The organism is Pseudoduganella flava (assembly GCF_007830495.1).
In the GTDB taxonomy this organism is placed as follows: Bacteria; Pseudomonadota; Gammaproteobacteria; order Burkholderiales; family Burkholderiaceae_D; genus Rugamonas; species Rugamonas flava.
This window is the reverse complement of the sequence record NZ_VLKW01000009.1, coordinates 115,145-225,806: the sequence shown is the minus strand read 5'-3', so window position 1 is coordinate 225,806 and position 110,662 is coordinate 115,145. Positions and strand designations below refer to the sequence as shown.

The 110,662-nt window shown below is 66.3% G+C and carries 112 protein-coding genes, 1 tRNA gene, 1 other RNA gene and 1 riboswitch (2 of these 115 cut by a window edge); of the genes, 55 read left to right on the top strand and 59 right to left on the bottom strand.

The window, feature by feature from the left end:
- Window positions 1–505 carry the 5' portion of a glycine zipper domain-containing protein gene (locus IP92_RS21985; protein WP_145879145.1) on the bottom strand. Its footprint begins 47 nt before the window's first position, so only the first 505 of its 552 coding nucleotides appear in the window; its start codon is at window positions 503–505; its stop codon lies beyond the left edge, outside the window.
- A gap of 140 nt (window positions 506–645) precedes the next feature.
- On the opposite strand from IP92_RS21985, the gene IP92_RS21980 reads away from it, so the two are divergent.
- Both IP92_RS21980 and IP92_RS30275 read left to right on the top strand, forming a co-directional pair.
- On the top strand, window positions 646–1,893 hold the full coding sequence (locus IP92_RS21980) for an HD domain-containing phosphohydrolase (RefSeq protein ID WP_145879143.1): 1,248 nt from the start codon (window positions 646–648) through the stop codon (window positions 1,891–1,893).
- Complete coding sequence (locus IP92_RS30275; RefSeq protein WP_199271828.1) at window positions 1,890–2,033, top strand: hypothetical protein; 144 nt, start codon at window positions 1,890–1,892, stop codon at window positions 2,031–2,033. The genes IP92_RS21980 and IP92_RS30275 overlap by 4 nt, the downstream gene beginning before the upstream one ends.
- Window positions 2,034–2,052: 19 nt before the next feature.
- Here IP92_RS30275 and IP92_RS21970 read toward each other — a convergent pair whose 3' ends face one another.
- From IP92_RS21970 to IP92_RS21960, 3 genes are all read right to left on the bottom strand, one after another.
- The gene (locus tag IP92_RS21970) at window positions 2,053–3,360 is read right to left on the bottom strand and encodes a PAS domain-containing protein (RefSeq protein ID WP_145879141.1); all 1,308 of its coding nucleotides are present in this window, start codon (window positions 3,358–3,360) and stop codon (window positions 2,053–2,055) included.
- Window positions 3,360–4,268 (bottom strand): M90 family metallopeptidase, encoded by a 909-nt coding sequence (locus IP92_RS21965; RefSeq protein ID WP_145879139.1) that lies wholly within the window; start codon window positions 4,266–4,268, stop codon window positions 3,360–3,362. The genes IP92_RS21970 and IP92_RS21965 overlap by 1 nt, the downstream gene beginning before the upstream one ends.
- A 152-nt stretch (window positions 4,269–4,420) precedes the next feature.
- Window positions 4,421–4,993: a winged helix-turn-helix domain-containing protein gene (locus tag IP92_RS21960; protein ID WP_199272011.1), complete on the bottom strand. Its 573-nt coding sequence runs from the start codon at window positions 4,991–4,993 to the stop codon at window positions 4,421–4,423.
- 326 nt (window positions 4,994–5,319) lie between these two features.
- On the opposite strand from IP92_RS21960, the gene IP92_RS21955 reads away from it, so the two are divergent.
- The 3 genes from IP92_RS21955 (at window position 5,320) to IP92_RS21945 (ending at window position 7,999) form a co-directional block, all read left to right on the top strand.
- Window positions 5,320–5,583 (top strand): hypothetical protein, encoded by a 264-nt coding sequence (locus IP92_RS21955; protein WP_145879137.1) that lies wholly within the window; start codon window positions 5,320–5,322, stop codon window positions 5,581–5,583.
- Between the two features lie 366 nt (window positions 5,584–5,949).
- The gene (locus IP92_RS21950; RefSeq protein ID WP_145879135.1) at window positions 5,950–6,987 is read left to right on the top strand and encodes an OmpA family protein; all 1,038 of its coding nucleotides are present in this window, start codon (window positions 5,950–5,952) and stop codon (window positions 6,985–6,987) included.
- A gap of 169 nt (window positions 6,988–7,156) precedes the next feature.
- Window positions 7,157–7,999: a YihY/virulence factor BrkB family protein gene (locus tag IP92_RS21945; RefSeq protein ID WP_145879320.1), complete on the top strand. Its 843-nt coding sequence runs from the start codon at window positions 7,157–7,159 to the stop codon at window positions 7,997–7,999.
- Window positions 8,000–8,133: 134 nt separating this feature from the next.
- Here the strand turns inward: IP92_RS21945 and IP92_RS21940 are convergent, their stop codons facing one another.
- From IP92_RS21940 to IP92_RS21930, 3 genes are read right to left on the bottom strand one after another with little or no spacing between them, the layout of a single operon-like run.
- Window positions 8,134–9,318, bottom strand: a complete 1,185-nt coding sequence (locus tag IP92_RS21940) for an AI-2E family transporter (RefSeq protein ID WP_145879133.1) — start codon at window positions 9,316–9,318, stop codon at window positions 8,134–8,136.
- A gap of 48 nt (window positions 9,319–9,366) precedes the next feature.
- A complete protein-coding gene (locus IP92_RS21935; RefSeq protein WP_145879131.1) occupies window positions 9,367–9,681 on the bottom strand; it encodes a BON domain-containing protein in 315 nt (104 codons plus the stop codon).
- Window positions 9,682–9,702: 21 nt separating this feature from the next.
- The gene (locus IP92_RS21930) at window positions 9,703–10,278 is read right to left on the bottom strand and encodes a hypothetical protein (RefSeq protein WP_199271827.1); all 576 of its coding nucleotides are present in this window, start codon (window positions 10,276–10,278) and stop codon (window positions 9,703–9,705) included.
- Window positions 10,279–10,466: 188 nt separating this feature from the next.
- Between IP92_RS21930 and IP92_RS21925 the strand changes: the two genes are divergently transcribed.
- From IP92_RS21925 to IP92_RS21915, 3 genes are read left to right on the top strand one after another with little or no spacing between them, the layout of a single operon-like run.
- Window positions 10,467–10,910 carry an outer membrane lipoprotein gene (locus IP92_RS21925; RefSeq protein ID WP_145879128.1) on the top strand — a complete coding sequence of 148 codons (444 nt, stop codon included), beginning with the start codon at window positions 10,467–10,469 and terminating at the stop codon, window positions 10,908–10,910.
- 52 nt (window positions 10,911–10,962) lie between these two features.
- Window positions 10,963–11,115 (top strand): DUF3309 domain-containing protein, encoded by a 153-nt coding sequence (locus IP92_RS21920; RefSeq protein ID WP_130185456.1) that lies wholly within the window; start codon window positions 10,963–10,965, stop codon window positions 11,113–11,115.
- Between the two features lie 47 nt (window positions 11,116–11,162).
- Complete coding sequence (locus IP92_RS21915) at window positions 11,163–11,519, top strand: hypothetical protein (protein WP_145879126.1); 357 nt, start codon at window positions 11,163–11,165, stop codon at window positions 11,517–11,519.
- Between the two features lie 83 nt (window positions 11,520–11,602).
- On the opposite strand, the gene IP92_RS21910 is transcribed toward IP92_RS21915, so the two are convergent.
- From IP92_RS21910 to IP92_RS21880, 7 genes are all read right to left on the bottom strand, one after another.
- Window positions 11,603–12,799 (bottom strand): patatin-like phospholipase family protein, encoded by a 1,197-nt coding sequence (locus tag IP92_RS21910; RefSeq protein WP_229418911.1) that lies wholly within the window; start codon window positions 12,797–12,799, stop codon window positions 11,603–11,605.
- Window positions 12,800–12,934: 135 nt separating this feature from the next.
- Window positions 12,935–13,318, bottom strand: a complete 384-nt coding sequence (locus tag IP92_RS21905; protein ID WP_145879124.1) for a hypothetical protein — start codon at window positions 13,316–13,318, stop codon at window positions 12,935–12,937.
- Window positions 13,319–13,328: 10 nt separating this feature from the next.
- Window positions 13,329–13,736 carry a phage holin family protein gene (locus IP92_RS21900; RefSeq protein ID WP_145879122.1) on the bottom strand — a complete coding sequence of 136 codons (408 nt, stop codon included), beginning with the start codon at window positions 13,734–13,736 and terminating at the stop codon, window positions 13,329–13,331.
- Between the two features lie 24 nt (window positions 13,737–13,760).
- Complete coding sequence (locus tag IP92_RS21895; RefSeq protein ID WP_145879120.1) at window positions 13,761–14,063, bottom strand: ElaB/YgaM/YqjD family protein; 303 nt, start codon at window positions 14,061–14,063, stop codon at window positions 13,761–13,763.
- 95 nt (window positions 14,064–14,158) lie between these two features.
- The gene (locus IP92_RS21890) at window positions 14,159–14,695 is read right to left on the bottom strand and encodes a ferritin-like domain-containing protein (protein ID WP_145879117.1); all 537 of its coding nucleotides are present in this window, start codon (window positions 14,693–14,695) and stop codon (window positions 14,159–14,161) included.
- Window positions 14,696–14,718: 23 nt separating this feature from the next.
- On the bottom strand, window positions 14,719–15,609 hold the full coding sequence (locus IP92_RS21885; RefSeq protein WP_145879114.1) for an OmpA family protein: 891 nt from the start codon (window positions 15,607–15,609) through the stop codon (window positions 14,719–14,721).
- 18 nt (window positions 15,610–15,627) lie between these two features.
- Complete coding sequence (locus IP92_RS21880; RefSeq protein ID WP_145879112.1) at window positions 15,628–16,005, bottom strand: DUF4398 domain-containing protein; 378 nt, start codon at window positions 16,003–16,005, stop codon at window positions 15,628–15,630.
- Window positions 16,006–16,205: 200 nt separating this feature from the next.
- On the opposite strand from IP92_RS21880, the gene IP92_RS21875 reads away from it, so the two are divergent.
- The 3 genes from IP92_RS21875 to IP92_RS21865 all read left to right on the top strand — a co-directional run bounded on the left by IP92_RS21875 (window position 16,206) and on the right by IP92_RS21865 (window position 18,986).
- Window positions 16,206–18,293, top strand: coding sequence for an AsmA family protein (locus IP92_RS21875; protein WP_145879110.1), 2,088 nt, complete (start codon window positions 16,206–16,208; stop codon window positions 18,291–18,293).
- A 133-nt stretch (window positions 18,294–18,426) separates the two neighbouring features.
- The gene (locus tag IP92_RS21870) at window positions 18,427–18,747 is read left to right on the top strand and encodes a BON domain-containing protein (protein WP_158206826.1); all 321 of its coding nucleotides are present in this window, start codon (window positions 18,427–18,429) and stop codon (window positions 18,745–18,747) included.
- A 17-nt stretch (window positions 18,748–18,764) separates the two neighbouring features.
- Window positions 18,765–18,986, top strand: coding sequence for a YMGG-like glycine zipper-containing protein (locus tag IP92_RS21865; RefSeq protein ID WP_371860957.1), 222 nt, complete (start codon window positions 18,765–18,767; stop codon window positions 18,984–18,986).
- A 204-nt stretch (window positions 18,987–19,190) separates the two neighbouring features.
- Here IP92_RS21865 and IP92_RS21860 read toward each other — a convergent pair whose 3' ends face one another.
- On the bottom strand, window positions 19,191–19,937 hold the full coding sequence (locus IP92_RS21860; RefSeq protein WP_145879104.1) for a Crp/Fnr family transcriptional regulator: 747 nt from the start codon (window positions 19,935–19,937) through the stop codon (window positions 19,191–19,193).
- Window positions 19,938–20,092: 155 nt separating this feature from the next.
- Here IP92_RS21860 and IP92_RS21855 point away from each other — a divergent pair, with 155 nt between their 5' ends.
- The 5 genes from IP92_RS21855 (at window position 20,093) to IP92_RS21835 (ending at window position 22,833) form a co-directional block, all read left to right on the top strand.
- On the top strand, window positions 20,093–20,869 hold the full coding sequence (locus tag IP92_RS21855; protein WP_229418910.1) for an outer membrane lipoprotein: 777 nt from the start codon (window positions 20,093–20,095) through the stop codon (window positions 20,867–20,869).
- A gap of 149 nt (window positions 20,870–21,018) precedes the next feature.
- Window positions 21,019–21,222 carry a hypothetical protein gene (locus tag IP92_RS21850; RefSeq protein ID WP_145879101.1) on the top strand — a complete coding sequence of 68 codons (204 nt, stop codon included), beginning with the start codon at window positions 21,019–21,021 and terminating at the stop codon, window positions 21,220–21,222.
- A 114-nt stretch (window positions 21,223–21,336) separates the two neighbouring features.
- Complete coding sequence (locus tag IP92_RS21845; RefSeq protein ID WP_145879099.1) at window positions 21,337–21,483, top strand: lmo0937 family membrane protein; 147 nt, start codon at window positions 21,337–21,339, stop codon at window positions 21,481–21,483.
- A gap of 97 nt (window positions 21,484–21,580) precedes the next feature.
- Window positions 21,581–22,273 carry a YiaD family glycine zipper/OmpA-like lipoprotein gene (locus tag IP92_RS21840; protein ID WP_145879312.1) on the top strand — a complete coding sequence of 231 codons (693 nt, stop codon included), beginning with the start codon at window positions 21,581–21,583 and terminating at the stop codon, window positions 22,271–22,273.
- Between the two features lie 14 nt (window positions 22,274–22,287).
- Window positions 22,288–22,833: a DUF3617 domain-containing protein gene (locus tag IP92_RS21835; protein WP_229418909.1), complete on the top strand. Its 546-nt coding sequence runs from the start codon at window positions 22,288–22,290 to the stop codon at window positions 22,831–22,833.
- 71 nt (window positions 22,834–22,904) lie between these two features.
- Here the strand turns inward: IP92_RS21835 and IP92_RS21830 are convergent, their stop codons facing one another.
- Window positions 22,905–23,987 (bottom strand): porin, encoded by a 1,083-nt coding sequence (locus IP92_RS21830; RefSeq protein ID WP_145879097.1) that lies wholly within the window; start codon window positions 23,985–23,987, stop codon window positions 22,905–22,907.
- A 321-nt stretch (window positions 23,988–24,308) separates the two neighbouring features.
- Here IP92_RS21830 and IP92_RS21825 point away from each other — a divergent pair, with 321 nt between their 5' ends.
- Together IP92_RS21825 and cls are read left to right on the top strand one after the other, a co-directional pair.
- Complete coding sequence (locus IP92_RS21825) at window positions 24,309–26,345, top strand: site-specific recombinase (protein WP_145879095.1); 2,037 nt, start codon at window positions 24,309–24,311, stop codon at window positions 26,343–26,345.
- Complete coding sequence (cls, locus tag IP92_RS21820) at window positions 26,342–27,730, top strand: cardiolipin synthase (protein WP_145879092.1); 1,389 nt, start codon at window positions 26,342–26,344, stop codon at window positions 27,728–27,730. The genes IP92_RS21825 and cls overlap by 4 nt, the downstream gene beginning before the upstream one ends.
- Before the next feature lie 123 nt (window positions 27,731–27,853).
- On the opposite strand, the gene IP92_RS21815 is transcribed toward cls, so the two are convergent.
- From IP92_RS21815 to IP92_RS21805, 3 genes are read right to left on the bottom strand one after another with little or no spacing between them, the layout of a single operon-like run.
- A complete protein-coding gene (locus tag IP92_RS21815; RefSeq protein WP_145879090.1) occupies window positions 27,854–28,732 on the bottom strand; it encodes a metallophosphoesterase family protein in 879 nt (292 codons plus the stop codon).
- Between the two features lie 26 nt (window positions 28,733–28,758).
- Window positions 28,759–29,661: a diacylglycerol/lipid kinase family protein gene (locus IP92_RS21810; RefSeq protein ID WP_229418908.1), complete on the bottom strand. Its 903-nt coding sequence runs from the start codon at window positions 29,659–29,661 to the stop codon at window positions 28,759–28,761.
- Window positions 29,658–30,374, bottom strand: coding sequence for a phosphatase PAP2 family protein (locus tag IP92_RS21805; protein ID WP_145879088.1), 717 nt, complete (start codon window positions 30,372–30,374; stop codon window positions 29,658–29,660). The genes IP92_RS21810 and IP92_RS21805 overlap by 4 nt, the downstream gene beginning before the upstream one ends.
- Window positions 30,375–30,686: 312 nt before the next feature.
- Here IP92_RS21805 and IP92_RS21800 point away from each other — a divergent pair, with 312 nt between their 5' ends.
- A complete protein-coding gene (locus IP92_RS21800; RefSeq protein WP_145879086.1) occupies window positions 30,687–30,923 on the top strand; it encodes a hypothetical protein in 237 nt (78 codons plus the stop codon).
- 234 nt (window positions 30,924–31,157) lie between these two features.
- On the opposite strand, the gene IP92_RS21795 is transcribed toward IP92_RS21800, so the two are convergent.
- Together IP92_RS21795 and IP92_RS21790 are read right to left on the bottom strand one after the other, a co-directional pair.
- Entirely contained in the window at window positions 31,158–32,096 is a 939-nt protein-coding gene (locus tag IP92_RS21795) for a hypothetical protein (RefSeq protein WP_145879084.1), read from the bottom strand.
- A 239-nt stretch (window positions 32,097–32,335) separates the two neighbouring features.
- Window positions 32,336–32,950 carry a hypothetical protein gene (locus IP92_RS21790; protein ID WP_145879082.1) on the bottom strand — a complete coding sequence of 205 codons (615 nt, stop codon included), beginning with the start codon at window positions 32,948–32,950 and terminating at the stop codon, window positions 32,336–32,338.
- A 116-nt stretch (window positions 32,951–33,066) separates the two neighbouring features.
- On the opposite strand from IP92_RS21790, the gene IP92_RS21785 reads away from it, so the two are divergent.
- The 5 genes from IP92_RS21785 (at window position 33,067) to IP92_RS21765 (ending at window position 37,534) form a co-directional block, all read left to right on the top strand.
- On the top strand, window positions 33,067–34,425 hold the full coding sequence (locus tag IP92_RS21785; protein ID WP_145879080.1) for an MgtC/SapB family protein: 1,359 nt from the start codon (window positions 33,067–33,069) through the stop codon (window positions 34,423–34,425).
- Between the two features lie 176 nt (window positions 34,426–34,601).
- Window positions 34,602–35,138, top strand: coding sequence for a PEP-CTERM sorting domain-containing protein (locus tag IP92_RS21780; protein ID WP_145879077.1), 537 nt, complete (start codon window positions 34,602–34,604; stop codon window positions 35,136–35,138).
- 53 nt (window positions 35,139–35,191) lie between these two features.
- Complete coding sequence (locus tag IP92_RS21775) at window positions 35,192–36,499, top strand: bifunctional transcriptional activator/DNA repair enzyme AdaA (RefSeq protein ID WP_145879075.1); 1,308 nt, start codon at window positions 35,192–35,194, stop codon at window positions 36,497–36,499.
- Window positions 36,496–37,278 carry an isocitrate lyase/PEP mutase family protein gene (locus tag IP92_RS21770; protein WP_145879073.1) on the top strand — a complete coding sequence of 261 codons (783 nt, stop codon included), beginning with the start codon at window positions 36,496–36,498 and terminating at the stop codon, window positions 37,276–37,278. The genes IP92_RS21775 and IP92_RS21770 overlap by 4 nt, the downstream gene beginning before the upstream one ends.
- 61 nt (window positions 37,279–37,339) lie before the next feature.
- Window positions 37,340–37,534, top strand: coding sequence for a hypothetical protein (locus tag IP92_RS21765; RefSeq protein ID WP_145879071.1), 195 nt, complete (start codon window positions 37,340–37,342; stop codon window positions 37,532–37,534).
- A gap of 18 nt (window positions 37,535–37,552) precedes the next feature.
- Here IP92_RS21765 and IP92_RS21760 read toward each other — a convergent pair whose 3' ends face one another.
- Window positions 37,553–39,406: a methanol/ethanol family PQQ-dependent dehydrogenase gene (locus tag IP92_RS21760; protein WP_145879069.1), complete on the bottom strand. Its 1,854-nt coding sequence runs from the start codon at window positions 39,404–39,406 to the stop codon at window positions 37,553–37,555.
- A gap of 299 nt (window positions 39,407–39,705) precedes the next feature.
- Between IP92_RS21760 and IP92_RS21755 the strand changes: the two genes are divergently transcribed.
- Complete coding sequence (locus tag IP92_RS21755; RefSeq protein WP_145879067.1) at window positions 39,706–41,688, top strand: sigma-54-dependent Fis family transcriptional regulator; 1,983 nt, start codon at window positions 39,706–39,708, stop codon at window positions 41,686–41,688.
- A gap of 11 nt (window positions 41,689–41,699) precedes the next feature.
- Window positions 41,700–42,650: a beta-propeller fold lactonase family protein gene (locus IP92_RS21750; RefSeq protein ID WP_145879065.1), complete on the top strand. Its 951-nt coding sequence runs from the start codon at window positions 41,700–41,702 to the stop codon at window positions 42,648–42,650.
- A 10-nt stretch (window positions 42,651–42,660) separates the two neighbouring features.
- Here IP92_RS21750 and IP92_RS21745 read toward each other — a convergent pair whose 3' ends face one another.
- The 7 genes from IP92_RS21745 to IP92_RS21715 all read right to left on the bottom strand — a co-directional run bounded on the left by IP92_RS21745 (window position 42,661) and on the right by IP92_RS21715 (window position 49,503).
- Complete coding sequence (locus tag IP92_RS21745; protein ID WP_145879063.1) at window positions 42,661–43,635, bottom strand: ATP-grasp domain-containing protein; 975 nt, start codon at window positions 43,633–43,635, stop codon at window positions 42,661–42,663.
- A 48-nt stretch (window positions 43,636–43,683) separates the two neighbouring features.
- Window positions 43,684–44,562, bottom strand: a complete 879-nt coding sequence (locus IP92_RS21740) for a quinoprotein dehydrogenase-associated putative ABC transporter substrate-binding protein (RefSeq protein WP_145879061.1) — start codon at window positions 44,560–44,562, stop codon at window positions 43,684–43,686.
- On the bottom strand, window positions 44,559–44,951 hold the full coding sequence (locus IP92_RS21735; RefSeq protein WP_145879058.1) for a c-type cytochrome: 393 nt from the start codon (window positions 44,949–44,951) through the stop codon (window positions 44,559–44,561). The genes IP92_RS21740 and IP92_RS21735 overlap by 4 nt, the downstream gene beginning before the upstream one ends.
- Window positions 44,948–45,325 (bottom strand): hypothetical protein, encoded by a 378-nt coding sequence (locus tag IP92_RS21730; RefSeq protein WP_229418907.1) that lies wholly within the window; start codon window positions 45,323–45,325, stop codon window positions 44,948–44,950. Before IP92_RS21730 ends, IP92_RS21735 begins: the two co-directional genes overlap by 4 nt.
- A gap of 10 nt (window positions 45,326–45,335) precedes the next feature.
- Window positions 45,336–45,914, bottom strand: coding sequence for an S-(hydroxymethyl)glutathione synthase (gene gfa, locus IP92_RS21725; RefSeq protein WP_145879056.1), 579 nt, complete (start codon window positions 45,912–45,914; stop codon window positions 45,336–45,338).
- Window positions 45,915–45,940: 26 nt separating this feature from the next.
- Window positions 45,941–47,047, bottom strand: coding sequence for an S-(hydroxymethyl)glutathione dehydrogenase/class III alcohol dehydrogenase (locus IP92_RS21720; RefSeq protein WP_145879054.1), 1,107 nt, complete (start codon window positions 47,045–47,047; stop codon window positions 45,941–45,943).
- Window positions 47,048–47,196: 149 nt separating this feature from the next.
- The gene (locus IP92_RS21715) at window positions 47,197–49,503 is read right to left on the bottom strand and encodes a TonB-dependent receptor (RefSeq protein ID WP_158206825.1); all 2,307 of its coding nucleotides are present in this window, start codon (window positions 49,501–49,503) and stop codon (window positions 47,197–47,199) included.
- Window positions 49,504–49,816: 313 nt separating this feature from the next.
- Between IP92_RS21715 and IP92_RS21710 the strand changes: the two genes are divergently transcribed.
- Window positions 49,817–50,779: an SDR family oxidoreductase gene (locus IP92_RS21710; RefSeq protein ID WP_145879051.1), complete on the top strand. Its 963-nt coding sequence runs from the start codon at window positions 49,817–49,819 to the stop codon at window positions 50,777–50,779.
- Window positions 50,780–50,929: 150 nt separating this feature from the next.
- Here the strand turns inward: IP92_RS21710 and IP92_RS21705 are convergent, their stop codons facing one another.
- A complete protein-coding gene (locus tag IP92_RS21705; protein ID WP_145879049.1) occupies window positions 50,930–51,151 on the bottom strand; it encodes a hypothetical protein in 222 nt (73 codons plus the stop codon).
- Between IP92_RS21705 and IP92_RS21700 the strand changes: the two genes are divergently transcribed.
- The 4 genes from IP92_RS21700 to IP92_RS29995 all read left to right on the top strand — a co-directional run bounded on the left by IP92_RS21700 (window position 51,150) and on the right by IP92_RS29995 (window position 53,257).
- Entirely contained in the window at window positions 51,150–51,641 is a 492-nt protein-coding gene (locus IP92_RS21700) for an Hcp family type VI secretion system effector (protein WP_145879047.1), read from the top strand. The genes IP92_RS21705 and IP92_RS21700 overlap by 2 nt on opposite strands.
- A 36-nt stretch (window positions 51,642–51,677) precedes the next feature.
- Window positions 51,678–52,151 (top strand): penicillin-insensitive murein endopeptidase, encoded by a 474-nt coding sequence (locus IP92_RS21695; protein WP_158206824.1) that lies wholly within the window; start codon window positions 51,678–51,680, stop codon window positions 52,149–52,151.
- Window positions 52,148–52,522, top strand: a complete 375-nt coding sequence (locus tag IP92_RS21690; RefSeq protein ID WP_145879043.1) for a hypothetical protein — start codon at window positions 52,148–52,150, stop codon at window positions 52,520–52,522. The genes IP92_RS21695 and IP92_RS21690 overlap by 4 nt, the downstream gene beginning before the upstream one ends.
- Before the next feature lie 174 nt (window positions 52,523–52,696).
- A complete protein-coding gene (locus tag IP92_RS29995) occupies window positions 52,697–53,257 on the top strand; it encodes a DUF2726 domain-containing protein (protein WP_145879041.1) in 561 nt (186 codons plus the stop codon).
- Between the two features lie 85 nt (window positions 53,258–53,342).
- Here IP92_RS29995 and IP92_RS21680 read toward each other — a convergent pair whose 3' ends face one another.
- Window positions 53,343–54,242 carry a LysR family transcriptional regulator gene (locus tag IP92_RS21680; RefSeq protein ID WP_145879040.1) on the bottom strand — a complete coding sequence of 300 codons (900 nt, stop codon included), beginning with the start codon at window positions 54,240–54,242 and terminating at the stop codon, window positions 53,343–53,345.
- A gap of 102 nt (window positions 54,243–54,344) precedes the next feature.
- Here IP92_RS21680 and IP92_RS21675 point away from each other — a divergent pair, with 102 nt between their 5' ends.
- Window positions 54,345–54,785, top strand: coding sequence for a DoxX family protein (locus IP92_RS21675; RefSeq protein WP_229418906.1), 441 nt, complete (start codon window positions 54,345–54,347; stop codon window positions 54,783–54,785).
- Window positions 54,786–54,825: 40 nt separating this feature from the next.
- Here IP92_RS21675 and IP92_RS21670 read toward each other — a convergent pair whose 3' ends face one another.
- Window positions 54,826–55,374, bottom strand: a complete 549-nt coding sequence (locus IP92_RS21670) for a DUF2726 domain-containing protein (RefSeq protein ID WP_145879036.1) — start codon at window positions 55,372–55,374, stop codon at window positions 54,826–54,828.
- Window positions 55,375–55,513: 139 nt separating this feature from the next.
- Window positions 55,514–55,903, bottom strand: coding sequence for a hypothetical protein (locus IP92_RS21665; RefSeq protein WP_145879034.1), 390 nt, complete (start codon window positions 55,901–55,903; stop codon window positions 55,514–55,516).
- Between the two features lie 298 nt (window positions 55,904–56,201).
- Here IP92_RS21665 and IP92_RS21660 point away from each other — a divergent pair, with 298 nt between their 5' ends.
- The 3 genes from IP92_RS21660 (at window position 56,202) to IP92_RS21650 (ending at window position 59,555) form a co-directional block, all read left to right on the top strand.
- Window positions 56,202–57,533 carry a sensor histidine kinase gene (locus IP92_RS21660; RefSeq protein ID WP_158206822.1) on the top strand — a complete coding sequence of 444 codons (1,332 nt, stop codon included), beginning with the start codon at window positions 56,202–56,204 and terminating at the stop codon, window positions 57,531–57,533.
- Window positions 57,533–58,285 (top strand): LytR/AlgR family response regulator transcription factor, encoded by a 753-nt coding sequence (locus IP92_RS21655; protein WP_199272010.1) that lies wholly within the window; start codon window positions 57,533–57,535, stop codon window positions 58,283–58,285. The genes IP92_RS21660 and IP92_RS21655 overlap by 1 nt, the downstream gene beginning before the upstream one ends.
- Window positions 58,286–58,379: 94 nt before the next feature.
- On the top strand, window positions 58,380–59,555 hold the full coding sequence (locus tag IP92_RS21650) for a S41 family peptidase (RefSeq protein WP_145879028.1): 1,176 nt from the start codon (window positions 58,380–58,382) through the stop codon (window positions 59,553–59,555).
- 364 nt (window positions 59,556–59,919) lie between these two features.
- On the opposite strand, the gene IP92_RS21645 is transcribed toward IP92_RS21650, so the two are convergent.
- The 5 genes from IP92_RS21645 to IP92_RS21625 all read right to left on the bottom strand — a co-directional run bounded on the left by IP92_RS21645 (window position 59,920) and on the right by IP92_RS21625 (window position 65,561).
- Window positions 59,920–60,009 (bottom strand) — tRNA-Ser (locus IP92_RS21645).
- 135 nt (window positions 60,010–60,144) lie between these two features.
- The gene (locus tag IP92_RS21640; protein WP_145879026.1) at window positions 60,145–62,205 is read right to left on the bottom strand and encodes a putative bifunctional diguanylate cyclase/phosphodiesterase; all 2,061 of its coding nucleotides are present in this window, start codon (window positions 62,203–62,205) and stop codon (window positions 60,145–60,147) included.
- On the bottom strand, window positions 62,202–63,368 hold the full coding sequence (locus IP92_RS21635; RefSeq protein WP_145879024.1) for an HDOD domain-containing protein: 1,167 nt from the start codon (window positions 63,366–63,368) through the stop codon (window positions 62,202–62,204). Before IP92_RS21635 ends, IP92_RS21640 begins: the two co-directional genes overlap by 4 nt.
- A 217-nt stretch (window positions 63,369–63,585) precedes the next feature.
- A complete protein-coding gene (locus tag IP92_RS21630) occupies window positions 63,586–64,200 on the bottom strand; it encodes a response regulator (protein WP_145879022.1) in 615 nt (204 codons plus the stop codon).
- Window positions 64,197–65,561, bottom strand: a complete 1,365-nt coding sequence (locus tag IP92_RS21625; RefSeq protein ID WP_145879020.1) for a cache domain-containing protein — start codon at window positions 65,559–65,561, stop codon at window positions 64,197–64,199. The genes IP92_RS21630 and IP92_RS21625 overlap by 4 nt, the downstream gene beginning before the upstream one ends.
- Window positions 65,562–65,721: 160 nt before the next feature.
- On the opposite strand from IP92_RS21625, the gene IP92_RS21620 reads away from it, so the two are divergent.
- The 7 genes from IP92_RS21620 (at window position 65,722) to IP92_RS21590 (ending at window position 75,768) form a co-directional block, all read left to right on the top strand.
- A complete protein-coding gene (locus IP92_RS21620; protein WP_145879018.1) occupies window positions 65,722–67,779 on the top strand; it encodes a carbon starvation CstA family protein in 2,058 nt (685 codons plus the stop codon).
- A 29-nt stretch (window positions 67,780–67,808) separates the two neighbouring features.
- A complete protein-coding gene (locus IP92_RS21615) occupies window positions 67,809–68,009 on the top strand; it encodes a YbdD/YjiX family protein (protein ID WP_112937846.1) in 201 nt (66 codons plus the stop codon).
- Between the two features lie 143 nt (window positions 68,010–68,152).
- Window positions 68,153–69,697 (top strand): CocE/NonD family hydrolase, encoded by a 1,545-nt coding sequence (locus IP92_RS21610; RefSeq protein WP_145879016.1) that lies wholly within the window; start codon window positions 68,153–68,155, stop codon window positions 69,695–69,697.
- Window positions 69,698–70,012: 315 nt separating this feature from the next.
- The gene (locus IP92_RS21605) at window positions 70,013–72,943 is read left to right on the top strand and encodes a response regulator (RefSeq protein WP_145879014.1); all 2,931 of its coding nucleotides are present in this window, start codon (window positions 70,013–70,015) and stop codon (window positions 72,941–72,943) included.
- 1 nt (window position 72,944) lies between these two features.
- On the top strand, window positions 72,945–75,092 hold the full coding sequence (locus IP92_RS21600) for a putative bifunctional diguanylate cyclase/phosphodiesterase (RefSeq protein ID WP_145879011.1): 2,148 nt from the start codon (window positions 72,945–72,947) through the stop codon (window positions 75,090–75,092).
- Entirely contained in the window at window positions 75,089–75,409 is a 321-nt protein-coding gene (locus IP92_RS21595) for a hypothetical protein (RefSeq protein ID WP_145879009.1), read from the top strand. The genes IP92_RS21600 and IP92_RS21595 overlap by 4 nt, the downstream gene beginning before the upstream one ends.
- Before the next feature lie 38 nt (window positions 75,410–75,447).
- The gene (locus IP92_RS21590; protein WP_145879006.1) at window positions 75,448–75,768 is read left to right on the top strand and encodes a hypothetical protein; all 321 of its coding nucleotides are present in this window, start codon (window positions 75,448–75,450) and stop codon (window positions 75,766–75,768) included.
- Window positions 75,769–75,836: 68 nt separating this feature from the next.
- Here the strand turns inward: IP92_RS21590 and recR are convergent, their stop codons facing one another.
- The 4 genes from recR to IP92_RS21570 all read right to left on the bottom strand — a co-directional run bounded on the left by recR (window position 75,837) and on the right by IP92_RS21570 (window position 79,425).
- Window positions 75,837–76,427: a recombination mediator RecR gene (recR, locus tag IP92_RS21585; RefSeq protein WP_145879003.1), complete on the bottom strand. Its 591-nt coding sequence runs from the start codon at window positions 76,425–76,427 to the stop codon at window positions 75,837–75,839.
- A complete protein-coding gene (locus IP92_RS21580; RefSeq protein ID WP_145879001.1) occupies window positions 76,427–76,726 on the bottom strand; it encodes a YciI family protein in 300 nt (99 codons plus the stop codon). Before IP92_RS21580 ends, recR begins: the two co-directional genes overlap by 1 nt.
- A gap of 22 nt (window positions 76,727–76,748) precedes the next feature.
- Window positions 76,749–77,075 carry a YbaB/EbfC family nucleoid-associated protein gene (locus IP92_RS21575; protein WP_112937853.1) on the bottom strand — a complete coding sequence of 109 codons (327 nt, stop codon included), beginning with the start codon at window positions 77,073–77,075 and terminating at the stop codon, window positions 76,749–76,751.
- A gap of 76 nt (window positions 77,076–77,151) precedes the next feature.
- Entirely contained in the window at window positions 77,152–79,425 is a 2,274-nt protein-coding gene (locus IP92_RS21570) for a DNA polymerase III subunit gamma/tau (protein ID WP_145878998.1), read from the bottom strand.
- A 98-nt stretch (window positions 79,426–79,523) separates the two neighbouring features.
- On the opposite strand from IP92_RS21570, the gene IP92_RS21565 reads away from it, so the two are divergent.
- Entirely contained in the window at window positions 79,524–80,201 is a 678-nt protein-coding gene (locus tag IP92_RS21565) for a hypothetical protein (protein ID WP_145878996.1), read from the top strand.
- Window positions 80,202–80,348: 147 nt separating this feature from the next.
- Here IP92_RS21565 and ffs read toward each other — a convergent pair.
- Window positions 80,349–80,447: signal recognition particle sRNA small type (ffs, locus tag IP92_RS21560), an RNA gene on the bottom strand.
- Between the two features lie 36 nt (window positions 80,448–80,483).
- Window positions 80,484–81,968: a 4-hydroxy-3-polyprenylbenzoate decarboxylase gene (gene ubiD / locus IP92_RS21555; protein ID WP_145878994.1), complete on the bottom strand. Its 1,485-nt coding sequence runs from the start codon at window positions 81,966–81,968 to the stop codon at window positions 80,484–80,486.
- A gap of 473 nt (window positions 81,969–82,441) precedes the next feature.
- On the opposite strand from ubiD, the gene IP92_RS21550 reads away from it, so the two are divergent.
- Window positions 82,442–83,353 (top strand): lytic transglycosylase domain-containing protein, encoded by a 912-nt coding sequence (locus tag IP92_RS21550; protein ID WP_145878993.1) that lies wholly within the window; start codon window positions 82,442–82,444, stop codon window positions 83,351–83,353.
- Between the two features lie 336 nt (window positions 83,354–83,689).
- Here the strand turns inward: IP92_RS21550 and nusB are convergent, their stop codons facing one another.
- The 3 genes from nusB to ribBA are packed head-to-tail and all read right to left on the bottom strand — an operon-like array spanning window position 83,690 to window position 85,806.
- Complete coding sequence (nusB, locus tag IP92_RS21545) at window positions 83,690–84,160, bottom strand: transcription antitermination factor NusB (protein WP_145878990.1); 471 nt, start codon at window positions 84,158–84,160, stop codon at window positions 83,690–83,692.
- A 17-nt stretch (window positions 84,161–84,177) separates the two neighbouring features.
- Complete coding sequence (gene ribH / locus IP92_RS21540) at window positions 84,178–84,666, bottom strand: 6,7-dimethyl-8-ribityllumazine synthase (RefSeq protein WP_145878976.1); 489 nt, start codon at window positions 84,664–84,666, stop codon at window positions 84,178–84,180.
- 30 nt (window positions 84,667–84,696) lie between these two features.
- Window positions 84,697–85,806, bottom strand: coding sequence for a bifunctional 3,4-dihydroxy-2-butanone-4-phosphate synthase/GTP cyclohydrolase II (gene ribBA / locus IP92_RS21535; RefSeq protein WP_145878974.1), 1,110 nt, complete (start codon window positions 85,804–85,806; stop codon window positions 84,697–84,699).
- 249 nt (window positions 85,807–86,055) lie between these two features.
- Here ribBA and IP92_RS30270 point away from each other — a divergent pair, with 249 nt between their 5' ends.
- Both IP92_RS30270 and IP92_RS21525 read left to right on the top strand, forming a co-directional pair.
- On the top strand, window positions 86,056–89,541 hold the full coding sequence (locus tag IP92_RS30270; RefSeq protein WP_145878972.1) for an EAL domain-containing protein: 3,486 nt from the start codon (window positions 86,056–86,058) through the stop codon (window positions 89,539–89,541).
- 115 nt (window positions 89,542–89,656) lie between these two features.
- A complete protein-coding gene (locus IP92_RS21525; protein ID WP_145878969.1) occupies window positions 89,657–90,529 on the top strand; it encodes an SMP-30/gluconolactonase/LRE family protein in 873 nt (290 codons plus the stop codon).
- 9 nt (window positions 90,530–90,538) lie between these two features.
- Here IP92_RS21525 and IP92_RS21520 read toward each other — a convergent pair whose 3' ends face one another.
- Window positions 90,539–92,275 carry a cation:proton antiporter domain-containing protein gene (locus IP92_RS21520; RefSeq protein ID WP_145878967.1) on the bottom strand — a complete coding sequence of 579 codons (1,737 nt, stop codon included), beginning with the start codon at window positions 92,273–92,275 and terminating at the stop codon, window positions 90,539–90,541.
- Between the two features lie 128 nt (window positions 92,276–92,403).
- Here IP92_RS21520 and IP92_RS21515 point away from each other — a divergent pair, with 128 nt between their 5' ends.
- Window positions 92,404–94,170: a DUF885 domain-containing protein gene (locus IP92_RS21515; protein WP_145878965.1), complete on the top strand. Its 1,767-nt coding sequence runs from the start codon at window positions 92,404–92,406 to the stop codon at window positions 94,168–94,170.
- A gap of 107 nt (window positions 94,171–94,277) precedes the next feature.
- Here IP92_RS21515 and IP92_RS21510 read toward each other — a convergent pair whose 3' ends face one another.
- The 11 genes from IP92_RS21510 to glyA all read right to left on the bottom strand — a co-directional run bounded on the left by IP92_RS21510 (window position 94,278) and on the right by glyA (window position 104,533).
- Entirely contained in the window at window positions 94,278–95,216 is a 939-nt protein-coding gene (locus IP92_RS21510) for a hypothetical protein (RefSeq protein ID WP_145878963.1), read from the bottom strand.
- Between the two features lie 8 nt (window positions 95,217–95,224).
- Window positions 95,225–95,857 carry a riboflavin synthase gene (locus IP92_RS21505; RefSeq protein WP_145878961.1) on the bottom strand — a complete coding sequence of 211 codons (633 nt, stop codon included), beginning with the start codon at window positions 95,855–95,857 and terminating at the stop codon, window positions 95,225–95,227.
- 25 nt (window positions 95,858–95,882) lie between these two features.
- Window positions 95,883–96,977 (bottom strand): bifunctional diaminohydroxyphosphoribosylaminopyrimidine deaminase/5-amino-6-(5-phosphoribosylamino)uracil reductase RibD, encoded by a 1,095-nt coding sequence (gene ribD / locus IP92_RS21500; protein WP_145878959.1) that lies wholly within the window; start codon window positions 96,975–96,977, stop codon window positions 95,883–95,885.
- Window positions 96,978–96,980: 3 nt separating this feature from the next.
- Window positions 96,981–97,586 (bottom strand): GspH/FimT family pseudopilin, encoded by a 606-nt coding sequence (locus tag IP92_RS21495; RefSeq protein ID WP_145878957.1) that lies wholly within the window; start codon window positions 97,584–97,586, stop codon window positions 96,981–96,983.
- Window positions 97,514–97,981, bottom strand: a complete 468-nt coding sequence (locus IP92_RS21490) for a type IV pilin protein (RefSeq protein WP_145878955.1) — start codon at window positions 97,979–97,981, stop codon at window positions 97,514–97,516. The genes IP92_RS21495 and IP92_RS21490 overlap by 73 nt, the downstream gene beginning before the upstream one ends.
- Entirely contained in the window at window positions 97,978–100,113 is a 2,136-nt protein-coding gene (locus IP92_RS21485) for a pilus assembly protein (protein WP_145878952.1), read from the bottom strand. The genes IP92_RS21490 and IP92_RS21485 overlap by 4 nt, the downstream gene beginning before the upstream one ends.
- 241 nt (window positions 100,114–100,354) lie before the next feature.
- Window positions 100,355–100,897: a pilus assembly PilX family protein gene (locus IP92_RS21480; protein ID WP_229418905.1), complete on the bottom strand. Its 543-nt coding sequence runs from the start codon at window positions 100,895–100,897 to the stop codon at window positions 100,355–100,357.
- Window positions 100,898–100,958: 61 nt separating this feature from the next.
- Window positions 100,959–101,882, bottom strand: coding sequence for a PilW family protein (locus IP92_RS21475; protein ID WP_229418904.1), 924 nt, complete (start codon window positions 101,880–101,882; stop codon window positions 100,959–100,961).
- Window positions 101,879–102,418, bottom strand: coding sequence for a type IV pilus modification protein PilV (gene pilV, locus IP92_RS21470; RefSeq protein WP_199271826.1), 540 nt, complete (start codon window positions 102,416–102,418; stop codon window positions 101,879–101,881). Before pilV ends, IP92_RS21475 begins: the two co-directional genes overlap by 4 nt.
- Before the next feature lie 329 nt (window positions 102,419–102,747).
- Window positions 102,748–103,215 (bottom strand): transcriptional regulator NrdR, encoded by a 468-nt coding sequence (gene nrdR, locus IP92_RS21465; protein WP_145878950.1) that lies wholly within the window; start codon window positions 103,213–103,215, stop codon window positions 102,748–102,750.
- Window positions 103,216–103,288: 73 nt separating this feature from the next.
- A complete protein-coding gene (gene glyA, locus IP92_RS21460) occupies window positions 103,289–104,533 on the bottom strand; it encodes a serine hydroxymethyltransferase (RefSeq protein WP_145878948.1) in 1,245 nt (414 codons plus the stop codon).
- Window positions 104,534–104,639: 106 nt separating this feature from the next.
- Window positions 104,640–104,749: riboswitch (ZMP/ZTP riboswitch) on the bottom strand.
- Between the two features lie 158 nt (window positions 104,750–104,907).
- Here glyA and IP92_RS21455 point away from each other — a divergent pair.
- The 8 genes from IP92_RS21455 to ybgF all read left to right on the top strand — a co-directional run.
- Window positions 104,908–105,654, top strand: a complete 747-nt coding sequence (locus IP92_RS21455) for an SDR family oxidoreductase (protein WP_145878946.1) — start codon at window positions 104,908–104,910, stop codon at window positions 105,652–105,654.
- Between the two features lie 166 nt (window positions 105,655–105,820).
- Window positions 105,821–106,231, top strand: a complete 411-nt coding sequence (gene ybgC / locus IP92_RS21450) for a tol-pal system-associated acyl-CoA thioesterase (protein WP_145878944.1) — start codon at window positions 105,821–105,823, stop codon at window positions 106,229–106,231.
- A gap of 32 nt (window positions 106,232–106,263) precedes the next feature.
- On the top strand, window positions 106,264–106,956 hold the full coding sequence (gene tolQ / locus IP92_RS21445; RefSeq protein WP_145878941.1) for a protein TolQ: 693 nt from the start codon (window positions 106,264–106,266) through the stop codon (window positions 106,954–106,956).
- Window positions 106,957–106,965: 9 nt separating this feature from the next.
- Window positions 106,966–107,403 carry an ExbD/TolR family protein gene (locus tag IP92_RS21440; protein WP_145878939.1) on the top strand — a complete coding sequence of 146 codons (438 nt, stop codon included), beginning with the start codon at window positions 106,966–106,968 and terminating at the stop codon, window positions 107,401–107,403.
- 3 nt (window positions 107,404–107,406) lie between these two features.
- On the top strand, window positions 107,407–108,357 hold the full coding sequence (gene tolA / locus IP92_RS21435; protein WP_229418903.1) for a cell envelope integrity protein TolA: 951 nt from the start codon (window positions 107,407–107,409) through the stop codon (window positions 108,355–108,357).
- Window positions 108,358–108,365: 8 nt separating this feature from the next.
- Window positions 108,366–109,628 (top strand): Tol-Pal system beta propeller repeat protein TolB, encoded by a 1,263-nt coding sequence (gene tolB, locus IP92_RS21430; RefSeq protein WP_145878936.1) that lies wholly within the window; start codon window positions 108,366–108,368, stop codon window positions 109,626–109,628.
- Window positions 109,629–109,670: 42 nt separating this feature from the next.
- Window positions 109,671–110,198, top strand: a complete 528-nt coding sequence (gene pal / locus IP92_RS21425) for a peptidoglycan-associated lipoprotein Pal (RefSeq protein ID WP_145878934.1) — start codon at window positions 109,671–109,673, stop codon at window positions 110,196–110,198.
- Window positions 110,199–110,282: 84 nt separating this feature from the next.
- Window positions 110,283–110,662, top strand: the 5' portion of a protein-coding gene (gene ybgF / locus IP92_RS21420) for a tol-pal system protein YbgF (RefSeq protein ID WP_145878932.1). The gene runs 367 nt beyond the window's last position; only the first 380 of its 747 coding nucleotides appear in the window; its start codon is at window positions 110,283–110,285; its stop codon lies beyond the right edge, outside the window.

The following is a 110,662-nucleotide window of genomic DNA, read 5'->3' as shown; positions in this document are numbered from 1 at the left end:
CGCCGTCGGCGATCGTGCCTTCGGCGCGCTCGACGTGGTGGGCGCCGAGGCCGCGCAGCAGCTGCACGGCGCGCTGCTCGTCGCCGTCCGGCAGCGCCACGGCGATCATCATGCCGCTCTTGCGCGGTTCGACGGTGTTCTCGCCGCCCTTCTCCGGCTCGCCCTTCTCCTTCATGTGCGAGAAGCTGTACAGCGAGCCGACGTGGGCGCCGACAAGGCCGCCGACGACCGGCCCTGCCGGCCCCGTCAGCGGCACGGTGGCGGCGCCCAGCGCGGCACCGATCGCGCCACCCGTCGCGGCCCCTTTGGCAAGGCCTTCGGGCGAATCCTTCGCGCCCGGCGACAGCGTGCGGTCGCCGCCCAGCTCATGCATGCCATGCTGGCCCGGCTGGTTGACGTAGAACGAACTGATACGGTCTTCTGGAAAGCCTGCATCCTGCAGCGCCCGGCGGGCGGCGTCGATCTGCTCTTGCAACTGGAAGTGGCCGGCAATGATGGTCGTCATGATTTTTCTCCTGCATTCGGGACGCAGTCAGCTTGCCCCGCCCGACCGCCCCTTTCCGTTCGCTGACGCACATAGCCGGGCCGGGCTTGCACGCGAAAATGCGCCATAATGAAGCCGACCTGGCCACCCGAGAGCAGAGCATGACGCCTGTAGCCGAAACCCCGATGCCGACCCTGCTGTGCGTCGACGACGAACAAAATATCCTCTCCGCGCTGCGCCGGCTGTTCCGCGGCAAGGGCTACCGCGTGCTGACCGCCGACAGCGGCGCCGCCGGGCTGCAGGTGCTGGAACAGGAAAGCGTCGACCTCGTGATTTCCGACATGCGCATGCCCGAGATGGACGGGGCGCGTTTCCTGCAGCAGGTGCGGGAGCGCTGGCCGGACACGCTGCGGCTGCTGTTGACGGGCTACTCGGACATCCATTCGATCATGGAAGCGATCAACCGGGGCGAGATCTACCGCTACATCACCAAGCCGTGGGACGACAACGACATCCAGCTCGTCGTGCGCCAGGCGCTCGAGCAGCGCGCGCTGGAGCAGGAGCGCCAGCGCCTGGAACTGCTGGCCCAGCGCCAGCAGGCCGCCAACGACGCGCAGGCGGCCGCCAACCGCCGGCTGAAGCAGAACTTCATCACGACGATCAAGATCCTGTCGTCGATCGCCGAGCTGCGCGGCACGAACCTGACCGGGCAGTCGCGCCAGATGGCCGACCTGGCGCGCAAGATCGCGACCCAGATGCAGATGGACAGCAAGGAGGCGCAGGACGTGTTCGTGGCCGCGCTGCTGCACGACATCGGCAAGATCGGCTTTTCCGACGATCTGCTGAAGACGCCGCTGACCTTGATGAACGGCACCGCGCTGGGCCAGTACCGCAAGCACCCGATCACCGCCGAACAGCTGCTGATGCCGCTGGAAGACCTGCGCGGTAGCGCCGCGATCCTGCGTGCCCAACTGGAGCGCTTCGACGGCAAGGGCTTCCCGGACGGCCTGTCCGGCTTCGCCATTCCGCTGGGCGCGCGCATCCTGGCGCTCGTCGCCGATTATTACAACCTGCAACAGGGCGGCATGGTGCAGCGCCACCTGCGCGAGCCGGAAGCCCGTTCGCTGATCCTCGACGGCAGCGGCACGCGCTACGACCCGGCCGTCGTCACGGCGTTCCGCCAGGTGTTCGACGCCGACGGCGGCGACGCGCTGGCCGGCGTCGAAGTGCTGTCCGGCGAGCTGGTGCCGGGCATGGTGCTGGCGCGCGACCTGGTCAGCCGCGAAGGCCTGATGCTGCTGGCGGCCGACCACGTGCTCGATGCCCGCATGATCCGACAGGTGCAGGACTTCGAAACCAAGAGCGGCATGCGGCTGCCGATCTTCGTGCAGCGCAAGGGCGTGCCATGAGACGGGTGCTGCTGCTGGCCGAACAGGGTGCCGTGCCGGCGCCGCTCACCGCCCAGGAACTGGAAGCGCTGCGGCTGGAGGCCGAGGAACCGGGGCTGACGCGGGTGAACTGGGGCCCGGACGGCTCCATCATTCTTTGACCGATCATCCCTTGACCGGTCATCCTTTGACGTCGGGCGCTCCCTGTTCCTTGCGCGGCTGGCGCTGCGGCAGCCAGACGGTGAACGCGGTGCCCTTGCCCAGCTGCGAACGCACGTCGATGCGCCCGCCGTGCCGCGTGACGATGCCGTAGGACAGCGACAGGCCCAGTCCCGTGCCGCTGCCGACCGGCTTCGTCGTGAAGAACGGCTCGAAGATCCGGGTAAGGTGCTCGGGTGCGATGCCGCCGCCGGAATCGGCGATCTCGACCCACACCCACTCGTCCTTCACGCCGGTGCGGATGCGGATCACGCCACGTTCCTTGATCGCCTGCCCCGCGTTGACGAGCAGGTTCATGAACACCTGGTTCAGCTGCGACGCGAGGCATTCGATGCGCGGCAGCTCGCCGTATTCCTTGATCACGTTGACTTTGTATTTGAGCTCGTTGGCGACGATGTTCAGCGTACTGTCCAGGCCATGGTGCAGGTCGGCCAGCTGCCACTCCGTTTCGCCCACGTGCGAAAAATCCTTCAGCGACTGCACGATTTCCTTCACACGGCGCAGCCCGTCGATCGATTCACGCACGAGCGCCGTCACGTCGTCGCGCAGGAAATCGAGGTCCGCCGCTTCGCGCACCGGCGCCATGCGCGCCGCCAGCTGCGGGTGCGTGGCGACCGCGTCGGCATAGGTGTCGATCAGCTCCAGCAGCGTGCCGACATAGCCTTGCAGCGAACCCATGTTCGAATTGACGAAGCCGACCGGGTTGTTGATCTCGTGCGCGATACCGGCCGCCAGCTGGCCGATCGACGCCATCTTCTCCGACTGCAGCAGCTGTTCGTGCGCCTCGCGCAGCTTGCCGATCAACTGCTGCTGCTTGCGCCCCGTCGCCTTTAGCGCCTCTTCCATCCGCTTGCGGTCCGTGATGTCGGTCAGCGCGCCGATCACCTCGAGCGGCCGGCCGTCCTCGTCGCGGATCAGGCGCAAGGTGTCGTGCATCCACCGGTACTCGCCGTCGGCGCTGCGGAAGCGGTATTCGTACACCTGCTGGCCCTCGGTGAACACCTTGGCCAGGCTTTCGACGATGCGCGGCTTGTCGTCCGGGTGGATGTGGTCGAACCAGAAGTTCGGGTCGGCCATCATCTCTTCGGGCCGGTACCCCAGCACGTTGACCGCGTTATTGCTGACGAACGTCATCTTGAAGTCGCCGCTCGGCACCGTGCAGTAGATCAGGGCCGGGGTATTGTCGATCAGGTATTGCAGGCGCGTCAGCGGCGACGCTTCGGGCCGGGCGCCCGCGACGGGAGAGGCATCGAAGTCCTCGAAGTCCATTACCAGTTCGCCCACGCGAACGAGCGGTTTGCGGGCACGGCCGGCATTGCGAACACGGCGGGTTCCAGCTGCGGCTCCGGCTCGGGCGGCGGCGCATCGAGCCACGTGCGCGGATCGACCCGGTAGTACTTCGACAGCTCGTCGTACAGGGCCGGGTGGCGTGCGGCCAGCTGCCACGGCTTGCCGTAGAACGCCTCGGTGGCGACGGCAAAGAATTCGGCCGGGCTGGTGGCGCCGTAGTGGTCCAGCACGCTGTCCTGGCTGCCCAGCCAGGCTGCGCGGCGCAGGTGCGCGTAGTCGCGCGACAGCACCTCGGACCAGCTGCGGTAGCTTGCCGCGCTGCCCAGATACGGCGCGCCGTTCGTGCTGCCGGATTCGCTGTCGAGCTGGTGCGCGAACTCGTGCAGCACGACGTTGTGGCCGTCCCATTCCAGCGCGCCGCGCGCCGCATCGTCCCACGACAGCACCACGCGGCCGTCCTGCCACGACTCGCCCAGCATCGTCTGCTTGAACGGGGTGACGACGCCGCCGGGCCCGACATCCTGCCGCGGCGCCGCGAAGGCGCCCGGGTACAGCAGGATCGCGCGCAGCGCGGGATAGACGTCGCTGGAGCGGTTCAGCAGCAACAGGCAAGCCTGGCCGGCGATGGCGACGCGCATCTCGTCGGTCACCTCGAGGCCGGCACAGCCGACGAATTTTTTCTGATGGAGGAACTGGATGACGCGCCGCTGCAACTGCTGCTGCAATTGCGGACTCATGCGGTCATGAACGGGAACATAGCGGCGCAGCGTGGCCAGGGCTTCCGGCGGCAACGGGCGCGCAAGGGCGCGCTTCAGCGTCCAGCGCGGGTACCAGAAAGGCGCGCCGCAGACCAGCGCCACGAGGAGTACACTAAGCAATGCTTCCATATTTGCCGTCCATAACGAAAACGTCCGCCACAGATGGGGAGCGTTGCCGGCTTTTCAACGCCGCCGGCTCAGACAGGGAATATGCAGCTTAGCACTGCCCGGACCGGATGTCGCGGCTTGTCATCCGGTCGTGAAGCGGGCGGGTGGGTTTGTTACTGTTGCGCCTTCTGCAGCGATTGCGGTGCGCCGAACAGGGCTGCCACCAGCGGGTCGCGGGTGACCGGGCCGCGGTTCACGCGGATCGCGTAATGCGTATCGTCGGCCAGGATGTGGAAGTGACGGCCGCTGCCTGCCATGCTCTGCTCGCGCAGGCTGGGGCGTTCCTTGCGCGGTGGCGCGCCTTCGCGCTTCGGCTGGGCGATCGCGGCCAGGAAAGCCTGCACGCGCTCGGCATCCGGCGTCAGGCGGTAGACAGCCTTGCCCAGATAGGTGGCGGTGCCTTCGATGTAGCGCGCCAGTTCGATCACGCCCGCTTCGCGCAGGTCGCGGATGTACTTGCGTGCGCCGGACGGCGAAAATTTCAGGAACCATGCGATCTCGTCGGCCAGCATTTCATGCTGCTGCAGTTCGCCGATCAGCTTTTGCATGTTTTCGATGCGGCGCAGCGTCGCGGAGGTCGACCGGACGCGCTCGATCGGCGCCAGCGACAATGCCTTGCGCTCGGTTCCCGGACCCGGGCGCTCCACCAGCGCCAGACGCGGTTTCGCCGCCGGCTGGGAGGCCATCACATCGCTGTTCGACAGGTCGTGAGATTCTCTGATTGCATGCATTTGAACACTCCTTATAACGGTATCCGGGTTGCGCGGATGACCGGGGCACCGCGCCAATAGTTCATTCATTGGGCTCCAGATTGCCGTTATGCGTTGCACAAGTCTGTGCGGCAACGAACACAAAATGCTTTAAACGTCGTAGCCACGCGATCCGATCGCGGTGTTGTGCATTCGCCACGCCCGGCCGGGCGCCCGTGTTCGTCATCGGTGCGCCCCCGTACAGATGGGCGATCGTGCGATTCCTACGCTGGAGTCACGTTCACTCACCTTGGGAGATCCTCATGCGTTATTCGATCCTCGTTGCCGGCCTCGCTGCCCTGGCACTGTCCGCCTGCGAAAAAACCGCCAACCAGCACACCGCGCCGGAACCGGCGGCCAGCCCCGCCGCCACCGCACCGGCCGCGACAGCGACCTCGACTCCAGTCGCCCCGGGCACCCCAGGCACCCCGTCCGATACGGTAACGCCGCCGATCGACACGGCGCCGCCACCGGCAACCGATGCCGGCACCGGCACTCCGGCCGCCGGCGCCACGCCTGCCCACTGACCTGAAGTACTCGACAAGGCGGGCAACAAGGCGGCGTTATCGTTACAGTTGGTTACAAAGTCACCGGTCTTTTCCCCGTTTTTTCCTCCGACATCGCCCCGCCTGCCACCTTGGGCAGGCGCATTTCCTGTCCACCTGCCCTTGGACTACGCCGACAAAGCTCCAGTTCCTGTGGTACGATCACAACACATTTGATGTAACGCAAGGTTTTTGTGCGGTAGCGCACCGAAGCTGCGAACGCCCAGCACCTAAACTTGATCCAACAGCAATGCAATAGCTGCAATTGAAAGAAGAGCACTTCCTGCCACTTCTTTCAATATTGCTGTGAGCAGCAATTAATTCCTTTCAACGCATCAGGAGTAATCAGTGAATAAATCTAACAAGATCGCGATTGCCGCAGCCCTGCTGTGCGCTTCCGTCGCCGCATCGGCACAGGACGCCGTCATCAATCCGAACTGGTACATCCAGCCGAGCGTCAACGCAATGAAGCCGGATTCCGACTGGGTCACCGACAAGACCGGCTACGGCGGCGGCATCAAGTTCGGCAAGCCGCTCGCCGAAAACTGGGACATCCAGATGGGCTACACGTATGCCCGCTCGAAAGATGGCGACGCACGCTACCAGCAAGAAACGCTGGGCGTCGACTTCCTGTACCTGTTCTCCCGCAAGACCTTCCGTCCGTTCGTGCTGGTGGGCCTGGGCGCCCAGCGCGACAAGGAAAGCTGGCCGAACAGCACGGCGCATCCGCACCATACGTCGCCGTACGTGTCGGCCGGCCTGGGCTTCCAGTCCGTCATCAACGACCGCTGGTCGTTCCAGGCGGACGTGCGTGACGTCTACGGCTTCATCGGCAGCGACGAGTTCCGTCACGACCGCTCCAACAACGTCTACGTGACGGTGGGCTTCAACTACGCTCTGGGCCCGACCCCGACGCCACCGGCACCGCCGGCACCGCCGCCGGCTCCGGTCGCCGAAGCACCGACCCCGGTAGCTCCGCCGCCGCCGCCGCCACCGCCGGCCCGCTTCGAGAAGGTGACGATGTCGGCCACCGAACTGTTCGAGTTCGACAGCGCCAAGCTGCGTGGCGACCAGCCGAAGCTGGATGAAGTCGCACGCGTGCTGAACGAGAACCCGAGCCTGTCCGGCATCACGATCACCGGCCACACCGACCGCCTCGGTTCGGACAAGTACAACCAGAAGCTGTCCGAGCGCCGCGCCGCCGCCGCCAAGGACTACCTGGTGAGCAAGGGCATCGCCGCCGACCGTCTGACGACGCAGGGCAAGGGCGAGAGCGAGCCGGTCGTGCAGTGCAACGAGAAGAAACGCGCCGCGCTGATCAAGTGCCTCGAACCGAACCGCCGTGTCGAGGTCGAACAGATCACCATCGAACGCAAAGTTCAGTAATCGCAAAAAAGTGCACACCTACCCTTTCGCGGACAGGAAAAAGCGAGAGGGTGGGTAGTACGCAGTCAAGGGGCTTCGGCCCCTTTTTTCATATGGGGAGGTAAAAGTGAATTTCAGAAAGTTTCCTCACATCGCCAAGAAATTGCCGAACCTCCTGTATTGCGCCGTGATGGAATGGTTCGAGCACCGCGGCAGCAGCAAAGGGGCGGCGCTGGCGTTCTACACGCTGTTCTCGATCGCGCCCGTGCTCGTGCTGGTGATCGCGATCGCCGGCTTTTTCTACGGTAAGGAGGCGGCGCAGGGCGAGCTGTTTGCGCAGCTGCGCGGCATGGTCGGCGCGCAAGGGGCCGAGGCGATCCAGCTGATCCTGGCCGGCGCGCACAACGAGGACGAAGGCCGCATCGCGACGATCGTCGCCGGCGCCCTGCTGCTGTTCGGCGCCACCAGCGTGTTCGCCGAATTGAAGACGAGCCTGGACGAGATCTGGCAACTGCCGCCGGTCACCGACAACACCGTGTGGGACACGATCCGCACCCGCCTGCTGTCGTTCGGCCTGATCCTCGCGCTGGGCTTCCTGCTGCTGGTGTCGCTCGTCGTCAGCGCGGCGCTGGAAATCTTCCAGCGGCTGTGGAACAGCTACTGGCCGAACGCGACCGTCATCCTGACGGCGCTGAACCACGCCATCAGCTTCCTTGTGATCGCCACGATGTTCGGCGTGATCTTCAAGCTGCTGCCCCGTATCACGCTGGCCTGGCGCGACGTCGTCATCGGCGCGGTGGGTACGGCCGTCCTGTTCATGATCGGCAAGTTCGCGATCGGCGCGTACATCGGCAACAGCGGCGTCGCCAGCAGCTTCGGTGCGGCAGGCTCGACGATTGCGCTGCTGCTGTGGGTCTACTACTCGGCGCAGATCTTCTTCCTGGGCGCCGAATTCGCCCGCCAGTACGCGCTGCAGATCGGCAGCCTGAAGCACCATCCGCGGGATGAGCACGGCAATCTAAAACTGAAATGACGGTGGCCCGGCGACGGGTTGAAGGACACCTCAGCTCGTGTCTGCCGGGGCATGCCCCGGCTGCCAGGCACCGGTGACACGAGCTCGACAGCACGGCGGAGCCGGCAGGCCCCAGTGCTTCGCGCCCCCCGCGCTTACTCGCCCAACAGCTCCGCAACGACTTCCATCCCCTCCACCCGCTCGGCCACGACCTTCAGGATCACGATGACCGGCACGCCGAGCAGCAGTCCCCACACGCCCCACAGCCAGCCCCAGAACAGCAGGCTGACGAAGACGGCGGCCGCGTTCATGCGGGCGATGCGGCCCGTCATCCACGTCGTGACGAACGTGCCGACCAGCGTGGCGATGCCGAGCGAAGCGCCGGTCACGAGCAGCACCATCTGCAGCGATTCGAATTGCAGGAACGCGACGAGGCCCGTCGCGCTGGTGATCAGGAGCGGGCCGAAGTAAGGCATGATGTGCAGCAGGCCGGCCACGATCGCCCATGCGCCGGCGTTTTCCAGGCCGATGGCGCGGAGCGCGATCCACATCAGGAACGCCAGCAGCACGTTCGTCACGAGCAGCATGAACATGTACGCCTGGATCGACGTGTTGATGTCTTCCAGGATGTGCACCGTGATCTTCTTCTTCGTCAGCGACGGCCCGGTCAGCTTGACGAGCTTGCGCTTGAACGTGTCGCCGGACAGCAGCAGGAAGAACACGAGGAAGATCACCATCGTGCCCTGGCTGGCGAAGCCGATCAGGCTGCGCGCGCTGACCCACACCCAGTCCATCACGCGGATGCCGCCGGCCCCCGGCGCTGTCACGTCCTGCTGGCGCTTGATCGCGCGCCGCGCGCTGTTGCCGGCCGTGGCTTGCTCGATCTCCGTGGCCACGGCCTGGATGCGCGAGATCGTGCTGGTGCTCGACCCCGTCGTCGATGCGAGCAGGCGCGACAACTTGTGCGTGATGGTCGGCAGTTCCTCGACGATGTTCTGGAATTCGCCATGCACCTTGTCGACGACGACAACCGCGCCGCCGAAGATCGCCGCCGTGACGATGGTGGCGCCGATCACGCGCTTGACGCGGATGCGCTCGAGCCAGTTGACGAGGGGGTTCAGCGTGTAGGCGATGAAGATCCCCAGCAGCAGGGGAACAAGGAAATTCCTGCCCCACTGGAGGGCATACAGGAAAGCGACGGTGGCGATGATGCCAAGCGCCAGCCCGCGCGCGTGCACGTGCAGCGGCAGGTGCAGCCTGGTGGCGTGCTCGCCGAGGTCCGCCGGTTGCGGATCGGCCGGCGTGGCCGGCCCCGGGGTGATGATGTGAGGACGGTCCATGCACGCCGCACGGCCGGTGCCGCATGACGGCACCGGCCGCGTCCCTGATTACTTGACGCGGATATCGTTCTTGACCGACTTCACGCCCTTGACGCCGCGGGCGATTTCACCGGCCTTCGTGATATCGCCAGGTTGTGCGACGAAGCCGGACAGCTGCACCGTGCCCTTGAAGGTTTCAACGTTGATCTCGGTGGATTTCAGCGTCGGCTCGTTGAAGATCGACGACTTCACCTTGGTCGTGATGACGGCGTCATCGACGTATTCGCCGGCACCTTCCTTCGTCGGGGTGGGAGCGCAGCCGACGACGGTCAGCGTGGTGGCGGCGGTGATGGCGGCAATGACGACTTTCTTAGCGATACTCATGATGGTTCTCCTTCTTAGTGGTCAAAAATGCCCGGGAACGAGCTTGGGTCCAGCGGCTTCATAGCCGAACTGGGATTTCGCAGCCGCGACGCACTGGTCTTTGGCCGTGCCGGCCAGGGCGTCGCATTTTTCAGCGGCGACCTTGTACTCGGCGATCCGTTTATCCTCGCGCGCATCGCTGCGCGCCTCGATGACTTTCCTGTCGGCCTTCGCATCGGCCAGTGCCGCCGTGCGCGTGGCCTTCGCACGCTCCACGCACACGTCCTTGTCGTTGCCCGTCAGCGCGTCGCAGCGGGCCCGGTCCACCGCGTAATCGGCCTTCGCGATGTCGATCCGTGCCTGCGTATAAGCGCGCAACGTATTGCGGTAACGCGCGGCCGCATCGGCTTCGGCGCGCACCCGCGCAGCCTTCGCCTCGGCGATGCAGACGTCCTTCGGGTTCCCCGTGATGACGTCGCAACGCTCCCGTGCGGCCTTGTAGGCAGTGGCCGCCGCGGCCTTCGCGTTGTCGTACATCGCTTTCGCCTCCGGGCTGGCAGCGCGCGCCGACATGGCGCAGACGCACAGCAGCAACGCCGCAATCGGTGCCGGCTTCATGCTTGTTGGCTCCATGCAGTTGACGATGAACACAGTTTCCAACAGCAGGCGTGTTTTTTCTGTTCGCTGGCGAACATACCTGTCGCTTTTACAACAACGGACCGGGCAGGACAGAGTGCGGCATCGCACAGACCCCCTGCCGCGCGCCGACTTAAGCTGGCGCCACAACGTTTTCGAAAGGACTGAACATGAAAGCAACCCACACCTTGAGCGCAGCCATGGTCGCGGTGTCCCTGCTGACCGCCGGCTGCGCCAGCAATGCGCCGACCAGCACGAATTATTCGACGCAGGCCGACGCCGCGACGTATGGCACGATCGAGAACATCCAGGTCGTGCGCGTCGACCCGGCCACCAGTGGTGCCGGCGCCGTCGCGGGCGGCCTGTTGGGCGCCCTGGTCGGCAACCAGATCGGTTCGGGCAGCGGCCGCACGGCGGCCACCGCTGCCGGTGCGATCGGCGGCGCCGTCGCCGGCAACCAGATCGAATCGAACCGCAACGCCCCCCACGATGTCTATCAGATCACCGTCAGGCTGGATAACGGCGACTACCGCACCGTCAATCAGGACAGCGCCTACGACCTGCGCTCGGGCAGCCGGGTGCGCCTGGTGGATGGCCGCGTGTACCGCTATTGAGCGCCAGCCGCGCGAGTCCCAGGATTCATAACCAACCAATAAGGAGCACACCATGGGCACCATACTTCTGATCATTCTGGTACTCGTCCTGATCGGCGCGCTGCCGACGTGGCCGCACAGCCGCAACTGGGGCTATGCCCCCAGCGGCATCGCCGGCCTGATCGTCGTCGTCCTGCTGATCATGTTGTTGACGGGCAGGCTGTAACCGACACGGGGCGCGCAGGCGCCCCGCTTTCTTTGGAAGGAGCCATCATGAAACAGTTCATCCTGGGCGCCATGCTGGCGGCCGGCCTGTGCGGCATGGCCGGTGCGCAGAGCACCCCGCCGGAAGTGGCGAAACAGCAGGAACGAGAAATCGCGCGCGGCGAGCCGGCGCGCTGGCTGAAGGACGACCGCGGCATGCAGGCGCAGGTCGCCACGAAGCGCAAGGAAATCGGCGCGGCGCTGAACGAGGCGCTGAACGACTGCAAGAAGATGTCGAAGAGCGAACGCGGCGACTGCGTCAAGGAAGCCCGCGCGACGTACAAGCAGGACATGGCGAACGTGCGCGAGCTTGTCGCTCAATCGAACGAGCTGGGCAAGTACGACACGGCCGGTCCATCGGAATAAGCCGGCCACACCGGCATGCCGGGCGGTCGCAGGGGCGCGGGTTTATTCCGTGTCCCTGCGCCCCTGCCCTTACACCCCTGCCCTCACGTCCGTGCCCCGATGTCCCGCCCGCCCGGCACGCGGTTCGCCGCTGTCGGCTCCACCGTCGCCAGCGGCGGCAGTTCATGGACGACGAGCGGTGTGTCCTCGGACACGAAGTTCAACCAGCCGGCGGCGGCGATGGCCCGTTGCGCATCCGCGTAACCCTGGTCCCAGCGCCACGTGATCGATCCCTGCGAAAAATTGATGTCCTTCAGCGGCATGTGCCAATCGTGCCCCGCATACGGCAGCCGCACGACGTGCAGGGTGCTCTCGCAACCGAGCTCGATCAGTTCGCGCTCCGTGCATGGGGCGTGCGCCTTGTCGGGCAGCGCCGCATACAGCTCGCGCACCTTGCGCTGCAGCCGGCGCGTGTTCACATAGTCGACCAGGTGGCGCCGTGACCGCGATGCGAACGTCACGTCCTTCTGCCGCGTCTGCACCTCTTCCAAGGTGCGCGGCTCCGGCCCTTCGGAGCTCCACAGGTCGACCATGAAGCACAGCGTATCGACCTGCTCGGCGTCGTACAGCACCGTCTCGAGCGGCGTGTTCGAATACAGGCCGCCATCCCAGTACAGGTCGCCGTCGATGCGCACCGGCGGGAAGCCCGGCGGCAGCGCACCGCTGGCGCGGACGTGATCGGCGCAGAGATTGCCGTTCAGGCTGTCGAAGCCGACCAGGCTGCCGCACTTGACGCGCAGCGCGTTGACGGTCAGCCGCATGCCGCCCGGCCCGTTCAGGTAGTCGAAGTCGACCAGTTCCTTCAACGTGGCCGTCAATTCGTCCGTGTCGTAGAAGCTGGCCTGTTCCGGCGCCACCGGCAGCCCGGCCGCGAACGGATTGAACGACCGTGGCCGGAAGAAGCCGCGCACGCCGGAAAACAATGTGCCCAACGTCGAGAACTGGATGTTCTGGCGGCGCTGCGCATCGGACAGCCGGTTCAGGTCGAACGGGTCGCGGCTGGCGATGCGGTCCCAGAACGCCTTGATGCGTTGCAGCCGGTGCTCGCGCCGGTTGCCGGCCAGCAGTGCGGCGTTGATCGCCCCGATCGACGTGCCGACGACCCAGTCCGGCGACAGGCCATGCTCGTGCAGCGCCTGGTACACGCCCGCCTGGTAGGCGCCGAGCGCGCCGCCGCCCTGCAGCACGAGCACGACGCGCAGGCCGGCGGGGTTCAGGGAATGAGTGCCGTCATCTGCCACTACCGCTCCTCCTTGTGGAAAGGTTGACAAGCATTGTACCTTGCGAGTCGGTCGGCTGCAGACGGTGGCTGGGCGGCCTCGCCCACAAAGAAAAAGCCGCGTCGCCGCGGCTTTTTTTCATCGCATTACGGTGCCTTACAGCGAGCCGCTCTGCTTGCGCTTGTAGATCCACGTACCGACGGCCGCGAGGACCGCGCCGACGGCAAGCGCCGGCTTCACGAGACGACGGCGCGAGATGAACGAGCCTACCGACATCGCGATCGGCATCAGGGTCTTGTAGTTGGCCAGCAGGCCCCCAGCGCCGGCCGCCGCCGCGGTGCCGCCGATCAGGCCGGCGAGGCGCGACTGCGCCGCACCGACCGCCAGGTCGACGGCGCCATGCAGCAGCACGTCGGGGTGCAGCGCCTGCACGACGCTGTGCTTGGCGTGCAGCACGCTCACGCGGTACAGCTCGCCTTCCCTGATCAGCCGCGCCTTGGTGGCGTCGAGCGCCGCCTTGCGTTGCTCCTTGTCGCTCATCGCTATCCTTTCACAGCAACATGTCGCGGTCGGCCTTCAGCTCGGCCATCGTGGCCGGCAGCGCCAGTTTGCCGCTTCGGATCATCTTCGAGATCGTCATCACGAGCCCGATGGCGATCACGACGAACACCACGGCAAGGATCAGCAGGATCTTCCAGCCCAGGGCTTCCCAGGCGAGGACGACCAGCGTGGCCGTACCGAAGGCAATCGCGAACCATGCCGCCAGCACCGACAGTGCGAACAGCACCGACAGCTGGACGATGTGGTCGCGCACCTCGGAGAGCTCGCACGCGGCGAGCTCGACGCGCGACAGCACCAGGCGCAGGCTGTTCTTCGCGACCCCGGCCAGGGAGCCGATCAGGCCGGGAGGCCGGGGCTGCTCATAGTCCGACTGTGCGGATTGCTCGGAGTGCTCCATGTCGTCTCCCAGAGCCACGGGCGCTTATTTGCGGCCCAGGACCACGCCCACCAGCAGGCCGATGCCCGCGGCGACGGCGATCGAACGCCACGGGTTTTCCTTGACGTAGGCATCGGTGGTCGTGGCCACCTGCTTGCCCGTCTCGATGGCCTTGGTCTGTGCTTCCTGGGCTTTCGCCAGCGCCGAGTCCAGCGCGCGCATGCCGCGGCCGCGCAGTTCTTCCGCCTTCTCGCCGGTCAGGGCGGTGGCGGCGGTGAACAGGGCTTGGGCATCCTTGACCAGGGTTTTCACGTCGTTGTTGACGGTACTGATGTTATTTTCCAGCATGATATAAGCTCCTTTTCACAGTAATAAGTAACAACTCTACAACGGCGTGCCGGTTCGAGCAAATGGCGCACGCTGCCTTGCCGCATGGCGAACGCTCATTCGAGCAGGTCGCGCATGTCGTCCGCGTGCTCTTCCTCTTCCGCCATGATCTTCACGAGCAGCTGCGTCGTCACGGGGTCGGTATCGGCGATCCGTTCGATCATCTGGCGATATGCCTCGATCGCGACGCGCTCGGCGATCAGGTTGGCGCGCACCATCGACTGCACTTCGAGCGAGTCGTCGTACTCGGCATGGCTGCGCTCGTGCAGCGTGGCGGGGTTGTAGTCGGGCGTGCCGTTCAGCTGGACGATGCGCTCGGCCAGCCAGTCAGCATGCTTTTCCTCTTCGCCGGCGTGCTCGAGGAACTCGGCCTTGATGGCCGCGTTGTTCTTGCCGCTGACGGTGTAGTAGTGGCGCTTGTAGCGGTTGATGCAGACCAGCTCGGTGGCCAGCGCATCGTTCAGCATCTTCAGCACGGCTTCGCGGTCGCCCTTGTAGCCTGCCGTGACCGGGCCGTCGGAGAGGTTCTGCGCGGCGGCCCGGATGGCCGCGGTATCGATACCGCTGGCCTGGGTTGGTGTCGTATCGGACATTGGTGAAATCCTCATTGATCAAATCAGCGGCGTGCCTGGATCGGTTTGCCCGCTTCGGACAGCACGATCTCGACACGGCGGTTCAGCTGGCGGTCGCCCGCCGTATTGTTGCTGGCGACGGGATAGGCTTCGCCATAGCCGCGCGTATCGACGCGCGAGCGGTCGACGCCCATCTGCGACAGCGCTGCCCGCACCGATTCGGCGCGGCGTTGCGACAACTCGAGGTTGTGCGCGGTGGAACCGGTGCTGTCGGTGAAGCCTTCGACGAGCACGGTGCGATCGGGGTTGTCGCGCAGGATGTTCGCGAGCTTCTGCACGGTGGCCATGCCCTGCGACGTCAGCTGTGCCGAATCCGTGTTGAACAGCACGTCGCCGAGCGTGATGATGGTACCGCGCTCGGTCTGCTTGGCCTGCAGGTCGGCCAGCTGGGCCGCCAGTGCCTGGGCCTGCGCCTGGGCGCTTTGCGTGGCGGCGGCGGCCTGTTCGGCGCGGGCCTTGGCCGCATCCGCCTCGGCTTGCGCCTGGTCGGCGGAACGCTTGGCCGCTTCGGCCTCGGCGGTGCGGGCCTGCAGGCGCACCTGGTCGCGCTGTTGCGATGCCTGCTTCAGGTCGGCCTCGGCCTTGCGGGCCCGGGCCAGTTCCTGCGCGGTGGCGATGCGCTGCTTGGCCACGTAGGCCAGCTGGTCGATCTTCTCGATCGGCTGGCGGTCCGTGGCGGCCGCGTTGGCGGCGTTCAGCGCTTCGGACGCGGCCTTGAATTCATTGGCCGCATACTGCGCCACGGCGCTGTTGTTCTGCGCGGCGACGTATTCGCTGCGCGCCTGTTCGAGGTTGCTGGTGGTCGGGGGGACCGAGCTGCAGGCCGACAGGGCAATGGCCAGCGACAGCAGCACGGGGGTCAACGTACGTTTCATGGGACGCTCCTTGGCTGGTTACCGGTTGACGCTGTTGGCGCGATCGAGTTCTTCGCGCAGCACGCGGATATCCTCCTGCACCGCGTTGGCGGCGCTGGTGGCCTTCGCGGACGTGGCCTTGCTCTGGGCCAGCTTCGCATCGGCCTGGGCCTGCTGGGCGAGGTCGGTCGCGAGCTTGTAATCCTTCGCGGCCAGGGCCTGCTGCGCGCGCTGCATTTTCTCCCGGGCGGCGGTCAGCTCGGCCGGGGCCAGTTCGGCGGCGCCGGCCTGCGCGGCATTCTCGACGGCGGCGCGGGACACGGCGACGTCGGCTGTGGCGGGTGCCTTCTGGCTGGCGCAGGCGGACAGGATCGCTGCCGCCGCGCACACGATCGGCAAGGTAAAACGAGGGCTCATTCTTTTTCTCCTCAAGTGAACGGGAACGTGGTGAAGTTATAGCCGAAGCGACAACAAGCACTCGGTTCGGTGCCGCACATAAGAGGGGCAATGAGGGGGCGATGCGTGTACCGCGCCACTGTCAGGGTGCGCGACCGCACATAGGCACCGCTCCCCATGTTGTAGCCTTTCCGTCATCTGACAACAGAAAGGCCAATGCCATGAACATGCCACGCCGGAGCAAGATCGCGCTCGCGGTGGGCGGCACCATCATCGCCATCCCCGCTATCGCGATCGTCGTGCTGCTTAACTACGACTGGAACAAAGCCCGTCCCTTCCTGAACGCCAAGACCAGCGAGGCCATCGAGCGCCCGTTCGAGATCCGCGGCGACCTGTCGCTGACCTGGGAAAAGCAACCCGCCGTCGCGCGCGAACGCACGTGGCGCGACTGGATTCCCTGGCCGCACCTGGTCGCGCGCGACGTCCACGTGGGCAATCCGCCGGCGATGGTGAGCGCGGCAGGGAACGGCAAGAAGCCGCTGCCGGCGGACATGGCCAGTGTGGGCGCCGTCGCCTTCTCGCTCAATCCGTTCGGGCTGCTGCACAAGACCATCTCGATCCCCGAGCTGGCGTTCGCCCAGCCCAGCGTGTACCTGCAGCGCCTCGCCGACGGCAGCAACAACTGGACCTTCAAGAAAAAGGAAAAGGAATCGAAGTGGGAGCTGGACCTGGACCGCGTCGTGTTCAGCAAGGGCACCATCCGCTTCGTCGACGCGGTCGAGGACATCGACGCCACCGCGCAGGTCGACACGCTGACGAACGAGCGCAAGTACGGCGTCGGCTGGACCTTGTCCGGCAGCTGGAACGGCGCGCCGATCACGGGCCGCGGCAAGACCGGCGCCGTGCTGGCGCTGAAGGACCAGGACCTGCCCTTCCCGATGCTGATCGATGCCAAGGTCGGTCTCGTGTCCATCGCGGCCGAGGGCACGCTGACGAATCCGGCGAAGCTGGCCGGCATCGACATGACGATGAAGGTACAGGGCGCCAGCATGGCGCGGCTGTACGCGATCACGGGCCTGGTGCTGCCCGAGACGCCGCCGTTCTACACGCACGGCCGCCTGACGGGCAAGCTCGTGCCGGGCAGCAGCACGTGGACGTACGACCAGTTCGTCGGCAAGGTCGGCGCCAGCGACATCACCGGCAAGATGGCCTATCAGCAGAAGAAGCCGCGCGGCCACCTGACGGGCAGCGTGCAGTCGAAACTGCTGCAGTTCGCCGACCTGGGCCCGCTGATTGGTGCCGACTCGAACGAGAAGAAGAAGGAACGGGGCGTCGATGCCGTACAGCCGGCCAACAAGGTGCTGCCGGTCGAGAAATTCCGCACCGAACGCTGGACCAGCATCGATGCCGACGTGTCGTTCCGCGCCAACCGCATCGTGCGCACCAAGGAACTCCCGATCAGCAACCTGTACACGGAATTCCACCTGCACGACGGTACTCTGAAGCTGACGCCTCTGAACTTCGATTTCGCCGGCGGCAGCATGGCCTCGACCGTGCACCTGGACGGCAGCGGCCGGAAGGTGAAGGATGCGATCGCCGCGAACCTCGACGTCAAGGCCCGCCACATCAAGCTCAAGGAACTGTTCCCGAACCTGCCGCAGATGCAGGCGACGGTTGGCGAGATCAACGCGGAAGCGAAGCTTTCCGCGACGGGGAACTCGGTGGCGACGCTCCTGGCCTCGTCGAACGGCGAACTGAAGACGGTGATCAACGACGGCACGATCAGCAAGCTGCTGCTCGAGCAGATGGGGCTGAACGTGGGCAGCATCGTCGTCACGAAGCTGGTCGGCGACAAGCCCGTGAAGCTGAACTGCCTGGCCGGCGACTTCGCCGTCACCGACGGGCTGGCGCAGACGCGCAGCTTTGTTGTCGACACGACGGACGCGACCGTGTACGTGAAGGGTGCCGTCAGCCTGTCCGAGGAAAGGATGGACCTGACCTTGAAGCCGGACAGCAAGGGCTTGCGCATCGTATCGCTGCGTTCGCCGATCTACGTGCGCGGCTCGTTCAAGAAGCCGGACGTCGACATCGACAAGGGCGTGCTGGCGATGCGTGCCGGCGGCGCGATCGCGCTGGCGGCGCTGGCAGCACCGGTGGCGGCCGTGGTGCCGCTGATCTCGGGCGGCGGCGAAGGAGCGGATTGTGCGAAGCTCATTGCCCAGGCCAGTAGCAAACCGGAAGCGCCCGCTCCCGGCAAGAAACTGCCGGCATCGAAACGGCCCACCGCGGACCAGGTGAAAGGGAACTGAACGGCACGATAAGGTAACAAAACGTAACCCACCCGCAATGAGTGCGATGGCGAACAGATCGATTTATACCGTTTCCGTAATCTGCCTCCATCGGTGCGGCGTAACCGCACCTTTTCTGACAAAGGAGCGTGCCATGAGCAACCTGACTTCTCCGACCACCGTCTTGTCCGGCATGGTGCTGGCGATGCTGGTGGCCTGCGCATCCACCGATGTGACGACGCCGACCAGCGTCGAGCTGTCGGACTCGACGCTGACGACGAATGTGCGCAGCGGCCTGGCCAACCAGCCCGGCCTGAACCCGGCCGATATCATGGTGGAAGCGTATGACGGCGAAGTGCGCCTGTCCGGCTTTGCCGCCAGCCAGGAGGAGGCGGACAAGGCCGTCGCCGCCGCACGCAGCATCGCCGGCGTGAAGGTCGTGCGCAACGACCTCAAGGTCAAGGACGCTCCGTAACCTTCAAGGAGAGCATCATGAACGTCAAGCAAATCGCAATGCGCGTCACGATCGTTGGCGCAGTGCTGGGCCTGTCCGCCTGCTCCAGCATGTCCACCCAGGATCGCAACACGGCGATCGGCGCGGGTGTCGGCGCAGTGGCCGGCTCCGCACTGTCCGGCGGCTCGGCCCTGGGCACCGTCGGCGGCGCGGCAGTGGGCGGCGTCATCGGCAACCAGGTCAGCAAGCCGACCCGCTGATCGGGTTTTACGCCAACAAAAAACGGAGCCGCGGCTCCGTTTTTTGTTGGGCGGTGTTTGTGTGAGATGCCGTTCAGTTAAGGCAAACCCAAGACCCAAACCCAGGGGTCAGACCCGGCGGGTCTGACCCCAGCCTTTGCCGTTGGGGTGAAAGCATACGTCTTCAGCGCCTTGCTAACTTAACGGCATTAGTGTCTGACACCGTCAAATGAACACGGTCCCCATCCCGATCGCGCCGTTCTCCTTCACCAGCTCATAGCAGCGGCACGACACGGCTTCCAGGCCGGACGAGTCGAGGATCTCGATATTGCCGCGGCTGTACGTGATCAGCTTCTGGTGCTGCAGCGCGCTGGCGGCCTTCGTCACGCCGACGCGGCGCACTCCCAGCGCATGCGCGAGGAACTCGTGCGTCAGATGGAATTTTTCCGATTGCAGGCGGTCGCGCGTGATCAGCAGCGAGCGGGCGAGACGGGCTTCGAGCACGTGGAAGCGGCTGCAGACGGCGATCTGGATCGCCTGCGCCAGCAAGGTGTCCGTGTAGCGGTGCAGCAAGTGCTGCAGCGATTCCATCCGCGCGAACTCGGCACGAAAATCCTCCGCGCTCATGCGCAGGGCGCGGCCGGCGCGCTGCACGACGGCGCGCACCTGCGCCTGCCGATGGCCGAGTGCGACGGAGGCACCGATCATGCCTTCGCGGCCGACGGAGCCCACTTCGAGCGTCATGCGGCCTTCGGCCACAGCCAGCAGCGAGACGAGTGCGTCGACCGGGAAGTAGATGGAAGTGATCGCCTGGCCCGGCTCGAACAGCACGTCGCCCACTTCCGCTTCGACCGTCTCGCACAGGGCCTCGATCTGCGCGAGGTCGTCTTCCGGCAGGCTGGCGAGCAAACGGTTGCTGGCCAGAGGCGGCGGTACGGAATTGCTGTGCGCGGTGTCAAGGTTCAGAGTCATGTTCAGCCTGATTGGTTTGGCATGTGCACATTTGGTTACAAGGCTAACGATTCCTTCCCGGGGTGTATGTACGGTGACGCACGGAACGACTGCCGGTGCGGCAGGACAATCGTCACATCAGGCCAAGAGGCCGCCATACATTACAAGGACACGTCATGAACCATCCGAGCACTCCTCCCACCAGGCACAACGTGCCGGCCGTCTTCATCATTGCCGCCGTCGTGCTGATCCTGTTCTGCGGCGTCGGCATCGCTGCCCTGATGGGCTGGCTGCCCTCCTCCGCGCAAAGCGGCCGTCCCGAACAGCTGGTGCGCCCGTCGGCCGACCAGCTGGCGACGGCCCCTTACACCGCACCGACGGCGGCGACCCAATCGAGCCAGTACGCGGCCGGCGCGGGCACGATCAACGGCCAGAGCGTCACATCGGGCGCGTCGGTGGGCGGCAGTACCGGCAGCTCCGGCGTGCTGGCCGCGCCCGTGGTACCGCCGGCCGAAGAGCCCCGCGTCGCGTCGCGCGGCCGCGACGAGACGCTCAAGCGCGAACGCGAAGAAGAGCGCGCGCACTACAAGGAAACCGTCCGCAAGCAGGCGGCGGCCCCGGTCTGCAAGAGCTGCGGCATCGTTGAATCCGTCAACGAAGTCAAAACCCGTGCGCAAGGCAGCGGCATGGGCGCGGCGGGTGGCGCCGTCGTCGGCGGCTTGCTGGGCCGGCAGGTCGGCGACGGCCGCGGCCGCGACCTCGCCACGATCGCCGGTGCGATCGGCGGCGCCGTCGTCGGCAACCAGGTCGAAGGCAATATGAAGGCAACCAAGCGCTACGACGTCACGGTGCGCATGCACGACGGCGAGCTGCGCACATTCCATACCGACTCGCCCGTCTGGCGGGGCGGCGACCAGGTGAAGGTCGTCAATGGCCAGTTGCAATCACGTTGAAACCGTTGTTGTTCCGTCACAGCCCCGCCACCCGCGCGGGGCTTTTTTTCGCTCTGTGTGCCATCGAACAGAGCATCCTGTCCAGCCAACCCGACAATGGATTCACGACAACGAAGACAACGCCCCCGCCGGGGCAAACGGGAGGACACATGAACAGGATGCTGTGGGGCTGGATCATTGCTGCCGGGCTGCTGCTGGCACGACTGGGATATGCGGAACTGGAATCGGCCGACGGCGGTTCGCCCGAGCTGACCGTGCTGGTGCTGCTGACGGGTGGGCTGGTGGTCGGCCTGTTCGGCATCACCGGTCTGTTGGGCATGCTGGGCTGGGTGCCGCGGCCCGGACAAAAATAAATGTCTTGCCAAGATTGTACGTCACCGTACAGAAGCGCAGTATCAGGGGTCGCATACTGCAAGCATGACGGCGCGAGCCGGACATACATAAACCCGAGATGAGAGGACACGATCATGCTTTATACCATTGCTGTAGTACTTATTATTCTTTGGCTGCTGGGTCTGGTGACCTCCTACACCATCGGCGGCTTCATCCACATCCTGCTGGTCGTGGCGATCATCATGATCCTGCTCCGTCTGATCAGTGGACGGGGCGTTTAGTTAGACTAACCCCCGGAGCGGCGCTGCACGCCCGTGCAGCGCCGCTTTCTTTTGTGTGTGCGACTACAATGAACGACAAGGAGGAACAACGATGAACATGCTGAACGACGCAATCCGCACGGCACTGGCCAAGGGTGTGGCCGGCACGCTGGCCGTCGCGATGACATTGGGCGCCACCGGCTGCGCCGACATGAACGCCGAGCAGCGCGGCACGGCGACGGGCGCGGGGGTCGGTGCCGGCATCGGCGCGATCCTCGGTGCCGCGACGGGTGGCGGCGGTGGCGGCCGCACGGCCGGCGGTGCCGTGCTCGGTGCGGCGGCCGGCGCCGTCGTCGGCAACATCTGGTCGAAGCGGATGGAGAACCAGAAGCAGGCGATGGAACAGGCCACGCGCGGCACCGGCGTGCAGGTGTCGCAGACGGCGGACAACCGCCTGAAGATGGAGATCCCCAGCGACATCTCGTTCGACACGAACCGGGCCGACATCAAGGACAACTTCCGCCCGATCCTGGACCGCTTCGCGACCACGCTGAACGAGAACCCGTCCGCCACCGTGACGATCATCGGTCACACGGACAGCACGGGCAACGATGCGATCAACCAGCCGCTGTCCGTCGAGCGCGCCTCGCATACGCGCGACTACCTCGCTTCGCGCGGCGTGTCGCCGACCCGTGTCGTCGTCGAAGGCAAGGGTGCGCGCGAACCGATCGCGTCGAACGACGACAATGCGGGCCGCGCCCGCAACCGCCGCGTCGAGATCTACGTCGCCGAACCTGCACCACGCACCTGATCCAAGGAGCCATCATGAGCACGCCACGCCTGCCCGCCCTCCTCGTTGCCGCCGCGCTGCTGCCGGCGGCCGCCCATGCCGCATCGCTGAAACCGGGGTTATGGGAAATGACCAGCAAGGTCGCCGCGGCGAATCCGGAGACGATGCAGGCGCTGGCGATGGCGCAGCAGCAGATGGCGAACATGCCGCCCGAGCAGCGCCGTGCACTCGACCAGATGCTGGCCCAGCATGGCGTGAAGATGAACCTGGCCGAGGGCGGCGGCGTGAAGGTGAACTTCTGCATGACGAAGGAGCAGGCGGAAAACCCGCGCCTGCCGTCCGGCCAGCCCGGCCAGTGCACGACGAACCAGACTCCCGTACCAGGCGGCTTGAACGTGAGCTTCAAGTGCAGCAAGCCGCAATCGTCCGGCACCGGCCAGGTGATCTTCGACGGCGACCAGGGCTACTCGATGCGGATGAACGTGGACAGCGCGGCCCAGGGCCAGACGCAGCACATGACGGTGGAAAGCACCGGGCGCTGGCTCGCTGCAGACTGCGGCGATACCCCGCCGATCCGTTGAACGCCGCATTCCCGCCCGGGGATGCGTTCGTCAGCACCGCCGCGCCTTTCCCGCGCGCGGCGACGTGAACATCAGAATGCGTGGCGCAGGCCGAGGTTGAATGCGCTGCGTCCCTTGCCCTGCTCGCTGAAATTGCCCACCGTGTAGGGGGCGCCGTTGTGGTCCTTGATCTTCGCGTACGCGGCATAGAATGCCGTGCGCTTGGACATCGCATACGTCATGCCGACGGCCAGCTGGTCCGCATCCATGTTCGCCAGCGTGCGGTCGTCCTTGCGGATGTACGACACCATGTACGTTGCCGCGCCGCTGGAGAACGACACGCCGGCCAGCGCATCGTTAGTGCGTGTCGATGGCGATGCCAGCACGAGCGCGCCATACGGATTGTCCTGGTCCCACGGCGAGCTGCCGACGCCCCGGTTCACCGCATACGCGGCATACACGGTGGCGGACTTCGACAGGTGCAGATTGGCCGCGACGAGCGAATTGCGCGACGACAGGTCGACGGGTGCCGTCGAGCCCTGCCCCTGCAGGAAGTTGTTCTTGCGCTGGTACGCGGCGCGCAGCGAGACGGGCCCGCCTTCGTAGCCGATCATTGCACCGTAGGCGCGGTTGCGCGACGTGCTGAATGCCGATTCGCCGAAGCTGTAGATGGCACTCGCCACGAAGCCGCGCAGCACACTGGAGCGGTACTTGATCGCGTTGTCGGAGCGCTTGGCGCCGTTGCCCATCAGGTTTGTCGCCGTGCCGGCCATGCCGCCATGGAACGGGTCGGCCACTTCGACCAGCGTTTCATAGCCGACGTCGTACTGGCGGCCCACAGTGAACGAGCCCCAACGGTTGGCCAGGCCCACGTAAGCCTGGCTGCCGAACAGCCGGCCGTTCTGGTCGGACTGGCCGGTATCGTTGCGCACGCCCGCTTCGAGCGTGAAGATGGCCCGCGTGTTGTTGCCGATGTCTTCGCGGCCGGAAAAGCCGAGAACGGAACCGGTGGACACGCCGGGCGAAATCTTGGTGCTGGTACAAGCACCATTGCGGCAGTCGTGTTCGGACACGGCCCCTGCATCCAGCACGCCATACACCTGGATCGACGAGGATTCCTGCGCCAGCGCTGCCAGGGGGCCGAGGCACGCCAGTGCGATCAACTGGGTCTTCATGATAGGTCTCTAGGTCAAGTCTGACAACCGATCGGCTCGGTCCCGCCACCTTTCGTGCTTTTCCTAAAGCTGGTGCAAGCTTACTGCCGCCCCTGCATCAAACTCTGTGCGGAGACTCACAAAAAATAGGACTATCGTGCATTCACCATATACCTCATCGGCCGGATCGGCTACCTGAAAATGCAGAGCTGTTGACCGGCTGGCACGGAAACGCGTCGTTCCCGCCACATGACCGAAAGGCATCCACGACTGTCGGTTCGCTGCCGTACAGAGCTGTTACGGTTGAGCGGTACAATGTGACCTTTGCTCACGAAGTACCGCATGCTCGCCATCCTCGACAGCATCGATGAACGCACGACGGGCACTGCCGCGCTGGTCGCCCTCGTCGATCAGCTGCGGCCCCGCCGCCGCGGCAATCACATCCGTGCCGCCGCCAACGTCCGCACCCTCACGCAACTCCTGAAAGGCAATGCCGGGCACGCCGGCCAGCTGCGCGCCTATGTGCTGCGCCTGCTGCGCGGCCGCCGCCACGCCAGCCTGTACAGCGAGGTCGGCGTGCTGTCCAACGACGGCTTCTTTACCGAACTGAAACGCCGCGTCGCCTACCGGCTGCTGCCGCCCGCGCTGGGCGACGAATACCTGGCCGACCTGCTCGACGAAGTACTGTACAAGCGCAGCGACTGGTGCTGGATCAGCGCCGTGCCGGCGGCCGACTGGCTGGACCTGTTCGACACGCTGTTCACCCGCCGCGACCGGATCATCATGCTGCCGGGGATGCTCGAAGCGATCCGCACGCTGTCCTACCGCGTCGCGGCGATCGGGCTGGAACCGAAGCTGACGAACTTCCATACCGAGATGGAGGAATTCGCGTCGCCGTTCCTCGTGCAGAACCGCGAGGTCGTCCACTACCTCGATGGTTACGAAAAGATGCTGGGCGGCGCCGACGTGGAACTGGACGATGCGAAGCACCTGCTGGTGATGCTCGACCAGTGCGACGCGGTGGTCGCCAAGATCCGCCGCAAGGCGCTCGTGCAGGGCACGACGATCGCGTTGACGTACCTGCTCGTGACGCTGACGCAGAGCATCGACCGGATGCGCAAGCTGCTGTTCCTCGTCGACGTGTCCGGCGAACTGCCGCCTCCGCCGACAGTGGACCTGGAAGCGGTGAGGGCCGCCGCGATGCCGCACCGCGCGCCCACCGAGCGGCAGGTGCAGCGCCGCGCGGCCACACTGGCCATGGCGCTCGAGCTGATCGAAGCGCACAACAACAAGTACACGGTGCGCGACCTGTTCCGCGACAACATCCACCTGCTGGCCCGTAACGTGACGGAGAACGCCAGCCGCACGGGCGAGCACTACATCGCCGAGAACCGGGGCGAGCTGCTGGGCATGTTCCTGTCCGCCGCCGGCGCCGGCGTGGTCGTCGGCTTCATGGCGCTGTTCAAGATCCTGCTTGGCACGTTACGCGCCGCGCCGCTCGTCGAGGCTTTCCTGTTCTCGATGAATTACTCGCTGGGCTTCGTGTTCATCCACCTGCTGCACTTCACGGTGGCGACGAAACAGCCGGCGATGACGGCGTCGCGCATCGCCGCCAGCCTGCAAAGCCGGGACGGCCGCCACATCGACCTGGACAGCCTGGCCGAGTTGATCAACAAGGTATTTCGCACCCAGGTCACGGCCGTGCTGGGCAATATCGCGACGGCGCTGCCGACCGCGTGGCTGATCGCCTGGTGCTGGCGCCAGTTCAGCGGGCATCACCTCGTCACGCCGGAGAAGGCGATGCACCTGCTGCACGACATCGATCCGATTCACACGCCGGCGCTGTTCTACGCGGCGATCGCGGGCGTGTGCCTGTTCCTGGCCGGCCTGATTTCCGGCTACTACGACAACCAGGCGCTGTACACGCGCTGGGGCCGCCGCATCTCGCAGCTGCGCGGGCTGGCGGCGCTGATCGGCCAGGACCGTACGGACCGCCTGGGCCGCTACCTGGAGCACAACCTGGGCAGCATCATGGGCAACTTCTACTTCGGCATCATGCTCGGCATGGCCAGCGCGCTGGGCCTGCTGCTGGGGCTGCCCATCGACATCCGCCACGTTACCTTCTCATCCGCCAACTTTGCGACAGCCCTGGTCGGCTTGGATCACAATGTGAGCTGGCAACTGGTTGTGACGTCCGTTATCGGATTCCTCGCGATCGGCACCGTCAACCTGCTGGTCAGTTTCGGCCTGGCCCTGTGGGTGGCGTTGCGCGCGCGGCGCATTCCGTTCGAACACGGCTTCCTGTTGCTGCGCGCGCTGGGCAACCGCCTGCGGCGTGCGCCGGTCGACTTTTTCATCGGGACGAAGGAGAGCAAATGAAACGTTGGAGACCACGGCACTGGCTGGCCGTCATCCTGGCGGGGTGGAGCCTGGTCGCGTGCGCATCGCTGCCCACCGTCGACCCGGACAAGACGAAGGCCGAAGCGGGCAAGGTGCCCGTCGTCAAATCCGTGGCGGGTGCGCTGTCGCCGGACCGCACCAAGGCGCTGCTGGCCAAGCGCTGGAGCAAGAACACGCTGGACCTGAAGCAGCAGGCCGCGCTGGAGGAAGCGGCGACGGGCGTGCCGCTGATCGCCGGCAACCAGGTCAAGCTGCTGTTCGACGGCCCCGTGACGATGGCCGAGATGATGAAGGCCATCTCCGGCGCGAAGAACAACATCAACTTCGAGACGTACATCTTCGACCAGGACGAGCTGGGCGAGAAATTCGCCGACCTGTTGATCGAGAAGCAGAAGGCCGGCGTCGTCGTCAACGTGATCTACGACAGCGTGGGCACGCTGACGGTGCCGCAGGAGTTCTTCGACAGGATGCGCGCGGCCGGCATCCACCTGGTCCCCTACAACCCCGTCAACCCGGCCAAGGTGCGCGGCAACGGCTGGAAGGTGAACAACCGCGACCACCGAAAGATGCTGATCGTCGACGGCAAGATCGGCTTCACGGGCGGCATCAACATCAGCGACACCTACTCGAAGAGCTCGCCGTTCCGCTCGAAGTCGCGCGCCCGCAGCGAGAAGGACGTCGGCTGGCGCGACACCCACGTGCGCATCGAAGGCCCCGCCGTGCAGGCGATGCAGTGGCTGTTCATCGGCCACTGGACAGGCCAGGACGCGGACGACCTCCGCGAAGCGGAATACTTCCCGACGCCGACGATCGCCGGCGACAAGGTCGTGCGCATCCTCGGCAGCGAGCCGGGCGGCCGCTACGAGATCTACAAGGCGATGCTGCTGGCGATCCAGGAAGCAAAGAAATCGATCCACATCACATGCGCCTACTTCGTGCCGGACGACCAGACGCTGCAGGCGCTGATCGACGCGGCGAAACGGGGCGTGGACGTGCAGCTGGTGCTGCCCAGCGTGTCCGACAGCGGCATGGTGTTCCACGCCGGCCGCGCGCTGTACGACAAACTGCTCGACGGCGGCGTCAAGATCCACGAGCTGAAGCTGGCGGTGCTGCACGCGAAGACGATGGTCATCGACGGCGTGTGGTCGACGGTGGGCTCGGCCAACATCGACCGCCGCAGCTTCATGCACAACGCCGAGGTCAACGTGATCGTGCTGGGCGACGCGTTCGGCAAGGAAATGGACAACGCGTTCCGCGAAGACTTGCGCAACTCGAAGGAAGTCACGCTGCGCGACTGGCGCGGCCGGCCGCTGCTGATGCGAATGAAGGAATGGGCGTCGCAGTTCTGGGATTACTGGCTGTAGTTACTCCTGAGCCCGTGTCCAGTCACCCCATCGCTGGGGTCAGACCCCCCACAGGACACAAGCTCGTCAATATGACTGCCGTGGCCGTGTCCTGTCGGGGTCTGACCCCAGCAGGACACGGGCTCAGCCGCTGACGGTCTGCGGCGCCACCGTCTCGCTGCTTGTGATCGCTTCCGGCATGTCCGGCGTCGTGCCGAGCGGTTGCCAGCTGTTGCCGGCGCGGCGGAATACTTCGATCGTCACCACTTCGAACGCTCCGGTCTCTTCCTTCCAGCCATAGCGCTCCACCTGGATCTCTTCCTGGTCGATGCGCAGCACGTTGAACGAATTCGTTTCTCCCCTGCCCCGCGTCGACGTGGCCGTGCCGGCCTGGACGACCAGTGCCGCGTAGCCGGCGATCTTGTAGCGCCGCGCGCTGTTGCCCGAATGGCTCGCGTGCAGGTGGCCCGCCAGCAGCAGGTCGACGCCGCAACGGGCGAACGCTTCCATCGCCATCGGCGCGCGGTCGACCAGGTCGTCCTCGTCGAACTGTTCCGGCAGGTCGAACGGGTGGTGCGTGACGACGATGCGGGTCAGGCGCTGGTCCACCTTCGCCATCCGTTCCTGCAGGCGCGCCACCTGGTCGCGGTTCACGCGGCCGTCCTTGATCGTCAGCGAGCGCGCCGTGTTCAGGCCCATCACCGCGATCTCGTCGTCCACGTATTCCGGCGCCAGGTTCGGCGTGATGTAGCGGCGGTACTTCGTCAGCGGCGTCAGGAAGCGCGCGGCCACGTTGTACAGCGGGATGTCGTGATTGCCCGGCACGACGATCTGCGGCTGCGGCAACGTGTCGAGCCACGCGCGCGCGGCCTGGAACTGGGCACTGCGGGCGCGCTGCGTCAGGTCGCCGGATACGACGACGACGTGCGGCTGCACCGCCTCGACCGTCGCGCGCAGCGGGGCGAGCAGGCGGTCGTCGACGCGGCCGAAGTGGATGTCGGACAGGTGAACGAGGGTACGCATGATTCCTCCTTGAGAGGCGCTGACAATCAGCGCTCCTGACGTGGCACGATGACCGTCAGCGCACCGGGACGCGAACGGTAGGTCAATGGGGGCGCCAGCAGCGTCACCTCGCCGTCGGTGGCGACGCGCAGCAGCTTGCGCCGGCTGTGGATCGTCAGGTCCTCGGCCACCAGCACGTCGAAGTCGGGGACCCGCTCCAGCCGCCCCAGCAGGGCATGGCAGGCCAGCCGCACCAGACCAAGCCGCGTCGGCCGCTGCGCCACGTACAGGCTCAGGCATCCGCCATCGAGCCGTTCGCGCACGCCGATGTTCAGGCCCTGCATCGTGTACGCATTATTGCCGATGAAGACGAATGGCGTGCGCCGCGCATGCTCGTCGCCGTGCACGTGCAGCCGCAGGCTCAGGAAAGGATAGCGCCGCAACGCCGACAGGCTCGCCCAGAAGAATGCCGGCCATTTGCCGCGTCCGCGCAGGCGCTGCTGCCGCACGCGTTCGCGCACGATGTCCGGATACAGGCCGAGGCTGGAATTGTTCAGGAAGATGCGGCCGTTCACCTCGCCCACGTCGACGGCCTGCCGCCGGCCGTGGGCGATCGTGGCAACCGCGTCTTCCAGCGTCAGCGGGATGTTCAGGTCCTTGGCGAAGTGATTCAGCGTGCCGAGCGGCAGCACGCCCAGCGCGGTGGACGTATCGACCAGCACCGCGGCAATGGCGTTCTGCGTGCCGTCCCCGCCGCCCGCGACAACGATGCCGATACCCCGCCCGACAGCGTCGCGCGCAGCCTGCACCGCCTCCTCGCCCGTATGGGCCAGCGTCACCTCGGCGGCCAGTCCCGCTTGCGCGAACTTGTCGCGCAGCGCCGCGGCCCACGCGGCATCGTAGCCCGTACCGGCCCCCGCATTGATGACGACGACGGCGTCGGCCATCATTGGTCCCGCCGCGCCGCCCGGCGGCGTCGCAACGTCGATACGGCGGTGATGCAGATCGCCAGCCAGCCCGCGCTCTCGGCCATCGCGGCCAGCACGTCGGACACGTAATGGGCGCCCAGGTACACGCGGCTGAAAGCGACCAGCAGCACCATCGCGCAAGCGGCCACCACCGCCAGGCAGCGGCGCCGCCAGCTGGGCGACGTCGTCACGACATAGCTGGCGAGCAGCCCATAGAACAAGGTCGCGGCGGCGGTATGCCCGCTGGGGAAGCTGTAGGTGGCGAGCGTCAGCAAGGGCTCGTCGAACGCGGGCCGCGGCCGCTCGTAGGTGTACTTCAACAGCACGTTCAGCAGCATGCCGCCGGGAACCGAAACGGCCACCGACAACACCCAGTAAGGCGCGCCCTTGCGCCAGAACCACAGCGCCAGCAAGGCGGCCGCGATGCTCATCGCGGGGATGCCGTGCAGGTGCGTGATGCCGAACATGATCGTCGTCAACGGCTCGAACGCATGGGTGTTGAACCACTGCGCCACGTGGCCGTCGAAGCGCGCGATGTCGTCCTGTTCGCCGACCGCCTCGGCGATCTCGCGAAACACGGCGACGGCGGTGACGAGCAAGGCGACGCCGGCGGTCAGGTGCAGCCCCAGCTCGCCGCCGGGGCTCAGGCGCGCCTCGATGAAGCGGATGAGTTTTCCGTAGGCGATCCGGCTCATGGGTTTTGCGGAAATACAACGGTTGGCAAAAATACCTGCGTTTTCATACAGCCCTGTGTTTATGTACAGTAGTTTGTGATATGCTTCTCATCAGTGAGCAGTAACCTGGCACCGGCGGCAGCGGGAACACGAGTTCAAGGACGAGTTTCAAAACGAATTCGAAAGCACGAATTCGAAAGCACGAGTTCCTAAGCACGACGTCCGAAGCACCGGGTCTTGCCAAACCTTACGAAACCAGTACGTAACAATATGCATCGCTCTCCCTCGGCTCCCCAGCCGGCCGTGCGCGGTGTTTTTTACAAAGGAATTGTCATGGCAACCATCAATACCGGCATCGGTTCCCGCTTTGAGTCCCGCTTCGGCCTCGAATACGCCCCCATGTCCTTTCTGGTCCGCTTCGGCAAACGTGAGATGCTGGTCTGCCGCGATTTTCGCAAGCGCTTCTATGCGGTGAACCCGATCATCGAATGCGATACCGGCGTGCAGCCGGGCCATATCGAGATCCTGCTGTTCGGCCGCTGGCTGTTGATCTTGTCGAAAGCACACTGATTCTTCTGTGCAGTATCGCACGGTGGCCTGCAGGTGATCACACCGCGGCCATGACGGCGGCGCTGCACGCGCGATCACGGCGGACGTGACCTGCACCAAACAGCGACGCAATGGCGGCGGTCCCCCTCTTCACCCATCGCCTGGACACGTTGCAAACCGGTGCGGCCGGCAGGGTATGCCGGCGGTCACGTCCCGGCGTGACTCGGGACCGGGCTTGGCGCCCGAGCGAGGAAATCAGACTTTGACGACGGCGGGTGCCGGCACGGCTGCCGTGGCAGCCGTGGTGGTGGCGGTGCTGGCAGTGCTGGCAGTGCTGGCCGCGGTGGCAGTGGCTACGGTGATGGCGGCAGTGCTGGCGGTAGAGGGAATGGAATGGGGGTGCGGCGCGGCTTCCGTGCCTGCGTTCTCGATGCTATCCCAGTGGCCGCCTTCGCGACTGTCGGCCTTGGCGGCTTTTGCGACGTTCGCGACGTTGGCGGCTTTGGTGACGTAGGCGGCATTTGCAGCATTGGCGACGTTGGCGGCATTTTCAGCACTGACGGCGTTGACGGCGTTGGCGACATTTTCAGCATTGACGGCGTTGACAGCGTTGACGGCGTTGACGGCGTTTTCAGCATCGACGGCGTTTGCGGTGTTTTCTGCCTTGCCGGCGTCGCGCGACGCCTCGCGCTCCCGGTCGTGCATTTGCCGCAGTAATGCCAGCGCCCGTGCGTCGTGCAGTTCCAGCGCGCGCTGTAACGTGGTCGCGGTACCACAGGATTCGTCGACGACGGCCAGGAATTCGCGCTGGGTGCGGTCGAGGATGCGCGAGCGGAAGCCGATGCTGCCGAACAGCGTGCCGACGTCCACGCACAGCTCGCGCAACAACAGCAGCGTTTTCTTCGTCGATTCGATGTCGTTGCGCATGCCGCTGTCGACGTCGATCAATTCGATGCGGGCCTTCTCGTGGCGCGACAGTTCCGTGATCGTGTCGAGCCAGCGGTCGATCTTGTGGCCGATGCGGGCGATGCGCCCCGTCTTCCCTTTCATCATCAGGCAGTAGTGCACGCACAGCAGCCAGATCGGCACCCGGGCAAGGAACGTGGGTAAGCCGGCATGACGCAGCCAGGCCTCGGCACGCTTGAACTTGCGCAGCATGCCGCCGATGCTCGCCAACAGCGGGTCCTGACGCATGGAAGCCTCCCTCGCAATGGCGGCGCAGGCTGCGCCGCACGATAGCTTGCAGTATAGGCAGCCATGCAAGCGCCGCGCGCGAATGGCGACTTGACGCAGCTTAAAAGTTACTGAAAAAAATTCCCCGAATACACGGTTGTAGCAACGCGACACCGCGTGGAGCGGCGGTTCGGCATCGGTACGGGCGCACCGATCCGCTGCCCAGGCGGCAGCGGACAAATTACAACGGACCCCGGCGATCAGCCCTTGCCTGGGCCCTTGTCGGCGCCCTTGCCCACGGTGCGGGCGACGGCATCGGCCAGCTGGTCGCCGTGCGGGCCCTTCGCAGCTTCCTCCATGCTGCCGACGCGGCGGGCCTGGTCGGACTGCTGGTCGAGGCTCACTTCTTCCGCCACGTCATAGCGGCCGTCGGTCTCGCCGCTACGGGGCAGCAAGCCTTCAGAGCGGGAGCCCGCGTCACGCTGGGCATTGCCGGGCGCGGCGGACTGGCCGGCCTGCGACTGCTGGCCACCTTGCCCCGACTGCGATTGCTGGCTCCCCTGCCCGGACTGCGCTTGCTGCCCGCCTTGCTGCAGGTTGCCCATGTGCCGGTCATCCGCGCGGGTGTCCTGGTCGCGCCGCGTCGCGGCCAGGCCGCGCTCCATCGGGTCGGTGCCCAGGCCCGGCCCGCCGACCGATTCGTCCAGCCCGCTGCCCATCGACTTGGCCGCACCGCGCGGCGGCGGCGAGTTGTAGTCGGCGCCATGCGGCACCGGTTCGCCCACGATTTTCTTCACGTCCTCGGGCGGCACCGAATCCGGCAGGTGCGTGTGGATCGTCGGCTGGCCCGGACGCTGTTTGTCGTCGTTCTGCATGATGCCTCCTTGTTATCTGAAATATCATCTTAGCCCAAGGGATTTTTTCGCCGCACAGCATTGCCGCGCCACAAAACGTGTGGGCGGTGCGCGCCGTTCGGCGTTACAGTCGGCTCATGAGTTCGATCCCGACCATTGCCGCCGTCACCGCCACCGCGCAGGTGGTGCCGGACTGGCCGTATCTCGAAATGCTGACGCGCTTCGCGCTGGCGCTGGCGCTCGGCCTGTTGATCGGACTGGAGCGGGAGCGCCGCAAGAAGGAAGCGGGCCTGCGCACGTTCGGTTTCATTGCCGTACTGGGGGCCGTCGGCGCGTCGCTGGGCGACACCTACGCCTATATCGTGCTGTGCCTGACTGGCTTGCTGACGGTCTTCCTGAACCTGCAGGATATGCGCACGCACGAAGGTACGGAGCTGACGACGTCGGCGGCGATGCTCGTCACGTGCATCGCCGGCATCCTGTGCGGCAAGGGGCATACGCTGACGCCTGCCGCGATCATGGTGTCGTCGACGGCCCTGCTGGCATGGAAGGACATCCTGCAAGGCTTCTCGATCGGCCTGACGGAAGGCGAGCTGCGTTCCGCGCTGCTGCTGGCCATTCTGGCGATCGTGATCTACCCGGCGCTGCCGATCGGCAGCATCGGGCCGATGGGCCTGATCCAGCCGCGCGCAGCGTGGGCGACCGTGATCCTGATCGCCGGCATCGGCTTCGTCAACTACGTGCTGTGGAAGGCGTTCGGCACGCGTGGCGTGGCGATCGCCGGCTTCCTCGGCGGCCTCGTCAACAGCAGCGTCACCGTCAACGAGCTGGCGTCGCGGATCGGCGTCCAGGCCGCCGGCGCCGTGGCCGCGGCGGCCTACCGCGGCATCCTGCTGGCGACCGCGGCAATGGTGATGCGCAATGCCGTGATCCTCGCGCTGCTGGCACCGGCCGTCGCGGTCGCGGGCACGGGAGCGTTCGCCGGCATGCTCGCGGCCAGCGCATTCTTCGTATTCGCGCGGCGGCGCGGTCCGGCACTGCAGACTCCGCCGGGCGCCGATCCGCAGGACAACCAGATCATGCTGCCGTTCTCGCTGTGGAGCGCGTTGAAGTACGGCCTGGTCTTCCTGCTGCTGCACATCGTCGGCGTGCTGACGCAGAAGTACTTCGGCAACGCGGGCTTCTATCTGGTCAGCGTCTTGGGCGGCGCGGTATCGAGCGCCAGTGCCGTCGCGGCCGCGGCCAGCCTTGCCGCCGACGGCAAACTCACGCTGGAGGCGGCGGCCACCGGCGCGATCCTCGCGTCGCTGGCCAGCGTCGCGATCAACCTGCCGTTCGTGCTGCGCGTGCCGAACCGCCGCTTCGTCATGTCGATCGCGCTGGCGATGGTCGTCATCGCCGCCTGCGGCCTGGGTGGCCTGTTGCTGGGGGCGCCGCTGGCACAGCTCGTGACCGAACAACTGCCCCAGTTGTCGCAGCTGTACCCTGGCCATTGACGCCCAGCGCCGGCGCACGGACGTGCCGATAGCAGAATGGCACGATTTCCGAGTCGCAACATCAATAAATCCAATTGCACTTTGATACCGAACAAGCCAGCATGTGGGGAGGGCCGTTTGGCCTCGACAGTACTGTTAGCCTGTAGTTCCCCCTCTCTCCCTGACGCGAGGCACACATGCTCAAGACTATAGTTTGCGGGGCCCTGGTGGCCTGCGCACTCCCGGCAGTCGCCGAGACCTGGCACTTCACGTACCAAGGTTTCCACGATTCGACCTCCGGGACGTTCATCGCTGACCGGCAACTGACCGGCGCGTTCACCGGCATCGATGGCGACGGCGACGGCATCGTCGCCCGCTCGGAAATCACTTCCTTCCTGCTGAACGACTATGACTACGTCGCGTGTGAAAGCCAGAGCAACGAGTACTGGAAGTGCGGGCTCGAGCAGTTCACGTTCGGTACCGGCGGCGCGCTCTCGTTCAAGGCCGGCCAGTGGGGCACGGACCCGGAAGGCTGGGTCGGCGGCGGCCATTACTTCATTTCCGGCGACGGCGAATACGAGTACCACTTCCGGCCCGACCACTACGAGGAGTCGTCGTACCGCTGGACCGACCAGACTTCCTTCATGATCTCCTCCGCGCCGGAGCCTGCCACGTGGGCCCTGCTGCTGACCGGCCTGCCGCTCGCCTGGGCGGCGCGACGACGGAAAAAATGACCCTGGCCGTTTTCCGCCAGCGCTAGGCGCCCGTGCCATGCCATCATGGCGGCATGGACTTGAACGACCGCATCAGTTGCTACCGCGCCCTGCAGACGCGCGACACCCGCTTCGACGGGCGCCTGTTTGTCGGCGTCACGTCGACGGGGATCTACTGCCGCCCGATCTGCCCGGCACGTACGGCGCGCATCGAGAACTGCCGCTTCTTCGCCTCGGCGGCCGCCGCGCAGCAGGAAGGCTTCCGGCCATGCCTGCGCTGCCGGCCCGAGTCCGCGCCCGGTGGCGGCGCCTGGCGCGGCAGCTCCGACACGGTGGCCCGCGCGCTGGCGCTGTTCGCCGAGACGGGGCATGACGAGCGCGCCGTCGAAGCCGTCGCCGCGCGGCTGCAAGTCAGCGCGCGCCAGCTGCGCCGGCTGTTCCAGCAACACCTGGGCGCCGCTCCCGTCACGGTGCTGCAGACACGCCGCATCCTCCTTGCCAAGCAGCTGATCCACGAAACGCGCCTGCCGATGACGGACGTGGCGATGGCCGCCGGCTTCGGCAGCGTGCGCCGCTTCAACGAGACGTTCAAGGCGATGTACCGGCGCGCGCCCAGTGCACTGCGCCACGGCGCCGGCAACGCGGCCAGCGGCGAGGAACTGGTGCTGCGCCTGCGCTACCAGCCGCCGTACGACTGGTCGGCGATGCTGTCCGCGTGCGTGCCGCTGCCCGGTGTCGCAGTGACCGGCCAGGGCCAGTACGCCCGCACGCTGCGGATCGGCGCCGTGCCCGGCACGCTGCGCGTCGCGCATGATCCGCACCGCCACGGTCTCACCGTCGGGCTGCGCCTGGCCGACGTACGCGCGATGCCGGAAGCGCTGGAACGCGTCACCCGCGTGTTCGACACGGCGGCCGACATCGCCACGATCAACGCCCACCTGTCCACCGATCCGCTGCTCGCACCGCTGGTCGCGCGGCGGCCCGGCTTGCGCCCACTGGGCAGCTGGGACGGCTTCGAAGCGGCCGTGCTGGCGCTGCTGCCGGCAGCCGGCGTCGCGGCGCTGCTGGACCTGTGCGCCGACCCGCTGCCCGCCACGCTTTGCCTGCCGGGGCTGGAGCGGCTGTTCCCGACGGCAGCCGCCGTCGCGGCGGCGCACCTGGCGACCCTGCCTGTCACGGCTGCACAACACGGCGCCCTGCGCACACTGGCCGAGGCCGCGGCGGCCGACCCGACGTTGTTCGATGCCGTCGCCGACGTGACGTTCGACCACTCGGCTTTCAACCACCCGGCGCTCGCCGAGCGCAGTGCCGGCTGGCAGCCCTGGCTGGCCTATGCGGCGCGCCATCTCGATTCACTCAACCACAACGAGGAGACCTCATGAAAAAGGACGACCTGTTCCAAGCCTTGCACGAAGATGGCCTGCTACTGTTGGCGAATTGCTGGGACGGCGGCAGCGCGCGACTGGCCCAGGCCGCCGGCGCGCAAGCGCTGGCCACCAGCAGCGCAGCGGTGGCGTGGTCGCACGGCCATGCGGATGGCAGCCACCTGCCCGTCGAACTGCTGCTGGCGACGGCACGCGGCATCGGCCGCGTCAGCGACCTGCCGCTGACGGTGGACATTGAGGACGGCTACAGCGACGACCCGGCCCAGGTGGCAGCGCTGGTGCGCGAGCTGATCGGCGTGGGCGTCGTCGGCATCAATATCGAGGATGGCGGCGGGCCCGTCGAACTGCTGTGCCGGAAGATCGCAGCGGTGCGGGCCGCCGCGGCGGGCACGCGGCTGTACATCAACGCGCGTACCGACGTGTACTTGCGCGGCCTCGCCCCGGCCGGCGAACGCGTGTCGGAGACCATCCGCCGCGCCGCGCTGTACCGGGATGCCGGCGCCAGTGGCCTGTTCGTGCCGGGCGTCTCCGACGAAGCGGACATCGGCGCGCTGGCCGGCGCGATCGGCATGCCGCTCAACGTGATGGCGCTGCCGCAGCTGCCCGCGCCGGCGCGGCTGCGTGAACTGGGCGTGCGGCGCCTCAGCGCCGGTTCGGCGACGGGCGAAGCGGCTTACGCGGCGGCCCATGAAGCGATCGTGGCCTTCCTCGGCAGCGGCGCCGTCGCCGCCCGCTCGCTGGGATATGGCGCCATCAACGCGCTGATGGTCGCATAAAGCCGTTGCGGCCCACACGGCGGGGCCAAACCCGGGTAAGCTGTCGCCCGTGGAGGTCATCATGTCCAACGAACGCCGCACCCGTCCCAATGAACCGGTGGCCGAAGCCGTCGATGCCACCGTCGAGCTGCTGCCCAACATCAGCCGCTACCAGGCGGCACTCGTGATGGCGCGCGACGGGGTGCCCGTGCGCGTCATCCGCCGCGTCATCGATCAGCCGCTGCTGCGCCGCAAGCGCCCACGCGACAAGCCGTGAGCGTTTGCGGGCGGACCCTTACTTGTCCTGCGCGGCGGTCCGGTCGCCGGATGGCGCCACCGTATCGGGCAGCGTGAACACCGTCAGCACGCCGCCCAGTTCCGTGTAGTTCGCCAGGTCCTTGTAGCCGCCGGCCGCGCCCAGGCCGTCGGAACTCTTCGTCAGCCCCGCCGCCAGGCCGATGCCGGCCCAGCCGCCGATCCCGGACAGCACGCCGATGTACTGCTTGCCCTTGTACTCCCACGTGTTGATGTTGCCGATGATGCCGGAAGGCGTCTTGAACTTCCAGAGCTCCTTGCCGTTGTGGTCGACGGCCTTCAGGTAGCCTTCCAGCGTGCCGTAGAACACCACGTCGCCAGCGGTCGACAGCGCCCCGCTCCACACCGAGAATTTCTCCGGCTTGGACCAGACGATCTTGCCGGTGCCCGCATCCCACGCGATGAAATTACCGAGCCCGCCGTGGCTGTCCGGCGCGGGATACATCTCCAATGTCGAGCCCACGTAGGGCTGGCCCGCCGTGTACTCGACCTTGAACGGTTCGTAGTCCATGCACACGTGATTCGTCGGCACGTAGAACAGCCCCGTCTTGCGCGAGTACGTGGCCGGCTGCTGGTCTTTTGAACCCAGCGCGGCCGGGCAGATGCCTTTCGAATTGACCTCCTCGCCGTTCTTGTCGGTGCTGTACTTGGCCACCACCTGCGGCCGGCCCGTCTTCATGTCCACGTGCGTGGCCCAGTTGACGGCCGGGTCGAACTTCTCGGCCACCAGCAGCTCGCCGGTGACGCGGTCCATCGTGTAGCCGAAGCCGTTGCGGTCCATGTGCACGAGGGCCTTGCGCTGCTTGCCCTTCACGTTCACGTCCGCGAGGATCATCTCGTTGACGCCGTCGTAGTCCCACTCGTCGTGCGGCGTCATCTGGAAGACCCATTTCGCCACGCCCGTGTCGAGGTCGCGCGCGAAGATCGCCATCGACCACTTGTTGTCGCCGGGGCGCTGGCGCGGGTTCCACGTGCTCGGGTTGCCGGTGCCGTAGTACACCAGGTTCAGTTGCGGATCGTAGCTGTACCAGCCCCACGTCGTGCCGCCGCCGATCTTCCACTGGTCGCCTTTCCACGTCTTCAGCGACGAATCCTTGCCCACTGGCGCCATCTTCCCGTTCGTCCACGTCATCGTCTTGCCGGGGTCGATCAGCATCTCCTTGTCCGGCCCCGTGCTGTGCGCCTGCCAGATCAGCTTGCCCGTGTTGATGTCATACGCGGTGATGCGGCCGCGCACGCCGAACTCGCCGCCGGAGACGCCCGTCAGCACCTTGTCCTTGAACACGTGCGGCGTGTTGGTCGTCGTCTCGCCCTTCTTCGGGTCGCCCGTCTTGACCTTCCAGATCTCCTTGCCCGTCTTCGCATCGAGCGCGACGAGCGTCGTGTCGGCCTGCTGCAGGAAGATCTTGCCGTTGGCGTAGGCGACGCCGCGGTTGACGACGTCGCAGCACATCACGGGGATCACGGCCGGGTCCTGCTTCGGTTCGTACTTCCACTTGATGCGCTGGTCTTCCAGCGCGATCGCATAGACCTTGTTCGGGAACGGGCTGTGCACGTACAGCGTGTCGTCGATGACGAGCGGGCCGCCCTCGTGGCCGCGCAGCACGCCCGTCGAGAACGTCCACGCCACCTGCAGCTGGCCGGCATTGCCGCTGTTGATCTGTTTCAGCTCGCTGTAGCGCTGGTTGGCCAGGTCGCCGGCCTGCATGGCCCAGTTCTTCGGATCCTTGGTCAGCTTCTCCACGTCGGAATCGGCGCATGCGGCGCCATGCACGGCGGCCAGCACAACGCATGGCCACAGGCGGGAAAGGGAAATACGGTGCGGCAGGAACATGGGTGTCTCCTTGTTGTATAGCCAGTCTGTGATGGACGAGCACTGCACCGTCACAAGTTGCATGGAGCGTGCCAGCGAGCGCATGGGCTGCGTGGTCCACCCGATGTTCAACTTCGGCACAGCGCGCAAGCAGCGCTGTGCCGCCGCTGTGTCATTTTCGTGGCTGCGGTGTCGCATGTTTGCCAACTTTTTGTCAGCGCTACCATTTCATTCCGCCGAGGGTCGGTGTATTCTGGACAACACGCGCCGAAGCGCGAGCCAAAACAGCCGCGGCCATCGCCAGCGGCGGAGGAGACAGAATGTCCGATTGCGCTGTTGACCACGGCAGGCGGGTGCGTTCGATCGTCCAGAGCCGGGTCGGTGCCGATACCGCCGGCACCAGCAACCAGATCACCCGCTCGTGGATACGTTGCCTGCACGATTACCAGCTCGACCCCGGCAAGCGTGACGAGCCCGAGGTCGTCGCCGCCGGCGAACTTGCCGAGCGCCGCGCCCGGCTCGCCGGCGTGCAGGCGGTGGCGAAGGTCGAGATGGCCAACCTGTACCAGCAGCTGGCCGGCTCCGGTTATGCGATCGTGCTGACCGATGCCGAAGGCGTGCTGCTCGATTACTTCGGCGATCCCGGCTTTACCCACGCCGCGTCGCACTCCGGGCTGATGCCGGGCGCCGTGTGGAGCGAGCGCGCCCAGGGCACCAACGGCATGGGCACGTGCCTCGTCGAGCGCCGTCCCGTCACGGTGCACCAGGACGAACACTACCTGGCGCGCCACATCGGCCTGTCGTGCGCGGGCGCGCCGATCTTCGACCACGAGGGCGAGATCGTCGCCGCGCTCGATGCCTCCGGCGAATCGCGGCTCGCGCAGCAGCACACGCTGGCGCTCGTGACGATGTCCGTGCAGATGATCGAGAACCGCGTCTTCCTCGACCGCTTCCGCCACGACTACATCCTGCGCTTCCACAACCGGCCCGAGTTCATCGGCACGCTCAGCGAAGGCGCGCTGGCGCTGGACCCGACAGGCAAGGTGCTGGCCGCGACGCGCTGCGCGCTGTTCCAGCTGGGGTTGGCCAAGCCCGCGGAAGTGGTTGGGCGCGACATCAGCGAACTGTTCAACAGCTCCTTCCCCGGCCTCGTGGACAGCACGGTGAAGAAGGCGTTCCACGCCGTGCCGATCTTCGGCATCCGCACCGGCGCGCGCTTCTTTGGCGTGATGCTGCCGCCCGTGCGCGCCGTGATGCCGCACCAGCCGCTGCGCGACGCCATCGCGCCGACGGCGGCGCCGCTGGAGCGCCTGCATTTCGGCGACGCGGCAATGGCCCGCAACGTGCGCACCGCCAGCCGCGTGCTGGAGCGGAACGTGGCCATCATGCTGCTGGGCGAAACGGGTACCGGCAAGGAAGTGTTCGCGCAGGCGCTGCACCAGTCGGGCAGCCGCGCCGGCAAGCCGTTCGTGGCCATCAACTGCGCGGCCATCCCGGAGACGCTGATCGAGAGCGAATTGTTCGGCTACCGCGCCGGCGCGTTCACGGGTGCCAGCAAGGACGGCCAGCACGGCAAGCTGTACCAGGCGAACGGCGGCACGCTGTTCCTCGACGAGATCGGCGACATGCCGTACGCATTGCAGGCCCGCCTGTTGCGCGTGCTGGAAGAACGCACCATCGTGCCGCTGGGCGGGGGCACGCCGGTGCCGCTGGACATCCACGTCACCAGCGCCACCCACTGCGACCTGCAGCAGAAGATCGCCGAAGGCACGTTCCGCGAAGACCTGTTCTACCGCCTGCAAGGCATCACGTTGCGGCTGCCGCCGCTGCGCGAACGCAGCGACCTGCGCGCGCTCGTCGCCCACATCGTTGCCGAGGAAAGCGACGAAGACGCCGTGATCACGCTGGACGACACGCTGCTGGCGGCATTGGAGCGGCAGCGCTGGCCCGGCAACCTGCGCCAGTTGCGGCACCTGCTGCGCGCGATGATCGCGCTGCGCGAAGCGGACCACCTGACGGTGCACGACCTGCCGCCGGAATACCGCACCGGCATCGTCGTGCCCGAGCTGGAAGACGATGCCGACGACGACGTAGCGCCGGCAGCCGCCGATACCGCATTGAACCCGCTGAACCCACTGAATCCTCTGGAGAGCGCCGAACGCGATGCGCTGCTGCGCGAGCTGCAGCGCCACAGCTGGAACATCTCGACGGTCGCGCGCCAGCTGGGCATGAGCCGCAACACGCTGTACCGCAAGGTGGAGCGCCTGCACATCCGCAACCCCGGCAAACCGCTGCCGTGCTGACGAAGGAAACCATGACATCGCGTCCCCTGCTCCGCGCCCTCCTCGCCGTCCTGTTCTGTGCTGCCCCCGCGCTGCACGCCGCGCCATTTGCCTACGTGCCCAATGAAGGTTCCGGCACCGTGTCGATCATCGACACGGCGACCGACACGGTGGTGGCCGAAGTCCCGGCCGGCAGCAAGCCGCGCGGGCTGGCCGTCACGCCCGATGCGCGTTGGCTGTACGTCAGCGACCAGCCGAACAACCGGCTGCAGCTCGTCAACCTGGAGCGCCGTGCGCCGGAAGGCACGGTGGCGCTGGGCGAGTCCCCAGAGGGCGTGGCGATCTCGCCGGACGGCCGCTGGGTTGCCGCCGCCGTCGAGGAAAAGAACGAGATCGTCATCACCGACACGAGCACGCGCCAGCGTGCGTTCGCGATTGCCGTGCATGGCCAGAACCCCGAGCACGCCGTGTTCAGCCCGGACGGCCGCTGGCTGTACGTCAGCGCCGAAAACGGCGGCGCGGTCGACATTCTCGACGTCGAACAGCGCAAGCAGGTGGCGCAGATCGCCGTCGGCGCGCGGCCGCGCGGTATCGGCTTCCTGCCGGACGGCAGCCGCGCCTACGTGGCGGCGGAAAATGCCAATGAGGTGTTCGTCATCGACACCGCGCGCCGCGCCATCTCGGCACGCATCCTGGCCGGGCTGCGCGCCAACGGCATCGCCGTGCATCCGGACGGCAGCCGCGTCTATGTGTCGAACGGCGGCGCGGCCAGCGTCTCCGTCATCGACACGAAGACGAACCAGGTCGTGGCCACCGTCGGCGTCGGCCAGCGGCCGTGGAACATGGCGCTGACACCGGATGGCGCGAAGCTGTACGTGGCGAACGGCCGCTCCGGCACCGTGTCCGTGATCGACACGCTGCGCAACGAGAAGCTGCGCGACATCGCCGTCGGCAAGCTGCCGTGGGGTGTCGTGGTGCGCTGAACAGGCAGCGCTAACGCGGCCCGAACGCCGCCACGTCCACGCTGACGAACGGCGCACGCCCGTCACCATATGGCGGTGCGCCTTCATCCAGCAGCGCCATCACGAGGGCGGCGGGATTGACGCCCGTCGATGCGCGCAGTCCCGCATACGACAGCGTCAGCCGCGGGTTCACGTCCAGCACCAGCACGCCGCCTGCGGCCAGGATGAAATCAACGCCGACATAGCCCCACAGCCCCGGCAGCGCGGCGGCGACACGCTGCGCCAGCTCATGCACGTCCGGCACCATGCCGGCCAGCCCGTTGACGGTGCAGCCCAGGAAACGGAACTGGTTGTCGTGCACGGCGATGCGCTGCTCGTTGCACCCGACCACGCGCGCGCCACCGTCATGGCACAACAGCGACAGGCTGCCGATCCGTCCCGCCACGAACGGTTGCAGCACGAGCTTGCGGCCGGACTGCGCGGACGCCCAGCCTTGCGCCGCGGCGCGATCGGGAAACAGCCGCGTATCGATGCAGGCGGCGCCGTCATCCGGCTTGACGACCCACGCACCGGAGCCGTCGGGCAGCAGATCCTGCGGGGCGAACGTGCTGACGGTCGGCACGCCGGCACGCTGCAATGCGGCGCACGTCAGCTGCTTGCTGGCCGCGACGCGCACCGCATCCGGTGCGCTGCCCAGCAGGATCCGCCCGTGCCGCAGCACCTGCCGCGACACCCGCTCGAGGATGCCGCCGGCGATCGGCGCCAGGGGCCACACGGCGTCCGCGGCCAGCACGCGCTCGGCGAAGCGGCGGCCGAACGGCGCGCCGGCCGGCTGCGGCGAGGCGTTCTGGAACGCCAGCAGCTCGACGTCGGGCAACAGGCGCAGGTCGGCGCACAGCGCGCGCAGCATCAGCGCGCCGTCCTGGCGCTGGCTGGCTTCCAGCCGCGGCGCCGCCGGCCCGCCGGCACACGCATAGTCGAACGCGAAGACCTTCAACGGCCGCATCGTCGTGTCCTCCGTCGGATTGTCGTCGTGGCGCCGTGGCGGACGCCGTCAGTGCGCCTGTGCCGCCTCGATCACGTGGCCCTCTTCGTCCAGCAGCGGCACGCCGTATTCGCCGAGGATCGCGGCGATGCGGTCGCGGTTGCGGGCAATCAGCGCGTCGATCCGCTGCTTCAGTTCCTTGTCGCCGAAGCGCACCGCCATCGCGATCGCAAAATCAAAGCGGCTGCCCGGCGGCGATGCCAGCGGCACGGCGGCGATGCGGTGCTCCGGCGCGCGCTCCGCGAAATAACCGGCGATCGGGCCCCACACGAACGCGACGTCGATCTTGCCGGCGGCAAGGTCGTTCTCGACGATCTGGCCGGGGTATTGTTCCGCATCACCCGATTGCCGCTGGTAAGACACCACCTGCTGCATCATGTCGTGCGCCAGCAGCCAGTCCGCCACCGGCGAGCCGCCGAACACGCCAAGCTTCAGGCGCGCGCGCTGCTCGGCCGGCAGCGCCAGCAGGTCGTCCAGCGAGTGCACGCCGTCCAGGCCATGCCCGCGCAGATAGGCCATCGCATAGGTCGAACGGTAGTAAGGCTGCGTGACGATGCCGAGATCAAAACCCGTCGCGACGCCGGTGATCAGGTCGCACTTGTAGCGGTCCGTACCCGGCTCCTTCGCGCGCAGCGTGTTGCGCACGAAGCCCATCCGCTGCGGGAACCACGTGTAGGCGATGTCCCAGCCCAGCTCCTCGGCAAACAGCGCGGCGATGCGGTTCTCGAAGCCGGCCAGGTCGCGCCGCGAGAACGGCAGGTTGTTCGGGTCCTGGCACACGCGCAGCACGGGGCGGCCCGTGCCTTCCGGCTCCGCGGCGCCGGCGGGTACGGCCAGCACGGTGCACAGCAGCGCCGCGGCGAAAGCCCTTCTCGGCGCCGCGTTCATTTTTCCATTTCCTGCAGCTTGCCCGGCGCGATCGCGCCATCCGAGCGCCCCTTCAGGTAGGCGTACAGGTTGTCGATGTTCTCGACCACCTGCTTGCTGCCGTCGAAGTTCGGCATGCCCTTCTCGATCCGGCCGTGCAGCACGGTGTTCTTGAAGTCTTCCTTCGACAGCGCCTTCAGGCTGGCCGTCAGCGCCGGCCCGACCGCGCCTTCCTGCTGCGCGCCGTGGCAGCGTTCGCACGCCAGCGCGCGCCACGTGCGCCAGCCGTTCAAGGTTTGCGTATCGACCTTGTTGCCGTCCACGACCTTGTAGGGCGCATCGGCCGTCGCCGCGGGTGCCAGCGCGCACAGCGCCAGCAGGGCCAGTGGGAGACAGGTTTGGATCTTCATCGGGTTCCTCCGGTAGTGCCGCCCTGGCCCAGCAGGCAGGCCTGCGCCGCCTCGGCCTGGACAGCCTTGTACTTGGCAGCCATGTCCTTGACGCTTTGTGGGTCGCGAAACTCGGCGCCGCGCGGCCCTTCCAGCGTCTGGTAGCGCAGCGCCGCCGACATCGTCACGTAATCGTCGTAGGCCAGCCGGGCGCCGATGCGGTCGACCGCGCAGGCGCACTTGTACAGGTATTCCTGCTTGCCGCCATGGTTGTTCATACATTCGAGTACGTACTCGACCCGCGCCACGGTGGGAAAGCCGCCGGCCGGCTCGGCGGCCGCGGCGCAAGGTGGCAGCAGCGTCAGCAGCAGCAACGACAGCAATGCCGCTCTCATGAACACCTCCTCACGCCGGGTGGTACAGCGTGCCGGCCAGCTTCGCCGCCTGCGTGGCCAGCGCATCCATCAACGGCGGTGACAGGCAATCGTAAGTCGGCAGCCCCAGGTCGCTCAGCCGCGCGCGGATGGCATCCATCTGCGCCGGATCGACACCGGACTCGATGACCGACGACACGAACGCGGCAAATGTGGGCGGCGCCCAACCTGGCTCGCGCGACAGTTCGGTATGCACGAAATCGAGGCCGTGGAACGCGTGCTTGTCGTTCTCGATGCGCCCGTACATGTGCACGCCGCAGCCGGTGCACGCATAGCGCTGGATCGTCGTGGTGGGATCGACGATCTTCAGTTTCTGGCCGTTCGTCAGCACTTCGACCTTGTCGCGCGCGACGACCGCCACCTGCGAGAACAGCGCGCCTTCCGGCTTCCAGCACTTGGTGCAGCCGCAGGCGTGGTTGTGGGCGACCTGGGCGCCGATGCGCACGGTGACGGGATCGGTGGCGCAGCGGCACGTCAGCGTGCCGCCGCTGAACCCTGGCGTGGCCGGCTGCACGCCGGCGTCGATGGCGGGATGGATGTGGATGGCCATGGTTGTCTCCATATTTGGTCTGGTGGTCAGTAGAGGACGACGGAGCGGATCGACTCGCCCCGCTTCATCAGGTCGAAGCCTTCGTTGATGCGATCGAGCGGCAAGGTATGCGTGATCAGGTCGTCGATATTGAGCTTGCCGTCCATGTACCAGTCGACGATCTTCGGCACGTCGGTGCGGCCGCGCGCGCCGCCGAATGCGGAGCCCTTCCACTGCCGCCCCGTGACGAGCTGGAACGGCCGGGTTGAAATCTCCTGGCCGGCGGCCGCGACGCCGATGATGAACGACTGGCCCCAGCCCTTGTGCGTGCACTCGAGCGCCTGCCGCATCAACTGCGTATTGCCGACGCACTCGAACGAGTAATCGGCGCCGCCGCCCGTCATCTGCACGATGTGGTCGACGACGTTGTCGACCTCCTGCGGATTGACGAAGTCCGTCATGCCGAACTTGCGGGCGATCTCGACGCGCTTCGGATTGATGTCGATACCGATGATCCTGTCCGCGCCGACCATCTTCGCGCCCTGGATCACGTTCAGGCCGATGCCGCCCAGCCCGAACACGGCAACGTTCGCGCCCGGCTCCACCTTGGCCGAGAACACGACGGCGCCGATGCCGGTGGTGACGCCGCAGCCGATGTAGCAGGCCTTGTCGAACGGCGCATCCTCGCGGATCTTCGCCAGCGCGATCTCGGGCACGACGATGTAGTTCGAGAACGTCGACGTGCCCATGTAGTGCAGGATCGGCTTGCCGTCGAGCGAGAAGCGGCTCGTCCCATCGGGCATCAGGCCGCGGCCCTGCGTGGTGCGGATCGACTGGCACAGATTGGTCTTGCGGGACAGGCAGAATTTGCATTGCCGGCACTCGGGCGTGTACAGCGGGATCACGTGGTCGCCGGCGCGCACGGACGTGACGCCGGGCCCCGTCTCGAGCACGATGCCGGCGCCCTCATGGCCGAGGATCGCGGGGAACAGGCCTTCCGGATCGGCACCGGACAGCGTGTAGTAATCCGTGTGGCAGATGCCGGTGGCCTTCACCTCCACCAGCACTTCGCCGGCGCGCGGCGGTTCCAGGTCGACCGTTTCGATCGTCAGCGGCGCCCCCGCTTTCCAGGCAATGGCAGCTCTTGTCTTCATTGGTTCTCCTCGCAATGCGGCACCCGCCGCTGCTTCGAATTTCGCAAATTGCGTGCCAATGGCTGCGATGGGCAAATGGGGCAGCCGTTGTGCAGGATCGGATCAACGGTCCGCGGCACTGTTCCCGCGGTGTCCCGTTTTTGGCGCGGTCAGAAGCGGTAGCGCAGGCCCGCCAGCCACGTGCGCGGCGCGCCGGGCGCGACGAAGCGGGCCGGCTGCGCCTCCTCGCCCGCCGCCAGCGGCTGGCCGCCCGGGAATACGTCGCGCGCGACCGTGCCATACGATTCGTGGCGCCGGTCGAGCGCATTGTTGACCCGCACGAACAGCTCCCAGCGCGGCGCCGGCTGCCAGCTGGCGCGCAGGTGCAGCAGCGCGTGGCCGCCGATGCGCCAGTCGGCCGGCCGCGGCGCGACGCCCTCTTCCGGGTCCGCCGCCAGCCCATCCTCGTTGCCCTGCGTGAGCAGGTTCGACACCGCGACCATGTCGGCGCCAACGCTCCAGCCGGCCGCCGGTGCCCAGTCGACACCCAGCTTGAACGTATGACGCGGCAGGCCGGCCAGGCGCGTGCCGCGCGTGACGTGGACGTTGCGCGCACCCGTAAAGAGTTCGCCGTCCGCGTCGTACTCCGCTTGCAGCCAGCTGTAACTGGCGCGTGCGCCGACATTGCCCCACGGCCCTGCCCAATCCGTGCGCGCGGCCACGTCGAGCCCCTGGTGCAAGGTGCGTTCGAAGTTCGCAAAATATCCTTGCTGGCTTGCGCTCGCGCTGAGGAACAGGATGTCGTCGCGATTGCGCGTGCGGTACAGCGACAGCGTCAGCGCCGCCATGCCCGCTTGCCAGCGCGCGCCTGCTTCCACGGTGCGCGACACCACCTGCGCCAGGTACGGGTCGGCCTGCAGCCCCACCGGCAGGCGGCACGGCTGTGCGGGATCGGCGCACCCCAGCTCGATCACGGTGGGCACGCGGTTGCTCTGCGCCAGATTGGCGAACAGCGTCAGCCCCGCATCGACCTGGTGGGCGATGCCGAGCGAAGGATTCAGCTTGCGGTACGTGAACGTCTCGCGCGGCTGTTCGCCCGCGTCGTTCGTCAGCGTGTTCGCCACCCGCGCATGGGTGTAGCGGGCCGACAGCGTAACGAACGTGCCTGGTGCCGCCGTCCACGTATCGCTGACATAGACACCGGCCGTGCGCGCGCTGCCCGTCACCGACGACGACGGCTCGCGTTCCTCGTCCGGATCGGGCAGCACGCCGCGCTCGTCGCTGAAAAAACCTTCCTGCTCGAACTGGGCGTAGCGCACGCGGTTGCGGTCCAGCGAGACGCCGGCGCTCAGCTGGTGCGGCCCGCGCGTGGCGCTCAGCTGCACGCTGGCGCCTTCCGCGTGCTGGCGCGCGCTGGTGGTGTTCAGTATGGCCGGGTGGACGGCTTTCTCCTCCTCCTGCTCCTCCTCGTCCTCTTCGGCTTCGAACGCATCGTCGTTCACGTCGCCGTTGACGGTGTCGCGCCGGCTGTGCCGCACGTACGCTGTCGCCGTCAGCTCCGCACCCTCGCCCAGTTGCTGGCGCAGGTTGAACGTGACCTGTCCCAGCTGGTTGCGGGTGCGGTCCGGGTACGTGTAGACGGCCCGCCGGTCCAGCTCATACAGCCCCGGCGCGTCGGCGGAGCCGGAAGGCAGCAGGCCATTGCCGAGCAGCCGGCTGCGGCCGCCCAGCAGCGACACATTCCAGTCCGTGCCCCCGCTGACGCGGCCCACCTTGACGAACACGTTGCCCAGGTGGCCGTCAGAATGATCGCGCCAGCCATCCTCGTCGAACGCGGTCGCCGCCACCAGCGTATGCCATTCCTGCGCCGCGACGCCATACGAGATGTCCACGCGCTTGCGCGCACCGCTGCCCACCGTGACTTCCGCCATCAGGCCAGGATGGCTGCGGCCGGACTTCGTCGTCAGCGCCAGCGCGCCGCCCAGCGTGTTCAGGCCGTACAGGGGATTCGAGCCGGGCACCAGCAGCACGGCGCCGATCGCCGCCTCCGGCACCATGTCCCAGTTGATCACGTCGCCGAACGGCTCGTTGACACGCACACCGTCCAGGTAGACGGACAGGCCCTGCCCCGATCCCAGCACGGGCGACGCGCGGTAGCCGCGGTACGTCAGGTCCGTCTGGAACGGGCTGCCGGAAATGTCGTTGACGTTGATGCCGGCCACGTGGCGCGACAGGTAATCGGCCAGGTTGTCGGCGCGGGCCTGCGTGATGTCCTTGTCGGTCGCACGCTGGACCGCATACGGCAGGCGGTCGCGCTCGATGGCTGCGGCGGACTGCGGCGCGATGCCGACGATTTCCACGATGGGCAAGGGACCGAGCGGGAAGTCCATCGGCGCACAGTGGACAGCCGGGGCGGCCGGCGCCAGCAGCAGCGCGGCGGGCCACCGCAGCGTGGTCAGGGATGTTGGACGGGGCAAGCTGCACCTCACACGAGTGGTTGTCGCTGGAGGGAGGCTGGGTGCAATTGCTGTGCCAGCGCTTATTGCTGGCCGGGGCTGCATGGGTGTTCAGGTTGTGTGACACAGATGTGCCGGGCATGGAACAAGTGGGCCCCGGCACGTTCGGACTGCGCTCGAAGTCACCATTGTTTTGCAAGTGTCACGCGATGGCGCAGTCGTGTGGCGGATGGTGGTCCGGGATGCCACAGAGTGTCCCCGCGGCAAACGGGCACGGGCGCATTTCAAGCCATGCTAGCCTCATGGCCTGTCGAGTGGAAGAAAGGTAAACAGCATGAAGCGCAACACGTTCCGCGTCGTCATCACCGGCGCATCGAGCGGCATCGGTGCCGCGACAGCCATCGCCTTCGCCAGGCAAGGCGCACATCTCGTCCTGGGCGCGCGCGGCCGCGAAGGCCTCGAGGACATCGCCCGCCAGTGCCGTGAAGCCGGCGCCGTGGCGCACGTGGGCACGGTCGACGTCACCGACGCCAGCGCCGTCGCGGACTTCGCCAACGAAGCCCGCCGTGCGCTGGGCGGCATCGACCTGTGGTTCAGCGACGTGGGCATCGGCGTCGTCGGCAAATACACGGACGTGCCGCTGGCCGACCACCACCGCGTGATCGAGGCGAACCTCGTCAGCCACATGAACGACGCGCACGCGGTGCTGCCGATCTTCCAGTCGCAGGGCCACGGCATTTGGGTCAACATGATCTCGCTGGGCGGATTCATCACGTCGCCCTACGCCGCGGCCTACGCGGCCAGCAAGTTCGGCCTGCGCGGCTTCAGCGCGGCGCTGCGCGGCGAGCTGTACGACCACCCGGACATCCACGTCTGCGACGTGTACCCGACGTTCGTCGACACGCCCGGCATCCACCATGCCGGCAATTACACGGGGGCGCGGTTGTCGTATCCGCCGGGCGCGCTGGCGCCCGAGAAGGTCGCCGACGCGATCGTCAGGCTCGCGCGGCGGCCGAAGCCGTCCACCGTGCTGGGGATGCCGTCGCTGCTGATGCGGTTGGCGGAGTTTGCCAATCCGGTGACGGCCGTGCTGATGGACCGGTTCATGGAACGGTGGTCGAAGCGCGCGGAGCCGGTCAAGGATACGACGGGGACGATGTATGAACCGGCCAGTGGGGCGAGTGGCATTCGCAGCGGGACGCGGAAGCCGGAGCGGGCCGGGAATACCGCATTGCTGGTGGGGGTGGCCGCGGCTGCCGTAGCGCTGGGGGTCGGGTTGAGCAGGCGGCGGGGGTGATGGCGGCCCATGGCTCGCACCGGGCCGCCACATGATCCAACAGGGCTTCCGCTGGTGCGCTTCTGCCATGAGCGCCGGGCGAGACACGGCGCACGCCCGCGAACGAATGTAACGGCAGCGTGCGGGCTGCCACTTGCACGCAGTGGGCTTTCACCGCCAGTTGATGATTAACAAGCTGATCTGCAGCACGAACGGGAAGAATACGGTTTTCATCCCGAATGCTGAGCAGGTACGAACTGCCCTGGGCGGCTTGCTAAGAGTGCGCTCATGCGCAGCAGACGTTGCCGACAGCGAAACGAGCCGCTTGACCGCCCGCTCGCAGCCGAGATGAATGTGCCTAACCGCCTTCTCCATAAAGGGAAACTTCATCATGGCAATCGACGTCTATCTGCATATCGATGGGATCAAAGGGGAATCACGTGACGAACGGCATGTGGACTGGATCGAATGTGAATCGGTAGGCTGGTCCATTACGCAACCAAAATCTGCCACGTCATCGACAGGTGGCGGACATACCGCAGAGAGAGCCGATTTGTCGGACATCAGTTTTGTAAAGCTCGCCGATCTCTCCTCACCCATCCTCGCGCAGACCTGCGCCTCCGGCAGAACTATTTCGCGAGCAAAATTCGAATTCATGCGCGCGGACGCGCAGGGTGAACGGGTCAAGTATTACGAGATCGAGCTGGAAAACGTCCTGATCGGACATGTGGGCCCAAACATCGGTGCTGGCAAGATCATGTTCGAGAACGTCAGCCTGAAGTTCTCGAAGGTCAGGTGGCGCTACACACAGCAAAAAATCTCCGGCGGCGCTGGCGGTTCGACGACCGGAGGTTGGGACACCAGTTCAAACAGGATCGTCTAGATCTCGGCAGCGAACCAGTCACCTACAGGAGGCATCGTGCTGAGAATTCAACCCAAGGACGGACGGGGGTATTTCGTACTTCCACAGGCTCCCGAACAGGCCGGATACTATGTCTATGGCACGCCAAGCGGTGGCCAGGGCCAGTACGCGCACCCCACCCTATTGTCGATCCTTTTCCTTGTCGAGAGGGAGTGGGAGGCACGTGATACCCGCAAGTTCGGCGTCGGCAATATCAGCTTGGCGAATGGAATTCCTTATCCGGGACATGGGACGCATAAAAGCGGGCTCGAAGTCGACATCCGCCCCTTGCGGAAAGATGGCGCAAACTGTGCGGTCACAAGGTTCATGGCGGAGTACGACCGTGATGGAACGGAAAAATTGATTGGTCTTTTCATGTCGCTTTCTGCTGTTGAACTTATCTACTTCAACGATCTGGCGATCCCGCACGTAAGGCGCGCTTCGAACCACGACGACCACTTCCACGTCAAACTTTGGGTGCCAAAATCATGAATAAGTCAGCCGCGGTGGTCGCCATCGCACTCGCTTTCACGACGTACGCCCAAGCGGAGTCAAAGAAGAGCTGGGACAGTACGTTTCGCCTGTTAAAGGGTGAATATCTCATCTACGGAGGAACTCTGGGTGAAGCGCAACAGCCCACTGGAAACGACAGGAAGGTGTCCCTCAAGGTCACAGGGCAGGTGGCAAAGGATATGTTCGATTCGATGTATCCCGATGAGAAGGTGACGTGCACGGACGTTGAGGGCTATCGGGAGCGGCGCAAGGGAGAGGTATTCTGTACTTACGACCGCCAGGACGGCTATGCGTGCTACTTCGGCTTCGATCTCAGGACGGGGAGAAGCATTGGAGGCGCTAGCTGCTGACAGATTTTCAAGGCTACCGTAGCCGCCCCCTGAAGCCACATCAATAATGCAGGGTTATCCCAGGTATCACGCATGACCGTCAGGCCTCGAGTTTCCGGCCCGCCCAGCGATGTCCACAGCCGCAACCGCCTCGCAGTTCCCGCTCTTTAACCGATCGATAGTGAGTCCGCAGCGATGAAATTCTCCTGGCTGTTCCTTTATCCTGTTTCCGATCTTCGTTTCCCTGACGGCAGCTTTCATTATCGTGCAATGGAAGGGTGCGAAAGGCCGCGATCGGACCGGCGCCTACCGTCGACGCAAATTCATGACCGACAACGAGGAGGAGTTCTTCGGCAGGCTAGTCGCAGCCCTTCCCGATCATTACATTTTCCCGCAGTCGCAATGTCCGCCCTGGTTGAACCGACCAGCAGCAACAGCAAAACGGCACATGGCGACAGGCTGCGGGTCGCCCAGCAACGGGTCGATTACGTGGTTTGCACGAAGCGCTGCGAAGTCGTTGCCGTTGTCGAACTGGACGACAAGACGCGTACCCGCGCAGAGGATGCATTGCGGGATGCGCGGCTCGAACAGGGAGGCATCCGGACGGTAGGATTCCAAGCGCGGAACAAGCCAAAGGTCGAGGCTATCCGGGCAATGATCCTCGGTCCTGTCGAGGGCAAGGCCGGGACGGGGCCGGGCATCACGGGCCATCAAGGGATCTCGACCGCCGTCGACGGGCCAGCGACGAGATCGTGACCGTCAGGCCGGCGAAGGGTTGGGCGGGCCGACAGCAGGCAGATCACGCCGCTGTCGCTGCGCGCCGAGAATGCGCGCTCCCCAATCAGCCATCCCCATCGCGCGCGTTATCCAGTCGCTCCACCAGGAAGTCGATGAAACTACGCAGCTTGGCCGGCAGATGGCGCCGGCTGGGATACACGGCAAACAACTGGCCCGTATAGTTTTGCTTGGCCTCATCGAGGTGCACCAGGCGGCCGGCCGCAAGGTCGTCGGCCACGATCCAGTCCGGAAGGAACGCCGCTCCCATGCCTGCCATGACCGCGTGATAGCTTAACGTTGTGTCGCTGGATTTCATTGCAACCGGCTGCCCTGGGGAGACGTACATGTCGGCCGCGGGCATCTTGGGACGCCCGAACTGCAGATGATTCGGCATGATCATCTCGGGCAATCGTGAACCGCTTCCTGGCTTGCCGAATTGGCTCAGGTACGCAGGGGTCGCCACACAGTAGAACGAGACGCTGCACAGTGATCGCGAAATCAAGTTTTGCGACGCATCGTTTTTCATTCGTAGCGCCAGATCAAAGCCTTCCGATACCACGTCGACCATCCGGTTTTCCAGGTAAAAGTCCAGGCGCACATCGGGACAGGCGCGGCGATATTCGGCAAGCAAATTGGCAAATCGGGGCGTGGCAATCCACACGGGCGCACTCACCTTGAGCTCGCCTCGCGGGTGTCCCGTTGACTGGCTCAACGAGGCGACACCTGCGTCGAGCGCATCCAACGCTTGCCTTGCCTGTTCATGAAACAACCTGCCGGCTTCCGTAAGACTCATGCTGCGGCTGGTTCGATTCAACAAACGCGCGGACAGGCTTTGCTCCAGCCGTGCCAGATGCTTGCTGACCATGGGCGGTGCCATACCAAGGCGGTTGCCGGCGGCCGTAAAGCTCCCGGATTCCACTATCTCGCAGAAAACGTGTATGCCGGTCAGGTCGAGCCTGCTCATAGTTTCCTCATCTGGAAATGATGCAATGCATGCGCAGATATCGATTATGCAAAGGGGAAAGCATAACATCCGATGTCCGCAACACTCAACGCAAGGAGTCGCATGTCTTCGCTATCCCACCCCGTTCCGAACAAGTATTTGAACCGAAGCCTCTGGTTCGCCCAATTCTTTGTGGCGTTCGTCTTCCTGGCTTCGGGATTGTCGAAACTGTTCCTGCCGATTCCCGAACTTGCCGCGATGATGACTTGGCCGGGCCAATACCCTGTGGCGTTCGTGCGCTCGATTGGTTTGGTGGACATGGCCGGTGGGATCGGGATAGTGCTGCCGTCGCTGACACGCATTCGCCCGTGGCTGACAGTCCTGGCCGCGCTATGTTGTGTGGTGCTGCAAATGCTGGCAATCGCCTTCCACGCATCGCGCGGGGAGTTCTCGGTACTTCCACTGAATTTTCTGCTGCTGCCGCTGTGCGCGTTCGTGTTGTGGGGGCGGGGTAAACGCATGCCAATCGCCTCCCGCGGCGCCACAGCTGCCCATCCCCGCTAAGCGGTCGATGGCCCGTCTGGCAACAGGGGCATGGCCCAATTTATTGCGGCGACCTCGAGGTGTCAGCGATGGGAGAGACCGTTTGTTGGCTGGTCATGCTTGTCTCTTTCCCCGCCTCGGCTTCGATAGGGCCAAGGATCATCGCCCGGATGGCCTCGACCTTAGGTTTGTGACGGGCCTGGAACCGGACAGTCCGGATGCCTCCCTGTTCGAGGCGCGCATCGCGCAGCGTATCCTTCGATCTCGTATGGGTCTTGTCATCCAGTTCGACGACGGCAACGACTTCACACCGCTTGGTGCAGACCACGTAATCGACCCGTTGCTGGGCGACCCGCAGCCTGTCGGCATATGCCGTTTTACTGTTGCCGCTTGCCGGTTCAAGCAGAGCCGACATCGCGACCTGCGGGAAGATGTAATGGTCTGGAAGGGCCACGACGAGCCTGCCGAAGAATTCCTCCTCGTTGTCGGTCATGAGTTTGCGTCGACGGTACGCGCCGGTGCGGCCGCTGCCTTTCGCGCCTTTCAACAGCGCCAACAGAAAAGCCGCCGCCAAAGCGACCACGACCAGCAAGAGGAACGATGTTTTCATGGCTATAAACTCAGGTCGGATTGGTAAACGCGTGGAAGCCAAGATGCGGCGGCTGCACCAATAAACCTTGTCGCGCTGCCGGACGGGGCAGCGCACAGCTCGCGCAACCCGTTACCCCAGCCAGCGAGGCCGCGGCGCCTTACCGAAGTTCGCCACCCGCACCTACGCAGTTGAATGCCTCGCTATCTTCGATTTTCACGGCGGTGCCGGTACCAACCGGACGTGCCCACGCAAACGCTCCCATCCTCTGGCCCGTATTCAAGTTGATTATCGCGTTCGCGCCGACAGCACGAGCATCCGCTGCCATCAGGGGAATCAGCTCGCTTACGCTGCCATAGGTGCGCTTGGAGCTATTGAGGGCTGCCAGGGTCTTGTATTTGACGTTGGTTGGCAGCGGCGAGCGGAGCATGCAAACCGGGCCCGCATGAGCAGCCAGTTTCTCCGCGCCCGGATCGGACAGACGCACTTTCGACCTTGCGGCGCAACCAGCAAGCGAGATGAAGAATGCCAGGAGCAGGAGCTTTCTCATGCGTCGTACCCAGGTTGTGTGAATATTGTTCAGTATAAAACATACTTACGTCATGGAATCTCTCCGATTGTCACAAACTCTCCGTCTCTTTTCATGGGAGTGGCAAGCATACCCAATCCCATCGCGCTTCCCTGCTTCGCCGCTCGTCTCCCTACTCACCACCACGCCCAGGCAGCGATCCGGCATTCATTCCGCCTGCACCCGTTCCCTCCCCGATTTACGGCCATTCGTCGCATGGCCGAAAACACGCGCGCCCGCACCGCTAGAATGGCTGGACAAGTTCAACGCGAGGAATTTGATGAGTTCTCCCGCTTCCCTGCCATTTAACGCGCCGCCCGTGCCGGAAGTCGAGCACGATCGCCGCCTCGTGCGCCGCTATCTGCTGCAGTCGGCGCTGCGCTTCAATGCCGGTTCGCTGCTGTTCCTGTCGCTGGCGATCGCTGTGCTGCCGCTCGGGCTGGGTGCGGGCGCGGGCACGCCGGGCAGCTTCCTGCTTCACAAGCTCAATCCGTATATCGTCGGCGGCGTGGTGCTGGCGCTGATTGTCTGGCTTGCGCTGCTGTCGAGCGGGATTGCCCGCGCCTATCTCTCCCAGCTGGGCGAAGACGGCAAGGCGCTGTGCGCGGAAGGCATCGCATCCACGGTCACGCGCCGCATCGATGCGCCGTTCAATCCCTACACCACGTTCGACCTGTGTACCGAAACCCTGTCGGGACTCGCGCTCGGCATGGCGCTCGGCTATGCGGGCCCGCCGGCGTTCTCCCATGACCCGTTCAAGGGCCGCATCGTGCTCGGCCGCTGGCGGCCGCTGGCGTTGTGGCGCCATGTCGAGGTGAAGGTATCGACCGAACCGGGGCCCGGCTGCCGGATCGAACTGCGCAGCCGCCCAGGCCTGGCATGGTTCGAGATCCAGCAAGGCCAGGCGCTGAAGGCCGCCGAGACGGTGTACAGCCATCTGTGCCAGCACCTCGACCGCCATGCCGCCGCACTGGAAGCGGCACGGCATGCACGTGAACTGGAACGCACCTCGCTGCAGGCGCGCCTGTCGGCCCTGCAAGCCCAGGTCGAACCGCACTTCCTGTTCAACACGCTGGCCAATCTGAAGTACCTGATCCGCACCGACCAGCCGGCCGCGCAGGAGATGCTCGACCATCTGGTAGGCTACCTGCAGAACGCCTTGCCCGACATGCGCTCGGTGTCCTCGACCTTGGGACGTGAGCTGGACCTGGTCAGCGACTTCCTGGCGGTGATGCGCATCCGCATGGGCACCCGGCTGCGCTTCGACGTGGCCGTGGACGACGACTTGCGCAGCCTGCCGTTCCCGCCTGCGATGCTGATCTCGCTGGTGGAGAACGCCGTCAAGCACGGGCTGGAGCGGGCCAGCCGGCCGGGCCTGATCACGATCCGCGCTTGGTGCGAGGCCAACGGGGACGGCAGGCTGCTGAGCGTGTCCGTGGTCGACGACGGCGTCGGCCTGACCGAACAGGCCGGGCAAGGCACGGGCCTGGCGAACATCGCGGAACGCCTGATGCTGCTGTACGGACGCGCGGCCAGCCTGGCGGTGGAACCCGGCGAAAGCCAGGGTGTGCGCGCCGTGCTGACGGTGCCCTTGCCAGGAAAGGTCGCGTGATGCCGACCGCCCTGATCGTGGAAGACGAGCCGCTGCTGCGGGCGGAACTGACGGACCAGCTGCGCGCGCTGTGGCCCGAGCTGGAGGTCGCCGGCTACGCCGAGAACGGCATCGACGCGGTGGCGCGCATCGATGCGTCAAAGCCGGACATCGTCTTCCTGGACATCCAGCTCCCCGGCCTGAACGGCATGGAGGTGGCGCGCCATATTCCCGAGTCCTGCCAGGTGGTGTTCGTCACGGCCTACGCGGACTATGCGGTGGCCGCTTTCGACGCCGGCGCGTGCGATTACCTGGTGAAGCCGTTGACGACCGCGCGACTGCTGCAGACGATACGCCGCCTGAAGTCGCGCGCGGCCGCAAGCCCGCCGCCGGCCGTCTGGGAAAAGCTATTCGAGCGGGACAGCGCCCCCGTGTACCTGAAGTGGATCAAGGCATCCAGCGGCAATGCGGTGCGGCTGGTGATGGTCAGCGAGGTGCTGTATTTCCAGTCGGACGGGAAATACACACGGGTCGTAACGGAGCAAGGCGCCGCGCTGATCCGGCTGCCGCTGAAGACCCTGCTCGAGCAGCTGGACCCGCAGCAGTTCGCGCAAATCCACCGCAGCGCCATCGTCAACCTCCAGGCCATCGACCGGATCGAACGCAATGAACTCGGTGGGCGCGGCAGCGCCGGCCTGGAGGTAATCCTGAAAGGCCGGGCCGAGCGCCTGGCGGTCAGCGAAGCATTTACCCGGCAGTTCCGCCAGATGTAGCCGGATCGCCGCCCCGCCCGGCGATGTCCGGTCCGGCGTCCTCGCCGGTTCACCGCCGACAGATGCCGGGTCGTCGTCAAATTCGCAGCGCTTGATGAAGCCGTTGAATGGGCTGTGGACAAGCCCGCTGATCGAACACGCCCGTTCGATTCAGCACTCATTCTGTTATCAACCAGTGAAAAGGAAAAAAATGAAAAAGAAATGGATTGTCATACCGTCCTTGTTGGTACTGATCGTGATCGGCATCATGGTGATGCCCATCCTGCAGCATTTTTGGGAACAATCGAGGCCTCGGCCGAAGGTGGTGGTCGATGGCCCGATGCGCGCCAAGGCGATCGATACGCTGGTGGCGAAACTGAACGATCACTATATCTTCCCCGACAAGGCCAAACAGGTGGCGGCGGTGCTGCGCCAGCGCCAGCAGGAAGGCAAATACGATGGGATAACGGACGGCGAACAGCTGACGCAACAGCTCACGGCCGACATCCAGGGAGTGGCCCCCGACCGGCACATGGAGGTCGGGTTCGCGCCCGGGCTGGTTCTGCCCGACGACAATGGCGCGCAGCCACCGGAGACGCGAGAGGATTGGGAGCAGCGCACCAACTTCGTCATGCGCCAGATCATGCGCCACATGGCCAAGCGCCAGGTGGAAGAAGTCAATCACCTGAGCCCCAACATCGGCTACCTGAAGCTTGCCGGCTTCCCTCCTGATTTCCTCGTGGCCGAAAAGTTCGGCGCCGCGATGGATGAACTCGCCGACACCGATGGCCTCATCGTGGACCTGCGCCACAACGGCGGCGGCGCCCCCGAATCGGTAGCCCTGCTGGTCAGCTACTTCGTGGACCAGCGTACGCGCCTCAACGACATCTGGGATCGCGCCACCGGCGAGACAAAACAGTACTGGACGGCGGACAAGCTTGACGGGAAACGCTATGGCTGCAAGAAGCCCGTGCTGATCCTGGTCGGCCCCGGCACGATGTCCGCGGGCGAAGACTTCGCGTACACGATGCAGGCATTGAAACGCGCCACGGTCATCGGCGAGCCGACCTGGGGCGGCGCCAACCCTGCGCGCCCGCATCGCATTGGCGAACATTTCTATGCCGTGATCCCGGGCCGGCGCACCATCAGTGCGATCACGCACACCAATTGGGAAGGAACGGGCGTCACGCCGGATATCGCGGCAAAGCCGGACAACGCGCTGGCGGTGGCCACGGACCTGTTGCAGCGGCGGGTTCGCGGTGGCGCGCCGCTTGTGGCTGTGGGGCGTTAGCGGCATCGCAGCTTTGGGGCGCTGCGGAGACGGGCGGATTTCACCGGACAGGGCGTTTGCGTCTTTGCAGACGGCATGAGCGGCACACGGTGGGGGCGGCCGCGCAGGCCCCGTCGCCCATGACGAAGCGCGTCCTGGTGCGCAGACGGCAGGAACGGAATCACGATGCGCGCCCTCGGCGCGCAAGGCCGTTGAGAGTCGTTTCCCGCACGCGGGAAACGACTCTCAACGACAAATGGGCGATTCGGAGAGGGCTGCGCTTGCAAGCGCAGCCCTTCGAATCTCACCCGGGGAAGCGCGCAGGCGCTTCCCCTGCTTCCGCCCGAAAATAAAAAAGACCGCCAAGGCGGTCTTTTTTATTTCCTGGCGGAAGCGGTGAGATTCGAACTCACGAGCGGGTTCCCCCGCCGGCAGTTTTCAAGACTGCTGCCTTCAACCACTCGGCCACGCTTCCTTCTGTCACACGCGCTCGGACGAGCGCACGTCGTGAAGTGCCCCGCATTATACAGAAATCACCACTCACCACCAAAGCTAGGGCAAGTGCGGGCGCCAGAACACCGAACCTGTCGATGCGCGGACTGGTCGCAAGTCACGCCGTCGCCGCCCTCGCCCACCCCTTCTCCTGCAACGCCCTTTCAAACTCCCCCGGCGGCAACGGCCGCGAGAACAGATACCCCTGCACCTCGTCACACCCGGTCCGCTTCAGGAACGCCATCTGCTCGACGGTCTCCACGCCCTCGGCGATCACCTTGTGCTTCAACTGCTGGGCGATGCTGATGATCGTGCTGGCGATCGCGCAGTCGTTGGCGTCGCCCGGGATGCCGGTCGTGAACGAGCGGTCGATCTTCAGCGTGTCGATCGGGAAGCGCTTCAGGTACGACAGGCTCGAATAGCCCGTGCCGAAATCGTCCAGCGACAACGTCACGCCCAGCGCCGCGATGCGGTCCATGATACCGATCACCCGCTCGATGTTGTGCATCAGCGTGCTCTCGGTGATCTCCAGCTCCAGCCACGCGGGTTCCAGGTCGTAGCGCCGCAACGTGTCCTGCACGCGGGCCGGCAGCGCCGGCGTGAATTCGCGGGCGGACACGTTGACGGCCAGCCGGATCGGCCGCAGCCCGGCGCGCTTCCAGACCTGCGCCTGCGCGCACACGGCTTCCAGCACCCATTCGCCCACCTGCACGACGAGGCCCGTCGCTTCGGCCAGCGGGATGAACTCGGCCGGCGGGACCAGGCCCCGCTCGGGGTGCTTCCACCGCACCAGCGCCTCGGCGCCGATGATGTGGCCGTCCTCGATCGAGAACTTGGGCTGGTAGTGCAGCATCAGCTGGCCGCTGCCCAGCGCGTGGCGCAGGCCCGATTCGATGCGCATGCGCTCGTGCATGCCCTGATTCATGTCCTCGCTGTAGAACGCCACGCCGTCCGCTTCCACGCCCTGCTTGGCGCGGTACATCGCGATGTCGGCCTGGCGCAGCAGGGTCTCGGCGTCGGTGCCGTCCTGCGGGTAGACGGAGATGCCGATCGCCGCGCCCACGCGCAGGTCGTGGCCGTCGATCAGGAACGGTTCGGACAGCGCCGCCATCAGCTTCTGCGCCACCATGCTGGCCTCGAAGTGCTGCGAGATCTCGAACAGCGCGACGGCGAATTCGTCGCCGCCCAGCCGCGCCACCACGTCCTGCTCGCGCAGCGCCATGCGGAAGCGCCGCGCCACTTCGCGCAGCAGCTGGTCGCCAGCTTGCCGGCCCAGCGTGTCGTTGATCAGCTTGAAGCGGTTCAGGTCGACGAACAGCACGCAACCGTGCTGCTTGTTGCGCTGCGCGACCGTCAGTGCCTGGTCCAGCAGTTTGGTCAGCAGCGTGCGGTTCGACAGGTTCGTCAGCGCGTCGTAATACGCCAGGTGGTGGATGCGTTCTTCCGCTTCCTTGCGCTCCGTGATGTCGGTCAGATAGGCGATCAGGCCGATCGAGCGGTTGTCGATATCGCACAGCGGCGACAGCGACAGGCTGGCCCAGAACACCTCGCCCGACTTCTTCTTGCGCCGCACTTCCATCAGCCGCCCGCCCTGCTCCACGAACGGGTCGTGGAAGCTAGTGTCCTCGTCGTCGTACAGGAACAGGATGTTGCGGCCGACCGCTTCCATCGCCGTGTAGCCGAACAGGCGCTCGGCGCCCTTGTTCCAGCTGGTGATGAAGCCGTTCGGGTCCATCGTGACGACGGATTCGTGGATGTGGTCGAGGATCTGCGCCTGGTGCTGCAGCTGCGCTTCCACCTGCGCGTACGCATGCGTCGTGCGCTGCGCCAGCGTATGCACCTGCAGCACGCTGCCCGCCAGGCTGGCGAGGCTCGCGAGGTGCTGCCGTTCGACGGCGCCATAGCCGGCGCGGCCCGCCACCTCGAAGCGGCCGAAGTGGCGGCCGTCGAACACCACCTCCTGCGCCAGCGCGTGCGGCGGCGCCGGCTCGGCGGCGGTGTCGCCGGCCGGCACATAGCGGGCCCACGGGCTGTGCGTGACATCGGCGGCGATGCGGCCCAGTTCCGCCGTCAGTGCCGCGCCGCGCAGGCGCAGGACCGCGTCGCACAACGCGGCGCTGCTGGCGATGAAGTCCGAGACGGGATGCGCAAGCTGCGCGGGCACGGGGTGCTTCGTCATCGCAGGTTCCTGCCCACCTGGATCGCCCACTGCCAGCCTTGCAACTGGCCCTGCCAGAACTGCTCGTGCGTCAGCCCGGCCGCGGCCACGCGCGCCGGATCGGGCACCGGTTGTTCGACGAGGGCGAGCAGTTCGCCCAGCGGGCCGCTACGCTCGAGCAGCGCGGCGACGACGTCCATGTCGAGCCGCAGGGCGGCGACGATGTCCGCCATCGGCATCCCCAGCAGCACGTCCAGCAGCGCGAACACGCCGGTGACGAACGCCAGGTCCTGCCGTTCACGTCCGCCGCCCTGCAGCCGGCACAGCGCCTCCATCTGCGAGGCGCGCTGCGCGGCCTGCGGCAGCAATGGGTCCTGCGGCCCGTCCGGCTGCGGGCGGGCATACAGCAGCAGTTGCAGCCAGCGCTGTAGCTGGCGCCGGCCCAGCACATTGATCGCCTGGCCGAAATGGTGGACCGGCGTGGCCAGTCCAAACGCCGCCGAGTTGACGACCTTCAGCAGGTGGTACGACAGCGCCGGGTCTTGCTTGAGCACCGCTTCCAGTTCGCGCGAATCGGCGTCCTCGGCGAGCAGCGCCAGCAACGCCAGCAGGCGCTTGCGCGACGTGCCGTCGCCGGCCGCCGGGCCGCGCCAGCGCGCAGGGTCGCCGCTGAACCAATGAAAACCGGCCGCGCGGCAAACGGCATGATGCTCGACGTCGGCAATGCCGTATGCCCAATGCGGGCCGTTCATCGTCAGCAACGCCCACTCGGGCGGAAGTTGCGGGAGCACCGCCGACATGTCGCGCGCGAGGCCGGAAATGCCGGACTCGATCTGCGCGAAGCCCGCCGTACCATCGGCCTGCAGGCGGTAGCCCTGCCCGGCCAGCGCCGCGCAATGCTTGCGCGTGGCGGCGTCCTCGAGGGCGTCCACCGGGATGCGGAACACGGTGTTCGATGGGGGCAGCAACGGCAGGTGCTCGGGTCGGACGCGCAGCGGATCGGCCAGTGTCACGATCCGGTCGAGCGGCGCGAGCGCGCCGCTGCCCGGGTAGCCGCACAGCGCGAGCGCCGTGTCGTACGCATCCATCGTCGGATGCGGCCGCAGCGCAACGGCAACCAACTCATGCTGGGCATCGGCTACGGCCTCCAGTCCCGCCAGGGGGAACAGGTCATGTGCAGGCATCTGACTCTCGGTGTGGTGGTGCGCGCATGGTATTGCATGTATTAACAGACGGCAACCCTACTGCGCAGGGCAACACACCGAAGCTGTTACAACGAAGAAATTTCAAAAAGGCAAAAGATGCACTGTGGAATATATCAGAAATCCCCGGCATCAAAGGGTGCGCACGATAGAGTGTGGCGCCATTGACAAAGCGTGTTCGATTTGAACAACAGCCTCTTTACAAGCCGCGCGCGTGCTGCACTGCGAACTTGATCAGTTCCGCCTGCCCTTCAATGCCCAGCTTGCGCTTGATGTTCAGCCGGTGCGTCTCCACGGTGCGCACGGAAAGATCCAGTTCGCGGGCGATCCGCTTGTTCGATTCGCCGTTGGCGATGTGGCGCAGCACCTCGTGCTCGCGCGCCGTCAGCTCGTCCTGCGACACGGGTTTCGCGAGCTGCTGGGCCAGCGCGGCGCTGTAGTAGATCCCGCCGGACATCACGGTTTCGATCGCCACGACGATGTCCTTGCCCGGCGCATCCTTCAGCACGTAGCCGCGGGCGCCCGCCTGCATCGCCTGCGCCACGTATTCCTGCTTGTCGTGCATCGACAGGATCAGCACCGCGATGCGCGGGAACTGGTCGCGGAACGCGGCCGTCGCCTCGATGCCGTTGGTGCCGCGCATATTGATGTCCATGAGGACGAGGTCCGGCGCATGCGTGCGCGCCGCCTCCAGCGCCTCGGCCGCGCTGCCCGCCTCCGCCACCACTTCGAATGCCGGCACGGCCTCCAGCCGCGCGCGCAAGCCGTCGCGCACCAGCGGATGGTCGTCCACCAACAGTATCCTGATCGTCATGCCGACTCCTCTTCCGGCGCGATGGCCCGCACCACCGTGCCGGCCGGCGACGACACCAGCTCCAGCCGGCCGCCGATCGCTTCCATTCTTTCCATCATATTGCGCAGGCCGATGCCCCGCTTCGGGTGCTGGGCGATGCCGGCCGTATCGAAACCGACGCCGTCGTCGCTGATCTCCAGCGTCACGCGCTCTTCGTCGCCGGTCAGCGCGATCGCGATCGTGCGCGCGCCGGCGTGGCGCTCGATGTTCGTCAGCGCTTCCTGGGCGATGCGGAACAGCACCGTGTTCGCCACGTCCGGCAGGCGGTCCGTGCACCCCTCGGCGGCGAAGCTTACCGGCATGCCGCTGTTCTGCTCGAACTCCTCGGCCAGATGCGCCAGCGCGGCGGCCAGGCCGATATCGTCCAGCATCGCGGGGCGCAGGTTGTGCGAGATGCGGCGCACTTCGCCCAGCACCTTGTTCAACTGCCCGGCCGTGTGCTCGAACACGGCCAGTGCTTTGGCCTGCTGCGGCTCCGGACCGGAGAGCCGCTCGATGCCCGCCTCGATCTGCAGCTTGATCGACACGAGCCACTGGCTGATACCGTCGTGCAGGTCGCGCGACAGCCGCGCCCTCTCCTCTTCCTGCGACTCGACCACGCGCTGCGCCAGCGCCTTCAGCTTCGCATCGGCGACGCGCGACTCGCTGATGTTCAGCGCCAGGCCCGAAAAGCCGACGGCCAGCGCCGACAGGATCGCGATCAGCGTGATCCACAACATCGTGTTCTGGATATTGCCGCGCTGTTGCGCATCGATGCGCGCCAGCGCGCGATCGACGTCGTCCAGGTAGATGCCGGTGCCCATCATCCACCCCCAGCGCTCCATCGGGATCACGTAGCCCAGCTTTTCCACTTCCTGGTGGGTGGACGGCTTGACCCAATAATAGCGTTCCAGCCCGCCCCCTTCGCGGGCCCGGGCCAGCAGGCGCTGGATCGTCGGGTTGCCGGCGCCGTCGCGCATGGCGAGCAGGTTACGGCCCACGAGTTCCGGCTGGCGCGGATGCATCACGCTGTTGCCCCGCATGTCGTAGACGAAGAAGTAGCCGTCGTCGCCGAAACTGAGGGAGCCGAGGATGCGCTTGGCCTCGTCCAGGGTCGCCGCATCGCTGCGGCCGGACCCGTACAGGTGCGCCACCGAATGCTGCGCCAGCGCCACGTAGTGTTTCAGCTCGGCCTCCTTGCTGGCCAGGTAGGCCTGCTCGATGGCGGCCTTCTGCTGCGTGGCCAGCAGCGCGGACTGGTGCCACACGGCGAGCGCGATCGCGCACAGGGCGAGGATCAGCGGCGTGATCGCCAGGAAGATGACTTTTTGCCGGAGCTTCATGGCGCGATTGTACGTTGCGCGCCGCTTCCAGCTTCTACGTAATACTACGCAGGCAGTCTGCGTAGTGGTGCGCTTGCCGCAGTTATACGGCTCATGAATACTCTCCATAAGCCGCGCGTGGCACGACAACGGCGCGACGTGGCACCACCTTGGAGGAAACATGAACCCCGTTTTGAAGAAACTCGGCTGGGCAGCGCTGTCGCTGGCCGGCGCAGGCGCATTGGGCGTCGTTGCGCTGAAACGCGGCGAACCGATCAGCGCCATCTGGATCGTGATCGCCGCGGTCTGCGTCTACCTGATCGCGTACCGCTTCTACAGCCTGTACATCGCGCGCGACGTGATGGGCCTGGACCCGCGCCGCATGACGCCGGCGTACAAGCACAACGACGGTCTCGATTACGTCCCCACCAACAAGAACGTGCTGTTCGGCCACCACTTCGCGGCGATCGCCGGCGCCGGTCCGCTGGTCGGCCCCGTGCTGGCCGCGCAGATGGGCTACCTGCCCGGCATGCTGTGGATCCTGGCGGGCGTGGTGTTCGCCGGCGCCGTACAGGACTTCATGGTGCTGTTCATCTCGATGCGCCGTGACGGCCGCTCGCTCGGTGACCTGATCAAGTCGGAACTGGGCCCGATCCCCGGCAATATCGCGCTGCTCGGCACCTTCATGATCATGGTGATCATCCTGGCCGTGCTGGCGCTGATCGTCGTGAAGGCGCTCACCGGTTCGCCGTGGGGCACGTTCACCGTGATGGCGACGATCCCGATCGCGATCTTCATGGGCCTGTACTCGCGCTTCTTCCGCATCGGCCGCGTCGGCGAGGTGTCGATCATCGGCTTCGTGCTGCTGATGGCCGCCATCTTTGGCGGCCAGTACGTGCAGGAGAACGCGGCGCTGGCGCCGATGTTCACGTTCACCGGCACCGAGCTGACGTGGATGCTGATCGGCTACGGGTTCATCGCCTCCGTGCTGCCCGTGTGGCTGCTGCTGGCGCCGCGCGACTACCTGTCCACGTTCCTGAAGATCGGCACGATCGTCGGCCTGGCGCTGGGCATCGTGATCGTGGCACCGATGCTGCAGATGCCGTCGCTGACGAAGTTCATCGACGGCACCGGCCCGGTCTGGACCGGCAGCCTGTTCCCGTTCCTGTTCATCACGATCGCGTGCGGTGCCGTCTCCGGCTTCCACGCGCTGATCTCGTCCGGCACGACGCCGAAGATGATCGAAAATGAAATGCATGCCCGCTTCATCGGCTACGGCGCGATGCTGATGGAATCGTTCGTGGCGATCATGGCGCTGGTGGCCGCGTCGACGATCGAACCGGGCATCTACTTCGCAATGAACAGCCCGGCGGCGCTGATCGGCACGACGGCCGAATCGGCCGCGCACGCCGTGTCGCAGTGGGGCTTCCACGTGACGCCCGAGATGCTGACGCAGACGGCGAAGGACGTCGGCGAGCACACGATCATTTCGCGTGCCGGTGGCGCCCCGACGCTGGCGGTGGGCATGGCGCACATCCTGTCCAACGTCATCGGCGGCAAGGCGATGATGGCGTTCTGGTACCACTTCGCCATCCTGTTCGAGGCGCTGTTCATCCTGACCGCCGTCGATGCGGGCACGCGGGCCGGCCGCTTCATGCTGCAGGACTTGCTGGGCGCATTTGCGCCGTCCCTGAAGCGTACCGAGAACACGTTCGCCAGCCTGCTGGCCACGGGCCTGTGCGTGGCGGCGTGGGGCTACTTCCTGTACCAGGGCGTGGTCGACCCGCTGGGCGGCATCAACACGTTGTGGCCGCTGTTCGGCATCGCCAACCAGATGCTGGCCGGTATCGCGCTGATCCTGGCGACGTGCGTGCTGTTCAAGATGAAGCGGGCCCGCTATGCGTGGGTGACGATCGTGCCGACGATCTGGCTGCTGATGTGCACCTTGCTGGCGGGCTGGCAGAAGATCTACGATCCGAATCCGAAGATCGGCTTCCTGGCCCACGCCGACAAGTACGCGGCCGCACTGGCCAAGGGCGAGGTGCTGGCGCCGGCCAAGTCGATCGACCAGATGCAGCAGGTGATCTTCAACGACTACCTGGATGCGTCGCTGGCCGGCTTCTTCATGGTCGTCGTGCTGGCAGTGCTGGTGTTCGGCGTGCGCACCGCGCTGCGCGCCAACGCCGCTGCGAAGCCGACGCACAACGAAACCCCGGTGCAGCTGATGCCGGCGCAGTAATCCGCGCAGTCATTATTGGAGAACGCGACATGTTCGACGAAATCGTCAAGGCCGGCCGCTACCTCGGCCAGAGCATGCGGCTGATGGTGGGCCTGCCGGAGTACGACACCTACGTGGCGCACTGCGAGGCCAACCATCCGGACCAGCCGATCATGAGCTACGAAGAGTTCTTCAAGGAGCGCCAGGAAGCCCGCTACGGCGGCGCCGGCAAGCGCGGCGGCTGCTGCTGACGCGGCGTCGCGATGCATCCACGGGACGGCCCGGTTGCGCAAGCGGCCGGGCCGTTTTGTCATCGTGACAGCGCGTGACAATCGGAGAGATTCCGCGGCCATGGCGGCTTTTATAATGATTTTTTCAACTCATCCGCGCCGCCATGCCACGTCTGCTGATCGCCCTGCTGTTCTGTGTCGCCACCGCCGCCGAGGCGGCCACCTCCCTGATCCCTGGCCAGGGTTCCTTCCCTGTGGGGCTGAAAGTCGTGCGGCAGTATGACCAGGCGCGCGTGTACAAGACCCGGGTTTCGCTCGTCACCGGCAAGCCGACGGTCGGCGAGCGCGCCAGGCCGATGCAGATGCTGGTGTGGTATCCGGCCGCGCGCAGCGAACGGCCGGTGACGCTGCGCGAGTACGTGGCGACCGGTGCCACCGAGGATACGTTCGACATGCCACCGGCCGAGATACGCCGGCTGACGGCGCAGCGGCTGCAGCAGATGGGCGCCGCGGCGCCCGCGCAACCGGAGCTGGCGCAACCGATGCTGGCGACGCTCGACGCGCCGGCGCGAGACGGTAAATACCCCGTCATCGTCTACGCGCCCAGCTTCAGCGCGCCCGCATCGGAAAACGCGGACCTGTGCGAATACCTCGCCAGTCACGGCTACGTCGTGCTGGCCAGCGCGTCGCAAGGCGCGCGCACGCGGTCGATGACGGAAGACGTCGAAGGCCTCGAATCGCAGGTGGCCGACATCGGCTACCTGATCGCCCATGCGGCCACGCTGCCGCAGGCCGACATTGGCCGCATCGCCGCGATGGGCTTCAGCTGGGGTGGCCTGGCGAACGTGCTGGCCGCCGCGCGCGACGACCGCATCAAGGCGCTCATCAGCCTGGACGGGTCGGTGCGCTACTATCCGCAGATGGTCGATGGCGGCAAGACCGCCGTGCCGTACGTGACGCCGGCGCGGCTGCCGGTGCCGCTGCTGTTCGTCGGCAGCGCGCCTCATACGATCGAGGCGCTGAACCGGCGCGGCAACAGCACGGCCTACAGCTTGCTGAACCAGATGACGTTCTCGGACGTGCTGGTGGCAACGATGCATCCGATGCGGCACAGCGACTTCGCGGCGACCGGCGTCCGCCTGGCCCCGGACAGCGCCTTCCGCGAATACAACCGCGACGAGGTGCGCGGCGCGTACGGCTGGATGGCGCGCTACGTCCTCGGCTTCCTCGACGCCCATCTGAAAAACGACGCGCAGGCACGCGCCTTCCTCGCCAACCAGCCGGTCGCGAACGGCGCGCCGAAGCACACGATCTCGCTCGACGCCCGCCCCGGTAGCGGCGCCCCACCGACGCGCGAGAACTTCGCCAGCCAGCTGGCCGAACGGGGCTTCGACAAGGCGTTCGACATCTACAACACGATGCAAGCCCGGGGCGCAACGTTCAAGCTGCGTTCGAGCGATATCAACAGCTGGGGCTACGAGCTGCTGAGCGCCGGCCTGCTGGCCGAGTCGGTCGCGATCTTCGAATTCGGCACGCGCCTGCTGCCGACCGACGCCAATCTGTACGACAGCCTCGGCGAAGCGCAGGCAGCCGCCGGCAAACGTGAAGACGCGGTGCGCAGCTACCGCCGCTCGCTGGAACTGGACCCGAACAACCACAACGCGGTCGACCGGCTGAAAACGCTGGAAAGCAAGCTCTCCGCCCGCTGACGGCAACTATTTCCAAAATTCGGGGACTGTCCCTCGATTTTGGCAACACTTCGTCGAATGTTTTGCCAACGGCCGAGCCGCCGAACGAACGCTGGCGACGAAATCAGTCGCAAGAATTTGCGCCGGTTTGTTGCCAAAATCGAGGGACAGTCCCCATGCAATTTGCAACGCTTTTGTTGTGTGGGCGCGACGGGCGGCGGGCGTTGTGCTTTCCTCACTGAACAAGTTTACGACTGGAAAGCTAGATAAAGATCAAAGTGTCGGGGTTCTGAACAGTTAGAGTTTTCCGGATGGAATCCTTTAACGGCGGCGGACATGATTAACTTCGAACGTTCGGGCCTCTCCAGGAAACTGACCATCATCTCCGTGCTGTCGACCGGCAGCGCGCTGCTGCTGGTCTTTGCCGCTTTCGCCCTGACCTCCATCCTGTCCCACACGGACAACCAGGCCAAGCAGGTCACGTCGCTGGCGGACGTCATCGGCGTCAACAGCGTCGCGCCACTGCTGTTCGCCGACCGCGTGACCGCGACGCAGGCCCTGGCCGCGCTGGCGGTGCAGGACGACATCACGCAGGCCGTGCTGTACGACCGCAACGGCAAGCCGTTCGCCACCTATCCGGCGCGCGGCGACGATTCCGTACCGGCGCTCGGTACCGCCGCGATGACGCAGCTGGCGAGCACCGAGTCGGCGCCGCGCACGCTCCACCCGTTCGCGTCCGCCATGCGCGTGCTGCGCCCCGTGCACGCCGCCGGCCACCTGATCGGGGCGGTGATGATCGAGGTGAGCCAGGGACCGATGTGGCTCGGCATCCTGAAAAGCCTGGGCATCACGACGGCCGCCACCGCCGTGTCGTTCGTCGTCGCGCTGGTGCTGGCCGGGCGCTTCAAGGGCAGCATCGCGCACCCGATCGAAGAACTGATCGCGGCCGCGCAGCGGGTGTCGACGAGCCAGACCTACGGCCAGGTGCAGCACCAGCGCAGCGACGAACTGGGCACGCTGATCGACAGCTTCAACGACATGCTGGCGCAGATCGAGCACCGCGACACCAAGCTGGCCCAGTACCGCGACCAGCTCGAGCGGCAGGTCAGCGTGCGCACCGAGCAGCTGGAGAAGGCGAAGAACGCGGCCGAGGCGGCGAGCCAGGCGAAGAGCGCGTTCCTGGCCAATATGAGCCACGAGATCCGCACGCCGATGAACGGCGTGCTGGGCATGACGGAGCTGCTGCTGGCGACCGACCTGACGGAACAGCAGCGCCACTACACCAGCATGGTCAAGCGCTCCGGCGAGCACCTGCTGATCATCATCAACGACATCCTCGATTTCTCGAAAGTGGAAGCGGGCAAGCTGACGGTCGAGTACATCCACTTCAACTTCCGCGAACTGCTCGACGACATCGACTACGTGTTCTCGCCACAGGCGCAGGTGAAAGGGCTGGACCTGGACTTCGCCATCGCGCACGACATCCCGGTGGCCGTCGTCGGCGATCCGAACCGGCTGCGCCAGGTGATCGTCAACCTGCTCGGCAACGCGATCAAGTTCACCGACACGGGCCGCATCATGGTGAAGGTGAACGTCACCAGCGAAGATGCCCAGGCGGTCGGCCTGCGCGTCGAGGTGCACGACACGGGGGTCGGCGTATCGCGCGAGGCGCGCGGCCGCATCTTCGACTCGTTCTCGCAGGCGGACGGCTCCACCACGCGCAAGCACGGCGGCACGGGCCTGGGCCTGGCGATCTCGAAGCAGCTGGTGGAGCTGATGGGCGGCACGATCGGCGTCGAGAATGCGCTGACGCGCGGCTCGGTCTTCTGGTTCACGGTGCGCTTCGACAAGCGCCGCGTCGATGCCGACGAAGCGTCGTTCAACCAGAAAACGACGAAGGGCTTGCGTGCCCTCGTCGTCGACCCGCACGAGGACAGCCGCACCACGCTGGAAGGCTTGCTGGCGCGCTGGCACCTGAAGTGCGACAGCGCGACGACGGCCGACGAAGGCCTGCGCCTGCTGCGCGCCGCCCTCGCCTGCGGCCAGCCGTACGACGTGGCGCTGCTGGACATGGAACTGCCGCAGATCAGCGGCCTGTCGCTGGCCGCCGAGATCAAGGCGGACCCCGCGCTGGCGCCGGTGCGCCTGCTGCTGCTGTCGACCGAACGCAACGCGGCCGACACGGTGCAGCGGCGCGAGGCCGGCGTCGCCTTCCAGCTGATCAAGCCGGCCCGCGAGAGCGACTTGTACGACTGCATCGTCACGCCGCTGCGCGCCAGCGAAGGGGTGCGCACCGCGGCCGCGCCGCCGCCGCATTTTTTACAGGCGCCGCTGATCCCGGCCATGCAGGTACTGCAACCGCCGCAGCCCGTGCCCCGCGCACCGGCGCGGCGGCGCCACAAGGTGCTGCTGGCGGAAGACAATCCGGTGAATGTCGAAGTGGCGTCGGCAATGCTCGAAGGGCTGGGCCTGGAGGTGGCCCGCGCCTGCAATGGCGAAGAAGCGCTGGCCGCCGTGAAGGCGGCCGAATTCGATGCCGTGCTGATGGATTGCCAGATGCCCGTGATGGACGGCATGGCCGCCACCGCCGAGATCCGCCGCCACGAACAGCAGCAAGGCCGGGCGCGCCAGCTGCCGATCATCGCGATCACGGCCAATGCACTGCAAGGCGACCGCGAGACGTGCCTGGCGGCCGGCATGGACGACTACCTGTCGAAGCCGTTCACGCAGACGTCGCTCTCCGAGACGCTGGCGCGCTGGATCGCACTGCCGCGCGCCGCGACCGTGCATCATGGCGACGTGCCGGCGCCCCCGGCTCCGGCGCAGGCACAAGCACCCGCAGCGGCACCGGCAGCAGCACCGGCGGCACCCACACCGGCGCGCCCCAAGCCGGCAGCACCGGCGCCGCTGGACGGCTCCATCAACCGCCACGCCCTCGACGCGATCCGCGCGCTCAGCGCCGACCGCGGCGAGGCGCTCTTGCAGCGCGTGATCAACGCCTTCGTCGACGACACGCCGCAGCACCTCAAATCGCTGGGCGACGCGATCGCCACGGGCAACACGTCAACGATGCGCAAGGCCGCACACACGTTGAAGTCCTCCAGTGCCAACGTCGGCGCCGACACGCTGGCCCAGCTGTGCAAGGACCTCGAGCAACTGGGCCGCAACGACACCACCAGTGGCGCCCCTGTCCTGCTGACGGCGATGGAACAGGAATTTTCGGCGGTGAAGGGCACCCTGGCCGCCATGTTCGTCAAGGAGACCTAGAATGGCAGCACTGACCTCCTCTCAACGCGGTACGGTGCTGGTGGCGGACGACGATCCGGTCATGCGCCTCCTGATGCTGGAAATGCTCGCGCAGGTCGGGCTCGACGCCGTCGAGGCCGGGGACGGAGAGGAGGCGCTGGCCGTCTTCGACCGCATCGCGCCCGACCTCGTGCTGCTCGACGTGGAGATGCCGCGGCTGGACGGCTTCGGCGTATGCCGGGCCATCCGCGCCCGCGAGCAGGAGCGCAGCCATGGGCACGGCCATGCGGCCGGGGTACCGATCATCATGGTCACCGGCGGCGACGACCTGGAAGCCGTCACGCAAGCCTATGAGGTCGGCGCGACGGACTTCGTGTCGAAGCCGATCAACTGGCCGATCCTCGGGCACCGCGTGCTGTACGTGCTGCGCGCCAGCGACGCGATCGCGCGGCTGCGCATCGCCGATGCGCACAACCGCGCCGTGCTGGCGGCGATCCCCGACACGTTCTTCCGCCTCTCCCCCGACGGCTACTACCTCGACTACGAGGAAGGCCACGACCCGGGCGCCGCGTTCACCGAGCAGCACTGCGTGGGGCGGCACGTGCGCGACGTGCTGCCGCACCCGATCGCCGATCGCCTGCTGGAGCAGCTGCACGGCGTGCTGGAGTCGCAGACGATCCGTTCGGTCGACTACGAACTGCGGCGCGACGAGGCTGTGCATCATTTCGAAGCGCGCCTCGTCAGCACGGGCGCCGGCGAGGTGCTCGGCCTGGTGCGCGACATCAGCGAACGCAAACGCACCGAGGAGCAGATCCGCCGGCTCGCCTACTGCGACAGCCTGACGGGCATCCCGAACCGCCAGGCGTTCCTGGAAATGCTCGAGCGCGAACTGGTGCGCTCGCGCCAGCACGGCCGCAAGTTCGCGATTCTGTTCATGGACCTCGATTCGTTCAAGCGCATCAACGACACGCTGGGCCACAACGTCGGCGACCTGCTGCTGAAAGTCGTGTCGGAGAGGCTGCACGAAACGATCCGGCCGGGCGACGTCGTGTCGCACGGCGTCCAGGAAGAACGCCGCGGCAACAACCTGGCGCGCCTGGGCGGCGACGAATTCACGATCCTGATTCCGGACCTGGACCGCGTGGAGGATGCGCTGAACGTCGCCCACCGCGTCAAGGATGCGATGCGCCGGCCGTTCCACCTGGACGGCCACGAGATCTTCGTCACGGCCAGCATCGGCATCTCGCTGTTCCCCGAGGATGGCGACGACTGCACCTCGCTGCTGAAATACGCGGACACCGCGATGTACCACGCGAAGAACTGCGGCAAGAACAACGCGAAGCTGTACAGCTCCGGGCTGACCACGCAGATCATGAGCCACGTGAAGCTGGAAGTCGGCCTGCGCCGCGCGCTGCAGAACGACGAGCTGTACCTGCAATACCAGCCGCAGGTGGACGTGCGCAGCACCCGCCTCGTGGGCGTCGAAGCGCTGGTGCGCTGGCGCCATCCGGAGCACGGCATCATACCGCCGAACGACTTCATCCCGCTGGCCGAGGAAACGGGCCTGATCGTGCCGATCGGCGCATGGGTGCTGCGTACCGCGTGCGGGCAGGCGCGCGCCTGGCACCAGCAATGCGGCCGCGCCGTGCGCGTGGCGGTGAACCTGTCGGCACGCCAGTTCAAGGACGAGAACCTGGCGCAGACGGTGCTCTCGGTGCTGAACGACACGGGCCTCGACCCGCGCCTGCTGGAACTGGAGCTGACGGAGGGCACGCTGATGGACGACGCGCTGGCCACGCTGGCTACGTTGGAGCAATTGCGCGCGATCGGCGTCTACCTGTCGATCGACGACTTCGGCACCGGCTACTCGTCGATGAACTACCTGAAGCGCTTCGACGTGCGCGCGCTGAAGATCGACAAGAGCTTCATCAGCGGCCTGCCGCAGGACTCCGAGAATGCCGCGATCACCCGCGCGATCATCGCGATGGCGCACGGGCTGAAGATGGCCGTTGTGGCGGAAGGCGTCGAGACGGACGAGCAGCTCGCGCTGCTGGAGCAGTACGGCTGCGACATGGCGCAGGGCTACCTGCTGGGCCGCCCGTCGGCGCAGGAAGCGATTGCGCAGATGCTGCAAGGCGCGCTGGCCGCCGATGCGCGGGCCCTGCCGTGAACAGCGCACGCCGCCATGGCGTTCACCTGTACCGGGCTGTCCGGCCGGCCGAGCTCGCGGATAGCTATCGCCACGGGTGCTTGCGCAATCCACCGGGCATTATTTTGAAATATTTCACCCTGTCATGGTTGGAGGCGATCCGCTATGCCGATATGGCGCAAACCGCGTTCGAGGATGGGCCGTATACGATCGTTTGCGTGCGAGTTGGTGTAGATTACCCTACTGAGGCGGAAGTGGTCGTGGACCGCGGCATCCGCGCCGTGCTGCTCACCACGGCTCAGCTGGACCGACTGGTTCCGGAAATTCCATCCCATTGACTTACTCTTTTGACTTACTTCATCAACCGGAGAACACGATGAAGCCCGATGCATTGATCAAGGTGCGCTTCCGCACCCAGCGCGAAGGGGGCCGCGACCAGCCCGTCCCCGGTCCGTCGTTCAGCTGCCCGCTGGTCATCGACGGCGAAGCGTTCGACTGCCGCCTGCAACACGGCAAAGGGGAGCTGGCGCTCGGTCAGTGGCACGACGTGAAGGTGAAGTTCCTCGATCGCGCCAACGTCGCGCGCAAGCTGTCGGCCGGCACCAAGTTCAAGCTATGGGAAGGCAAGGACGTGGCCGAGGGGATCGTGCTGGACGTGTACGACGCACCGGTGCAGGCCACCACGCCGCAGGCGTGATTCACGTACCGCACCGCAGGCGTGATGCATACGGCATGATACAGACGACGTGATGCAGACGGCGTAATTCAGGTACTGCGCCGGTCCAGCATCGCGCGGGCGATCGTGCCCGCGTCGACGTATTCCAGCTCGCCGCCCACCGGCACGCCGCGCGCCAGTCGGCTTACCTGCAGGCCGCGCGCCTTCAACATCTCGCTGATGTAGTGCGCCGTCGCCTCGCCCTCGTTGGTGAAGTTCGTCGCCAGCACGACTTCAGCCACCACGCCATCGGCGGCGCGGGCCAGCAGCTTTTCCAGGTGGATGTCCTTCGGGCCGATGCCGTCCAGCGGCGACAGGCGGCCCATCAGCACGAAATACAGGCCCTTGTAGGTCAGGGTCTGCTCGATCATCATCTGGTCGGCCGGCGTCTCGACGACGCACAGCAGGCGCCGGTCGCGCGCCTCGTCGGCGCACATCTCGCACACCTCGGCCTCGGTGAAGGTATTGCACAGCGCGCAGTGGTGCACCGACTCGACGGCCTGGTACAACGCGCGCGACAGCATCGCCGCGCCCTCTCGGTCGTGCTGCAGCAGGTGGAACGCCATCCGCTGCGCGGACTTCGGGCCCACGCCGGGCAGCCGGCGCAACGCCTCCGTGAGGAATTCGAGCGCTTTCGCCATCAGGGCTGGTGGTCGGGCAGGTACGCTTCCAGGCCGTCAGCCGCCATCGTCGGCACGAACTCCGTGATCGCATAGCTGGCCGCGCCGGCCTGCTTGAACGGATCGAGCTCGATGACGGCTTCCACGTCGGCGCGGCTGTCCGCATGCGCGATGATGATGCCGCCGGTGCGCGGCACCATGCGGCCGGACATCACGAACATGCCGTTCGCGTACTGCTCGCGCAGGAACGCGCGATGGGCGGCGAGGAGCTTGTCGATCTCCTCGTTCGGCTTCAGGTACGTCAGCGTGACGATGAACACGGCGTGTCCCGCGGGTAGTCCGTCAGAACGGCATCTTGAAGCCGGCCGGCAGGTTCATGCCCGCCGTCAGGCCGCTCATCTTCTCGGCGGCGGTCGCCTCGGCCTTGCGCACGGCGTCGTTGAACGCGGCGGCGACCAGGTCTTCCAGCATGTCCTTGTCGTCGGCCAGCAGCGACGGGTCGATCGACACGCGCTTGACGTCGTTCTTGCAGGTCATCACGACCTTGACGAGGCCGGCCCCGGACTGGCCTTCCACCTCGATCAACGCCAGCGACTCCTGCGCCTTCTTCATATTGTCTTGCATTGCTTGCGCCTGTTTCATCAGGCCGGCGAGCTGGTTCTTCATCATGATGTGTTTCTCCGTATTGGTTGAAATGGCTTATTGGGGCTCAGTAATCGGCTTAATTCGCGGCTCAATTCGCGGCTCAATGCGCCGGCGTCATCGGCGCGACGATCGAGCCGGGCACGACGAAGGCGCCGAACTCGCGCACCATCGCCTGGACGAACGGGTCGTTGTGCACCGTGTCTTCGGCCTGGCGCTGGCACGCCTCGCGGTGAGCCTGCTGCTCGGCCGCGGTGGTGTACCACACGGGGCCCAGCTCCGTCTCGACCCGCGCGGGGCGGTTGAAACGCTCGGACAGCGCGGCCGTCAGCTTCTCGACGTTGGCGGGCGTGCGCCACGTGTCGATCGGGCAGCGCAGGCGGAACAACGCCGCGTTGCCGTCCATCTGGCAGTCGATCAGCTCGGCCTGCGTGGCCAGTTGCTGCGCCACGCCGCGCAGCGGCAGGTGTGCCGCCAGCAGCGGCCAGTTGCCGTCCCAGTCCAGTTCCGCGACGGGCGTGATCACATAGGCATAGGGTGCCTTGGCGGGCGCCGGCTGGCGTGCCGGGGCGGCGGCAGGCTGTTGCGGCGCTTCGGCGCGTGCGTGTGCCGTCTGCCCCTGCTGGCCCTGAGCGGGCTGGGTGCCCGGTGCCGCGACGGCGCTGTCGTCGGAAAACTCGGTGACCCACGGCGGCAGGTCGTCTTCTTCCTGCGGCGGCGGCGCCTGGCGCACCTGCGGCTGCACGACGGGGGGCGCTTCCAGCACGGCCGCTTCGGCATGGCCGGCAGCCGGCGCTTCTTCCCATGGCGCCGGCTTGGCCTGCGCAACGGCCGGCGGCGCGGCCTGCGCCGTGGCTGCGGGAGCGCCGCCATCGGCCGGGCCCGGACGCGGCATCGGCGGGCGCGCACCGGTGCGCGCGGCCGCGGCCGCGCGGGCCGCTTCGAGCGCCGCGTTGATCGCTGCCCGCGCCGGGCTCACCGGGCCGGATGGACGGGGCGCGGCGGGTGCCGGCTGTGCCGCTGCCGGCATCTGGACGGGTGCCGCCGGGGCGGGCGCCGGTGCCGGCGACGGGGCCTGCGGCGCGGCTGGCTGCGGGGCCGGCTGGGCAATTTGCGGAGGTTGCGGCGCCGGCTGGGATGCCGTTGCCGGCACCATGGCTGATGCGGCGGCCGCGGCGGCCGGACGGGCGGCCGCCATCGCGGCACGGGCCGGCGCGGCACCCGGCGCCGGGCGGGCGTTTACGGAACCGCCACCGGGCGCCCCTTCGGCGCCGCCGACGCCGGGGCGAAAGGCCAGCATCCGCAGCAGCGTCATCGAGAAGCCCGCATATTCGTCAGGCGCGAGACCCAGTTCGTTGCGGCCATGCACGGCGATCTGGTAATACAGCTGCACCTCTTCCGCATCGAACACGCCGGCCAGGCGGACGATGTCCGCATATTCCGGCAGGTCTTCCGGCACGGCCGCCGGCACCGTCTGCGCCAGCGCGATCCGGTGCAGCAAGGTGCCCAGGTCCTGCAGCGCGCCGTTGTACGACAGGCTGCGGCTGGCCATCTCGTCCGCCACGGCCATCAGGTCGGCGCCATCCTTGTTCGCCAGCGCGTCGAGCAGGCGGATCAGGTAGGACTGGTCCAGCGCGCCCAGCATGCCTTGCACGGCATCGAGCGTGACGGCGCCGGCCGCATAGGCGATCGCCTGGTCCGTCAGCGACAGCGCGTCGCGCATCGAACCGTGGGCGCCTTGCGCCAGCAGGCGCAGCGCCGGCTGCTCGAACGTGACGCCTTCCTGGCCGAGGATGTTTTCCAGGTGGCCGACGATATGCCCCGGCGGCATCTGCTTCAGGTTGAACTGCAGGCAGCGCGACAGCACGGTGACGGGGATCTTTTGCGGGTCCGTCGTCGCCAGGATGAACTTCACGTGTTCGGGCGGCTCTTCCAGCGTCTTGAGCATCGCGTTGAACGCGTGGTTCGTCAGCATGTGCACCTCGTCGATCATGTAGACCTTGAAGCGCGCATTGGTCGGGGCGTAGACCGCCTGCTCGAGCAGCTGGGCCATCTCGTCCACGCCGCGGTTCGACGCCGCATCCATCTCTATATAGTCGACGAAGCGGCCGCCATCGATCGCCGTGCACGCCTCGCACACGCCGCAGGGCGTGGCGGTGATGCCGCCGTTGCCGTCCGGGCCCGTGCAGTTGAGCGATTTGGCGAGGATCCGCGACAGCGTGGTCTTGCCCACCCCGCGCGTGCCGGTGAACAGATAGGCGTGGTGCAGCCGGCCGGTACCGAGCGCATGCGTCAGGGCACGGACGACGTGCTCCTGGCCGACCAGCGTTTCAAAGTTCCGGGGACGGTATTTGCGAGCGAGGACTTGATAGGACATGACAGGATTTTACCGCAGACGAGCCCACGTGAGGTCAACAATAGCCTTGCAGCATCAGTTCGCTTACACTGGGATTTTTCTTTTTAATAACTATACCAATGAAGACTGCCCTCCCTTTGCTGTCGCTGTTGTCACTGCTCGCGCTGCAAGGCATGGCCCTCGCCGAGACCGAACGCGAGTGGGTGCCTTACAAGAAGCTCGTCGACGTCAGCCGGCTGGACAAGTTCTACGCCCTGCCCGCCGCCGAGCGCGACAAGCTGGACATGTATGTGCACCTGACGCCGTCCAGCAAGGACGTCGACGTGCGCACTGTGCAGCTGACGGCCGTGCACAGCGGCGGCCGCACGGCGCTGCCGGTCGACGGCGAAGGCAATCTGCGCGTCGGGCTGAACCCGAAATGGCTGGCCGAGGACGTGAAAATCATGACGAACCAGCCGAAGGAGTCCAAAGTGGCGGTGTCGCCCGGCATGAACGCCATCGTCCCGCCCGGCAAGGAGTGGCAGTACGCGGCACTGATGGGCAGCGTGGCCCAGTCGAACGCCGCGATCGGCAAGATGGCGGGCGCGCTGTCGATGTTCGCGCCAACGGTGCGCTCCGTCGTCCTGAAATTCGACCAGCCGGCCCAGGTGACGATCCAGGCCAAGGCCGGCACCAAACAGTATATGACGGATGCGAAACAGCAGATCCGCCTGAAGCCGGATGCGGCGCTGCTGGCGGAGAACCCGGCGATGACGGTGTCGGTCCGGCCCCGCGAGGCGGAGCTGGACAGCGAATGAGCCAGCCCATCGCCGCCCTGCTCCCGTAGGTGAGTGGCCCAGCTCGTGTCCCTCTGGGGTCAGACCCCAGAGGGACACAGGCTGAGCCGTTATAGCGATCGATTCGCCCATAAAAAAAGCTGCCCGAGGCAGCTTTTCTTGGAATGAGGAGGCGAGCCTGATCTGCGGCACTTGCGGTGAACGGCTTTGGCTGCTTCGTTCCCGACCTGACCAGGTAAACCATGCCACAATGCGCAGGGGCCCGCCAGACGTCATTATACCCCGTCCCACGAAAAAGGGCGACTACAGTCCCAGCTGCTGCCAGATGTCGTCCACCTTGCGCTTCACCTCCGGCGTCATGGCGATCGTCGTGCCCCACTCGCGCGTCGTCTCGCCCGGCCATTTATTGGTGGCGTCGATACCCATCTTGCTGCCCAGGCCGCTGATCGGCGACGCGAAGTCGAGGTAGTCGATCGGCGTGTTGTCGACCAGCGTCGTGTCGCGGGTGGGGTCCACGCGCGTCGTGATCGCCCAGATCACTTCCTTCCAGTCGCGGATGTCGACGTCCTCGTCGACGACGACGATGAACTTGGTATACATGAACTGGCGCAGGAAGCTCCATACGCCGAACATCACCCGCTTCGCGTGGCCCGCATACTGCTTGCGGATCTGCACCACGGCCATCCGATAGCTGCACCCTTCCGGCGGCAGGTAGAAGTCCGTGATCTCGGTGAACTGCTTCTGCAGCAGCGGCACGAACACCTCGTTCAGCGCCAGCCCCAGCACGGCCGGCTCGTCGGGCGGCTTGCCTGTATAAGTGGAGTGGTAGATCGGATCGCGCCGCATCGTGATGCGGTCGATCGTGAAGACGGGGAACCAGTCCTGCTCATTGTAATAGCCGGTGTGGTCGCCATACGGCCCCTCCAGCGCGTGCTCGTAGCCGGACGGGTGGTTCTCGTCCGGATAGATGTGGCCTTCCAGCACGATCTCGGCCGATGCCGGCACGCGCAGCTCGCTGCCGATCGCCTTCACCAGCTCGGTACGGCTGCCGCGCAGCAACCCGGCGAACTGGTATTCGGACAGCGTGTCCGGCACCGGCGTCACGGCGCCCAGGATCGTGGCGGGGTCGGCACCCAGCGCGACGGCGACCGGGTAAGGCTGCCCTGGATTGCGGATGCAGTGCTCGCGGAAGTCCAGCGCGCCGCCCCGGTGCGCCAGCCAGCGCATGATGACCTTGTTCCGGGCGAGCACCTGCTGGCGGTAGATGCCCAGGTTCTGGCGCTTCTTGTTCGGGCCCTTCGTGATGACGAGGCCCCACGTGATCAGCGGCGCCACGTCGCCCGGCCAGCAATGCTGGATCGGCAGGCGCCCCAGATCCACGTCATTGCCTTCCCAGACGATCTCCTGGCACGGCGCGCCGCGCAGCTCCTTCGGCGCCATGTCCCACACGGCCTTGACGAGGGAGCCCATGTCCATGATGTCCTTGAAACCCTTCGGCGGTTCCGGCTCCTTCAGCCGCGCCAGCACGTGGCCGATGCGGCGCAATTCACTGACGTCCTGCGCACCCATGCCGAGCGCCACCCGGCGCGGCGTGCCGAACAGATTGCCCAGCACGGGCATGTCGAAACCTGTAGGATTTTGAAACAGCAGAGCTGGCCCGCCGGCCCGTAACGTGCGGTCGCACACCTCCGTCATCTCCAGATGTGGCGAAACAGGCAACGAAATCGTCTTCAATTCGCCATTTTTTTGCAACTGGGCAATAAAATCCCTTAGATCTGAATATTTCATACAATTTTTACGTTTTTTTCTGTTTGGACGCCGGGCGTGAAGTCATCCGGACAAGTTGTTGATTCTATTGGTTTTTGCCAATGCCTGCGCGACAACACCATATCCAAAAGTTATAAAGAAGCGATTCGTTAGTATTGACGTGATATAAAACGGCTTCTACAATTCGTCCTACTTGAAGAGGACATGGCAAAAATGCCAACTTACATTGTCACTCATTCATTCACGGAGTCGGGGCTCCACATAACATTTTAAGGAGTGTTTCTCAAGGCGTCTGCCTTACCTCCCCGAATAAAGTTGTATTGCGACTGATCAACAAGCAGATCAGCTCTGGCAAGCAATGAAGGCGATCCGCAAGCGCGCTTCCCGGCGGCGGCGGACGATAAACAAATCTGATGCACGGCAATTGCACAGCTACGGTGCCACGCGTTCGCGCGCGGTGTGGGCATGCTTTTACGGACATTGCAGGGAGTTCTATGATTACACGTTTCACTGGGTTGGCCTTTGCCGCCCGCTCGCTGGCCTCCGGACCAGTCGCGCGCTTCGGCGCGCAGCGCATCACCTTGCGCAGCATCTTTACCACTGCACAGCACGCTTTCACGATCTTCGGCGTTACCGCCATTGTCACCATCGCCGTCCTGTGGGCCCGTCCCGACCTGGCACGCGCGGTGTCCAAATCGCTGGCTGAAGAGCCGGCCCAACTGCCACCCGTCGCTACCGTCACGGCGCCGCCGCTGCACGAGCTGATGGAAGCCCCGTCCGTCACGGCCGACAGCAAGCCCCTCACCGCCGCCGAGGAAAAGGCGCTGCTGGGCACCCGCAAGCAGCAGCAATGGGTGACGGACTGGCTGTCCAAGCGCTACCGCGTGGCCAACGACGCGGCCAACATGCTGGTCTCCACCGCCTACATGACGGCTCGCGAGATCAAGCTGGACCCGCTCCTGATCCTCGCCGTGATGGCGATCGAATCCGGCCTGAACCCGTTCGCGGAAAGCCCGATGGGCGCGCAGGGCCTGATGCAGGTGATGTCGAAGGTCCACCACGACAAATTCCAGGAGATGGGCGGCGTCCAGGCCGCGCTGAACCCGGTGGCCAACATCCGCGTCGGCTCGCTGATCCTGAAGGATTACGTGACGCGCGGCGGCTCCGTCGAAGCGGGCCTGAAAACCTATGTCGGCGCCGCCGCCTTCGAGACGGACGACGGCTACGGCTCGCGCGTGCTGGCCGAATACCGCCGCCTGAAGCAGGTCTCCGCCGGCAAGAAGGTGCCGACGTTCACGCCGCCGGCGCCCCCCGCCCCGGCCACCGTGACCGCCAGCGCGAAGCCGCAGCCGGAAACGGCCAAGCAGGCCGAAGACCCGAACCACGACCAGCTGGCCGGCCTGTAACCCACCACCGCTTGCCAGAGTCCGAGCCACCCTTGCGGTGGCTTTTTTATTGCCTGAAAAACCGATCCGAATGGCTCAGTCTGTGTCCCCTGGTGCCAGGCACGAGGGGACATTGCTGCCGAGGCTGTGTCCTTTAGTGCCTGGCACCAGGGGACACGAGCACAGCAGCACTCAGGAGTATGCGCTCCCTTGCCGCTGCCGCACTTGTCAAGGGACAGTCGCCGGTTGTCATGCAATGTTTCCCAAAAATGGGATCTGTCCGCTTCGGCGGGCTGCCCATATTCAGGCAACAAAAAAGCCACCCGGAGGTGGCTTCGCAGCGACTATCTAGAGATATCAGCGCTTCTTGTCCGCCGCGACCTCGTCGGCGCGCAGCTTCGGGGCCAGCTTGTCCAGCACGCCGTTGACGTACTTGTGGCCGTCGATGCCGCCGAACGACTTGGTCAGCTCGACCGCCTCGTTGATGACGACGCGGTACGGGATTTCCGGGTGGTTCTTCAGCTCGTACGCGCCCAGCAGCAGCACGGCGTGTTCGATCGGCGACAGCTCAGAAATGCCGCGGTCGACCAGCGGGGCGAACGCTTCGCGCAACTCGATCGATTGCTCGATCGTGCCGTACAGCAGCGCCGCGAAGAAGTCGCCGTCCGCCTTGTCGAAGCCGTGGGCGGCGCGGATGTTGTTCACCACCGTCTTCGCCGGTTCATTGTTCAGCAGCCATTGATACAGGCCCTGCAGCGCGAACTCGCGGGCGCGGTGGCGCGGGGTGCGGTTCTTGCTGGGGTTGGCGTGCACGGTTTTGTCATTCATCTTCAGTTCCTTCAGTATTACTCGTCGTCGCCGGTGTCCTGGTACAGCTCTTCCAGCGCGATCGACAGGTTCGCCATCTCGACGGCGACGCGGGCCGCGTCGGCGCCCTTGGTGGCCATGCGCACTTCGGCTTGCTCGTCGTTTTCCGTCGTCAGCACGGCGTTCGCGATCGGGATGCCGAAGTCCAGGCCGATGCGGGTGATGCCCGCGCCGGATTCGTTCGACACCAGTTCAAAGTGATAGGTCTCGCCGCGGATCACGGCGCCCAATGCCACCAGCGCGTCGAACTGGCCCGATTCGGCCATCTTCTGCAGCACCAGCGGGATTTCCAGCGCGCCCGGCACGGTCACGTGCAGCACGTCCTCGTCCGCCACGCCCAGGTGCTTCAGCTCGGCCAGACATGCCGACAGCAGGCCATGGCACACGTCTTCATTGAAACGTGCCTGGACAATACCGATGCGCAGGCCTTCGCCGTTCAGGTTGGTTTCGTAGGTTCCTACGGTCATGACTAGCCTCTTCTTCAATAGTGGAATGGGTTACGCTTCGGGTTTGGCCAGGTAGCCGGTCACTTCCAGGTCGAAGCCCGTCATCGACGGCATCTTGCGCGGGCTCGCCAGCAGCTTCATCTTGCGCACGCCGATCTCGCGCAGGATCTGGGCACCGATACCGTAGGTGCGCAGGTCCATGCTGGCGGCGCGGCCCTGCGGCCTGGCGTCCTTGTTCAGGGCGGCCAGCTGGCCGAACAGCTGCTCGGCCGTCTCGCCGCAATTGAGCAGCACCATCACGCCCTGCGGCGACGCCTTGATCGCCTTCAGCGAAGCGGACACGTTCCACGAGTGCGTCGTCGCTTCCGTCTCCAGCAGGTCCAGGATCGACACCGGCTGGTGCACCCGCACCAGCGATTCGCGCTCCGGCGACATCGTGCCGTGCACCAGCGCCAGGTGGGCCGCGCCGCTCGGCTTGTCGCGGAACGCGATCATGCGGAAGTCGCCGTGGGTCGTGCGCAGCTCGCGTTCGGCCACGCGTTCGACCATGCACTCCTTCTGGCTGCGGTAGTGGATCAGGTCGGCGATCGTGCCGATCTTCAGGCCGTGCTCCTTGCCGAATTCCAGCAGGTCCGGCAGGCGCGCCATCGTGCCGTCGTCCTTGACGATTTCACAAATGACGGACGCCGGCGTCAGCCCGGCCATCGCCGTCAGGTCGCAGCCCGCTTCCGTGTGGCCGGCGCGCATCAGCACACCGCCCTTGACGGCGCGCAGCGGGAAGATGTGGCCCGGCTGGACGATGTCGTCCGGTTTCGCGTCCTTCGCGACAGCCACCTGGATCGTGCGGGCGCGGTCGGCCGCCGAGATGCCGGTGGTGACGCCTTCCGCCGCCTCGATCGACACGGTGAAGTTGGTGCCGAACGACGTGCCGTTCCGGCTCGTCATCATCGGCAGCTCGAGGCGGTCGCAGATTTCCTCCGACAGCGTCAGGCAAACGAGCCCGCGCGCATAGCGGATCATGAAGTTGATGGCTTCCGGCGTGACGAAATCCGCCGCCAGCACCAGGTCGCCCTCGTTCTCGCGGTCTTCTTCATCGACCAGGATCACCATGCGGCCGGCGCGCAACTCGGCGACGATTTCTTCGGTGCTGGAGATAGACATGTATTGAATCCTTAGCGTGTTTCCTAACCCTCTATTTTAAAGGATTTGTCGCGCAGTATCGGAACAATCGCCGTCCGCCGGCCATTTCGGCCACCCGGGCTGTCGCGTTGCCTGATGAACCAACAAACAAATAGGCGAACTCTACCGTGCGGCATATGATCGCCAGGCGGGCAACATCCGTGCGCCCGCCGCCCGGGTGGCGGAGTAGCATGATTTCACAACAATGGAGCGCATTGTCGAAAAGGCACCATGGCCACCATACTGATCGTCGACGACCGTCCCACCAACCGTGATTACCTGCTGACCCTGCTGGGCTTCACCCCGCATACGGCACTGGAAGCCGCCGACGGCGCCCAGGCGCTGGAGCTGTGCCTGCGTCATCGGCCGGACCTCGTCATCACCGACATCCTGATGCCCACGATGGACGGCTACGAGTTCGTGCAGCGCCTGCGCGCGTCGCCGGACATCGCCGGCACGCCCGTGATCTTCTTCTCGGCCACCTATTCGATGCCGGAGCTGCGCGCAATGGCGGCCACCTGCGGCGTGCGCACCGTGCTCCCGAAACCGGCCGAGCCGCCGGCGATCCTGGACGCGATCAACGACGAACTGGGCCTGGAGCACGCCTACCCCGCCCTGCCCGGCGAGGTCGCGCGCGCCGTGATGCCGCCGCCGGCGCCCGCTCCCGCACTGGGCCCCGCGCTGGGTCCCGACGCCACGGTGGAACGGATGGCGACCCTGCACGAGCTGTCGCTGCGCCTGAACGGCGAACGCGATGCGTCGACAATGGCCGCGCGCTTCTGCCAGGGCGCCGCATCGATCCTGCAGGCGGACATCGTGGTGCTGTGCCTCCTCGACGTGCACGAGCACAGCGTGCAGCACGTGGAAGCGGTCGGCGTCGACGCGGCGCTGCTCGATCCCGCGCTGATCGACCGGGCCGTATTCCCCGGCGTGATGATGAACCGGCGCGAAGTGCTGCGTGCCTGCCGCGAACAGGGCGACCTGCCGGCCTTGCCGGGCGGGCATCCGCCCGTCCACAGCCTGCTGGGCCTTGCGGTGCGCGACCAGTTCCACCTGTACGGCTGGCTGTATGCGGCGAACCGCCGCGGCGCGCCGTGCTTCGACGCCGCCGACGAACAGTTCAGCCGCATGCTGTCCGCGCAGCTGGCCGTCGCCTACGAAAACATGAACCTGTACGAGGTGGTGCAGCGCCATGCCGCCCAGCTGCAGATGGAGGCCGCGGCGCGCCGCAGTGCCGATGCCGCGCTGCGCGCCAGCGAGGCCCGCTACCGCGCGATGACGCAATCGGCGCCGGACGCCATCATCGGCTCGGCGCAGGACGAGCGCGTGCTGCACTTCAACCGCGCCGCCGAGGCGATGTTCGGCTACGCGGAGGACGAGATCGTCGGCAAGCCGATCACGCTGCTGATGTCGGAACGCTCGCTGGCGGAACACCGCGAACGCGTGTCGCGCTACCGCAAGACGCGCGAGCGTTCGTACAGCACACGCACCGTCGAGATGCACCTGAAGCGCAAGGGCGGCGAGGAATTCACGGCCGAGCTGGCGCTGTCCGTCGTCAACGTCGACGGCGAGGCGATCTTCACGAGCATCCTGCGCGACACCACGGCGCGCCGCGCGCTCGAGGAGCGCCTGCGCCTGTCGGCCCAGGTGTTCGACAGTACCCAGGACAGCATCACGATGACGGACGCGCACGCGAACATCATCGCCGTCAATCCCGCCTTCGAGCAGACCACCGGCTACACGGAGCGCGAAGTGATCGGCCAGAATCCGCGCCTGCTGCGCTCGGGCCGCCACGACAGCGCGTTCTACCGCGCCATCTGGCACAGCCTGGAGACGCAGGGCCAGTGGGCCGGCGAGATCTGGAACCGGCGCAAGAACGGCCAGGTGTATCCGGAGCGGATCCGCATCAACGTCGTCAAGGACCAGCGCGAGCAGGTGTGCGCGTACGTCTCCGTGTCGAGCGATATCAGCGCGCTGAAGGAAGCGCATACCCAGGTCGATTTCCTCAGCAACCACGATCCGTTGACGTTGCTGCCGAACCGGAACCTGCTGAACGACCGCCTGCAGCTGGCCCTCTCGGCCGCGCAGCACGGCGGCAACCAGGTCGCGCTGCTGCTGTTCGACATCGACCGGCTGCAGCGCATCAACGACGCGCTGGGCCATGCCACCGGCGACGCGCTGCTGCAGGAGATGGCGGCGCGCGCGGCGCGCATCGTGCCGCCCGGCGACACGCTGGCGCACCTTGGCGCCGATGAATTCGCGATGGTGCTGACGCGCTTCCAGGGCGTCGACGACATCATCGTCATCGTGCGCAAGCTGATGGAACAGGTGGCGCAGCCGGTCCACCTGGCCGGCCAGGACCTGTACGTGACGACGTCCGTCGGCATCAGCATGTCGCCGCGCGACGGCCTGACGCCGGGCGCGCTGCTGACGGGTGCGGACGTGGCGCTGTCGCACGTGAAGGACAACGGCCGCAACAACTTCCACTTCTACACCGGCGAGATGAACGCCCACGCGCTGCGCTGGATGTCGCTCGAGGTCCACCTGCGCCACGCCGTCGAGCGCAACGAACTGCGCCTGTACTTCCAGCCGCAAGTGGCGCTGGCGGACGGCCGCGTCACGGGGGTCGAGGCGTTGCTGCGCTGGCAGAGCGCGGAGCTGGGCATGGTGCCGCCCGGCGACTTCATCCCGCTGGCCGAGGACAGCGGCCTGATACTCGACATCGGCAACTGGGTCATCGAGGAAGCGTGCCGGCAGATGAAGGCATGGCACACCAAGGGCCTGCCGCCGATGACGGTTGCCGTCAACGTCTCGGCGCGCCAGTTCGCAATGGGAACCGTGCCCGCGGTGGTGCGCAAGGCGCTGCAGGAAAACGGCGTGGCGCCTCGCTGGCTGGAGGTGGAGCTGACGGAAAGCGTCATGATGCACAACAGCGAGCAAACCCAGATGCAGCTGAACGAACTGGCGGCGATGGGCGTGTCGATCTCGCTGGACGACTTCGGCACCGGCTACTCGTCGCTCGGCTACCTGTCGCGCTTCCGCCTGGACAAGCTGAAGATCGACCAGACCTTCGTCAAGAATATCGTGACCGATCCGCGCAGCGCGGCCATCGCACGCGCCACGACGGCGCTCGCGCATGGCCTGAACCTGGTCGTCGTGGCCGAAGGGGTCGAGACCGAGGGCCAGCTGGCCTTCCTGCGCGACATGGGTTGCGACAAGATCCAGGGCTACCTGTTCAGCCGCCCGCTGCCGGTCGACGAACTGGCGGTGCTGCTGCTCGAGCAGCGCATGCTGGCCGCGGTGGCGGTGCCGCCGCGGCCGGCCCGCACCTTGCTGCTGGTCGACGACGAACCGGGCGTGCTGCACGCGCTGGAACGGGCATTCCGGCGCGAGGGCTACCGGACACTGCTGGCCACCAGCGCGCGGCAGGCGCTGGAACTGTTGTCCGTCAACGACGTGCAGGTGATCCTGTCCGACCAGCGCATGCCGCAGATGGACGGCACCGAATTCCTGGCGCGTGCACGCGACCTGTATCCGCACACGGTGCGGATGATCCTGTCGGGCTATGCGGACCTGACCACCATCCAGCAGGCGATCAACCGGGGCGCGATCTACAAATTCCTCAGCAAGCCGTGGGACGACGACGAGCTGCGCCAGGTCGTGCGCGAAGCCTTTGTCCAGGCGGAGCGGAACCGCACGCAGAGGCAGATGGCATGACGACCGATAACCTGATTGCCCCCTGCGATCACTTTTCCAATCGACCGGCGCGCGCCGCTACCGGCTCCACGTGAATTCCGGTAAGGTAGTGCTTCGTTCAACCCGCCTCCTTGCTATGACCCCTGAATGCCTGTGGCCATTGGGTGCCGAACTGGGCGAAGGCCCCGTGTGGATCCCCGAACAGAAGCGCCTGTATTTCGTCAACCTCGTCGGCAATACGCTGCATGCGCTGGCCCCCGCCAGCGGCGCGCAACATGCATGGCCGCTGCCCGATTACGTGTGCTGGCTGGTGCCGCGCCAGGACGGCGACGGCTGGATGGCCGGCCTGCGCGACGGCATCGTGCGGCTGTGGCTCGAACCAGAAGTGCGCTTCGAGTACCTGCACCAGCTGCCCGGCGCCGACACCGGCATCCGCCTGAACGACGCGAAGGCCGATGCGGCCGGCCGCATCTGGGCCGGCTCGATGAACGCGCACGACGTCAGCCGACCGGACGGCAAGCTGTTCCGGCTCGACCCGGACGGCAGCCTGCACGTCGCGCTGCCCGAATACCATATCTGCAACGGCCCCACGTTCAGCCTGGACGGCGGAACGATGTACCACAACGACAGCTTCCTGAACCGCACCTACGCCTACCCGGTGCGTGCCGACGGCAGCCTGGGTGCGCCGGCGCTGTGGCGCCAGTTCGCGGACGACGAAGGGTCGCCGGACGGCATGACGGTGGACAGCGAGGATTGCGTGTGGATCGCCCAGTGGGGCGGCGGCCGCGTGTGCCGCTACAGTCCGACCGGCGAGCTGCTCGCCACCGTGCCGATGCCGGTGCGCCAGCCCTCCTCCGTGGCGTTCGGCGGTGACGACCTGAAGACGCTGTACGTCACCAGCGCCTGGCAGGGTTTCGATGCCGCGGCACGGGAAGCCGACCCGCTGGCCGGCGCGCTGTTCGCGCTGCGCGTCGACGTGCCGGGCGTGCCGGCCGCCAGATTCGGCTGAGCGCCGGCGTTACTTCGACGGTGCTTCGGCGCCGTCGACGCGGGCGATCCGCTCCGCGCGCTCGACCTGGATGTGAAAGCCGGCCGCTCCTTCGGACATGCCGGCCGCGCTGAGCGCGAAGTGCGCCAGCTGCAAGCCCGATTCCACTGTTTCCGAAATCACCTGGTTCGCGCCGGCGTCCTTCAGCAGCCGGCCATGCTTCTCGTCGCGCGCCCGCGCGAAGATCGGGATCGCCGGATACTGCCGGCGCAGCGCCCGCACCGCGTGCAGCGCCGCTTTCGGATCGTCCATCGTCAGCACCACGCCGGCCGAACGGCCGATCCCCAGCCGCACCATCATGTCCGGCATCGATGCGTCGCCCGAGTACACGCGCGGCGAATGGCGCCGCTCCTCGGAGGCGAGACGGTGGTCGCGATCGACGGCGACATACTCGATGCCCTGGCGCGTCAGCACCTCGGCCACCAGGTGCCCCACCCGGCCGTAACCGCCGATGATGATGTGCCCCGCGCGTTCGACGTGGCCCGCCGGTTCGGCATCCGTGTGCCGCCGCCCATGGCTCGGCCAGCGCCGCGCGATGCGCGCGCCAAGCGCCGCGGCGCCGGGCGTGACGAGCATGCTGGCCGTCACCAGCACGAGCATGAACTGGCCGGTGGCCTCGCTGAGCAGGTGCGCGCCGACGGCGTAGCCGAGGATGATGAAGGCGAATTCGCCGCCCTGCCCCATCAGCAAGCCCGCATGCACGGCCTGGCCCCAGCCGAGGCGGCGCAGCAGCAGCGCGATGACGCCGCCCTTCACGGCCAGCAGGCCAACCACCGAGAGCGGCAGCCAGACGGGATTCGCGGCGATGGTACGCACGTCGAGCTCCATGCCGACCGACATGAAGAACATCCCCATCAGCAGGCCGCGGAACGGTTCGACGATCATCTCGACTTCGTACTGGAATTCCGTATCGGCCAGCAGCAGGCCGGCCAGCAGCGCGCCCAGCGCCATCGACAGGCCGGCGGCGGCCGTCGCGGCCGACACGCCCAGCGTCAGCAACAGGATCAGCGCCACGAACACTTCGGGCTGGCGCTGCACGGCAAATGCGGTGAACAGCGGGCGCGCCAGGCGCCGGCCGACGAAGTACACGAGCGCGATCGTCACGGCCGCCTTGGCGACGGCGACGAGGAGCGTCAGCCACAGCGCGCCGCTGTCGTTGCCGGCCAGGCCCTGGACGAGGATCAGCACGGGCACCACCGCAAGGTCCTGCAGCATCAGGATGCCGAAGCAGGCCTGCCCCAGCGGGCTGGCGAGGGCCTGGGCACGCGTCAACAGCTGCATGACGACGGCCGTCGACGACATCGCCAGGGTGATGCCGATCGTCAGCGCGCCCGCGCGCGGATTGCCGAACCAGAGCGCGATGGCGCCGATCGACACGGCCGTCAGCGTTACCTGCAGCACGCCGGTGCCGAACACGCTGCGCCGCAGCGCCCAGATGCGCGCCGGCGACAGCTCCAGCCCGATCATGAACATCAGGAACAGGATGCCCAGTTCGCCGAACGTCTTGATGTGCTCCACGTCGCGGAACGTGACGTCGGCCAGCCACGGCACCGTGTCCGCCCAGGTGCCCAGGCCGTTCGGCCCGAAGCACAGGCCGATCATCAGGAAGCCCAGCATCTGGTTGATGCGCGCCCGTTGCAGCAACGGCACGGCAAGCCCCGCGAGCAGCAGGAACAGCAGGGTTTCACGCAGGTCGGAGACGTTCATGGCAAGACGGGCGGACGATGGCTCAAATCCTAGCAGTGTAAGAGCAACGGACAGTACGGACAAGCTGGCAACAAGGATTACAATCGGCGCTTCGCCCCTTGGCGGGCATCGATCAGAAAGGGAGCTTCATGTCACGCGCCGGCCGCATCGCCACACTCACCGCCCTGCACCTTGCCTTGTTCGCCGCCGCCGGCTGCGCCGCCGCGGCGCCGGCCTGGGTCGCCAAGAGCGACGCCTACACCCAGCCCGTGTTGAAGGACACCGGCAAGTACCAGCCGGAGGATGCGTCGTCATTGGGCAACGAGGAATTCGACACCGCGGTGGCCGACTTCAAGCCGCGCGACTATGAACGCGAACTGGCCGACACGGAGCAGCGCCTGGCCGCGCTGCGCAAGCAACGCGCCGCGGAACCGGATGCGAAAGTGCGGCAGGACCTGGACATCCTGATCGACTCGCGCGAAAAGAAGATCGCGGCGATGAAGCTGGAACGCCAGTACCTGCTGGGCTATGTCAATGTGGGGGAACTGGTGTACGGCGGCCTGCAGGCGCTGCTCGACCCGCGCAACAAGCCGGAGCGCCAGAAGGCGGCGCTGGTGCGACTGAAGCGCTATGCGGGCCTGGAGCCCGGCTACACGCCGCTCGCCACGCTGGCCCGCGCCCGCGCCGAGGAGCGCCTGAAGCAGAAAGGCCTGATCGGCCCGTACGTCGGCGAGGTCGAGGAAGCGCTGAACAACAATGCCACCTACATGGACGGCATCGCCGAGCTGCTGCGCAATGCGAAGCTGACGGGCTGGGAAGCGGACCTGGATGCGCTGAAGGCACAGGTGAAGGCCTACGACGACTGGACCCGCGCCAGCATCCTGCCGCGCGCCCGCAAGGAAGTGCGCCTGCCGGCCGCGCTGTATGCGAACCGCCTCGTCAACGTGGGCGTCGACATCGCGCCCGAGCAGATGATCGAGCGCGCCAGCTTCGACTTCCAGGAAGTGCGCGACCAGATGCAGGTCGTGGCGAACGCGATCGCGGCGCAGCGCAAGCTGCCCTCTTCCGACTACCGCGCCGTGATCCGCGAACTGAAGAAGACGGCGATCCCGGCCGACCAGCTGCTGCCGTACTACCGCCAGCGCGTGAAGGAGATCGAGGGCATCATCCGCAAGCAGGGCATCGTCACGCTGCCGGACCGCGACGCGAGCATCCGCACCGCGACGAACGCCGAGGCGGCCCGTTCGCCGGCGCCGTTCATGAGCCCTCCGCGCCTGATCGGCAACACGGGCGAGTACGGCGAGTTCGTGATCCCGCTGGCGAACCCGAACGCCAAGTCAAAGGCGAAGATGGACGACTTCGACTTCGAGGCGATGGCCTGGACGCTGACGGCGCACGAGGCGCGCCCGGGGCACGAGCTGCAGTTCGCGTCGATGGTCGAACAGGGCATGTCGATCGCCCGCGCCAACTTCGCATTCAACAGCACCAACGTGGAAGGCTGGGGCCTGTATTCGGAAGCGACGATGCTGCCGTACATGCCGCCGGAAAGCCAGCTCGTGTCGCTGCAGGCGCGCCTGCTGCGGATGGCCCGCGCGATGCTCGACCCGATGATCAACCTGGGCCGGATGACGCCGGAACAGGCCAAGGCATTCCTGATGAAGGAGGTGGTGCTCTCCGAGCCGTTCGCGCAGTCGGAAGTGGACCGTTATTCGTACCGCGCGCCGGGCCAGGCGACGTCGTACTACTACGGCTACGTGAAGCTGCGCGCGCTGAAGACGCTGGCCGAGATCGAGCTGGGCGACAAGTTCGACCTGAAGGCGTTCAACGACTTCGTCATCGCCCAGGGCATCCTGCCGCCGGCGTTGCTGAAGGAAGCCGTGGTGCAGGACTTCATCGCGCCACGGAAGGCGCGCTGAATTGCCGAGTCCGTGTCTGCCGGACCAGTGGTCCGGCTGCCAGGCACCAGTGACACGTGCTGAACAATGACGGGTTCGGCGGAGAGAGCAGACTGAGCGGCTCGTCTCTATTGGCGGGGTTTCGGCTGCGGCGCGCGGCCGCCGTGGTGGATGCCGGCCGCTTCCAGTTCGGCCAGCATGGCGGGCGCGTACGCCGCGTTCAATGCTGCGCTGGGGTAGCGGTACAAGCCGCCATGCTCGGGCGCCAGCGGCGCGGCTTTCGCCAGCACCGCCTCGGCGGCCGTCCACAGACGCTGCACGTGCGCCATCATCTGCTTGCGCGCGACCAGCCGCTGCCACGCATCCGGGTCGCTGGTGCGCAGCGCTTTCAGGTACGCCACCGTGTAGAGCATGAAGTCGGCCATGCCGCTGATGTTACCGTCGATGGAGTTGGCGCGGCTGGCCATCTCGCGATAGACAGGCGTATCGGCGATCGCCACTTCGAACTCGGCGCCGGCGACGTGCGCGTTCAGTTCGTCGATCAGCGGGAAGAAGTCGCCCCGGTACACGTTCGGGTTGCCGAAATAGACGGCGTAGCGGCCGTTCGGCTGGGCCTTGAATTCGGCCGGGATCTCGCGCGCCGCGAGCGCAAACCCGGGCGCCTGCCCGCGCACGTAGTCGGTCACGTGCACCTGGCCGCGGAAGTGGAACACGGCGCGGTTGCCGTGGCAGGCCGACAGCGCGAAGTCCAGCATGTGGTTCGCTTCGTGGAAGGCCGTCAGCAGCGCCTGCAGGTCCATCGATGCGGCCTTGCGGATCCACCACATCACCTGCGGCTGCGCGGCGGAAAACAGCGGCCGCACGGAAGCGTATTCCGGGCCGGCCAGCAGCGCGGTCATCGCCGCCGTGTCGTTGCCCGACGCGAGCGCCGGATTGTCCCTGCACACTTCGCGGCCCGGCATCTTCTGCGGGCCGGCGGGTTCGAAGACGAGCGGCAGCACGTTGCCGTGCGCGGCCCCGCACAGCAGCAGGCCCGCCAGCAGCAATGCCTTGCCGCGCATCTTCATCGGCCCATTCAGCCGCGCTGCTGCGGGGCCTGGCCGGCCGACAGCATGCGCTCGACGTAGCGGGCGATCAGGTCCACTTCCAGGTTGACCTTGCCGCCCACCTTCAGGTGCTTCAAGGTGGTGACCTGGATCGTGTGCGGGATCAGGTTGATCGAGAAGCGGCAGCCGTCAAGCGTATCCTCGACGCGGTTGACGGTCAGCGACACGCCGTTGACGACGATCGAGCCCTTGAACGCCAGGTACTTGCCCAGCGCCTGCGGTGCCTCGACGACCAGCTCGTACGACTCGCCCACCGGCTCGAACTTGCGCACGGTACCCAGGCCGTCGACGTGGCCGGACACGAGGTGGCCGCCAAGCCGTTCGTTCAAGGTCAGCGCCTTTTCCAGGTTCACTTCGCCGATGGCGTCCAGCCCGGCCGTGCAGTTGAGGCTTTCGCGCGAGACATCGACGGCGAAGCTGTCCGCCGTTTTCTCGACGACCGTCATGCACGCGCCGTTCAGGGCGATCGAATCGCCCAGCGCCACATCGGCCATCGGCAGGCCGCCCGAGGTCACGACGAGGCGCACGCCTGCGTCATGGCCACCCGGCAGCGGGGTCACGGATTGGATTTTGCCGACAGCGGCGACGATTCCGGTAAACATGGGTGTGGTTCTCGTTTCGTATGGGTTAATGATGGAAGCGGGCCAGGATGCGCAGGTCGTCCCCCAGCATGCCGACCTGGTGGAATTTCAATGCATGGCGGCCGGCCAGCTCCGTCAGCGCCGGCAAGGCGAACATGCCTTGCGCGTCGCCGAGCAGCATCGGGGCCAGGTACACCAGCAATTCGTCGACGCAGCGCTCGCGCACCAGCGAGCCGTTCAGCTTCGTGCCCGCCTCGACGTGCAGCTCGTTGACCTGGCGCCGCCCCAGTTCGCGCATCAGCTCCGGCAAGTCGACCTTGCCTTGGGCATTGGGCAGCGTGAGGATCTCGGCGCCCGTGTCGCGCAGCCGCGCTTCCTTGTCGTGGTCGCGCACTGCCGCGACGATCCACGTGCCGCCGCCCTGCAGCACGCGCGCGTTGGGGTCGATGTCGAGCCGGCTGTCGACGACGATCCGGCGCGGCTGGCGCGGCGTCTCGACGGCGCGCACGTTCAGCTGCGGATCGTCGGCCTTCACGGTGCCGATGCCGGTCAGGATCGCGCAGGCGCGGGCCCGCCACGCATGGCCGTCGGCACGCGCCTGTTCGCCCGTGATCCACTGGCTCCGGCCATTGTGCAGCGCCGTCATGCCGTCCAGGCTCGCGGCCGTTTTCAGCCGCACCCACGGCAATTGCCGGGTCATGCGGGAGAAGAAGCCGATGTTCAGTTCATACGCCTCGGCGGCCAGCAGGCCCGACGACACTTCGATGCCCGCTTGCGCCAGCCGCGCCAGGCCCTTGCCGGCGACGAGGGGGTTCGGGTCTTCCATCGCCGCGACCACGCGGCCCAGGCCGGCGCGCACCAGCGCGTCACAGCACGGCGGCGTGCGGCCGTAATGGCTGCACGGCTCCAGCGTCACGTAGGCCGTTGCGCCACGCACGTCGATGCCGCGCCGCTCGGCATCCTTCAAAGCCTGGATTTCGGCATGATCCTGACCGGCCGGCTGCGTGACGCCGGCGCCGATGACGATGCCGTCCCTGACGATCACGCAGCCGATGTGCGGGTTGGGCGACGTCGTGTACAGCCCTTTTTCGGCCCACTGCAATGCCAGACGCATGCCGTCCAGGTCGTTCCTGATTTCCATATCCTATTCGCCGACCGCCTCGCAGGCGGAGTCCCGGGCCGGATCGCACAGGCGCGCGCGGCCCAGCATATTGATCGTGATGTTGCGCTGCGTACTGCCGAGTTGCAGCGTCAGCGTGCCCCAGTTGGCGGCCAGGTTGTTGCCGGCCCGGCAGCTGCGGCCCGCACTATTATAGGCGACATACCACGGCGGCGCAGCGAGCGTCAGCCGCGGCCGGACGCGCAGGCCGTCGGCCAGCGGCCCATGCCGGAACAGCACGCGCTCGCCCGGCCCGGGGCGGCCGTCGCCATCGGCGTCGGCGAATACCGTCCAGCCATCCTGCCAGCTGGCGCCGGCCGCATCGGCGGGCGCGACGACGATCGTTTCGCCCAGTTCGATCGCTTGCGAGCGGGCCAGGTGCAGGGCCGCCAGCAGATCCGCCGCCGCGGCGCGCACCGTGAAGCGCTCGAGCGTGGCGCGGAAATCCGGCACCGCGGCGGCCAGCAGGATCGCCCCGATGGTCATCACGACCAGCAGCTCGACGAGCGTGAACGCATTCAGCGCCAGCAGCGCGCGGCCGGGCCGGCGGCCAGGCGCTGGCCAGTGCTGGTCAGTATCAAGGTGTCGCATGCGGGGTCCCTGAAGCGAACGTCCACCCGGGCCGTGCCGGGCATGGCGATGAGCTGGACGCAGTCGGCGATGTCGGCGCCGTCGCAGGCCGCGGCGCGGATCTCGTAGGCGCTGGCGGGCGCGCTGGTGCCGGAGTACCAGCGAAACAGGCGCGCATCCGGATCGGCCGCATCCGCGTCGAACGCGATATAACGGTTGTGCTGCGTGAAGTAGCGCTCCTGCTGCTGCATCAGCGCCTGCAGCGCCGCCTGGGCCTCGGTACGCTTGGTGCGGATCACGTGCATCTGGAACGCGGGATACGCGACGGCCGCCAGCACGCCCGCAATGGCAACGGCCATCATCGCTTCGATCAGCGTGAATCCCTTGTCGCGCCTTGCGCCGGGGCGGCCGCTCATCGCGCCCTCCCTTGCACGGCAAAGCGGTGCAGCTGGCGCCAGTTGGCCACTTCGCGCCACGACAGCCGCCCGGCGGGCCACGTGGCAGCGCTGGCCCCTGCCGGCAGCGCCGCGCCGGCGACGGCACCGAAGCGCACCACCGCCGTCGTGTCGTGGACGGTCACGCGGCCGTCCGGCTGGCGCACGCTCCGGTTGCGCGGCCCCGGCAAGAGCAGCGCCTGGCCGTCGACGAAATCCGGTAGCAACACGCCGGTGCCGCCCTGTGTCAGCGGCAGCCCGTCGCCGCCCGTGGGCAGGCCGGCCAGCGCATCGAGCACGTACTGCCGGCTCGCGCTGTCCGCACACGGCGCACGGCCCGGCACGACGGTCGAGAACAGCAGTTTGCCGCCGACCAGCACGGCGCTGGCGATGCTGCGTTCGCCCGAAGCGGCCCCGCTGCTGAAGTCGAGGTACCAGCCCTGCGGGCGGTCGCCGCTGCCGATCGTCGCCCTCCTTCCTGCCACCACGAAGCTCGTGGCGTCGTCGGTGCCATCCGCGCGGCGCTCGACGAGGTCGGCACGCCGCAATGGCGCCGGGCGCGCGGGTGCCGCCGGATCGTCGTAGATGGCGTAGAACGACTGGGGCCGGAAACCGGCCGGATCGCGCTCGCCCCGGCCGTACAGGCTGCCCGTGCCGAACAGGACCAGGTAACCGCCGCCTTCCGCGTAGACGAGTTTCGGCTGCTGCGCGATCGGTTGCCGGTTGCCGGCCGCGTCGCGCGCGACGAACAGCGGCTGCCAGCCGGTGCGCTGCCGCCACGGCGCGCTCACGGTGAAATCGAAGCGCCACAGATTGCCCTGCATGTCGCCGGCATAGGCGTGCCGCAGCACGTCGTTGTCGTCGGTGACGATGGCCGCGGCACCCAGGCCATCCGGTAGCGCCGCGTCGCCCGGCGGGGTATCGATGCGGTAGTAGTTCGTATCGCGGCGCCACGGCTGCGCCGGCGGCTTGTCCAGCGCGAGCAGGAACAGCGCGCCATGGCCCGCACCTGCCACGTCATCGGCCGCGCCATCGGCCACACCGCTGTCGAGGCCATTCCCGACGACGGCAAAGTAGCGGTAGGCGGGGCGCCCGTCCGCGCTGCGCGCCGGCAGCCGGGCGACCTGCGCCGCCTGCATCACGTTGCCGAGCGCGGCATCGTCGCGGTCCGTGAATTCCCACAGTGCCCCGAGGCCGGCGGTGAAGTCGGCAGGGTCCGTCACGTCCAGCGCGAACACGCCCTGAGCGCCGCCGCCCGTGCTGCCGACGAGTACGCTGCGCCATTGCCCGCCGATCACCGCCTCCCCCGCCGCCAGCGGCCCGTCGACGTAGGCGCGGTGTACATAGGCCGGCGCCGTCAGCTCGCCCAACGCGCCGGCCAGCAGCGCCGGCACGTAGGCGAACAGCTCGCGCCCCGCTGCCGCGTCGAACGCATGCAGCATGCCATCGTTCGCGCCCAGGTACACGGCCTGCACGCGGCTGCGGGCACGGCGCGCGAAGGCGGCGTAGGCGCTGTCGGCGTAACGGCCAGCCGCCGCGCCGACGTACACGGGTGTGCCATGCACCGCATCGCCCAGCACGCTCGCGCGGCGCCGGAACGTGGTGCCTTCCAGCGTGCGGTCGCCGCGCAGCCAGGCCACGCGCGCCTCGCCCAGGCCGTCGCGCCCGCTGCCGGGCGGCGGCCGGGTGTCGAGCAACGCCCGCAAGCTGTCCGGCAATGCGCTCCACGTGAACGGCACCGTGCCGGCGGGGCCGGAAGTGTAGATGTGCCGCTGGGCCGGGTCGGTCGCGGCGAGCAGTGCGGCCGCGTCCCACGACGGGTCCAGCAGCCGGACGGCACCGTCGGCGTCGCGCACCACGGCCGCGCGGGTCAACGTGCCGCTGGCGGTGGCCAGGTCGAACGTCGTGCGGAACACGGCGGCATCCGGCCCGGCCTGGCCCCACTCGCCCGCCGGCACGGGCGCCAGCTGTTGCGCGGACACCGCGAGCGCGGGGCCGTGCAGCAGCTGCGGCCGGGTGCCGCAGGCCAGTGCCGGGACGCCGTCATCGAGCGTCACCGCGGGCGGTGCGGCGTGTGCCGGCACGATGCAGGCCAGCGCCAGTGGAAGCGCCAACGTTCGTACTGCGGAAAGCGCCGCGGACCGGGTCGCGGACTGCCTCGCGGATTGCCCCGCTGATCGTGGTGCAGACGTTGCCGCAGCCGGTTTCGCAGCCGGCGTCGCTGCCGATGCCGATGCCGATGCCGCAGCCTGCACCGCAGCGCAGCGCTGCCGCCGCCACGGCGCGCCCATGCCGGGGCGCCACGGCCTTGCTCGGCCGGGAACGGGTTGATTGCTCGTGCTGCCCATCCGCACCTCACTCGTCCGGGCGGCGATAGGCCGCCTGCAGCACGACCTGCGTCTCGTCGCGGCTGCCGAAACCAATCGCCGTGACGCGGTAGAAGAAGCGCGGCGCGGCGCCCACCTCTTCGCCGGGCCGGTGGTACGGCAGCCGTTCGATCACGTACCGCGGCCGCCGCAAAGGCAGCACGCCTTCGCCGGTTTCCATCGTCGCGCCGGTGAAGCGGCCCAGCGGCACGGCCGCGTCGCCCGCCGCCAGGTCGACCGTCTGCCACGGTGGCAGGTCGCCGGCCGCCTGCTGCGCGCACAGGCCGAGCGCGGGCCCGGTGCCGCATCCCGGCGCAAACCCGCCTGGCGCTTCCAGTGCCGTGGCCCGTTCGGCGACGGCGCCATCGATATCGTGTTCCGCATCCATCAACGCATCCTCCGCAGCTTGCAATGCCACCTGCCGATCGCGCTCGGCGCGCGCCGCCTTTTCGCCCATCAGCGCCATGCCCGCCGACGCGGCGCCCAGCAGCAGCACGGCCACCAGCATCAACAGGCTGACGATCAACGTCACGCCCCGCTGCCGCCGGGGCCTCCAGCACGGCGCGCCTGCGCACATCGCCCTTGCTTCCATGTCAGCCATCCCGGTTCCGCAGCAACACCGTCTGCTCGAACAGCCGCCGTGCGCGCAGCCGCAATGGCTGTGCGAGCAAGGCTTCGTCGATCACGGTGCCGGCATCGTCCGGCGGACCGGTGCCGCCGAACAGGTCGTAGCGCTCCGGCAGCGTGCCGGTGCGCGAGCCCGCCTCGCCATGCAGCAGCAGCGCGACGCGCACCGCCGCGACGCGCTTCCAGTGCGTGCGCCGGCGCAGGTCCTGCGCCCGTTCGGCCGCCGTTGCGCCGCTGGGCACGAGGGCACCATCGAGCGCCGCGATAGCGGTGGCGTTCAGGTAGCGATCGGGAATGCCGTCCGGCGGATCGCTGGTATCGAGGCCGTACAGGACCTGGAAACTGTCCACGCCACGCACGATCGCATCCGCATTCCAGTTGCCGGACTGGGAGCGGTACTTGCAGCGCAGCTCCGTCTCGCCATCGTCCGCCGTGCCCACGTAGAAGATGCTCCAGCCGGGTTCTGCGGTGCCGACGGCGAAGCCCGCGCAATCGATCACGGAGCCGTAGCCGGCCACGGTTCCCGCCCCCGTGAAATGCACGGCCAGCACGTCGCTGCCGCCGGGCAGCGGCTGCGCCCCGGTGGTGCCGGCAGCCATGCGCGGCAACGTACGCGCATCCAGGCCCTGGACGCCCGCGTCCCCATCCGCCGCCGGCAGCGTGCCTTCCAGGTCGGCCCATGCGGCCTGCCGCAACGCCTGCGCGATCGCTTCCAACGCGTAGCGGCCGCCATCGTTCAGCCGTGCGTTCGCGCCGTGGTTGACGAAGTCGTGGTTCGCGACAAGCAGCATCGCCGACGCGACCAGCGTCACGAGCAGGCCCAGCACGAGCGCCACCATCATCTCGACGAGGCCGATGCCGCGCTGGCACCGATGGCAAGCGGCCATCATGGCGCCACTCCCGCGACGGCGATCACGGCGCCGGGCGACGGGTCGTCGACATCGCCGTCCGGCGTGCCGTCCGGCCGCTTGCCGCGCCAGCCGACCTTGATGACGACCGGCGCCGCAGGCTCGCCGCTGCACTCCCAGCGCAAGCGGCCATCCGCCCACGTTTGCGCGTCGCGGCAGATGCGCGCCCGGCCGGCGGGCAGCGCGGTACGCACCTGGCGTTTCAGTTCGTAGATGTCCAGTTGCGCGAGCTGGCCTGCGTCGCACGCTGCATCGAGGCACAGCGCGCCGGGCCGGCTGGGCACGGGTTCGGCGTGCGCATCGTATTGCGCGGCAAGGTAGACGGGCAGCTGGGCAGAATTGGCGCGGATACGCTCCGCCATTCCGGCGGCGAGCCGCGTAGCGGTCGACAGCAGTGCCGATTCGTGCCGCGCGCGCATCGCATGCAGCTGCATCGCCGTACCGCCGATCAGGCCCACCGCCAGCACCAGCACGGCGATCAGCACTTCCAGCAACGTGAACCCTTGCATGCGACACATCGGCGGCCTCCTCCCTTGTTTCGGAGTTCAAGTTAGCCGTCAGCGGGGCTCAGCGGTTGAGGCGTATCAAGGACGAGCTGGACTGATCGAAAATTTCTGGAGGGAACTTGCGGATGGGGGTTGCGCAAGGAGAAGAACGCTGGGCGCGCGGGCGCCTGCCGCAGCCGGCGGAAAAGGGGCTGAAAAACGGGGCTGAAAAAGGGGCTGAGTGGGCGCGCCGTGCGCGGTGCGGCCAAGGCAGCCGATGCCTAGCAGCCGATGCCTAGCAGCCGACGCCCAGGCAGCCGATGCCTAGGCAGGCCAGGCCTGCGCAGCCGGCCCGAAGCGACCTACTCCTGCCGCTTGCGCTCGTGCCCCGCCTCCTCGATGGCATCCTGGAATTCAGCCAGGTCTTCGAAGTTCTTGTAGACGGAGGCAAAGCGGATGTAGGCGACCTTGTCGAGCCGCTTCAATTCCTGCATCACGAGTTCGCCGATGTAATTCGAATCGACCTCGCGCTTGCCGCTCGTGAGCAGCTTTTCCTCGATCGACTGCACGGCGTTGTCCAATGCCGCGGCCGCCACTGGGCGCTTGCGCAACGCAAGCATCAGGCTGCCGCGCAGCTTCGCTTGCGCGTACTCGGTTCGGCTGCCATTTTTTTTGACCACGAACGGCATCGAAAGTTCAATCCGTTCGTACGTGGTGAAGCGCTTGTCGCACTTGCCGCAGCGCCGGCGGCGCTTGATGGCATCCCCCTCCTCCGATACGCGCGTATCGAGGACGTGGGTTTCATCATGCTGGCAGAACGGACATTTCATGAGACGGATCAGGTGAGGATGAAAAAGGCGCCGGCCCTCGCGAACCGGCGCCCCGATGGTAACAACGCGGGGATCAGGCGTAAACGGGGAACTTGTCCGCCAACACCTTCACGGCGGCCTTCACGCGCTCGATCGTGGCGGCGTCATGCGGGTTGTCCAGCACGTCGGCGATCAGGTTGCCCACTTCTTCCGCCTCGGCTTCCTTGAAGCCGCGCGTCGTCATCGCCGGGCTGCCCAGGCGGATGCCGGACGTCACGAACGGCTTCTGCGGGTCGTTCGGAATGCCGTTCTTGTTGCAGGTGATGTGGGCCGAACCCAGGATCGCCTCGGCTTCCTTGCCGGTCAGGTTCTTCGCACGCAGGTCCACCAGGAACACGTGCGACTCGGTGCCGCCGGACACGATGCGCAGGCCGCGCTTGATCAGCGTCTTGGCCAGCACGTCGGCGTTCTTGATCACTTGCGCCTGGTAAGCCTTGAACTCCGGCGACAGCGCTTCCTTGAACGCGACGGCCTTGCCGGCGATCACGTGCATCAGCGGACCACCCTGGATGCCCGGGAAGATCGCCGAATTGATGATCTTCTCGTGCTCGGCCTTCATCAGGATGATGCCGCCGCGCGGGCCGCGCAGCGACTTGTGCGTCGTCGACGTGACGAAGTCGGCGTGCGGCACCGGGTTCGGGTACAGGCCCGCGGCGATCAGGCCGGCGTAGTGGGCCATGTCGACCATGAAGTAGGCGCCGACGGCCTTCGCCACCTTGGCGAAGCGCTCGAAGTCGATACGCTTGGAGAACGCGGACGCGCCGGCGATGATCAGCTTCGGCTTGTGCTCGTGGGCCAGCTTTTCCATCGCGTCGTAGTCGATGTCCTCTTCCGCGGTCAGGCCGTACGACACGACGTTGAACCACTTGCCGGACATGTTCAGGCCCATGCCGTGCGTCAGGTGGCCGCCTTCGGCCAGCGACATGCCCATGATCGTGTCGCCCGGTTTGAGCACGGCGAAGAACACGCCCTGGTTCGCCTGCGAGCCGGAGTTCGGCTGCACGTTGGCGGCTTCCGCGCCGAACAGCTGCTTGACGCGGTCGATCGCCAGCTGCTCCACCACGTCCACGTATTCGCAACCGCCGTAGTAGCGCTTGCCCGGGTAGCCTTCGGCGTATTTATTCGTCAGCTGCGAACCCTGCGCTTCCATCACGGCGGGCGACGTGTAGTTCTCGGACGCGATCAGCTCGATGTGGTCGTGCTGGCGCTTGTTTTCGTTCTGGATGGCGCCGAACAGTTCCGGGTCGATGGCGGCGAGGGTGTGATCTTTTGCGAACATGAATTAACTCCGATTAGGACTGGCAGATAGGATCGAATGAGGAATGCCGAGGCAAGCTATGTCAGCGCAAAGCAGCCCGGGCGCGCACTCATCCGCGCGATTCCATCGTGGCTGCCCAGGCGAACGGCTGTTGAGACGCCTCACGTTCCCCGGTGGAGCCCCACCTTTCGCACGCCGTGAATCCAAGCACGCTTTTCGCCAGTTACGTGAGACATAAATGGAGTGGCGATTGTATGTGATGTGCTCCATCTGAGCAAGGAAATGGCAGGACTGGCAAGCCCGAACGCCTCCCGCCGGCGCTGGTAGCGCGAGCAAAACTGACATTTCGGCTACAATCAGCCGGTTCACACATCGCTTTGCATGGGATTTTCGTCATGATCGTCTTCATCACCGGCGCCACCGCCGGCTTCGGCGCCGCGATGGCGCGCATTTTCGCCACCAACGGCCACCGCGTGCTGATCGCCGGCCGCCGCGAGGACCGCCTGGAAGCGCTCGCCGGCGAACTGGGTCCGAACGTGCGTCCGGTGCCGCTGGACGTGACGAGCAAGGCCGCCATCCACGCTGCACTCGACGCGCTGCCGGCGCCATGGCGCGATATCGACGTGCTGATCAACAACGCCGGCCTGGCGCTGGGCATCAAGCCGGCCCACGAGGCCGCGCTGGAAGACTGGGAAACGATGATCGCGACGAACTGCAGCGGCCTCGTGACGATGACGCGCGCCGTGCTGCCGCGGATGGTCGAACGGGGCAGCGGCCTCGTCATCAACCTGGGGTCCGTCGCCGGCCACTACCCTTACCCGGGCGGCAACGTGTACGGCGCCACCAAGGCCTTCGTCGAACAGTTCACGCTGAACCTGCGCGCGGACCTCGTCGGCACCGGTGTGCGGGCCACCAACATCGCGCCGGGCCTGTGCGGCGGCACCGAATTTTCCAACGTCCGGCTCAAGGGCGACGACGCGGCCGCGGCCAAGGTGTATGAAGGCACCACGCCGCTGACGGCCGAGGATATCGCCGGCACCGCGTACTGGATCGCCACCCTGCCACCGCACGTGAACGTGAATTCCATCGAACTGATGCCGACTTGCCAGGGCTTCTCGCCGTTCGCCATCAAGCGGAATTGATTGTTTCCCGGATGCACAAATAGTAAGGGATTGTTACAAGTGTTGGTCCAGATCAGCGGATTTGCTTAACTGCCCAGCTTATTCAAGCGTCAGCTTCAAACTTTCGGCAACGTTTTGTGTTAAATGGCGTAGAATGTTGCCCAACAACACTTGTAGCAATTCAACCATGCCTTCAGAGTTCACCTGGGAAGTCCGTGTCTACTACGAGGATACGGACGCGGGCGGCATCGTGTATTACGCGAATTACCTGAAGTTTTTTGAACGCGCGCGCACCGAATGGCTGCGCGCGATCGGCGTTGGTCAGCAGGAATTGTTGCACGAGCAAGACGCAATGTTCGTCGTCAAGAACGTGAGCGCGGACTATCATGCGCCGGCCAAACTGGACGATGCTCTAAACTTAACGCTAGTTATCGAAAAGCTTGGCCGTGCCTCCGTCGTCTTCCGGCAGCAGGCATGGTGCGGCTCGACCCTGCTCAACACGGCGTTGGTGAAGGTCGGCTGCGTCGATTCCGCGCTGCGTCCGCGCGCCCTACCGGACGCCGTGGCGGAGCGCATGCGCGCTTACGTTGCAAATTAGCAGAGCGATATTCACCCACCATCGAAGAAACAATGAACGGTACCCAAGATCTTTCCTTCATCGCCCTCATCGCCAACGCGCACCTGATCGTTCAGCTGATCATGGCACTGCTGCTTGGCGTTTCGCTCGTCAGCTGGACCTACATCTTCAAGAAGTGGTTCGACGTGCGCGCCGCGCGCCGCCTGACGATCGACTTCGAGAAGACGTTCTGGGCCGGCGGCAACCTGCACCAGCTGTACCAGGCCGCCGGCAGCAACCGCGCCAACAACGGCGCGCTGTCGCGCATCTTCGAGGCGGGCATGGGCGAGTTCATCAAGGGCAAGCAGGCTGCCACGGCGAGCCGCGAAGCATTGGACATGGGCGCGATCCTGGATGGCGCCCGCCGCGCGATGCGCGCCGCGTTCCAGCGCGAGATGGACGTGCTGGAATCGCACCTGGCCTTCCTGGCCTCGGTCGGCTCGGTGTCGCCGTATATCGGCCTGCTCGGTACCGTATGGGGCATCATGAACGCGTTCCGCGGCCTGGCCAACGTGCAGCAAGCAACGCTGTCGGCCGTGGCACCCGGCATCGCCGAAGCGCTGATCGCCACCGCGATCGGCCTGTTCGCAGCGATCCCGGCAGTGGTGGCGTACAACCGTTTTTCGCACGACATCGACCGCCTGGCGATCCGCTTCGAAAGCTTCGTCGAGGAATTCTCCAACATCCTGCAGCGTCAATCCCGCTGAGAGTAGATCATGGCTTCCTCTTTCAACAGCAGCATGCGTGGCGGCCGCGGCCGCAAGCTGAAGTCCGAGATCAACGTCGTGCCGTACATCGACGTGATGCTCTGCCTGCTGATCATCTTCATGGTGATGCCGAGCTCGAACAACCCCAGCTCGATCGACCTGCCGCACGCGGAAAAGGCGGTGCGCCCGCCGGACGCGTACATCCAGGTCACGATCAAGCCCAACGGTGCGCTGTCGATCGGCATCGCGGGCAAGAATGCCGATGCGCCGGAGACGGCGCCGAACCGCGATGCACTCGTGCGCAAGCTGCGCGCGCTGCACGAGGATAATCCCGACTATCCCGTGCTGATCGCGGGCGACAAGGAAAGCAAGTACGACGACGTGATCCAGCTGATCTCGGAAGCGAAGAAGATGGGCATCAACCGCGTTGGACTGGCGACGAAGTAGTAGATGGCAACGAATCAAATGAGCGGTGGACCGACCGCGGGCGGGCCCTACCGGGTCCCCCGGCAGGACAACGGCTGGCGCGCGTTCGCGCTCGCCGTGGCCACGCACGCGCTGCTGTTCGTGTTCCTGTGGGGCGGCATCAACTGGCAGAACACCCAGCCGACCGCCGTGGAAGCGGAAGTATGGGACCTGACGACGCAGCAGGCGGCTCCCCCGCCGCCGCCCGCCGAGGAACCCGAGCCGGAACCGCGGCCGGCCCCGCCGCCGCCCACGCCGACTCCGGCGCCCCCGCCTGAGAAGGTGGAGCCGCCGAAGGTCGACCCGGACATCGCGCTGAAGCGCGAGAAGGCGAAGAAGGAAGAAGAGAAACGCATCGCCGCCGAGAAGGAAGCGAAGCGCAAGGAAAAGCTCGAAGAGGAGCGCAAGCTCGCCGAGAAGAAGGCGGACGAGAAGAAGAAACGCGAAGAAGAAGAGAAGCGCGTGGCCGAGGAAAAGGCCGAGCAGCAGAAGAAAAAAGAAGACGAAGCGAAGAAGAAGCTGGCCGAGAAAAAGGCCGCCGAGAAGAAGGAAGCCGATCGCCTGGCGAAGGCGCTGCGCGCCGACACGATGCAGCGCATCACCGGCGCGGCCGGCGCCGGCAGCGGCACGGCCGAGAAATCGACCGCGCCGCGGCTCGACAGCGGCTACGTCGCGGCGATCACGGCCAAGATCAAGAGCAACATCAGTTATGCGGGCAGCCAGGACGTTTCGGGCAACCCGCGCGCGGAGTTCAAGATCACGCAATTGCCGACTGGGGAAATCATTTCGGTCCGAAAGATCAAGAGCAGCGGGATTCCCGCCTACGACGCCGCGGTGGAAAACGCCATCGCCAAGTCGTCGCCTCTGCCAAAGAAGAAGGACGGCACGGTGGAACGGGACATCAACGCCGCGTTTAATTTGAAAGACTTGCCTTGACGCGAACTATGAAAAAACTCAACTCCCTCTTCCTCACCGCTGGCCTCGTCGCCAGCCTGTCCGCGCAGGCGCAACTGCGCGTCGAGATCTCCGGCGTGGGCAGCAACCAGATTCCCGTTGCCGTCGCCGCCTTCGTCGACGAGGGACAATCGCCGACGCAGATCTCGTCCGTCATCAAGACCGACCTGGAGCGCAGTGGCGCCTTCAAGGTGATCGATGCGGGCACCGTCAGCGACATCAACAGCGTCGACGCGGCATCGTACAAATCGCGCGGCGCCGATGCGGTCGTCGTCGGCATGGTGCAGAAGCAGCCGAACGGCGCCTACGACATCCGCTACAAGCTGATGTCGACGATCCAGAATTCGAAACTGTCGCAGCTCGACCAGCAGACCACGGCGCAGTTCACGCGCCTGGCGTCGCACAAGATCGCCGACGACGTGTACGAGAAGCTGACCGGCGTGCGCGGCATCTTCGCCACGCGGATCGCCTACGTGACGCAGCAGGGCCGCTCGTACCGCCTGGAAGTGGCGGACGCGGACGGCGAGAACGTGCAGCTGGCGCTGTCGTCGAACGAGCCGATCATCTCGCCGGCCTGGTCGCCTGACGGCACCAAGGTGGCCTACGTGTCGTTCGAGCAGAAGAAGCCCGTGATCTACGTGCAGAACCTCGTCACGCGCCAGCGCACCGTGATCGCCAATGAGCGCGGCAGCAACTCGGCGCCGGCCTGGTCGCCGGACGGCAGCAGGATCGCCGTGGCGCTGTCGAAGACGGGCAATACGCAGATCTACATCGGCAGCAGCAGCGGCGGCGGCCTGCGCCGGCTGTCGAACAGCAGCGGCATCGATACCGAGCCGCAGTTCTCGGCCGACGGCCAGTCGATCTACTTCACGAGCGACCGCAGCGGCGGCCCGCAGATCTACCGCATGAGCGTGAACGGCGGCGATGCCCAGCGCGTCACGTTCAACGGCAGCTACAACATCAGCCCGCGCATTTCCTCCGACGGGAAATCGCTGGCCTACATATCCCGGCGCAACGGCAACTTCCAGCTCTACGTATTGGATCTGGCAAGCGGCCAGGAGCAACGTCTGTCTGACAACACGAACGACCAGGCCCCAAGCTTCGCTCCGAACGGCAAGTACATCCTGTACTCGACCGAATCGGGCGGGCGCAAGGCCCTCGCAGTGGTGTCGGTGGACGGCCGAGTCAAGCAACGTCTGACGATTCAGGCGGGCGCGATCAAGGAACCCACCTGGGGTCCTTTCATGAAGTAAAAAAGCAGTAAAAGACCTTTCACAACGACCAGGAGAAATAAAATGCGTAACGTAAAAAGTATCGCCTTCCTCATCACCAGCGCAGCACTGCTGTCGGCTTGCTCGTCCCCGGTAAAACTGTCCGAACCGGCACCCGTCGTCGAAAGCAAGCCGGCTGAAGCACCGCCGCAAGCCGACACCCGTACCGTCGCACCGGTGGAAACCAAGTCGATCGACCCGCTGGACGATCCGCAAGGCGTACTGGCCAATCGCAGCGTGTACTTCGACTTCGACAGCTACGTTGTGCGTGAAGACGGCAAGCCGGTCGTGCAGAACCACTCGGGCTACCTGACCAAGAACACCAACCGCAACATCCTCGTTCAGGGCAACACCGACGAACGCGGCGGCGCGGAATACAACCTGGCACTGGGCCAGAAGCGTGCCGAAGCCGTCAAGAAGGCGATGGTCGCACTGGGCGTGTCGGAAGGCCAGATCGAAGCCGTTTCGCTGGGCAAGGAAAAACCGAAGGCCGAAGGCCACAACGAAGAAGCATGGGCACAGAACCGCCGTGCCGACATCGTGTACAAGTAATCAAGATACTTGACGCACGTCCAGACGGGGCAGCGCGCGCTATACTTGCGCCCTGCCCCGTTTTTCATTGAAAGCGTTCCGAACATGATCAAATTCACCAAGACGGTTCTTGCACTGGCCGCTGCCACCTTCACGCTGCACGCATCGGCCGGCGTCTTCGACGACGACGAAGCGCGCCGCGCGATCCTTGACCTGCGCAACAAGGTCGAAGCGCTGACGAAGGAACTCAATTCCCGTCTCGACACGAAGGCCGACAAGACCTCCACGCTGGACCTGATCAACCAGCACGAACAGACGATGCAGGAAATCGCCCGCCTGCGCGGCCAGGTCGAGGTACTGCAGAACGAAATCGAAGTGGCCAGCAAGCGCCAGAAGGACTTCTACGCCGACCTGGACAAGCGCCTGCGCGCGCTGGAACCCCGCCAGGTGGAAATCGACGGCCAGACGGCATCCGTCGACCAGTC

Excerpts from the sequence above, each read along its gene's own strand:
- IP92_RS21655 (WP_199272010.1), top strand. The coding sequence starts at position 57,533 with ATGCCGACCGCCCTGATCGTGGAAGACGAGCCGCTGCTGCGGGCGGAA.
- ybgC (WP_145878944.1), top strand. The coding sequence starts at position 105,821 with ATGCCTTCAGAGTTCACCTGGGAAGTCCGTGTCTACTACGAGGATACG.
- IP92_RS21865 (WP_371860957.1), top strand. The coding sequence starts at position 18,765 with ATGAACGTCAAGCAAATCGCAATGCGCGTCACGATCGTTGGCGCAGTG.
- IP92_RS21840 (WP_145879312.1), top strand. The coding sequence starts at position 21,581 with ATGCTGAACGACGCAATCCGCACGGCACTGGCCAAGGGTGTGGCCGGC.
- IP92_RS21730 (WP_229418907.1), bottom strand. The coding sequence starts at position 45,325 with ATGAGAGCGGCATTGCTGTCGTTGCTGCTGCTGACGCTGCTGCCACCT.
- ribBA (WP_145878974.1), bottom strand. The coding sequence starts at position 85,806 with ATGTCTATCTCCAGCACCGAAGAAATCGTCGCCGAGTTGCGCGCCGGC.
- IP92_RS21680 (WP_145879040.1), bottom strand. The coding sequence starts at position 54,242 with ATGAGCAGGCTCGACCTGACCGGCATACACGTTTTCTGCGAGATAGTG.
- IP92_RS21875 (WP_145879110.1), top strand. The coding sequence starts at position 16,206 with ATGAACATGCCACGCCGGAGCAAGATCGCGCTCGCGGTGGGCGGCACC.
- IP92_RS30275 (WP_199271828.1), top strand. The coding sequence starts at position 1,890 with ATGAGACGGGTGCTGCTGCTGGCCGAACAGGGTGCCGTGCCGGCGCCG.
- IP92_RS21895 (WP_145879120.1), bottom strand. The coding sequence starts at position 14,063 with ATGCTGGAAAATAACATCAGTACCGTCAACAACGACGTGAAAACCCTG.
- IP92_RS21635 (WP_145879024.1), bottom strand. The coding sequence starts at position 63,368 with ATGCCTGCACATGACCTGTTCCCCCTGGCGGGACTGGAGGCCGTAGCC.
- IP92_RS21665 (WP_145879034.1), bottom strand. The coding sequence starts at position 55,903 with ATGAGAAAGCTCCTGCTCCTGGCATTCTTCATCTCGCTTGCTGGTTGC.
- IP92_RS21810 (WP_229418908.1), bottom strand. The coding sequence starts at position 29,661 with ATGATGGCCGACGCCGTCGTCGTCATCAATGCGGGGGCCGGTACGGGC.
- IP92_RS21945 (WP_145879320.1), top strand. The coding sequence starts at position 7,157 with ATGGAATGGTTCGAGCACCGCGGCAGCAGCAAAGGGGCGGCGCTGGCG.
- IP92_RS21455 (WP_145878946.1), top strand. The coding sequence starts at position 104,908 with ATGATCGTCTTCATCACCGGCGCCACCGCCGGCTTCGGCGCCGCGATG.
- IP92_RS21780 (WP_145879077.1), top strand. The coding sequence starts at position 34,602 with ATGCTCAAGACTATAGTTTGCGGGGCCCTGGTGGCCTGCGCACTCCCG.
- IP92_RS21605 (WP_145879014.1), top strand. The coding sequence starts at position 70,013 with ATGATTAACTTCGAACGTTCGGGCCTCTCCAGGAAACTGACCATCATC.
- IP92_RS21790 (WP_145879082.1), bottom strand. The coding sequence starts at position 32,950 with ATGCAGAACGACGACAAACAGCGTCCGGGCCAGCCGACGATCCACACG.
- tolQ (WP_145878941.1), top strand. The coding sequence starts at position 106,264 with ATGAACGGTACCCAAGATCTTTCCTTCATCGCCCTCATCGCCAACGCG.
- nrdR (WP_145878950.1), bottom strand. The coding sequence starts at position 103,215 with ATGAAATGTCCGTTCTGCCAGCATGATGAAACCCACGTCCTCGATACG.
- glyA (WP_145878948.1), bottom strand. The coding sequence starts at position 104,533 with ATGTTCGCAAAAGATCACACCCTCGCCGCCATCGACCCGGAACTGTTC.
- ribD (WP_145878959.1), bottom strand. The coding sequence starts at position 96,977 with ATGGAAATCAGGAACGACCTGGACGGCATGCGTCTGGCATTGCAGTGG.
- IP92_RS21740 (WP_145879061.1), bottom strand. The coding sequence starts at position 44,562 with ATGAACGCGGCGCCGAGAAGGGCTTTCGCCGCGGCGCTGCTGTGCACC.
- IP92_RS21770 (WP_145879073.1), top strand. The coding sequence starts at position 36,496 with ATGAAAAAGGACGACCTGTTCCAAGCCTTGCACGAAGATGGCCTGCTA.
- IP92_RS21880 (WP_145879112.1), bottom strand. The coding sequence starts at position 16,005 with ATGAGCCCTCGTTTTACCTTGCCGATCGTGTGCGCGGCGGCAGCGATC.
- IP92_RS21710 (WP_145879051.1), top strand. The coding sequence starts at position 49,817 with ATGAAGCGCAACACGTTCCGCGTCGTCATCACCGGCGCATCGAGCGGC.
- IP92_RS30270 (WP_145878972.1), top strand. The coding sequence starts at position 86,056 with ATGGCCACCATACTGATCGTCGACGACCGTCCCACCAACCGTGATTAC.
- IP92_RS21925 (WP_145879128.1), top strand. The coding sequence starts at position 10,467 with ATGAAAGCAACCCACACCTTGAGCGCAGCCATGGTCGCGGTGTCCCTG.
- IP92_RS21575 (WP_112937853.1), bottom strand. The coding sequence starts at position 77,075 with ATGATGAAGAACCAGCTCGCCGGCCTGATGAAACAGGCGCAAGCAATG.
- IP92_RS21835 (WP_229418909.1), top strand. The coding sequence starts at position 22,288 with ATGAGCACGCCACGCCTGCCCGCCCTCCTCGTTGCCGCCGCGCTGCTG.
- IP92_RS21920 (WP_130185456.1), top strand. The coding sequence starts at position 10,963 with ATGGGCACCATACTTCTGATCATTCTGGTACTCGTCCTGATCGGCGCG.
- IP92_RS29995 (WP_145879041.1), top strand. The coding sequence starts at position 52,697 with ATGAAATTCTCCTGGCTGTTCCTTTATCCTGTTTCCGATCTTCGTTTC.
- IP92_RS21905 (WP_145879124.1), bottom strand. The coding sequence starts at position 13,318 with ATGAGCGACAAGGAGCAACGCAAGGCGGCGCTCGACGCCACCAAGGCG.
- IP92_RS21690 (WP_145879043.1), top strand. The coding sequence starts at position 52,148 with ATGAATAAGTCAGCCGCGGTGGTCGCCATCGCACTCGCTTTCACGACG.
- IP92_RS21750 (WP_145879065.1), top strand. The coding sequence starts at position 41,700 with ATGACATCGCGTCCCCTGCTCCGCGCCCTCCTCGCCGTCCTGTTCTGT.
- IP92_RS21965 (WP_145879139.1), bottom strand. The coding sequence starts at position 4,268 with ATGGAAGCATTGCTTAGTGTACTCCTCGTGGCGCTGGTCTGCGGCGCG.
- IP92_RS21565 (WP_145878996.1), top strand. The coding sequence starts at position 79,524 with ATGAAGACTGCCCTCCCTTTGCTGTCGCTGTTGTCACTGCTCGCGCTG.
- IP92_RS21620 (WP_145879018.1), top strand. The coding sequence starts at position 65,722 with ATGAACCCCGTTTTGAAGAAACTCGGCTGGGCAGCGCTGTCGCTGGCC.
- IP92_RS21705 (WP_145879049.1), bottom strand. The coding sequence starts at position 51,151 with ATGATGAAGTTTCCCTTTATGGAGAAGGCGGTTAGGCACATTCATCTC.
- IP92_RS21825 (WP_145879095.1), top strand. The coding sequence starts at position 24,309 with ATGCTCGCCATCCTCGACAGCATCGATGAACGCACGACGGGCACTGCC.
- IP92_RS21815 (WP_145879090.1), bottom strand. The coding sequence starts at position 28,732 with ATGCGTACCCTCGTTCACCTGTCCGACATCCACTTCGGCCGCGTCGAC.
- IP92_RS21510 (WP_145878963.1), bottom strand. The coding sequence starts at position 95,216 with ATGAAGATGCGCGGCAAGGCATTGCTGCTGGCGGGCCTGCTGCTGTGC.
- IP92_RS21855 (WP_229418910.1), top strand. The coding sequence starts at position 20,093 with ATGAACCATCCGAGCACTCCTCCCACCAGGCACAACGTGCCGGCCGTC.
- IP92_RS21935 (WP_145879131.1), bottom strand. The coding sequence starts at position 9,681 with ATGAGTATCGCTAAGAAAGTCGTCATTGCCGCCATCACCGCCGCCACC.
- IP92_RS21775 (WP_145879075.1), top strand. The coding sequence starts at position 35,192 with ATGGACTTGAACGACCGCATCAGTTGCTACCGCGCCCTGCAGACGCGC.
- IP92_RS21800 (WP_145879086.1), top strand. The coding sequence starts at position 30,687 with ATGGCAACCATCAATACCGGCATCGGTTCCCGCTTTGAGTCCCGCTTC.
- IP92_RS21795 (WP_145879084.1), bottom strand. The coding sequence starts at position 32,096 with ATGCGTCAGGACCCGCTGTTGGCGAGCATCGGCGGCATGCTGCGCAAG.
- IP92_RS21745 (WP_145879063.1), bottom strand. The coding sequence starts at position 43,635 with ATGCGGCCGTTGAAGGTCTTCGCGTTCGACTATGCGTGTGCCGGCGGG.
- gfa (WP_145879056.1), bottom strand. The coding sequence starts at position 45,914 with ATGGCCATCCACATCCATCCCGCCATCGACGCCGGCGTGCAGCCGGCC.
- IP92_RS21760 (WP_145879069.1), bottom strand. The coding sequence starts at position 39,406 with ATGTTCCTGCCGCACCGTATTTCCCTTTCCCGCCTGTGGCCATGCGTT.
- IP92_RS21940 (WP_145879133.1), bottom strand. The coding sequence starts at position 9,318 with ATGGACCGTCCTCACATCATCACCCCGGGGCCGGCCACGCCGGCCGAT.
- IP92_RS21755 (WP_145879067.1), top strand. The coding sequence starts at position 39,706 with ATGTCCGATTGCGCTGTTGACCACGGCAGGCGGGTGCGTTCGATCGTC.
- IP92_RS21660 (WP_158206822.1), top strand. The coding sequence starts at position 56,202 with ATGAGTTCTCCCGCTTCCCTGCCATTTAACGCGCCGCCCGTGCCGGAA.
- IP92_RS21980 (WP_145879143.1), top strand. The coding sequence starts at position 646 with ATGACGCCTGTAGCCGAAACCCCGATGCCGACCCTGCTGTGCGTCGAC.
- IP92_RS21570 (WP_145878998.1), bottom strand. The coding sequence starts at position 79,425 with ATGTCCTATCAAGTCCTCGCTCGCAAATACCGTCCCCGGAACTTTGAA.
- IP92_RS21955 (WP_145879137.1), top strand. The coding sequence starts at position 5,320 with ATGCGTTATTCGATCCTCGTTGCCGGCCTCGCTGCCCTGGCACTGTCC.
- IP92_RS21670 (WP_145879036.1), bottom strand. The coding sequence starts at position 55,374 with ATGAAAACATCGTTCCTCTTGCTGGTCGTGGTCGCTTTGGCGGCGGCT.
- IP92_RS21765 (WP_145879071.1), top strand. The coding sequence starts at position 37,340 with ATGTCCAACGAACGCCGCACCCGTCCCAATGAACCGGTGGCCGAAGCC.
- IP92_RS21525 (WP_145878969.1), top strand. The coding sequence starts at position 89,657 with ATGACCCCTGAATGCCTGTGGCCATTGGGTGCCGAACTGGGCGAAGGC.
- IP92_RS21900 (WP_145879122.1), bottom strand. The coding sequence starts at position 13,736 with ATGGAGCACTCCGAGCAATCCGCACAGTCGGACTATGAGCAGCCCCGG.
- tolB (WP_145878936.1), top strand. The coding sequence starts at position 108,366 with ATGAAAAAACTCAACTCCCTCTTCCTCACCGCTGGCCTCGTCGCCAGC.
- IP92_RS21675 (WP_229418906.1), top strand. The coding sequence starts at position 54,345 with ATGTCTTCGCTATCCCACCCCGTTCCGAACAAGTATTTGAACCGAAGC.
- IP92_RS21850 (WP_145879101.1), top strand. The coding sequence starts at position 21,019 with ATGAACAGGATGCTGTGGGGCTGGATCATTGCTGCCGGGCTGCTGCTG.
- IP92_RS21630 (WP_145879022.1), bottom strand. The coding sequence starts at position 64,200 with ATGACGATCAGGATACTGTTGGTGGACGACCATCCGCTGGTGCGCGAC.
- pilV (WP_199271826.1), bottom strand. The coding sequence starts at position 102,418 with ATGTGTCGCATGCAAGGGTTCACGTTGCTGGAAGTGCTGATCGCCGTG.
- IP92_RS21860 (WP_145879104.1), bottom strand. The coding sequence starts at position 19,937 with ATGACTCTGAACCTTGACACCGCGCACAGCAATTCCGTACCGCCGCCT.
- IP92_RS21600 (WP_145879011.1), top strand. The coding sequence starts at position 72,945 with ATGGCAGCACTGACCTCCTCTCAACGCGGTACGGTGCTGGTGGCGGAC.
- IP92_RS21615 (WP_112937846.1), top strand. The coding sequence starts at position 67,809 with ATGTTCGACGAAATCGTCAAGGCCGGCCGCTACCTCGGCCAGAGCATG.
- recR (WP_145879003.1), bottom strand. The coding sequence starts at position 76,427 with ATGGCGAAAGCGCTCGAATTCCTCACGGAGGCGTTGCGCCGGCTGCCC.
- nusB (WP_145878990.1), bottom strand. The coding sequence starts at position 84,160 with ATGAATGACAAAACCGTGCACGCCAACCCCAGCAAGAACCGCACCCCG.
- IP92_RS21625 (WP_145879020.1), bottom strand. The coding sequence starts at position 65,561 with ATGAAGCTCCGGCAAAAAGTCATCTTCCTGGCGATCACGCCGCTGATC.
- ubiD (WP_145878994.1), bottom strand. The coding sequence starts at position 81,968 with ATGAAATATTCAGATCTAAGGGATTTTATTGCCCAGTTGCAAAAAAAT.
- IP92_RS21495 (WP_145878957.1), bottom strand. The coding sequence starts at position 97,586 with ATGCGACACCTTGATACTGACCAGCACTGGCCAGCGCCTGGCCGCCGG.
- IP92_RS21885 (WP_145879114.1), bottom strand. The coding sequence starts at position 15,609 with ATGAAACGTACGTTGACCCCCGTGCTGCTGTCGCTGGCCATTGCCCTG.
- IP92_RS21845 (WP_145879099.1), top strand. The coding sequence starts at position 21,337 with ATGCTTTATACCATTGCTGTAGTACTTATTATTCTTTGGCTGCTGGGT.
- IP92_RS21700 (WP_145879047.1), top strand. The coding sequence starts at position 51,150 with ATGGCAATCGACGTCTATCTGCATATCGATGGGATCAAAGGGGAATCA.
- IP92_RS21475 (WP_229418904.1), bottom strand. The coding sequence starts at position 101,882 with ATGATGGCCGCTTGCCATCGGTGCCAGCGCGGCATCGGCCTCGTCGAG.
- IP92_RS21890 (WP_145879117.1), bottom strand. The coding sequence starts at position 14,695 with ATGTCCGATACGACACCAACCCAGGCCAGCGGTATCGATACCGCGGCC.
- IP92_RS21870 (WP_158206826.1), top strand. The coding sequence starts at position 18,427 with ATGAGCAACCTGACTTCTCCGACCACCGTCTTGTCCGGCATGGTGCTG.
- ribH (WP_145878976.1), bottom strand. The coding sequence starts at position 84,666 with ATGACCGTAGGAACCTACGAAACCAACCTGAACGGCGAAGGCCTGCGC.
- IP92_RS21720 (WP_145879054.1), bottom strand. The coding sequence starts at position 47,047 with ATGAAGACAAGAGCTGCCATTGCCTGGAAAGCGGGGGCGCCGCTGACG.
- IP92_RS21930 (WP_199271827.1), bottom strand. The coding sequence starts at position 10,278 with ATGAAGCCGGCACCGATTGCGGCGTTGCTGCTGTGCGTCTGCGCCATG.
- IP92_RS21915 (WP_145879126.1), top strand. The coding sequence starts at position 11,163 with ATGAAACAGTTCATCCTGGGCGCCATGCTGGCGGCCGGCCTGTGCGGC.
- IP92_RS21960 (WP_199272011.1), bottom strand. The coding sequence starts at position 4,993 with ATGGCCTCCCAGCCGGCGGCGAAACCGCGTCTGGCGCTGGTGGAGCGC.
- IP92_RS21490 (WP_145878955.1), bottom strand. The coding sequence starts at position 97,981 with ATGAGCGGCCGCCCCGGCGCAAGGCGCGACAAGGGATTCACGCTGATC.
- IP92_RS21505 (WP_145878961.1), bottom strand. The coding sequence starts at position 95,857 with ATGTTTACCGGAATCGTCGCCGCTGTCGGCAAAATCCAATCCGTGACC.
- IP92_RS21610 (WP_145879016.1), top strand. The coding sequence starts at position 68,153 with ATGCCACGTCTGCTGATCGCCCTGCTGTTCTGTGTCGCCACCGCCGCC.
- IP92_RS21970 (WP_145879141.1), bottom strand. The coding sequence starts at position 3,360 with ATGGACTTCGAGGACTTCGATGCCTCTCCCGTCGCGGGCGCCCGGCCC.
- IP92_RS21515 (WP_145878965.1), top strand. The coding sequence starts at position 92,404 with ATGTCACGCGCCGGCCGCATCGCCACACTCACCGCCCTGCACCTTGCC.
- IP92_RS21830 (WP_145879097.1), bottom strand. The coding sequence starts at position 23,987 with ATGAAGACCCAGTTGATCGCACTGGCGTGCCTCGGCCCCCTGGCAGCG.
- IP92_RS21735 (WP_145879058.1), bottom strand. The coding sequence starts at position 44,951 with ATGAAGATCCAAACCTGTCTCCCACTGGCCCTGCTGGCGCTGTGCGCG.
- pal (WP_145878934.1), top strand. The coding sequence starts at position 109,671 with ATGCGTAACGTAAAAAGTATCGCCTTCCTCATCACCAGCGCAGCACTG.
- tolA (WP_229418903.1), top strand. The coding sequence starts at position 107,407 with ATGGCAACGAATCAAATGAGCGGTGGACCGACCGCGGGCGGGCCCTAC.
- IP92_RS21640 (WP_145879026.1), bottom strand. The coding sequence starts at position 62,205 with ATGACGAAGCACCCCGTGCCCGCGCAGCTTGCGCATCCCGTCTCGGAC.
- IP92_RS21590 (WP_145879006.1), top strand. The coding sequence starts at position 75,448 with ATGAAGCCCGATGCATTGATCAAGGTGCGCTTCCGCACCCAGCGCGAA.
- IP92_RS21520 (WP_145878967.1), bottom strand. The coding sequence starts at position 92,275 with ATGAACGTCTCCGACCTGCGTGAAACCCTGCTGTTCCTGCTGCTCGCG.
- IP92_RS21785 (WP_145879080.1), top strand. The coding sequence starts at position 33,067 with ATGAGTTCGATCCCGACCATTGCCGCCGTCACCGCCACCGCGCAGGTG.
- IP92_RS21440 (WP_145878939.1), top strand. The coding sequence starts at position 106,966 with ATGGCTTCCTCTTTCAACAGCAGCATGCGTGGCGGCCGCGGCCGCAAG.
- IP92_RS21650 (WP_145879028.1), top strand. The coding sequence starts at position 58,380 with ATGAAGCCGTTGAATGGGCTGTGGACAAGCCCGCTGATCGAACACGCC.
- IP92_RS21550 (WP_145878993.1), top strand. The coding sequence starts at position 82,442 with ATGATTACACGTTTCACTGGGTTGGCCTTTGCCGCCCGCTCGCTGGCC.
- IP92_RS21805 (WP_145879088.1), bottom strand. The coding sequence starts at position 30,374 with ATGAGCCGGATCGCCTACGGAAAACTCATCCGCTTCATCGAGGCGCGC.
- cls (WP_145879092.1), top strand. The coding sequence starts at position 26,342 with ATGAAACGTTGGAGACCACGGCACTGGCTGGCCGTCATCCTGGCGGGG.